This window comes from Arthrobacter sp. UYP4, assembly GCF_057291175.1.
This window is the reverse complement of sequence record NZ_JBXAVU010000002.1, coordinates 1-114,041: the sequence shown is the minus strand read 5'-3', so window position 1 is coordinate 114,041 and position 114,041 is coordinate 1. Positions and strand designations below refer to the sequence as shown.

The 114,041-nt window shown below is 71.1% G+C and carries 109 protein-coding genes (1 of these 109 running past the window's edge); 87 read left to right on the top strand and 22 right to left on the bottom strand.

Going from position 1 to position 114,041, the window contains the following annotated elements:
* Positions 1–240, top strand: the 3' portion of a protein-coding gene (locus AC0Z9V_RS09360) for a solute symporter family protein (protein WP_459269240.1). It extends 1,398 nt beyond the left edge of the window; 240 of the gene's 1,638 nt are visible here — the last part of the coding sequence; its start codon lies beyond the left edge, outside the window; it ends in the stop codon at positions 238–240.
* Positions 241–312: 72 nt separating this feature from the next.
* Here AC0Z9V_RS09360 and AC0Z9V_RS09355 read toward each other — a convergent pair whose 3' ends face one another.
* Positions 313–894 (bottom strand): TetR/AcrR family transcriptional regulator, encoded by a 582-nt coding sequence (locus AC0Z9V_RS09355; protein WP_133082174.1) that lies wholly within the window; start codon positions 892–894, stop codon positions 313–315.
* A gap of 108 nt (positions 895–1,002) precedes the next feature.
* Between AC0Z9V_RS09355 and AC0Z9V_RS09350 the strand changes: the two genes are divergently transcribed.
* A complete protein-coding gene (locus AC0Z9V_RS09350) occupies positions 1,003–3,036 on the top strand; it encodes a glycoside hydrolase family 3 protein (RefSeq protein ID WP_485141345.1) in 2,034 nt (677 codons plus the stop codon).
* Between the two features lie 24 nt (positions 3,037–3,060).
* Here AC0Z9V_RS09350 and AC0Z9V_RS09345 read toward each other — a convergent pair whose 3' ends face one another.
* Positions 3,061–3,537, bottom strand: coding sequence for an Lrp/AsnC family transcriptional regulator (locus AC0Z9V_RS09345; protein WP_133082176.1), 477 nt, complete (start codon positions 3,535–3,537; stop codon positions 3,061–3,063).
* Positions 3,538–3,724: 187 nt separating this feature from the next.
* Here AC0Z9V_RS09345 and pdhA point away from each other — a divergent pair, with 187 nt between their 5' ends.
* The 3 genes from pdhA to AC0Z9V_RS09330 all read left to right on the top strand — a co-directional run bounded on the left by pdhA (position 3,725) and on the right by AC0Z9V_RS09330 (position 7,622).
* Positions 3,725–4,912 carry a pyruvate dehydrogenase (acetyl-transferring) E1 component subunit alpha gene (pdhA, locus tag AC0Z9V_RS09340; protein ID WP_459268927.1) on the top strand — a complete coding sequence of 396 codons (1,188 nt, stop codon included), beginning with the start codon at positions 3,725–3,727 and terminating at the stop codon, positions 4,910–4,912.
* A complete protein-coding gene (locus AC0Z9V_RS09335; protein ID WP_459268928.1) occupies positions 4,912–5,934 on the top strand; it encodes an alpha-ketoacid dehydrogenase subunit beta in 1,023 nt (340 codons plus the stop codon). The genes pdhA and AC0Z9V_RS09335 overlap by 1 nt, the downstream gene beginning before the upstream one ends.
* A 110-nt stretch (positions 5,935–6,044) precedes the next feature.
* The gene (locus AC0Z9V_RS09330; protein ID WP_485141672.1) at positions 6,045–7,622 is read left to right on the top strand and encodes a dihydrolipoamide acetyltransferase family protein; all 1,578 of its coding nucleotides are present in this window, start codon (positions 6,045–6,047) and stop codon (positions 7,620–7,622) included.
* Positions 7,623–7,711: 89 nt separating this feature from the next.
* Here AC0Z9V_RS09330 and AC0Z9V_RS09325 read toward each other — a convergent pair whose 3' ends face one another.
* Both AC0Z9V_RS09325 and AC0Z9V_RS09320 read right to left on the bottom strand, forming a co-directional pair.
* The gene (locus AC0Z9V_RS09325; protein ID WP_485141344.1) at positions 7,712–8,179 is read right to left on the bottom strand and encodes a GNAT family N-acetyltransferase; all 468 of its coding nucleotides are present in this window, start codon (positions 8,177–8,179) and stop codon (positions 7,712–7,714) included.
* Between the two features lie 112 nt (positions 8,180–8,291).
* On the bottom strand, positions 8,292–8,903 hold the full coding sequence (locus AC0Z9V_RS09320) for a TetR/AcrR family transcriptional regulator (RefSeq protein ID WP_459290666.1): 612 nt from the start codon (positions 8,901–8,903) through the stop codon (positions 8,292–8,294).
* A 120-nt stretch (positions 8,904–9,023) separates the two neighbouring features.
* Here AC0Z9V_RS09320 and AC0Z9V_RS09315 point away from each other — a divergent pair, with 120 nt between their 5' ends.
* From AC0Z9V_RS09315 to AC0Z9V_RS09285, 7 genes are read left to right on the top strand one after another with little or no spacing between them, the layout of a single operon-like run.
* A complete protein-coding gene (locus AC0Z9V_RS09315) occupies positions 9,024–10,643 on the top strand; it encodes a carboxyl transferase domain-containing protein (RefSeq protein ID WP_485141343.1) in 1,620 nt (539 codons plus the stop codon).
* Between the two features lie 4 nt (positions 10,644–10,647).
* Positions 10,648–12,768: an acetyl/propionyl/methylcrotonyl-CoA carboxylase subunit alpha gene (locus AC0Z9V_RS09310; RefSeq protein ID WP_485141342.1), complete on the top strand. Its 2,121-nt coding sequence runs from the start codon at positions 10,648–10,650 to the stop codon at positions 12,766–12,768.
* Entirely contained in the window at positions 12,765–13,937 is a 1,173-nt protein-coding gene (locus tag AC0Z9V_RS09305) for an acyl-CoA dehydrogenase family protein (protein ID WP_133082183.1), read from the top strand. The genes AC0Z9V_RS09310 and AC0Z9V_RS09305 overlap by 4 nt, the downstream gene beginning before the upstream one ends.
* Positions 13,938–13,988: 51 nt before the next feature.
* Positions 13,989–14,786 (top strand): CoA transferase subunit A, encoded by a 798-nt coding sequence (locus AC0Z9V_RS09300; protein ID WP_485141341.1) that lies wholly within the window; start codon positions 13,989–13,991, stop codon positions 14,784–14,786.
* 2 nt (positions 14,787–14,788) lie between these two features.
* On the top strand, positions 14,789–15,439 hold the full coding sequence (locus AC0Z9V_RS09295; protein ID WP_133082185.1) for a CoA transferase subunit B: 651 nt from the start codon (positions 14,789–14,791) through the stop codon (positions 15,437–15,439).
* Complete coding sequence (locus AC0Z9V_RS09290; protein WP_485141340.1) at positions 15,436–15,945, top strand: MaoC family dehydratase; 510 nt, start codon at positions 15,436–15,438, stop codon at positions 15,943–15,945. Before AC0Z9V_RS09295 ends, AC0Z9V_RS09290 begins: the two co-directional genes overlap by 4 nt.
* Positions 15,942–16,766 (top strand): HpcH/HpaI aldolase/citrate lyase family protein, encoded by an 825-nt coding sequence (locus tag AC0Z9V_RS09285; RefSeq protein WP_485141339.1) that lies wholly within the window; start codon positions 15,942–15,944, stop codon positions 16,764–16,766. The genes AC0Z9V_RS09290 and AC0Z9V_RS09285 overlap by 4 nt, the downstream gene beginning before the upstream one ends.
* Before the next feature lie 162 nt (positions 16,767–16,928).
* On the opposite strand, the gene AC0Z9V_RS09280 is transcribed toward AC0Z9V_RS09285, so the two are convergent.
* The gene (locus AC0Z9V_RS09280) at positions 16,929–18,407 is read right to left on the bottom strand and encodes an HNH endonuclease signature motif containing protein (protein WP_485141338.1); all 1,479 of its coding nucleotides are present in this window, start codon (positions 18,405–18,407) and stop codon (positions 16,929–16,931) included.
* Positions 18,408–18,649: 242 nt separating this feature from the next.
* Here AC0Z9V_RS09280 and dxr point away from each other — a divergent pair, with 242 nt between their 5' ends.
* The 9 genes from dxr (at position 18,650) to AC0Z9V_RS09235 (ending at position 27,582) form a co-directional block, all read left to right on the top strand.
* Positions 18,650–19,918: a 1-deoxy-D-xylulose-5-phosphate reductoisomerase gene (gene dxr, locus AC0Z9V_RS09275; protein WP_485141337.1), complete on the top strand. Its 1,269-nt coding sequence runs from the start codon at positions 18,650–18,652 to the stop codon at positions 19,916–19,918.
* On the top strand, positions 19,915–21,258 hold the full coding sequence (locus tag AC0Z9V_RS09270; RefSeq protein ID WP_485141336.1) for a M50 family metallopeptidase: 1,344 nt from the start codon (positions 19,915–19,917) through the stop codon (positions 21,256–21,258). Before dxr ends, AC0Z9V_RS09270 begins: the two co-directional genes overlap by 4 nt.
* A 39-nt stretch (positions 21,259–21,297) precedes the next feature.
* Entirely contained in the window at positions 21,298–21,894 is a 597-nt protein-coding gene (locus AC0Z9V_RS09265; protein WP_485141335.1) for a MarR family transcriptional regulator, read from the top strand.
* Positions 21,895–21,967: 73 nt separating this feature from the next.
* Complete coding sequence (locus AC0Z9V_RS09260; protein ID WP_208740784.1) at positions 21,968–22,417, top strand: hypothetical protein; 450 nt, start codon at positions 21,968–21,970, stop codon at positions 22,415–22,417.
* A 10-nt stretch (positions 22,418–22,427) separates the two neighbouring features.
* A complete protein-coding gene (locus AC0Z9V_RS09255; protein ID WP_485141334.1) occupies positions 22,428–22,718 on the top strand; it encodes a YciI family protein in 291 nt (96 codons plus the stop codon).
* Positions 22,719–22,816: 98 nt separating this feature from the next.
* Entirely contained in the window at positions 22,817–23,983 is a 1,167-nt protein-coding gene (ispG, locus tag AC0Z9V_RS09250) for a flavodoxin-dependent (E)-4-hydroxy-3-methylbut-2-enyl-diphosphate synthase (RefSeq protein ID WP_133082193.1), read from the top strand.
* On the top strand, positions 23,937–24,839 hold the full coding sequence (locus AC0Z9V_RS09245; RefSeq protein WP_459268939.1) for a GNAT family N-acetyltransferase: 903 nt from the start codon (positions 23,937–23,939) through the stop codon (positions 24,837–24,839). The genes ispG and AC0Z9V_RS09245 overlap by 47 nt, the downstream gene beginning before the upstream one ends.
* Before the next feature lie 124 nt (positions 24,840–24,963).
* The gene (locus tag AC0Z9V_RS09240; RefSeq protein ID WP_485141333.1) at positions 24,964–26,763 is read left to right on the top strand and encodes a proline--tRNA ligase; all 1,800 of its coding nucleotides are present in this window, start codon (positions 24,964–24,966) and stop codon (positions 26,761–26,763) included.
* A 3-nt stretch (positions 26,764–26,766) separates the two neighbouring features.
* Entirely contained in the window at positions 26,767–27,582 is an 816-nt protein-coding gene (locus AC0Z9V_RS09235; protein WP_208740790.1) for a sulfite exporter TauE/SafE family protein, read from the top strand.
* A 31-nt stretch (positions 27,583–27,613) separates the two neighbouring features.
* Here AC0Z9V_RS09235 and AC0Z9V_RS09230 read toward each other — a convergent pair whose 3' ends face one another.
* Together AC0Z9V_RS09230 and AC0Z9V_RS09225 are read right to left on the bottom strand one after the other, a co-directional pair.
* Positions 27,614–28,726, bottom strand: a complete 1,113-nt coding sequence (locus AC0Z9V_RS09230; protein ID WP_485141332.1) for an aminoglycoside phosphotransferase family protein — start codon at positions 28,724–28,726, stop codon at positions 27,614–27,616.
* Positions 28,719–30,017, bottom strand: a complete 1,299-nt coding sequence (locus AC0Z9V_RS09225) for a DUF4439 domain-containing protein (protein ID WP_485141331.1) — start codon at positions 30,015–30,017, stop codon at positions 28,719–28,721. Before AC0Z9V_RS09225 ends, AC0Z9V_RS09230 begins: the two co-directional genes overlap by 8 nt.
* 42 nt (positions 30,018–30,059) lie before the next feature.
* On the opposite strand from AC0Z9V_RS09225, the gene AC0Z9V_RS09220 reads away from it, so the two are divergent.
* From AC0Z9V_RS09220 to rbfA, 5 genes are all read left to right on the top strand, one after another.
* Positions 30,060–30,734, top strand: coding sequence for a ribosome maturation factor RimP (locus AC0Z9V_RS09220; RefSeq protein WP_485141330.1), 675 nt, complete (start codon positions 30,060–30,062; stop codon positions 30,732–30,734).
* A gap of 10 nt (positions 30,735–30,744) precedes the next feature.
* Positions 30,745–31,734 carry a transcription termination factor NusA gene (gene nusA / locus AC0Z9V_RS09215; protein WP_133082199.1) on the top strand — a complete coding sequence of 330 codons (990 nt, stop codon included), beginning with the start codon at positions 30,745–30,747 and terminating at the stop codon, positions 31,732–31,734.
* Positions 31,735–31,770: 36 nt separating this feature from the next.
* Positions 31,771–32,190, top strand: coding sequence for a YlxR family protein (locus tag AC0Z9V_RS09210; RefSeq protein WP_208740793.1), 420 nt, complete (start codon positions 31,771–31,773; stop codon positions 32,188–32,190).
* Between the two features lie 124 nt (positions 32,191–32,314).
* Positions 32,315–35,263 carry a translation initiation factor IF-2 gene (gene infB, locus AC0Z9V_RS09205; protein ID WP_485141329.1) on the top strand — a complete coding sequence of 983 codons (2,949 nt, stop codon included), beginning with the start codon at positions 32,315–32,317 and terminating at the stop codon, positions 35,261–35,263.
* A gap of 117 nt (positions 35,264–35,380) precedes the next feature.
* Entirely contained in the window at positions 35,381–35,821 is a 441-nt protein-coding gene (gene rbfA, locus AC0Z9V_RS09200) for a 30S ribosome-binding factor RbfA (protein WP_133082202.1), read from the top strand.
* 124 nt (positions 35,822–35,945) lie between these two features.
* Here the strand turns inward: rbfA and AC0Z9V_RS09195 are convergent, their stop codons facing one another.
* On the bottom strand, positions 35,946–37,124 hold the full coding sequence (locus AC0Z9V_RS09195) for a pyridoxal phosphate-dependent aminotransferase (protein WP_485141328.1): 1,179 nt from the start codon (positions 37,122–37,124) through the stop codon (positions 35,946–35,948).
* A 78-nt stretch (positions 37,125–37,202) separates the two neighbouring features.
* Here AC0Z9V_RS09195 and truB point away from each other — a divergent pair, with 78 nt between their 5' ends.
* The 8 genes from truB to AC0Z9V_RS09155 all read left to right on the top strand — a co-directional run bounded on the left by truB (position 37,203) and on the right by AC0Z9V_RS09155 (position 45,282).
* Positions 37,203–38,105, top strand: coding sequence for a tRNA pseudouridine(55) synthase TruB (gene truB, locus AC0Z9V_RS09190; RefSeq protein WP_485141327.1), 903 nt, complete (start codon positions 37,203–37,205; stop codon positions 38,103–38,105).
* Between the two features lie 2 nt (positions 38,106–38,107).
* Positions 38,108–38,476: a hypothetical protein gene (locus AC0Z9V_RS09185; RefSeq protein WP_133082204.1), complete on the top strand. Its 369-nt coding sequence runs from the start codon at positions 38,108–38,110 to the stop codon at positions 38,474–38,476.
* A 20-nt stretch (positions 38,477–38,496) separates the two neighbouring features.
* Complete coding sequence (locus AC0Z9V_RS09180) at positions 38,497–38,946, top strand: hypothetical protein (RefSeq protein WP_459268992.1); 450 nt, start codon at positions 38,497–38,499, stop codon at positions 38,944–38,946.
* Positions 38,947–39,044: 98 nt separating this feature from the next.
* A complete protein-coding gene (locus AC0Z9V_RS09175) occupies positions 39,045–39,713 on the top strand; it encodes a DUF4345 domain-containing protein (RefSeq protein ID WP_485141326.1) in 669 nt (222 codons plus the stop codon).
* A gap of 161 nt (positions 39,714–39,874) precedes the next feature.
* Positions 39,875–40,870: a bifunctional riboflavin kinase/FAD synthetase gene (locus AC0Z9V_RS09170; RefSeq protein WP_133082206.1), complete on the top strand. Its 996-nt coding sequence runs from the start codon at positions 39,875–39,877 to the stop codon at positions 40,868–40,870.
* Between the two features lie 103 nt (positions 40,871–40,973).
* Complete coding sequence (rpsO, locus tag AC0Z9V_RS09165; protein WP_087072138.1) at positions 40,974–41,243, top strand: 30S ribosomal protein S15; 270 nt, start codon at positions 40,974–40,976, stop codon at positions 41,241–41,243.
* Between the two features lie 313 nt (positions 41,244–41,556).
* Complete coding sequence (locus AC0Z9V_RS09160; protein ID WP_133082207.1) at positions 41,557–43,812, top strand: polyribonucleotide nucleotidyltransferase; 2,256 nt, start codon at positions 41,557–41,559, stop codon at positions 43,810–43,812.
* A 99-nt stretch (positions 43,813–43,911) separates the two neighbouring features.
* Positions 43,912–45,282, top strand: a complete 1,371-nt coding sequence (locus AC0Z9V_RS09155) for an insulinase family protein (RefSeq protein ID WP_133082208.1) — start codon at positions 43,912–43,914, stop codon at positions 45,280–45,282.
* Here the strand turns inward: AC0Z9V_RS09155 and AC0Z9V_RS09150 are convergent.
* Complete coding sequence (locus tag AC0Z9V_RS09150; protein WP_133082296.1) at positions 45,279–45,530, bottom strand: MoaD/ThiS family protein; 252 nt, start codon at positions 45,528–45,530, stop codon at positions 45,279–45,281. The genes AC0Z9V_RS09155 and AC0Z9V_RS09150 overlap by 4 nt on opposite strands.
* 1 nt (position 45,531) lies before the next feature.
* Positions 45,532–46,602 (bottom strand): GTP 3',8-cyclase MoaA, encoded by a 1,071-nt coding sequence (gene moaA, locus AC0Z9V_RS09145; RefSeq protein WP_485141325.1) that lies wholly within the window; start codon positions 46,600–46,602, stop codon positions 45,532–45,534.
* Between the two features lie 232 nt (positions 46,603–46,834).
* On the opposite strand from moaA, the gene AC0Z9V_RS09140 reads away from it, so the two are divergent.
* The 7 genes from AC0Z9V_RS09140 to AC0Z9V_RS09110 are packed head-to-tail and all read left to right on the top strand — an operon-like array spanning position 46,835 to position 52,419.
* A complete protein-coding gene (locus AC0Z9V_RS09140) occupies positions 46,835–48,385 on the top strand; it encodes a molybdopterin-dependent oxidoreductase (protein WP_485141324.1) in 1,551 nt (516 codons plus the stop codon).
* A gap of 60 nt (positions 48,386–48,445) precedes the next feature.
* Positions 48,446–49,735 carry a molybdopterin molybdotransferase MoeA gene (locus AC0Z9V_RS09135; RefSeq protein WP_485141323.1) on the top strand — a complete coding sequence of 430 codons (1,290 nt, stop codon included), beginning with the start codon at positions 48,446–48,448 and terminating at the stop codon, positions 49,733–49,735.
* Positions 49,736–49,761: 26 nt separating this feature from the next.
* Positions 49,762–50,247, top strand: coding sequence for a cyclic pyranopterin monophosphate synthase MoaC (moaC, locus tag AC0Z9V_RS09130; protein ID WP_485141322.1), 486 nt, complete (start codon positions 49,762–49,764; stop codon positions 50,245–50,247).
* Positions 50,244–50,729 carry a MogA/MoaB family molybdenum cofactor biosynthesis protein gene (locus AC0Z9V_RS09125; RefSeq protein ID WP_208740002.1) on the top strand — a complete coding sequence of 162 codons (486 nt, stop codon included), beginning with the start codon at positions 50,244–50,246 and terminating at the stop codon, positions 50,727–50,729. The genes moaC and AC0Z9V_RS09125 overlap by 4 nt, the downstream gene beginning before the upstream one ends.
* Positions 50,716–51,153, top strand: coding sequence for a molybdenum cofactor biosynthesis protein MoaE (locus AC0Z9V_RS09120; RefSeq protein WP_208740001.1), 438 nt, complete (start codon positions 50,716–50,718; stop codon positions 51,151–51,153). Before AC0Z9V_RS09125 ends, AC0Z9V_RS09120 begins: the two co-directional genes overlap by 14 nt.
* A gap of 10 nt (positions 51,154–51,163) precedes the next feature.
* The gene (gene dapB / locus AC0Z9V_RS09115; protein WP_485141321.1) at positions 51,164–51,937 is read left to right on the top strand and encodes a 4-hydroxy-tetrahydrodipicolinate reductase; all 774 of its coding nucleotides are present in this window, start codon (positions 51,164–51,166) and stop codon (positions 51,935–51,937) included.
* Complete coding sequence (locus AC0Z9V_RS09110) at positions 51,934–52,419, top strand: hypothetical protein (RefSeq protein WP_133082216.1); 486 nt, start codon at positions 51,934–51,936, stop codon at positions 52,417–52,419. The genes dapB and AC0Z9V_RS09110 overlap by 4 nt, the downstream gene beginning before the upstream one ends.
* A 20-nt stretch (positions 52,420–52,439) precedes the next feature.
* On the opposite strand, the gene AC0Z9V_RS09105 is transcribed toward AC0Z9V_RS09110, so the two are convergent.
* Positions 52,440–53,618, bottom strand: a complete 1,179-nt coding sequence (locus tag AC0Z9V_RS09105) for a heparan-alpha-glucosaminide N-acetyltransferase domain-containing protein (RefSeq protein WP_485141320.1) — start codon at positions 53,616–53,618, stop codon at positions 52,440–52,442.
* 100 nt (positions 53,619–53,718) lie between these two features.
* Here AC0Z9V_RS09105 and dapA point away from each other — a divergent pair, with 100 nt between their 5' ends.
* The 6 genes from dapA to AC0Z9V_RS09075 all read left to right on the top strand — a co-directional run bounded on the left by dapA (position 53,719) and on the right by AC0Z9V_RS09075 (position 60,980).
* Positions 53,719–54,654, top strand: a complete 936-nt coding sequence (dapA, locus tag AC0Z9V_RS09100; protein ID WP_208740809.1) for a 4-hydroxy-tetrahydrodipicolinate synthase — start codon at positions 53,719–53,721, stop codon at positions 54,652–54,654.
* Entirely contained in the window at positions 54,651–56,351 is a 1,701-nt protein-coding gene (locus tag AC0Z9V_RS09095) for a ribonuclease J (protein WP_485141319.1), read from the top strand. The genes dapA and AC0Z9V_RS09095 overlap by 4 nt, the downstream gene beginning before the upstream one ends.
* Before the next feature lie 106 nt (positions 56,352–56,457).
* Positions 56,458–59,325: an FtsK/SpoIIIE family DNA translocase gene (locus tag AC0Z9V_RS09090; RefSeq protein ID WP_485141318.1), complete on the top strand. Its 2,868-nt coding sequence runs from the start codon at positions 56,458–56,460 to the stop codon at positions 59,323–59,325.
* Positions 59,326–59,331: 6 nt separating this feature from the next.
* Positions 59,332–59,922, top strand: a complete 591-nt coding sequence (gene pgsA / locus AC0Z9V_RS09085; protein ID WP_432206150.1) for a CDP-diacylglycerol--glycerol-3-phosphate 3-phosphatidyltransferase — start codon at positions 59,332–59,334, stop codon at positions 59,920–59,922.
* Entirely contained in the window at positions 59,919–60,416 is a 498-nt protein-coding gene (locus AC0Z9V_RS09080) for a CinA family protein (protein WP_133082222.1), read from the top strand. Before pgsA ends, AC0Z9V_RS09080 begins: the two co-directional genes overlap by 4 nt.
* A gap of 123 nt (positions 60,417–60,539) precedes the next feature.
* Positions 60,540–60,980: a helix-turn-helix domain-containing protein gene (locus tag AC0Z9V_RS09075; protein WP_133082223.1), complete on the top strand. Its 441-nt coding sequence runs from the start codon at positions 60,540–60,542 to the stop codon at positions 60,978–60,980.
* A 55-nt stretch (positions 60,981–61,035) separates the two neighbouring features.
* Here AC0Z9V_RS09075 and AC0Z9V_RS09070 read toward each other — a convergent pair whose 3' ends face one another.
* A complete protein-coding gene (locus AC0Z9V_RS09070; RefSeq protein WP_244186183.1) occupies positions 61,036–61,545 on the bottom strand; it encodes a MarR family winged helix-turn-helix transcriptional regulator in 510 nt (169 codons plus the stop codon).
* Between the two features lie 86 nt (positions 61,546–61,631).
* On the opposite strand from AC0Z9V_RS09070, the gene AC0Z9V_RS09065 reads away from it, so the two are divergent.
* The 6 genes from AC0Z9V_RS09065 (at position 61,632) to dapF (ending at position 67,489) form a co-directional block, all read left to right on the top strand.
* A complete protein-coding gene (locus AC0Z9V_RS09065) occupies positions 61,632–61,850 on the top strand; it encodes a DUF3046 domain-containing protein (protein ID WP_485141317.1) in 219 nt (72 codons plus the stop codon).
* A gap of 198 nt (positions 61,851–62,048) precedes the next feature.
* Positions 62,049–63,092 (top strand): recombinase RecA, encoded by a 1,044-nt coding sequence (gene recA / locus AC0Z9V_RS09060; protein WP_133082225.1) that lies wholly within the window; start codon positions 62,049–62,051, stop codon positions 63,090–63,092.
* 259 nt (positions 63,093–63,351) lie between these two features.
* Positions 63,352–64,011 carry a regulatory protein RecX gene (locus tag AC0Z9V_RS09055; protein WP_485141316.1) on the top strand — a complete coding sequence of 220 codons (660 nt, stop codon included), beginning with the start codon at positions 63,352–63,354 and terminating at the stop codon, positions 64,009–64,011.
* Between the two features lie 58 nt (positions 64,012–64,069).
* Positions 64,070–65,620, top strand: a complete 1,551-nt coding sequence (gene miaB / locus AC0Z9V_RS09050) for a tRNA (N6-isopentenyl adenosine(37)-C2)-methylthiotransferase MiaB (RefSeq protein WP_485141315.1) — start codon at positions 64,070–64,072, stop codon at positions 65,618–65,620.
* Entirely contained in the window at positions 65,617–66,528 is a 912-nt protein-coding gene (gene miaA / locus AC0Z9V_RS09045) for a tRNA (adenosine(37)-N6)-dimethylallyltransferase MiaA (protein WP_459290610.1), read from the top strand. The genes miaB and miaA overlap by 4 nt, the downstream gene beginning before the upstream one ends.
* 4 nt (positions 66,529–66,532) lie before the next feature.
* Positions 66,533–67,489: a diaminopimelate epimerase gene (dapF, locus tag AC0Z9V_RS09040; RefSeq protein ID WP_208740820.1), complete on the top strand. Its 957-nt coding sequence runs from the start codon at positions 66,533–66,535 to the stop codon at positions 67,487–67,489.
* A 30-nt stretch (positions 67,490–67,519) separates the two neighbouring features.
* On the opposite strand, the gene AC0Z9V_RS09035 is transcribed toward dapF, so the two are convergent.
* Positions 67,520–68,128, bottom strand: a complete 609-nt coding sequence (locus AC0Z9V_RS09035; protein ID WP_485141314.1) for a class I SAM-dependent methyltransferase — start codon at positions 68,126–68,128, stop codon at positions 67,520–67,522.
* 120 nt (positions 68,129–68,248) lie between these two features.
* Between AC0Z9V_RS09035 and hflX the strand changes: the two genes are divergently transcribed.
* Together hflX and AC0Z9V_RS09025 are read left to right on the top strand one after the other, a co-directional pair.
* Entirely contained in the window at positions 68,249–69,832 is a 1,584-nt protein-coding gene (gene hflX, locus AC0Z9V_RS09030; RefSeq protein ID WP_485141313.1) for a GTPase HflX, read from the top strand.
* On the top strand, positions 69,825–71,903 hold the full coding sequence (locus AC0Z9V_RS09025) for an ATP-dependent DNA helicase (RefSeq protein ID WP_485141312.1): 2,079 nt from the start codon (positions 69,825–69,827) through the stop codon (positions 71,901–71,903). Before hflX ends, AC0Z9V_RS09025 begins: the two co-directional genes overlap by 8 nt.
* Before the next feature lie 119 nt (positions 71,904–72,022).
* On the opposite strand, the gene lexA is transcribed toward AC0Z9V_RS09025, so the two are convergent.
* Complete coding sequence (gene lexA, locus AC0Z9V_RS09020; protein ID WP_133082299.1) at positions 72,023–72,736, bottom strand: transcriptional repressor LexA; 714 nt, start codon at positions 72,734–72,736, stop codon at positions 72,023–72,025.
* A gap of 382 nt (positions 72,737–73,118) precedes the next feature.
* Between lexA and AC0Z9V_RS09015 the strand changes: the two genes are divergently transcribed.
* From AC0Z9V_RS09015 to AC0Z9V_RS08980, 8 genes are all read left to right on the top strand, one after another.
* On the top strand, positions 73,119–73,592 hold the full coding sequence (locus AC0Z9V_RS09015; RefSeq protein WP_485141311.1) for a LysM peptidoglycan-binding domain-containing protein: 474 nt from the start codon (positions 73,119–73,121) through the stop codon (positions 73,590–73,592).
* A gap of 101 nt (positions 73,593–73,693) precedes the next feature.
* The gene (locus AC0Z9V_RS09010; RefSeq protein WP_208740829.1) at positions 73,694–74,788 is read left to right on the top strand and encodes a histidinol-phosphate transaminase; all 1,095 of its coding nucleotides are present in this window, start codon (positions 73,694–73,696) and stop codon (positions 74,786–74,788) included.
* 144 nt (positions 74,789–74,932) lie between these two features.
* Positions 74,933–75,550, top strand: a complete 618-nt coding sequence (gene hisB, locus AC0Z9V_RS09005; RefSeq protein WP_133082234.1) for an imidazoleglycerol-phosphate dehydratase HisB — start codon at positions 74,933–74,935, stop codon at positions 75,548–75,550.
* Positions 75,547–76,185: an imidazole glycerol phosphate synthase subunit HisH gene (hisH, locus tag AC0Z9V_RS09000; protein WP_459268967.1), complete on the top strand. Its 639-nt coding sequence runs from the start codon at positions 75,547–75,549 to the stop codon at positions 76,183–76,185. Before hisB ends, hisH begins: the two co-directional genes overlap by 4 nt.
* Before the next feature lie 4 nt (positions 76,186–76,189).
* Positions 76,190–76,348, top strand: coding sequence for a hypothetical protein (locus AC0Z9V_RS08995; protein ID WP_208740834.1), 159 nt, complete (start codon positions 76,190–76,192; stop codon positions 76,346–76,348).
* A 75-nt stretch (positions 76,349–76,423) separates the two neighbouring features.
* A complete protein-coding gene (gene priA / locus AC0Z9V_RS08990; protein WP_133082236.1) occupies positions 76,424–77,182 on the top strand; it encodes a bifunctional 1-(5-phosphoribosyl)-5-((5-phosphoribosylamino)methylideneamino)imidazole-4-carboxamide isomerase/phosphoribosylanthranilate isomerase PriA in 759 nt (252 codons plus the stop codon).
* Positions 77,179–78,033 (top strand): SseB family protein, encoded by an 855-nt coding sequence (locus tag AC0Z9V_RS08985; RefSeq protein WP_485141310.1) that lies wholly within the window; start codon positions 77,179–77,181, stop codon positions 78,031–78,033. Before priA ends, AC0Z9V_RS08985 begins: the two co-directional genes overlap by 4 nt.
* 28 nt (positions 78,034–78,061) lie before the next feature.
* Entirely contained in the window at positions 78,062–79,372 is a 1,311-nt protein-coding gene (locus AC0Z9V_RS08980; protein ID WP_485141309.1) for an MFS transporter, read from the top strand.
* Positions 79,373–79,546: 174 nt separating this feature from the next.
* Here the strand turns inward: AC0Z9V_RS08980 and AC0Z9V_RS08975 are convergent, their stop codons facing one another.
* On the bottom strand, positions 79,547–79,996 hold the full coding sequence (locus tag AC0Z9V_RS08975; RefSeq protein ID WP_208740837.1) for a DUF1844 domain-containing protein: 450 nt from the start codon (positions 79,994–79,996) through the stop codon (positions 79,547–79,549).
* Positions 79,997–80,337: 341 nt separating this feature from the next.
* Here AC0Z9V_RS08975 and infC point away from each other — a divergent pair, with 341 nt between their 5' ends.
* From infC to AC0Z9V_RS08955, 4 genes are all read left to right on the top strand, one after another.
* Positions 80,338–81,396: a translation initiation factor IF-3 gene (gene infC / locus AC0Z9V_RS08970; protein ID WP_485141308.1), complete on the top strand. Its 1,059-nt coding sequence runs from the start codon at positions 80,338–80,340 to the stop codon at positions 81,394–81,396.
* Positions 81,397–81,497: 101 nt separating this feature from the next.
* Positions 81,498–81,692 (top strand): 50S ribosomal protein L35, encoded by a 195-nt coding sequence (rpmI, locus tag AC0Z9V_RS08965; RefSeq protein WP_133082241.1) that lies wholly within the window; start codon positions 81,498–81,500, stop codon positions 81,690–81,692.
* Between the two features lie 92 nt (positions 81,693–81,784).
* The gene (rplT, locus tag AC0Z9V_RS08960) at positions 81,785–82,174 is read left to right on the top strand and encodes a 50S ribosomal protein L20 (RefSeq protein ID WP_055772447.1); all 390 of its coding nucleotides are present in this window, start codon (positions 81,785–81,787) and stop codon (positions 82,172–82,174) included.
* A gap of 45 nt (positions 82,175–82,219) precedes the next feature.
* The gene (locus tag AC0Z9V_RS08955; RefSeq protein WP_485141307.1) at positions 82,220–83,173 is read left to right on the top strand and encodes a TrmH family RNA methyltransferase; all 954 of its coding nucleotides are present in this window, start codon (positions 82,220–82,222) and stop codon (positions 83,171–83,173) included.
* On the opposite strand, the gene AC0Z9V_RS08950 is transcribed toward AC0Z9V_RS08955, so the two are convergent.
* Positions 83,147–84,433 (bottom strand): MFS transporter, encoded by a 1,287-nt coding sequence (locus AC0Z9V_RS08950; RefSeq protein ID WP_485141306.1) that lies wholly within the window; start codon positions 84,431–84,433, stop codon positions 83,147–83,149. The two genes, AC0Z9V_RS08955 and AC0Z9V_RS08950, sit on opposite strands and share 27 nt — an antisense overlap.
* Before the next feature lie 326 nt (positions 84,434–84,759).
* Here AC0Z9V_RS08950 and AC0Z9V_RS08945 point away from each other — a divergent pair, with 326 nt between their 5' ends.
* From AC0Z9V_RS08945 to AC0Z9V_RS08935, 3 genes are all read left to right on the top strand, one after another.
* Complete coding sequence (locus AC0Z9V_RS08945; RefSeq protein WP_485141305.1) at positions 84,760–85,929, top strand: glutamate--cysteine ligase; 1,170 nt, start codon at positions 84,760–84,762, stop codon at positions 85,927–85,929.
* Positions 85,930–86,024: 95 nt separating this feature from the next.
* Positions 86,025–86,246: a hypothetical protein gene (locus tag AC0Z9V_RS08940; protein ID WP_485141304.1), complete on the top strand. Its 222-nt coding sequence runs from the start codon at positions 86,025–86,027 to the stop codon at positions 86,244–86,246.
* 85 nt (positions 86,247–86,331) lie between these two features.
* Entirely contained in the window at positions 86,332–86,802 is a 471-nt protein-coding gene (locus tag AC0Z9V_RS08935) for a (deoxy)nucleoside triphosphate pyrophosphohydrolase (protein ID WP_459268973.1), read from the top strand.
* Here AC0Z9V_RS08935 and AC0Z9V_RS08930 read toward each other — a convergent pair.
* Positions 86,799–87,866 (bottom strand): Rv2578c family radical SAM protein, encoded by a 1,068-nt coding sequence (locus tag AC0Z9V_RS08930; protein WP_485141303.1) that lies wholly within the window; start codon positions 87,864–87,866, stop codon positions 86,799–86,801. The two genes, AC0Z9V_RS08935 and AC0Z9V_RS08930, sit on opposite strands and share 4 nt — an antisense overlap.
* Positions 87,867–87,933: 67 nt before the next feature.
* On the opposite strand from AC0Z9V_RS08930, the gene pcp reads away from it, so the two are divergent.
* Positions 87,934–88,572 (top strand): pyroglutamyl-peptidase I, encoded by a 639-nt coding sequence (gene pcp, locus AC0Z9V_RS08925; protein ID WP_459268974.1) that lies wholly within the window; start codon positions 87,934–87,936, stop codon positions 88,570–88,572.
* Here pcp and AC0Z9V_RS08920 read toward each other — a convergent pair.
* Complete coding sequence (locus tag AC0Z9V_RS08920) at positions 88,550–89,068, bottom strand: eCIS core domain-containing protein (protein ID WP_485141302.1); 519 nt, start codon at positions 89,066–89,068, stop codon at positions 88,550–88,552. The genes pcp and AC0Z9V_RS08920 overlap by 23 nt on opposite strands.
* A gap of 204 nt (positions 89,069–89,272) precedes the next feature.
* Here AC0Z9V_RS08920 and pheS point away from each other — a divergent pair, with 204 nt between their 5' ends.
* From pheS to AC0Z9V_RS08905, 3 genes are all read left to right on the top strand, one after another.
* Positions 89,273–90,355: a phenylalanine--tRNA ligase subunit alpha gene (gene pheS / locus AC0Z9V_RS08915; protein WP_133082248.1), complete on the top strand. Its 1,083-nt coding sequence runs from the start codon at positions 89,273–89,275 to the stop codon at positions 90,353–90,355.
* Positions 90,356–92,899, top strand: a complete 2,544-nt coding sequence (gene pheT / locus AC0Z9V_RS08910) for a phenylalanine--tRNA ligase subunit beta (RefSeq protein ID WP_485141301.1) — start codon at positions 90,356–90,358, stop codon at positions 92,897–92,899. It begins immediately after the preceding gene.
* A gap of 704 nt (positions 92,900–93,603) precedes the next feature.
* Positions 93,604–94,257: a neutral zinc metallopeptidase gene (locus AC0Z9V_RS08905; RefSeq protein WP_485141300.1), complete on the top strand. Its 654-nt coding sequence runs from the start codon at positions 93,604–93,606 to the stop codon at positions 94,255–94,257.
* Between the two features lie 37 nt (positions 94,258–94,294).
* Here the strand turns inward: AC0Z9V_RS08905 and AC0Z9V_RS08900 are convergent, their stop codons facing one another.
* Positions 94,295–95,260, bottom strand: coding sequence for a zinc-binding dehydrogenase (locus AC0Z9V_RS08900; RefSeq protein WP_133082251.1), 966 nt, complete (start codon positions 95,258–95,260; stop codon positions 94,295–94,297).
* Positions 95,261–95,365: 105 nt separating this feature from the next.
* On the opposite strand from AC0Z9V_RS08900, the gene argC reads away from it, so the two are divergent.
* The 9 genes from argC (at position 95,366) to AC0Z9V_RS08855 (ending at position 106,380) form a co-directional block, all read left to right on the top strand.
* Positions 95,366–96,397 (top strand): N-acetyl-gamma-glutamyl-phosphate reductase, encoded by a 1,032-nt coding sequence (gene argC / locus AC0Z9V_RS08895; RefSeq protein ID WP_485141299.1) that lies wholly within the window; start codon positions 95,366–95,368, stop codon positions 96,395–96,397.
* Positions 96,394–97,563 (top strand): bifunctional glutamate N-acetyltransferase/amino-acid acetyltransferase ArgJ, encoded by a 1,170-nt coding sequence (gene argJ, locus AC0Z9V_RS08890; protein WP_485141298.1) that lies wholly within the window; start codon positions 96,394–96,396, stop codon positions 97,561–97,563. The genes argC and argJ overlap by 4 nt, the downstream gene beginning before the upstream one ends.
* Positions 97,564–97,694: 131 nt before the next feature.
* Positions 97,695–98,654 (top strand): acetylglutamate kinase, encoded by a 960-nt coding sequence (gene argB / locus AC0Z9V_RS08885; RefSeq protein WP_485141671.1) that lies wholly within the window; start codon positions 97,695–97,697, stop codon positions 98,652–98,654.
* Entirely contained in the window at positions 98,651–99,946 is a 1,296-nt protein-coding gene (locus AC0Z9V_RS08880) for an acetylornithine transaminase (protein ID WP_485141297.1), read from the top strand. The genes argB and AC0Z9V_RS08880 overlap by 4 nt, the downstream gene beginning before the upstream one ends.
* The gene (gene argF / locus AC0Z9V_RS08875) at positions 99,943–100,905 is read left to right on the top strand and encodes an ornithine carbamoyltransferase (RefSeq protein WP_459268982.1); all 963 of its coding nucleotides are present in this window, start codon (positions 99,943–99,945) and stop codon (positions 100,903–100,905) included. The genes AC0Z9V_RS08880 and argF overlap by 4 nt, the downstream gene beginning before the upstream one ends.
* Positions 100,902–101,441, top strand: a complete 540-nt coding sequence (locus tag AC0Z9V_RS08870) for an arginine repressor (protein ID WP_133082257.1) — start codon at positions 100,902–100,904, stop codon at positions 101,439–101,441. The genes argF and AC0Z9V_RS08870 overlap by 4 nt, the downstream gene beginning before the upstream one ends.
* 129 nt (positions 101,442–101,570) lie before the next feature.
* Complete coding sequence (locus tag AC0Z9V_RS08865) at positions 101,571–102,773, top strand: argininosuccinate synthase (protein WP_208740850.1); 1,203 nt, start codon at positions 101,571–101,573, stop codon at positions 102,771–102,773.
* Positions 102,773–104,257 carry an argininosuccinate lyase gene (gene argH, locus AC0Z9V_RS08860; protein ID WP_208740851.1) on the top strand — a complete coding sequence of 495 codons (1,485 nt, stop codon included), beginning with the start codon at positions 102,773–102,775 and terminating at the stop codon, positions 104,255–104,257. Before AC0Z9V_RS08865 ends, argH begins: the two co-directional genes overlap by 1 nt.
* Positions 104,258–104,451: 194 nt before the next feature.
* Entirely contained in the window at positions 104,452–106,380 is a 1,929-nt protein-coding gene (locus AC0Z9V_RS08855) for an ABC transporter ATP-binding protein (protein WP_485141296.1), read from the top strand.
* Positions 106,381–106,433: 53 nt separating this feature from the next.
* On the opposite strand, the gene AC0Z9V_RS08850 is transcribed toward AC0Z9V_RS08855, so the two are convergent.
* Positions 106,434–106,979 (bottom strand): methylated-DNA--[protein]-cysteine S-methyltransferase, encoded by a 546-nt coding sequence (locus tag AC0Z9V_RS08850; RefSeq protein WP_485141295.1) that lies wholly within the window; start codon positions 106,977–106,979, stop codon positions 106,434–106,436.
* Positions 106,976–108,613 (bottom strand): DNA-3-methyladenine glycosylase 2 family protein, encoded by a 1,638-nt coding sequence (locus tag AC0Z9V_RS08845; protein WP_485141294.1) that lies wholly within the window; start codon positions 108,611–108,613, stop codon positions 106,976–106,978. Before AC0Z9V_RS08845 ends, AC0Z9V_RS08850 begins: the two co-directional genes overlap by 4 nt.
* 92 nt (positions 108,614–108,705) lie before the next feature.
* On the opposite strand from AC0Z9V_RS08845, the gene AC0Z9V_RS08840 reads away from it, so the two are divergent.
* Genes AC0Z9V_RS08840 through tyrS form a run of 4 tightly spaced genes read left to right on the top strand, consistent with a single transcriptional unit; the run spans position 108,706 to position 113,575 of the window.
* Positions 108,706–109,350: a DNA-3-methyladenine glycosylase gene (locus tag AC0Z9V_RS08840; protein WP_485141293.1), complete on the top strand. Its 645-nt coding sequence runs from the start codon at positions 108,706–108,708 to the stop codon at positions 109,348–109,350.
* A 2-nt stretch (positions 109,351–109,352) separates the two neighbouring features.
* On the top strand, positions 109,353–109,934 hold the full coding sequence (locus AC0Z9V_RS08835) for an adenine phosphoribosyltransferase (protein ID WP_485141670.1): 582 nt from the start codon (positions 109,353–109,355) through the stop codon (positions 109,932–109,934).
* 50 nt (positions 109,935–109,984) lie between these two features.
* Complete coding sequence (locus AC0Z9V_RS08830) at positions 109,985–112,237, top strand: HelD family protein (RefSeq protein ID WP_485141292.1); 2,253 nt, start codon at positions 109,985–109,987, stop codon at positions 112,235–112,237.
* 12 nt (positions 112,238–112,249) lie between these two features.
* The gene (tyrS, locus tag AC0Z9V_RS08825; protein WP_133082265.1) at positions 112,250–113,575 is read left to right on the top strand and encodes a tyrosine--tRNA ligase; all 1,326 of its coding nucleotides are present in this window, start codon (positions 112,250–112,252) and stop codon (positions 113,573–113,575) included.
* Positions 113,576–113,826: 251 nt separating this feature from the next.
* Here tyrS and AC0Z9V_RS08820 read toward each other — a convergent pair.
* Positions 113,827–114,041 (bottom strand): hypothetical protein (locus AC0Z9V_RS08820; RefSeq protein WP_485141291.1); only part of this gene is annotated, 215 nt, incomplete at its 5' end.

Genomic DNA, 114,041 nt, shown 5'->3' with positions numbered 1-114,041 from the left:
GCCATCCTGCTGATCGCCCTCTCGCCCGTCGTCTCCGGCGGCGAGAAGTCGATGATCCAGGGCGCCGACTTCTCGGTGTTCCCGCTCAGCAACCCGGGCATCGTCTCGATCCCGCTGGCGTTCTTCCTCGGCTGGCTGGGCACCACGCTCTCCCGCACCACGGAGGACCCCATGAAGCAGGCCGAGATGGAGGTGCGCTCCCTCACCGGCGTCGGTGCCGAGAAGGCCACCGACCACTGAGGCAGCTCCCGAGCAGCACCACGGAGGCCGTCCCACCGCGAGGTGGGGCGGCCTCCGCCGTTTCGGGGAGGATCAGCCCTGCGGCGCGAGGAGCCTGAGGACGCTGGACAGTGCTGCCGGCATGCTCGTGGCGGGGTCGTAGAGCCACTGCAGCTGGATGCCGTCGAAGACACCGACGATGAGGCGCGCGGCGTCCTCGGGCGCGATGTCCGTGCGGATCTCGCCGCGGGCCTGGGCGCCGGCGATGTCCCGCTCCACCGTGCCGAGGAGCCACGAGTAGCGGGTACGGAAGTAGTCGTGGGCGGCGTGGTCCGGGCGCGTCGCGGTCGCGGACGCCACGGCGAAGAGAGCGGTCAGTCCGGGATGCCGTTCGTTGTGCTCCGCGATGCCCGGGAAGTCCGCGAGGGAGGTCACCGATCCGCCGTGCTGCGCGCTGTTCTGTTCGTCGCGGTCGGCGAGCACCGCGGTCAGCAGGTCCTGCTTGCCGCTGAAGTAGTGGAAGAGCGTCGCTTCCTTGATGCCCGCGCGTTCCGCCACGAGCTTGAGGGTGGTGCCCTCGAAGCCCTCGGCGGCAAAGACCTCCGCGGCGATCCTCAGCAGCTCGCGCCGTCGCTCGATGCCTTTGGCGTAGGTGCCCTGCGCCTTCGTACCCATGGATCGAGTGTAGGGGGTGGGAACAGGCCGAAATAAAAACCCAGTGCCGCTCGGTTTTGTGTAGCCTGAGTTCCACCTACCACCCACCGTCATTACGAAGGAGTAATCATGGGCAAGTATTCGGACGCGCGCCGGGATCCGACGGCGGCACCGGGGAACAGTGCAGCGGCCCGACGGCGTGGCCTGCGGCCCGTCGCCACCCTCACCGCGGGCGCCCTGCTGGTGACGATCCTGGCAGCCGGGTCGGCGGCGAGCGCGGCGCCTCCCCAGAAGGTCCGGCAGCCCGCGCTGGACAGCCGGTCGGCGGAGATCATCCGTGTCGACGGGCGGTCCTTCCGCGACCTCGACGGAGACGGCGCGCTGACGCCGTACGAGGACTGGCGCCTCGCGCCGGAGGAACGCGCCGTGGACCTCGTCGCCCGCCTCTCCCTCGAGGAGAAGTCCGGCCAGCTGATGCACGCCTCCTTGTCGGGGCAGGCCACCTACGACCGCACGGCGTTCACCCGGCTCCTGGCGGAGCGTCACATCACCACCTTCATCTCCCGGCTCGGCGCCGGGGCGGGCACCCTGGCGCGAGAGCACAACGATCTCCAGGCGCTCGCCGAGGAGCAGCCCTTCGGCATCCCCCTGAAGATCAGCACGGACCCCCGGAACGGCTTCACGGTCACGGAGGGCCAGACGGTCTCCAGCGGCGACTTCACCGCCTTCCCGGACCCGATCGGCATGGGGGCCGTCGGCGACCCGGAGGCGACGAGGGCCATGGCCGACATCATCCGCGAGGAATACCGCGCCGTGGGCATCCACGAGGCGCTGTCACCACAGGCCGACCTGGCGACCGAGCCCCGGTGGACCCGCATCAACGGGACCTTCGGTTCGACGGGCGAGACGGTGGGCGAGCACGTCCAGGCGTACGTCGAGGGCATGCAGGGCGGCCCGGACGGGCTGACCCCGGACGGCGTCGCGACGGTGGTGAAACACTGGGTGGGCTACGGCGCGCAGGTCGACGGCTACGACAGCCACTACTACTACGGCCGGTACGCGGCCTTCCCCGGCAACAACTTCGAGGAGCACCTGACCCCCTACGAGGGCGCCTTCGCCGCGGGAGCCTCGGGCATCATGCCCACCTACTCGATCCTGCAGGACCTGCAGCGCGACGGGACGGCCGTGGAGCAGGTGGGCGCGAACCACAACGAGTACCTCCTGCAGGACGCGCTGCGCGGGGAGTACGGGTTCGACGGCGTCATCACCTCCGACTGGGGCATCGCCAACGACTGCCCCGCGTCCTGCCTGGCGCTCCGCCCGCCGCTCTCCTTCGTGGGAGCACACGGAGCCGGCATGCCCTGGGGCGTCGAGGACCTCACGCTCCCCGAGCGCTACGCGAGTGCGGTGAACGCCGGCGTGGACATCATCGGCGGCAGCGACAAGCCGCAGTACATCATCGAGGCCGTACGCCAGGGGCTGCTCGGCGAGGACCGCGTGGACGAGGCCGCCCGGCGTGTCCTCCAGCAGAAGTTCGAACTGGGGCTCTTCGAGGACCCCTACGTCGATGTGCGCGCCGCCGAGCGCACCGTCGGCAGCACGAGATCGGAGCGGGCGGGCGACGCCGCGCAGGAAGCATCGCTGACGCTGCTCGCCAACGACGGCGGCATCCTGCCGGTGTCGCGGCGGGATGTCCGGACGGTCTTCCTGCAGGGCATCGACCCCGCGGCCGCCCGGGATGCGGGCTTCATCCCGGTGGCGACGCCGGCCGAGGCGGATCTCGCCGTGGTCCGGCTGGCGGATCCGCGCGGGGGAGCGGACCTCACGGACCTGGGGTTCACCGGGGACGAGGCGGACTACCAGGCGCTCCTCGCGGCATCGGCGGCAGGTGTCCCGACCATCGCCGTGCCGAACCTGGCGCGGCCCCTGATCCTGGGCGACGTCCTCGCGCATGCGGACGCCGTCCTGGCCGACTACGGTGTCTCCGACCGCGTGCTGCTGGAGGTGCTGCGTGGCAAGGGACAGCCGGGCGGTCGCCTGCCGTTCGAACTGCCGTCCTGGATGGCCGAGGTCGAGGCCCAGCTGCCCGACGTGCCGGACGACACCGCCACCCCGCTGTTCCCGGCCGGATTCGGCCTGTCCTACACGCGAAACGGCCGATGACCGGTGCGGCGTCCTGACCGTCGGTCAGGACGCCGCCCGCGGGCCGCGCGCGAGCAGAGGCTCGACCCGGAACGGGATGAGCTCGCCCATGGCGAGGGACGTGTCGCAGCGCTCCACGCCGTCGCATGCGAGGATCTTGCCGTTGATGCGGAAGAGGTCCTCGGCGTCGACGGCGACCACCCGGACCAGGATGTCGGCCTGGCCCGTCAGGCCGAAGGCCTCGATGACCTCGGGTACGGCGGCGATGCTGTGCGTGATCGCCGCCAGCTTCTGCTGCTGCACGTGGACATGGATGAAGGCGGTCAGCGGGTAGCCGAGCGAGACCGTGTTGATGCGCCGCTCGAAGGACAGGAAGACCGACTTCTTCTCGAGCTGCGCCATCCTCGCCTGCACCGTGTTCCTGGACAGTCCCAGCTTCTGCGCGAGGGCGACGACGGTGCGCCTGGGGTCCCTGGCGAGGGCCTGCAGCAGGCGCGTGTCGGTGAGGTCGAGGGGTTGCATAGTGCGCAACGCTAACACGGCGGTATGCCGCGGAATAGTGCACCCTGCTCAGTCGATGAGGAAACAGTTGTGCCACCTGTGCGGTGTGAGTAGGGTCACAATCACTCCGGGTAAAGGCGCCCGGAGCTCCTTCCTGGCGGCCCGATCGGCCGCAGGAGGGAGTGCCTGCGAGTGAAGGTTGCGTGCAATGACCCAGGACGGCGACCAGCGAGGACAGGGAATTCCCGGCGGCGACGACGCCGGGTCGGCGAGCGGGACGGTCTTCCCGGGCCCCGCCCGCGCAGGCGGGGACGACCTCGTCCAGCTCATCGACGCCTCCGGGGTCCGGCACCCGCACGGGCACTACGACGACCTCGTCGCCGACGTCGACGGCGCCGCCCTGCAGAAGCTCTACGAGGACATGGTGGTGGTGCGTCGCATCGACGCCGAGGCCACCGCGCTGCAGCGTCAGGGCGAGCTCGCACTCTGGCCCCCGCTGCTCGGCCAGGAGGCGGCCCAGATCGGTTCCGGCCGTGCCCTGCGCGCCGACGACTTCGTCTTCTCCAGCTACCGCGAGAACGCCGTGGCCTACTGCCGCGGCGTGGACCTCGCCGACATCCTGCGGGTCTGGCGCGGCAACGCCTCCTCCGGCTGGGACCCGTACACCATCAACATGGCCACCCCGCAGGTCATCATCGGGGCGCAGACCCTCCACGCCACCGGCTACGCGATGGGCATCATCAACGACGGCGCCGACGCCGTCGCGGTGACCTACTTCGGCGACGGCGCAACGAGCCAGGGCGACGTCAACGAGGCCATGGTCTTCGCCGCGAGCTACCAGGCCCCCGTGGTGTTCTTCTGCCAGAACAACCACTGGGCCATCTCCGAGCCGGTGGGGTTGCAGGCGCACGTGCCGATCGCACGCCGTGCTCCCGGCTTCGGCATCCCCTCGGTGCGCGTCGACGGCAACGACGTGCTCGCCTGCCTCGCCGTGACCCGCGAGGCCCTCGCCCGCGCACGCTCGGGCGGCGGGCCCACGTTCATCGAGGCCGTGACCTACCGGATGGGCCCCCACACGACGGCCGACGACCCCACCCGCTACCGCGACGCCAACGAGCTCGAGGACTGGGCGGCCCGTGACCCACTGGCCCGACTCGCCACCCTGCTCGACTCGCTCGGGCTGCTCGAGGCCGACTACTCCGACTCCGTGAAGGCGAAGGCCGACGCCGTCGCCGCGGAACTGCGCGAGGGATGCCTGTCGATGGCCGAACCGGTGCCGTCGGACGTCTTCCGGCACGTGTACAGCGCGCCGAACGCGGAGCTCGACCGCCAGCAGGACCACTACGAGCGCTACCTCGCCTCCTTCGCCCAGGCACCCCAGGAAGGACCCCGCTGATGTCCACCATGACTTTCGGCCGCGCGATCAACGCCGGCCTGCGCCGCGCCATGGACGAGGATCCCAAGGTGGTCCTGATCGGTGAGGACATCGGGAAGCTCGGCGGGGTCTTCCGCATCACCGACGGCCTGCAGAAGGACTTCGGGCCGCACCGCGTCCTCGACAGCCCGCTCGCGGAGGCGGGGATCATGGGCACGGCCGTCGGCATGGCCTACCGCGGGTACCGCCCGGTGGTGGAGATCCAGTTCGACGGCTTCATCTACCCGGCCTTCGACCAGATCGTCTGCCAGGTGGCCAAGCTGCACTACCGCACGCAGGGCGCCGTGAGGATGCCCATCACCATCCGGGTTCCCTTCGGCGGCGGCATCGGTTCCCCGGAGCACCACTCGGAGTCTCCCGAGGCCTACTTCACCCACACCTCGGGCCTGCGCGTCGTGAGCGTCTCGAACCCGCAGGACGCCTACACGATGATCCAGCAGGCGATCGCCAGCGACGATCCGGTGCTCTACTTCGAACCCAAGCGGCGCTACCACGTCAAGGGCGAGGTCGACGAGGCGGTCGACCCGACGGTCTCGGACATGGGTGCCGCCCGCGTGGTGACCGAGGGGACGGACGTCACCCTGGTGACCTACGGGCCGCTCGTGCCCACCGCCCGCGATGCCGCCATCGCGGCGGCCGACGACGGCCTCTCCCTCGAGGTGATCGACCTGCGCTCCCTCGCCCCGATCGATTTCGCGACGGTCGAGTCCTCCGTCCGGAAGACCGGCCGGCTCGTCGTCACGCACGAGGCCGCCCGGTCCGGCGGGCTTGGCGCGGAGATCGCCGCGAGCATCACGGAGCGCTGCTTCGACTACCTCGAGCACGCCCCCGTCCGCGTCACCGGATTCGACATCCCGTACCCGTACTCCAAGCTCGAGTTCCACCACCTGCCCGACCTCGACCGGATCCTGGACGGCGTGGACCGCGTGATGCGGCGACCGAACTCGCTGAGCGGACTGGATGTCGAAGGAGCGGCACAGTGACCGCGACATCCACTGCCGCCTCGTCCACCACCGCGTCGTCCACCACCGCGTCGTCCACCACCGCGTCGTCCACTGCCGCCGCAGCCCTGGCTGTTCCGCCCACGACCCGGCTGGCCGGGACCACGACCGGCGGGACGACGTCCGCCCGGGTCCGGGAGTTCCGGCTGCCCGACCTCGGCGAGGGACTCACCGAGTCGGAGATCGTCCAGTGGCACGTCACCGTGGGTGACACGGTGGAGCTGAACCAGATCATCGCCGACGTCGAGACCGCCAAGGCGGTCGTCGAGCTGCCCTCGCCGTACGCCGGCGTCGTCGTGCACCTGCACGCGGCGGCGGGCAGCGTCGTCGACGTCGGAGCGCCGATCGTCTCCTTCGAGGTGCCGGAGACCGACGGCGCGAAGCCCGCGCAGGCGTCGGAGCCGACGGCTCCGTCAGCGCCACGGTCGACCCCGCCACCGTCGGACCCCGCGGACGTGCCCGACGTGCCCGCCCGGCGCGAACCGAACCTCGTGGGCTACGGGGCGGCTGTCGAGAAGGGCGGGCGCCCGCAGCGGCGGAGCCGCATCCTCCCGACCGCAGGTCCGGGGCCGACGCAGGTCCCCGCCGCATCGGCTCCGTCGGGCCCGGAGATCCCGTCGCGGCTCCGGCATGGCCCGATTGCGCCCGCAGCCGTGCCCGCAGCCGTGCCCGCGCCCGCAGCCGTGCCCGCCGCCGTGCCCGCGCCCGCCGCCGCGCCCGCGCCCGCGGCCGGGGAAGCACGGCGGAGCGGGGACCGGCCCCGCTCCACGCCGCCGGTCCGCAAGCTCGCGCGTGACCTCGGCGTCGCCCTCGACGCCCTGAGAGGCACCGGGACCGGCGGCCTCATCACGCGGGCCGACGTCCTGTCCGCGCTCGCAGGGACCACGGAGAGCCCTGCCGCAGCGGTGGGGACGCCGGCATCGCCAGCAGGCCCCCTGCCGGCGGCAGGCACGGCCCGCACGGCGAGGGCGGGGGAGACGCGGACCCCGATCCGGGGCATGCGGAAGCACACTGCGGCAGCGATGGTGGCCAGCGCCTTCACGGCGCCCCACGTGACCGAGTTCCTCACGATCGACGTCACGCCCACGATGGACCTGCTCGCGGACCTCAGGGCGAGCCGGGCCTTCGAGGCGACGAAGGTGACGCCGCTGACGATCGTGGCGAAGGCCGTGTGCATCGCGATCGCGCGGAACCCCACCCTTAACTCGTCCTGGGACGAGGAGGCGCAGGAGATCGTCCAGTACGCGGACGTGAACCTCGGCATCGCGGCGGCGACCCCGCGGGGGCTGCTCGTGCCGAACATCAAGGCCGCGCAGGACCTGTCCCTGGCGGACCTCGCGAAGGCCCTCAATGCGCTGGCGGAGACCGCGCGCGCGGGGAAGACCCCGCCGGCCGATCTCGCGGGTGGGACCATCTCCATCACCAATATCGGTGTCTTCGGCATCGACGCCGGCACGCCGATCCTGAATCCCGGCGAGGCGGCGATCCTCGCCCTGGGCGCGGTCCGCAGCATGCCGTGGGAATACCAGGGCACGATCGCCCTGCGGTCCGTCCTGACCCTCAGCCTGTCCTTCGACCACCGGCTCGTCGACGGCGAGCAGGGCTCACGGTTCCTGGCCGATGTCGGGACCATCCTCCGCAACCCGGCGATGGTCCTGACGATGGTCTAGCGGCACCCGAGGACGCGGTCCGCCTGCGGCAGGGCTGCGTCCTCGGAGAGACGCCGTCCCTCCCCGGGAGGGCTGCGTCTCCCGGGGAGTTACCCCAGTTCGAGGATGAGTTCGCGGACCACGGCGCCGCGGGACGGGGCGAAGCCCTGCGTCTCGCCGACCTGCTGGAAACCCCACCGTTCGAGGATGCGGATGGAGCTCACGTTGTCCGCCACGGCGCGGGCGCGGATGGGGCGCTGGGTCATCTCGTCGAGGAACTGCCCCACGGCGGCCGTGGTGATGCCCTGTCCCCAGCGGGAGCGGTCGATCCAGTAGCTGATCTCGGGCACGTCGCCGTCCCGGTAGGCGAGGATGCTGCCCACGACCTCGCCGTCGGACAGGATGGTGCGCACCGTGATCCTGCTGTCGTTCAGGATGTCCTGCCAGTGATGGTCGAAGACGCCGCGGTCCGACGGGTTCTTGGCCCCGAAGGCCGCCATGTGGTTGGCGCTGGGGTCCAGCTGGTGCGAGAAGAACTCGTCGAGGTCGGTGGCTTCAACGGGACGTAGCGTGATCACAGCGGTACTTTCAGTCGGTGGAGTGGCCGGGCGGGCGGCGCGGCCGGTACTTCTCGTGGCTTCAGCGTACTAGGCGCCCCGGAGTGCCCGGAGGCGCGCACCCCCGCCGCCGTCACACGGTCAGGGCGGCCCATGCCATGTCCTGGAGCAGGTCCCGCAGATCGCCGAGCTCCCGGGTCGAGCGGGTGCCGTGCGCGGTGTGCGGCGTCGAGTTGATGAGTCCGAACACCGCATGGACCTTGCGCCGCAGCAGCGAGCGGTCCGCCGTCGGCAGGAGACCGGCCAGTTCGTCCACCCAGACCTGCACGTAGTTGCGCTGCAGGGACCGCACGTTCCGTTCGTCGTCGTGCGGGAGGGAGCCGAGATCGCGATCCTGCACGCGGATCACGTTCGCATTGGCCAGCGCGAAGTCGACCTGGAACCGGATCAGGCCCCGCAGCGCCGCCTCGGGCGAGGACGCCCCCTCGGCGACGGTACGCCCACCCTCCAGGAGGTCCTCGCTGACCCCGGTGAGGAGCGCGGAGAGGACCGAGGGCTTGCCGGTGAAGTGCCGGTAGACGGCGGGCCCGCTCACGCCGGCGGCAGCGCCGAGGTCCTCGATGGACACCCCGTTGTACCCGCGGTCCGCGAACAGCTGTGCCGCGGCGACGAGCAGGGCCGCGCGACGGGACGCCTTCGCGACGCTTCGACCCGTCACGCGGTCTTCGGTGGGCAGTGCCTCCATGCAGGTCCTTCGGGTCCGCCGGTGAGTGATGGACCCATTCTGATGGACATCCAGGTTAATGACCACTAACCTGAATCCGGTTAGCGTCTGCTAACTGAAGCATGCTCGAGGAAGTAGTCGATGGAGACTCTGACATCGCAGGTGGATCCGCTCTCGCCGGCGTTCACGGCGAACGCCGCGGCGCAGGCCGAACTCGTCGGCGACCTGCGGCGGCGCCTCACGGCCGCGGCCCTCGGCGGGCCCAAGCGCTCCCGCGCGCGGCATGTCGCCCGCGGCAAGCTCCTCCCGCGGGAGCGCATCGACCAGCTCCTCGACGACGGCAGTCCGTTCCTCGAGATCGCGCCGCTGGCGGCGAACGGGATGTACGACGATGAGTGCCCGGGTGCGGGCGTGATCGCCGGCATCGGCCTCGTACACGGCCGCCACGTGCTGGTGATCTCGAACGACGCCACCGTCAAGGGCGGCACGTACTACCCGATGACCGTCAAGAAGCATCTCCGCGCGCAGGAGATCGCCCTCGAGAACAATCTGCCCTGCGTGTACCTCGTGGACTCCGGCGGTGCGTTCCTGCCCCGGCAGGACGACGTCTTCCCCGACCGCAACCACTTCGGCCGTATCTTCTACAACCAGGCCACCATGTCGGCCCGGAAGATCCCGCAGATCGCCGCCGTGCTGGGGAGCTGCACCGCCGGTGGCGCCTACGTCCCGGCCATGAGCGACGAGACCGTGATCGTGCGCAACCAGGGCACCATCTTCCTGGGCGGCCCGCCGCTGGTGAAGGCCGCCATCGGCGAGGTCGTCACGGCGGAGGAGCTCGGGGGCGGGGACGTCCACTCCCGCGTCTCCGGGGTCACCGACCATCTCGCGGAGAACGACCAGCACGCGCTGGAGATCGTGCGCGACATCATCGCGACGCTGCCCCCGGCCGCAAAGCCGCCCGTTCCCGCCGTCGTGCACGCCGCGGAGCCGCTGGAGCCGGTGGTGCCGCAGGACGAGCTGTACGGTGCCGTGCCGACGGACGTGAACGCGTCCTACGATGCCCGCGAGATCATCGCCCGGATCGTCGACGGCTCGCTCTTCCACGAGTTCAAACGCGAGTACGGCACCACCCTCGTCACGGGCTTCGCGACCATCTCCGGCCACCGCGTCGGGATCGTCGCCAACAACGGGGTGCTCTTCAGCGAGTCCGCCCTCAAGGGCGCCCATTTCATCGAGCTCTGCGACCAGCGCGGAGTCCCCCTGGTGTTCCTGCAGAACCTCTCCGGCTTCATGGTGGGCAAGGACTACGAGGCCGGCGGCATCGCGAAGAATGGGGCCAAGATGGTCACCGCCGTCGCGACCTGCCGCGTCCCCAAGCTGACGGTCGTCGTCGGCGGGTCCTTCGGGGCCGGCAACTACTCGATGTGCGGTCGCGCCTTCTCCCCGCGCTTCCTGTGGATGTGGCCGGCGGCCCGCATCTCCGTGATGGGCGGCAACCAGGCGTCGTCGGTCCTGGCGACCGTCAAGCGCGACCAGCTCGAGGCGCGCGGCGAGGACTGGTCATCGGAGGACGAGGAGGCGTTCCGCGCACCCATCCGCGACCAGTACGAAGCCCAGGGCAACCCCTACTACTCGACGGCGCGGCTCTGGGACGACGGCGTGATCGACCCCGCGGACACCCGCACCGTCCTCGGCCTCGCACTCGACGTCTGCGCCAACGCGCCCCTGCCCGACACCTCCTTCGGCCTCTTCCGGATGTGACCCGATGACCTCCAGCCCCCTCTCCAGCCCCGCCGGTGCCCGTTCCAGGACCGCCCGGTGGCCCTTCGACACCGTCCTCGTCGCGAACCGCGGCGAGATCGCGAGCCGGGTCCTCCGCTCCGTCCGCGCGCTCGGCCTCCGGTCGGTCGCCGTCTACAGCGACGCCGACGCCGGCGCCCGGCACGTCCTCGAAGCGGACTCCGCCGTCCGGATCGGCCCGGCCGCACCGTCCGAGAGCTACCTGTCCATCCCCGCCGTCATCGAGGCCTGCCGCCGCACGGGGGCGGGCGCTGTGCACCCCGGGTACGGGTTCCTCAGCGAGAACGCTGCCTTCGCCGACGCGCTGCGGGACGCCGGGATCGTCTTCATCGGGCCGTCCGTCCACGCCCTGGACGTCATGGGCGACAAGATCCGTTCGAAGAACCATGTGGTCGCCTCCGGTGTCCCCGTGGTCCCCGGCATCGCCGAACCGGGACTCTCCGACGACGACCTGCTGCGCGCAGCGGACGACGTCGGCTTCCCGCTGCTCATCAAGCCGTCCGCGGGCGGGGGCGGCAAGGGCATGCACGCCGTCCACCGGCCGGAGGACCTCTCCGAGGTCCTCGTCACGGCGCGTCGCGTCGCGGCCCGCGCGTTCGGCGACGACACGCTCTTCCTGGAACGCCTGATCGAGCGGCCCCGCCACATCGAGGTGCAGGTCCTGGCCGACAGCTCCGGCACCGTGATCTCTCTCGGCGAGCGCGAGTGCTCGCTGCAGCGCCGGCACCAGAAGGTCATCGAGGAGGCGCCGTCGGCCCTGCTCGACGAGGTGACGCGGCGTCGGATCGGCGAGGCCGCGTGCGCCGTGGCCCGCAGCGTCGACTACGCGGGAGCCGGGACCGTCGAGTTCCTCGTCTCCGACGCCGCGCCCGACGAATTCTTCTTCATGGAGATGAACACGCGCCTGCAGGTCGAGCATCCCGTCACGGAACTGGTGACCGGCATCGACCTCGTGGAGTGGCAGATCCGCATCGCCGCGGGTGAGGCGCTGCCGTTCACGCAGGACGACGTCGTGCTGACAGGTCATGCCGTCGAGGCCCGCGTGTACGCCGAGAACCCCGAGGCCGGGTTCCTCCCCTCCACCGGCCGCATCCTGGAGCTCGCCGAGCCCGCAGGGGAGGGCATCCGGGTGGACAGCTCCCTCCTGCCCGGCGGGACCGTCTCCTCGTCCTACGACCCGATGCTCGCCAAGGTCATCGCCTGGGGTGCCGATCGCGGTGAGGCCCTCGACCGGCTGGACGCGGCGCTCGCCGCCACCGTGGTGCTGGGGGTCGACACCAATATCGAATACCTCCGGCTGCTCGTGGGCGACGACGACGTGCGGGCCGCGCGGCTCGACACCACGATGATCGAACGCAAGCTCCCGGAGCTGGCCTTCCGCCATGTCGCCCCCGAGGACCTCGCACTCGCCGCCGTCCTGCTCCTCGAGGCCGAACCGGCTCCGGCCGGCGGCTCACCCTGGCACCGGGGCGACGGCTTCCGGCTCGGGACACCCCGACCACGCGCCGTCACCCTCGAGGTGGACGGCGCCACCGCGACGGTCCGGCTGCAGCGCACGGGCGGGGGCTGGACCGGAACGGTCGACGGCACCGACGGCACCGACGGCACCGACGGCACCGACGGCCCGGCTGCCGCGAGCCTCACGGTTCGCGTCGACGGCGGGGGAGTGACCATCGACGGCCTCCGCTCCCGCCGGCGGTACGCGGTCGACGGGGACACTGTCTGGCTGGGGGATGCCGGCTGGTCCGCCCGCCTGCGCCGTCCGAGCCGCCGCGAACTGCTCGACGCCGCCCTGTCCCGTATCACCCGGGAGGAGGGCGCGGCCGACCCGCTGGTCCGCAGCCCCATGCCGGGCACCGTGGTGACGGTGTCCGTCGAGGACGGCGCGACCGTCCAGGCGGGCGACGTCCTCGTCGCCGTCGAGGCCATGAAGATGGAGCACCAGCTCACCGCCGCCCTGTCCGGCGTCGTCCGCCTCTCGCTGAAACCCGGCGACCTCGTGCGGGCACACCAGATCCTCGCCACCATCGAGTCCGCCCCCGAGGGCGGCCCGGCACCTATCCCCACGGAAGGGAACGCAGCATGAATTTCGAACTGAGCGAGGAGTACCAGGACCTCGTCGACACCGTCCGCGAGTTCGCCGACGAGGTCGTGGCCCCGGTCTCCGCCAAGCACGACGCCGAGCACAGCTTCCCCTACGAGGTGGTCAAGCAGATGGGGGACATGGGCCTGTTCGGCCTGCCGTTCCCCGAGGAGTACGGAGGCATGGGCGGCGACTACTTCGCGCTGTGCCTGGCACTGGAGCAGCTGGCCCGCGTGGACCAGTCGGTGGCCATCACCCTCGAGGCGGGGGTGTCCCTCGGCGCCATGCCCGTCTACCGCTTCGGCACCGAGGAGCAGAAGCAGCAGTGGCTGCCCTCCCTCGCGTCGGGTACCGCCCTCGGCGGGTTCGGCCTCACCGAGTCGGAGGCCGGCTCCGACGCCTCCGGGACGAAGACGACGGCGAAGCTCGAGGACGGCGCGAACGGATCGGAGTGGGTGATCAACGGCACCAAGGAGTTCATCACGAACTCGGGCACCGACATCACGTCGCTGGTGACCGTCACCGCCGTGACCGGTACCTCCGAGCGGCCGGACGGCACGGTGAAGAAGGAGATCTCCACCCTCCTCGTCCCCTCGGACACGCCGGGCTTCACGGCCGAGAAGGCCTACAACAAGGTGGGCTGGAACGCCTCCGACACCCATCCGCTCACCCTCCGTGACGTCCGGGTCCCGGAGGCGAACCTGTTGGGTACGCGCGGCCGCGGGTACGCCAACTTCCTGCAGATCCTCGACGAGGGGCGGATCGCCATCGCGGCGCTCGCGACCGGCGCGGCGCAGGGTTGCGTGGAACAGTCCATCAAGTACGCGGGCGAGCGCATGGCCTTCGGCAGCACCATCGGCGCCTACCAGTCCATCCAGTTCAAGATCGCCCGGATGCAGGTCCGGGCCCATACGGCGCGGCTGGCCTACTACGACGCAGCGTCGCGCATGCTCGCGGGCAAGCCGTTCAAGACGCAGGCCTCGATCGCGAAGCTGGTGGCCGGCGAAGCCGCCATGGACAACGCGCGCGACGCGACACAGATCTTCGGCGGCTACGGTTTCATCAACGAGTTCGTGGTGTCCAGGCACTACCGTGACTCGAAGATCCTCGAGATCGGCGAGGGGACCACGGAGGTCCAGCTCATGCTGATCGCGAGGGAACTCGGCCTGTAGGCCCGCCGCAGGGCCAGGACGGACAGGCGCCGGAACAGCGAAGGAGAAGCAGTGATCAACAAAGTGGTTGGCAGTGCGGCGGAGGCCGTGGCGGACATCCCCGACGGAGCATCCCTCGCCGTCGGCGGGTTCGGCCTGTGCGGGATCCCGGTGACCCTGATCGACGCCCTGCACCGGCAGGGGACGTCGGAGCTCGAGACGGTGAGCAACAACTGCGGCGTGGACGACTGGGGGCTCGGCATCCTGCTGTCCGATCACCGGATCCGCCGGACCGTCAGCTCCTACGTCGGCGAGAACAAGGAGTTCGCGCGCCAGTACCTCTCGGGTGAGCTCGAGGTCGAGCTCACCCCGCAGGGCACGCTCGCCGAGAAGCTCCGGGCCGGCGGCGCGGGCATCCCGGCCTTCTTCACCACGGCGGGCGTCGGCACCCAGGTCAGCGAGGGCGGCCTGCCCCAGCGGTACGCCGGCGACGGCAGCGTCGCCGTGGCATCGAAGGCCAAGGAGGTGCGGTCCTTCGACGGCGTCGACTACGTGCTCGAGGAGTCGCTGCGACCCGACTTCGCGCTGGTCCACGCCTGGAAGGGCGACCGCCACGGCAACCTCGTCTTCCACGCCACCGCGATGAACTTCAATCCGCTCTGTGCGCAGGCCGGCCGGATCACGATCGCCGAGGTCGAGGAACTCGTGGAACCCGGGGAGCTCGACCCGGCGCAGGTCCACACGCCGGGCATCTTCGTCCAGCGCGTGGTGGTGGCGCGCGACGTCGAGAAGCGCGTCGAGAAGCGGACCGTCTCGATCGGCGGCGCGCCCGACCCCGGCGCCGGCCTGAACGCACCCGAAGGAGCATGAGCATGGCACTCACCCGCAACGAACTCGCCGCCAGGGTGGCGCAGGAGCTGGAGAACGGGCAGTACGTCAACCTCGGCATCGGGATGCCCACGCTGATCCCGAACTACATCCCCGCCGGCGTCGAGGTGGTGCTGCACTCCGAGAACGGCATCCTCGGCGTCGGTCCCTATCCCGCCGAGGACGCCGTCGATCCGGACCTCATCAATGCCGGCAAGGAGACCGTCACCGCCAATCCGGGCGCTGCGTTCTTCGACTCGGCCGCGTCCTTCGGCATGATCCGCGGCGGCCATGTGGACGTCGCGGTCCTCGGCGCCATGGAGGTCGCGCAGAACGGCGACCTCGCGAACTGGATGGTGCCCGGCAAGATGGTCAAGGGCATGGGCGGCGCCATGGACCTCGTGTTCGGGGCGAAGCGCGTGATCGTCATGATGGAGCACGTGGACCGGGCAGGGCGGCCGAAGATCGTCGAAGCCTGTTCCCTGCCCCTGACGGGGAAGGGCTGCGTGACCCGGATCGTCACCGACCTCGCCGTGATCGACGTCGAACCCGACGGACTCGTGCTGCGCGAGACCGCCCCCGGCGTGAGCACGGACGACGTCGTCGCCGCCACCGGCGCCCCGCTGCGGATCGAGCTCGGGGAAGCGGCCGCGTGAGCGGCGACACGCCCCCTGCCCGGTCCGTGATCGAGCAGCGCGGCCTCTACCTCGACGAGCTCGAGGTCGGGACGGTCTACGCCCACCGCCCCGGCCGGACGCTGACCGAGGCCGACAACGTCCTGTTCACGACGCTGACCATGAACACGCAGGCCCTGCATCTCGACGCGGCCTGGTCCGCGGGGCAGCCCTTCGGTGAGCGTCTCGTCAATTCGATGCTGACCCTCGCGACGCTCGTCGGACAATCGGTGTCCCAGCTCACGCAGGGCACCATCGTGGCGCAGCTGGGGCTCACCGACGTCGCCTTCCCGAAGCCGCTGTTCCACGGCGACACCCTGTACACGGAGACCGAGATCACCGGTATCCGCCCGTCGTCCTCGCGCCCCGGGCAGGGCATCGTGTCCATGGTCCACACCGGGCGCAACCAGCACGGCGATGTCGTCGCGACGGCAACGCGATCCGTCCTGATGTGGTCCTCGACGGCGCAGCGGGCGGTGACGCGATGAGCGGGATCGTCCTGGGACCGGCACTGCTCTTCTGCCCGGCGGACCGCCCGGAGCGGTACGGCAAGGCGGCCGACCGCTCCGACACCGTCATCCTCGACCTGGAGGACGCCGTGGCGCCCGGAGCCAAGGACGCGGCACGGACGGCACTCGCCGAGACCCCGCTCGCCCCGGAGCGCACCGTGGTGCGGCTCAACGCGGTGGGGACAGCCGACTTCGCACTCGACTGCGCCGCCGTCCGAGGCACCCCCTACCGCACCGTCATGCTCGCCAAGACGGAGTTGCCCGAGCACGTCGCCGCGGCCCGCGCGGCCCTGGGGGACGTCGAGGTCATCGCCCTGGTCGAGACGGCGCGGGGGGTGGTCCACGCGGCCGCCATCGCCGCGGCCGACGGCGTCACCGCCCTCATGTGGGGCGCCGAGGACCTCGTGGCATCCCTCGGCGGCACCTCGAGCCGCACGGCCGGCGGCACGTACCGGGCCGTGGCGCTCCAGGCGCGCTCGCAGGTGCTCCTCGCCGCAGGAGCCGCGGGAGTCGGCTGTATCGACGCCGTCTACGTGGACATCGCCGACCTCGGGGGCCTCGCCGCCGAGGCCGAGGATGCGGCCGCTTCCGGCTTCTCCGCGAAGGCCTGCATCCATCCCGGCCAGGTGGCCGCGGTCCGTACGGCCTTCGCTCCCGGCGACGCCGAGGTCGAGCGCGCCCGCGCGCTGCTCGCCGCCGCCGAGAGGGAACGGGGCGTCTTCGCCTACGAGGGGCGCATGGTGGACGAGCCGATCCTCCGGCATGCCCGCAGCGTCGTGGGCAGGGCGTCGGGTCGGTAGGGGCGGGCCTCGCCGGACGCGGCCGCGGTGTCGACGACAGCGGAGTCGGACGCGCGTATGGCAGTGCCGGTGCCGGCGAAGAGCGCTGGCAGATGTCGTCGTCCCGTGAGGATCGAGGCCCGCTTGACCCGCTCCAGGCGCCGCTCTTTGCGGCTTCGCTTCTCAGACGGGCGGTAGGAGCCCGGGGTCCGGGACCCGCTCCGCGCGCATCGCCGTCCCGAGGTCGTGCACGGTGCGGGCGATCGCCGACGAATCCGTCGTGGCGGGCGGTGGTTCGGGCGGCGTCGTATAGGTGCGACCACCCGGCGACAACCAGCTCAGCCCGCCATCGGGATCGGGAGTCGGTGTCCATCCCGTCCGGTGCTTCAGCATGTGGTGTCGCCTGCAGACGGGATAGAGGTTGTCCGCACCGGTCGATCCTCCGTCTGCCCAGGACACCAGATGGTCCAGATCGCAGCGGCCGGCGGGACGGCCGCAGCCGTAGAAGCTGCAGGTCTTCTGGCGGAGCTGCACCCAGGTCCGCAGGTCCTCGCTCGGGCGGTACCGGGTCCGGTCCAGGCCGAGCACCGCACCCGTGTACGGGTGGGTGAGCAGGCGCATCCACGAGGTGGCGTCCCCGGCGAGCCGGCGGGCGGCGTCGGCAGGGATCGGACCATAACCTTCGAGTTCGGCAGGTTCGTCGGTGAGCCCCATCAGCGCGAACACCGGAACGGTCACGACGATCCTCGCTGCTGGGGAGCGCGTGCCCGAGGGCCCACCGGCGCCGAGCAGCATGTCGGCCAGGACGTCGGCGCGCAGTTGGGGCAGCGTCCGCGGCTCATCGCCGCTGCGCAGGGTCCGGGCCACCGCATCCACCGTGGTGTGCAGGGCCAGGGCCTGCTCCGCGGGGAGATAGGCGCTGAACCACGCCATCCCGTCACGGTCCGGTTCGAAGACGACGCACCGATCCGGTTCCGCCTTCACCCGGCGGGCGGTCAACGACCCGGGGTGGAGCTTCTCCCGCAGCCGACGGCACCGCGCCGTCAGCCTCGGCCGGTTCAGGTCTTCCGCCACCGTCAGGATCTCCGCCTCGAACGCCAGGACGGCCTCGTCGGGGAGTGTGCGGGACTGCTCGACGATGACCGACGCCCGCGAGGCACAGATCCCGCCCTTCTCCAGGGCCGCCAGGGTGGCCGTCAACGGTCCGGTCAGCGTGAGCGACTCCGAGACGAGCCGGGCGGCCGAGCCCTCGGACAGCTTGAGCAGGGCTGCGGTCTCCACAACCGTCTCCGTGAACGCGAGGGACGACGACCGGCCCGACCAGGTCCGGTGCCCGCGATCGCTGAACGTGTGGACCCTCGTGATCAACCGGGCCCGCTGGGCGGCCGCCCAGGATGCGAGGCGTTCGGCCGCGCGCAGCAGCTCGAGCGTGTCATCGAGACGGGAGGGGGCCGCGATCATCGGCGCGTCCTGCAGGCGGGCCACCAGTCCGGACGGCGACGCCTCCTCGATGAGAGTTCGCCGATGACCGTCGGTTCCTTCGTCCTCGGTGCCGAGGTCTTCCAGCGGACCGAGGATCTCGTCGACCGCATCCGCGGGCCATCCCCAGGTCGCCTCGTCGTAGGCGTCCCCGAGATCGAGCGTCGACGCTCCGATGGACATGACTCATTCCATCACTCGGCACCGACATTCGGGCTGCTCGACACAGACCCGGAACAGGTGCCCCATGGTTGGTGCCGACCGGCCATCGAGGTACCGGCAGGGACCCGGCCGCCGGGTGGAAGCGGCGCGTCGTCGCGGTCCGGGATCCCTCCCCGCCGCCCGGTCGCATCCGGACGATCCCCGCCCACAGCGTCCGCGGACCCTGGCTGATGGACAGCTCCGGACTGCGGGATACTGGGGCCATGGATTTCAGCAACCCCACCCGGCAGTACCGGCGCGTCTCCATCCTCGGCTCCACGGGCTCCATCGGGACCCAGGCGCTCGAGGTGATCGCCGCGGCTCCCGGCCGTTTCGGCGTCGCGGGCCTCAGCGCCGGCGGGCGGAACCTGGAACTCCTCGCCCGCCAGGCCGTGACCGTCCGGGCTCCCGCCGTCGGCGTCGCGTCCGCGTCGGAGTCCGACCTCGAGCGCGCGATCGCGCAGGCCGCCGACGCCGCCGGTGTCCGTGGCTACGCACCGGTGCTGTTCTCCGGCGACGACGCCGCGGCGAAGGTTGCTGCCTGGCCCGACGCCGACGTCGTCCTCAACGGCATCACCGGCTCGATCGGCCTCGAGCCCACCCTCGCCGCGCTCGCCGCCGGGCACCTGCTCGCCCTGGCCAACAAGGAGTCGCTGATCGCCGGGGGAGCGCTCGTGCGCGCGGCGGCCGCTCCCGGACAACTCGTCCCCGTGGACTCCGAGCACTCGGCCATCGCGCAGGCCCTGCGCGGCGGCACGGCCGACGAGGTGGACCGACTGGTCCTGACGGCGTCGGGCGGCCCGTTCCGCGGCAGGACCCGCGCCCAACTGCAGCACGTCACGCCCGCGCAGGCCGTCGCCCACCCCACGTGGGACATGGGACGCGTCATCAGCACGAACTCCGCCTCGATGGTCAACAAGGCCCTCGAGGTGATCGAGGCCCACCTCCTCTTCGACATCCCGCTCGAGCGGATCGACGTCGTCGTGCACCCGCAGTCCGTGATCCACTCGATGGTCCAGTTCATCGACGGCTCCACGCTGGCGCAGGCGTCACCGCCGGACATGCGCCTCCCCATCGCCCTCGGCATCGGCTGGCCGTTCCGCGTGCCGGGATCAGCCCGCGCATGCGACTGGAGCCGGTCCGCCGAGTGGACCTTCGAACCGCTGGACGAGGAGGCCTTCCCGGCCATCGCCCTGGCGAAGCGTGCGGCCGCCGAGGGCGGCACGCGCATGGCCGTGTACAACGCCGCGAACGAGGAGGCCGTCGAGGCCTTTCACAGGGGAGCCATAGGTTTCCCTGAGATCGTGGACACCGTGTCCGCCGTCGTCGACGAGCAGCGTGCGCGGGAGGTCGCCGGCGGCGAGCTCACCCTCGACGCCGTCCTCGAGGCGGAGCGCTGGGCACGCACGAGTGCCCGGTCCCGTTGCGGCCTCGTGGAGTCGCCGGCGCCCGGAGGGGCGGCCGGTCCGGAAGGCCAGAAGGAAGAGCTGTGACCGTTCTCTTGTTCATCGTCGGAGTGCTCGTCGTCGTCGTCGGCATCGCGGCGTCGATCGCCCTGCATGAAGTGGGGCACCTGGTGCCCGCGAAGCTGTTCCGCGTCCGCGTCACCCAGTACATGGTGGGCTTCGGTCCCACCATCTGGTCCAGGCGACGCGGGGAGACCGAGTACGGGCTGAAGGCGATCCCGGCCGGCGGCTACGTCTCGATGGTGGGCATGTTCCCTCCCGCGACCACGGAGGCCGGTGCGGTGCGCCAGTCCAGCACCGGCGTCTTCCAGCAGCTCACCAACGACGCCCGGCAGGCCGCGGCCGAGCAGTTGCAGCCGGGGGACGAGGACCGGGTCTTCTACAAGCTGCCCATCTGGAAACGGATCATCATCATGCTCGGCGGGCCGCTGATGAACCTCCTGATCGGGACCGTGCTCTTCGCCGTCCTCATCATGGGGTTCGGCAGTGCGCAGGCCACCACCACGCTGTCCGAGGTGTACCGGTGCGTGGTCCCCGCCAGTCAGCAGGCGGCCACGGGACAGACCGACTGTGCGCCCGAGGATCCCGCCGCCCCCGCCTTCGAGGCGGGACTCCAGCCGGGCGACCGCGTGGTCGCCTTCGACGGCCGGGAGGTCACCGACTGGGACGAGCTCTCGGGCTGGATCAGGGACGCGGCCGGCCGCGAGGTCGGCATCACCTACGTGCGCGACGGCGAGAGCGTCGAGTCCGTCATCACGCCCCTGCTGACGGAACGGCCGGTCGCCGCGGAGGACGGCACGGCGATGGTCGACGACGACGGCGACGCCGTGACCCAGGAGGTGGGCTTCATCGGCGTCGGCTCGACGCAGGAACTCGTCCCGCAGCCCGCGACCGAGGTGCTCCCGGCTGTCGGGGGCTCGCTGGCCCGGGTCGCCGGCGTGGTGCTGAACCTGCCTGAGCGCGTGGTGGAGGTGGGTCAGGCAGCGTTCTCGGACGCGCCGCGTGATCCCGAGGGGCCCATCAGCGTCGTCGGCGTCGGGAGGATCGCGGGCGAGATCTCGGCGATGGAGGAAGTGCCGGTCGAATCCCGCGCGGCGACGCTGATCGGGCTCGTCGCGGGCGTGAACCTGGCCCTGTTCGTGTTCAACCTGATCCCGCTCCTGCCGCTCGACGGCGGGCACGTCGCCGGAGCGCTGTGGGAGGGGCTGCGCCGGGGTGTCGCGCGGGTGTTCGGGCGTCCCGATCCGGGGCCGTTCGACATGGCCAGGCTCCTGCCCCTCACCTACGCGGTGGCGATCCTGCTGATGGGGATGGGTGTCCTGTTGATCTATGCCGATATCGTCAAACCGGTCGATCTGTTCGGCTGATCGGTTGTAATTCGAATTTCAACTCCATACGGTTGATGAATGTTCGTCCTGACCATCGATCAGATCGGAAGCCGAGCCACCACGGACCGGGTGCCGGAACTGCTCCACCTCCTGCAGCCCGTCCACGCCGTGCTGCCCTGGGAGCGATCGGTCGGGGACGAGGCGCAGGGGGTCCTCGCGCGCGCGGACGACGTCGTCGAGGCCGTGATGCTCTGCCTGCGGGCCGGCGGCTGGTACGTGGGCGTCGGGATCGGGACCGTCGAGCGTCCCTTCCCCGCCTCCCCACGGGAGGGCCGCGGCTCGGCGTTCGTCGCAGCGCGGAAGGCCGTGGACCGCGCGAAGAAGACGGGGGACCGCGCACCCCTCGCCGTCGAGGGCCCGGACGGGGCCGGCGAGGCGGAGGGCGTGCTCGCGCTCCTCGGCCGGCACGTCATGGGCCGCTCGGACGCCGAATGGCGGATCCTCGATCTCCTGCACCCGGGGGAGCGCGGCACGCAGACCGCCGTCGCGCGGACGCTCGGCATCAGTCCCCAGGCGGTGAGCAAGGCCGCCGCCCGTGCCGCGTGGCACGAGGAGCAGGCCGTCCGCCCCGCAGCCGCGCGGCTCCTGACCTGGGCCGACGACCGCGTCGCCTGACGGCCCGGTCCGCGTCCCCGCATCCGTTGGGGGTGCCGTGGGGTAGACATGGATCAAGGAAGAAGGAGGTCCGGTGGACGCACTCTGGATCGCGGTGGCACTGCTCGCGGCGGGTGGCCTCGGCCTGCCCGTGACCATGCTCGTCCTGCGGCTGGCCCGCTCCGTGGACACCGCGGAACGGCGCCGCGAGGAACCGCCCGAGCCCGCGGACCAGCCCCAGCTGGACCTCCCCGAGCCACCCGCGGAACCGCCGAGGGCACCCGTGGACGCCCTGCCGCCGGGAGTCCTCCGCGGCGGACTCGTCATCGGCGTCCTCGAGCGCCTCGCGGTCACCGTCGCCATCCTCGGTGGCCAGCCGGTCGCCATCGCCTACGTCGTCGCGGTCAAGGCGCTCGGTCGCTATGCCGAGCTGAAGGAGACCCCCGCCGCGTCGGAGCGGTTCATCATCGGCACGCTGTCCTCCCTGCTCTGGGCGGCAGGGGTCGCGACGATCGTCAAGGTCTACCTCCTGGAAGTCCCGTAGGGTGAGGCCCATGAGTATCTTCGCCGTCGAGTACGTGTACAACCCCGACCACGACGACCTCCGGGCGGAGCACCGTCCGGAGCACCGGCAGTGGCTCGAGAGCCTCGTGCAGGAGGGCCGCGTCCTGGCCTCCGGACCGTTCGCCGATGGCAGCGGCGCCCTCCTCGTCTTCGCCGCCGAGACCGAGGCGGACCTCAACCAGCTCGTGAGCGAAGACCCCTTCGCCCGGGTCGGTGCCATCTCGGCCGTCAAGGCCACCGGGTGGAACCCGGTCATCGGAGCATTCCGCGACCTCGTGTGACCTGCATCGCCACACGCCGGGAGACCGCCGGGCCGGGTGGATAATGAAATCAAGAATCTCGAAGACGTGCGGTCACGGCCGCCAGCATGGAGGATGTTTTGACCTCGGTCAGCCTAGGAATGCCAGCAGCACCGCCCCCCGTCCTCGCACCCCGGCGCAAGACCCGCCAGATCAAGGTCGGATCGGTGGGCGTCGGATCCGATTCGCCGATCAGCATCCAGTCCATGACCACCACGCCGACCACGGACATCAACGCGACGCTGCAGCAGATCGCGGAGCTCACGGCGACCGGGTGCGACATCGTCCGTGTGGCCTGCCCGTCGGCCGATGACGCCGCAGCCCTGCCGATCATCGCGAAGAAGTCCCAGATCCCCGTCATCGCGGACATCCACTTCCAGCCGAAGTACGTCTTCGCCGCGATCGACGCCGGGTGCGCCGCAGTGCGCGTCAACCCCGGCAACATCCGGAAGTTCGACGACCAGGTGAAGCAGATCGCCGACGCGGCGAAGGCCGCCGGGACCTCGATCCGCATCGGCGTCAACGCCGGCTCACTGGATCCCCGCCTGATGCAGAAGTACGGCAAGGCCACACCCGAGGCGCTCGTCGAGTCCGCTGTCTGGGAAGCCTCCCTGTTCGAGGAACACGACTTCCACGACTTCAAGATCTCGGTCAAGCACAACGATCCCGTGATCATGGTGCGTGCCTACGAACTGCTCGCCGAGCGCGGCGACTGGCCCCTGCACCTCGGCGTGACCGAGGCGGGGCCCTCCTTCCAGGGCACCATCAAGTCGGCCACGGCCTTCGGGGCGCTCCTGTCGAAGGGCATCGGCGACACCATCCGCGTCTCCCTCTCGGCACCGCCGGTCGAGGAGATCAAGGTGGGCAACCAGATCCTGCAGTCGCTCAACCTGCGTCCCCGCAAGCTCGAGATCGTCTCCTGCCCGTCCTGTGGCAGGGCCCAGGTGGATGTCTACACCCTGGCCGAGGAGGTCACCGCCGGCCTCGAGGGCATGGAGGTCCCGCTGCGCGTGGCCGTCATGGGCTGCGTCGTCAACGGACCCGGCGAGGCCCGCGAGGCCGACCTGGGTGTGGCCTCCGGAAACGGCAAGGGCCAGATCTTCGTGAGGGGCGAAGTCATCAAGACTGTCCCCGAGGACCAGATCGTTGAGACACTCATCGAGGAAGCGATGCGGCTCGCAGAGGAGATGGGTGAGGCTGATGGCGAAACTGCTGGCTCGGGTGGCCCCATGGTTACCGTTAGCTAGGCCACAGCCCGACCCCGAGGGCCCCTGGTCGTTCCGCGTCCTCGGCGAGGCGGACACCCGGGATCTCTGGGCCCTCGTCGCCGCCGATCCGGTGGCCAACGTCTTCGTGGCCTCCCACCTCGAGTCCATGGGGACGGCCGCGCCGTCGTTCTCCGGCGGCGAGATCATCGGCATGTTCCGGCACGACGAGCTCCGCGCTGCGTGCTGGGCGGGCGTCAACCTCGTGCCCATCGGCGTGACGGACGAGACCGGCGCGATCTTCGGGGACCACCTCGGCCGGTCGGGCCGGACCTTCTCCTCGGTCTTCGGACTCTCCGAGGGTGTGATGGACCTGTGGTCCACGCTCGAGGACTACAGCGCCGAGCCCTTCGACATCCGCCCCACGCAGCCGCTCATGGCCATCGACACGGACCCGCTCATCGCGCCCGCCCCCGATCTCCGCTTCACGCGCCCCGACGAACTCGACCGGCTCCTGCCCGCCTGCGCCGCGATGTTCGAGGAGGAGGTGGGGTACTCGCCGTTCATCGGCGGGTCCGAGCACTACCGGCGCCGCGTGGCGTCCCTGATCAGCCGCAAGCACTCGCTCGCAGCGTTCGACGACGACGGCACGGTGGTCTTCAAGGCCGAGCTGGGCACGGTGTCCTCGCAGGCCGTCCAGGTGCAGGGCGTCTGGGTGAACCCGGACCACCGCGGCAGGGGGCTCAGCGCCGCCTACATGGCCGCCGTCGTCGTCGCCGCCCGCTCCCTCGCGCCGACCGTCAGCCTCTATGTGAACTCCTACAACGCCCGGGCCATCGCCGCGTACAAGCGCGTGGGCTTCGAGCAGGTGGACACCTTCGCGACGATCCTCTTCTGAGGAGGACCCTGCCGGCGGTGATCCCGACCCGCCCGCCCGACCCGCTAGATTGGTAGCTGTTGTCTCCCGCCGGACGGCGGGGACGTGACTGGCAGTGCACGACCGAATACGAACGGACACCCGCGTGGTCTTACGACTCTCGACCCTTTTCCTGCGCACCCTGCGTGAAGATCCAGCCGACGCCGAAGTCGCGAGCCACCGCCTCCTGGTGCGGGCGGGCTACATCCGGCGTGCCGCCCCCGGGATCTACAGCTGGCTGCCGCTGGGCCTGAAGGTCCTCGCACGGGTCGAGGCGATCGTCCGCGAGGAGATGGAGGCGATCGGCGCGCAGGAGGTCCACTTCCCGGCGCTGCTGCCCAAGGAACCCTACGAGGCCACGAACCGCTGGACCGAGTACGGGGACGGCATCTTCCGCCTCAAGGACCGCAAGGACGCGGACTACCTGCTGGCACCGACCCACGAGGAGATGTTCACGCTGCTCGTGAAGGACCTGTACACCTCGTACAAGGATCTCCCCGTCAGCCTGTTCCAGATCCAGACCAAGTACCGCGACGAGGCGCGGCCGAGGGCAGGCCTCCTCCGTGGCCGCGAGTTCATCATGAAGGACTCCTACTCCTTCGACGTCGACGACGAGGGGCTGGAGGCGAGCTACCAGCTCCACCGCGCGGCGTACCTCAGGATCTTCGAGCGGCTCGGCCTGGACGTCGTGCCTGTCACGGCGACCGCCGGAGCCATGGGCGGTTCCAAGAGCGAGGAGTTCCTCCACCCGACCCCTATCGGCGAGGACACCTTCGTCCGGTCGGCCGGCGGGTACACCGCCAACGTCGAGGCGGTCACGACGGTCGTCCCCGACGCCATCGACTACACCGACGCTCCCGCAGCCGAGGTCAGGGACACCCCCGACACCCCGACGATCGACACGCTCGTGGACCACGCGAACGCCGCCGCACCCCGCGCGGACCGGGCCTGGACCGCGGCGGACACTTTGAAGAACGTCGTGCTGGCGGCCGTGCTGCCCACCGGCGAGCGCCGGATCCTGGTCGTCGGCGTGCCCGGCGACCGCACGGTGGACCTCAAGCGCATCGAGGCAACCATCGCCGGCCACCTCGAGACCGGCGGTGAGGTGGCCGTCGAGGCCGCCGGCGAGGAGGACCTCAGGAAGCACCCGGGCCTGGTCAAGGGCTACATCGGTCCTGGCCTGGCCCTGGACGCCGCCGTCCTCGGCGCCGATGCCGCCACGGGCCTGACGTACCTCGTGGATCCGCGCGTCGTTCCCGGCACCTCGTGGATCACGGGGGCGAACGAGCACGGCCGGCACGTCTTCGGGCTCGTCGCGGGCCGCGACTTCAGCTGGGACGGCGTCATCGAGGCCGTCGAGGTGCGCGAGGGCGACGAGGCTCCCGACGGCTCCGGGCCGCTGATCGCGGCGCGCGGCATCGAGATGGGCCACATCTTCCAGCTCGGACGCAAGTACGCGGAGGCGCTCGGGCTGAAGGTCCTCGACCGGAACGGCAAGCTCGCCACGGTCACCATGGGCTCCTACGGCGTCGGGGTCACGCGTGCCATCGCGGCCCTCGCCGAGGCCAATCACGACGATCGCGGGATCATCTGGCCCCGCAACGTGGCTCCCGCCGACGTGCACATCGTCGCCACGGGCAAGGGCACCGAGGTGTTCGAGGCCGCCGAGAAGCTGGCCGCCGACCTCGAGTCCGCCGGCCTCACCGTGATCTACGACGACCGCCCCAAGGTCTCGCCGGGCGTCAAGTTCGGCGACGCCGAACTCATCGGCGTGCCCACGATCGTCGTCGTCGGCCGTGGCCTCGCCGACGGCGTGCTCGAGGTCAAGGACCGCCGCACGGGGGAGGCGCAGAACGTGGCCGTCGACGACGCCGCCGCGCTGCTGCTCGCGCTCACCGCCGCCTAGGCCGTGGCGGGCTCGGGACTCGAGGAACTGCACCTCGCCACCATCCTGCTGGTGCTCGTCGCCGGGTTCGCCGCGGGCTGGGTGGACGCCGTGGTCGGCGGTGGCGGGCTCCTGCAGCTGCCGGCGCTCCTGCTGGTTCCCGGGATCACGCCCGTGGAGGCCCTGGCCACCAACAAGTTGGGGTCGATCTTCGGGACGACGACGAGCGCGATCACCTACTACCGCCGGGCGCATCCCGACCTGCGGACGGCGCTCCCGATGGCCGCGATAGCCCTCGTCGGCAGCTTCGGCGGGGCGATCCTGGCGGCATCCCTGCCGTCGTCGGTCTTCAAGCCGATCATCGTGGTGGCACTCGTCGCGGTGGCGGTGTTCACGGCCCTGAAGCCGTCCGTCGGGACACTGACCGAGCTGCGGCACCAGGGTGCGCGGCACTACGGCACGGCCGGCGCGATCGGGCTGGTCATCGGCTTCTACGACGGGCTGATCGGCCCCGGGACCGGGTCCTTCCTGATCATCGCGATGGTCACGCTGCTGGGCTACAACTTCCTCGGCGCCAGCGCGAAGGCGAAGATCGTGAACATGGCCACCAACTTCGGCGCGCTCATGTTCTTCCTGCCCAACGGGTCCATCCTGTGGGGGTTGGGACTCCTGCTCGGCGCGGCGAACATGGCCGGCGGCTACACCGGGTCCCGCATGGCGATCAGCCAGGGCAGCAGGTTCATCCGGATCGTGTTCCTCGTCGTCGTCGGCGCCCTGATCATCAAGCTCGGCTCCGACGTGTGGGTGGAGAACATCCGTCCGATGCTCGCCGGGGCATGACGCCGACGGGAGCGGTCACCGACCGGACGCCCTAGAGTGTCGGCAGCTCGCGGACCGGCGGCAGCCCGTCCAGGGTCCGGCCCAGGACGGAGCTCGCCACCCAGAGCGATCGCTGCGCGTCGCCGGTCTGCCCGTGGCCGATGTAGGACAGCGCATTGCGGACCTCCCGGACCACGGTCCACCCGACGGCGAGTCCGGTGTCGAGTCCGGCGGCCGCGGACAGCGCGGCGCAGTGTGCACGGAGGTGCCCCGCGGGGTCTGCGGCATCGAGCTCCGCGAGCCGGTTCCACAGCATCGGCGCCACGGCGTACTCGGCATCGCCGATCACCGGCTTCGGGTCGATCGCCGTGACGTCCCGCAGCCGCGCCGGCGAGGACGGCAGGAGGTTGGCGTAGTGCAGATCCGAGTGCACCAGCACGTCGTTCTCCGACCGCCGTCCCACGATGCCCCGCGACTGGCACACCTCGAGCGCGGCCTCCATCAGCCAGCGCGGGAACGGCTCGTCCAGCTCGTGCCAGCGGGCGGGCAGGGTGTCCGTCCACTGCTCGGCATCGGATGCCAGATGCGGGAACGCGGCCCACGGTGCGCTGTCGCCGGCCCGTATCGACAGGCGGCGCAGGACGCGGCCCCACGGCTCGGCGGTCTCGTCGAGCGGGACGTCGTGGAGCGAGTGGTCGCCGTCGAGGCGTGCAAGGAGCAGTGCGTAGTCGGGTCGGGACGCCGCCAGCAGGCGCACGGCGCCGTCGCCGTCCCACAGGTCCAGCGCGTCCGGCTCCGAGCGTGCCTCGTCGTGGGGGATGGTGAGCTTCAGGACGGCGTCCACCGGCTCGTGGCCGCCCCGCTGCACCACGGGCACGACGACGGCGCACTGGCCGGACCAGGCGGGTCGTCCGGGCTGCAGGTCGAGGTCGAGGTCCCAGGCGTGGAGCCTGTCGGCCAGCAGCTCGTGCCATCCGCGCATCCACCGGGCGCCGCCATCGATGGTCCGGGCGCTCCGGACGAGTCGCGGCGGCAGGTCGGGCAGGACGTCCGAAGCGGGCCGACCGGAAGCACAGGTCCCCGTGCCGCCGGGGACACCGGTCGCATCGGGGCCAGACCGTCCGGGCTGCCGGTCTCCTGCCGCCTCGTCGGGGTGCCTAGCCATCGGTCGGTCCTCCCGGAGCGGGAGTGCCGCTGGGTGCGGGCGGCGCCCCGGGTGCCCCCGGGGCGTCCGGAGTCGGGTCGCCGGTGGTCCCGGCCGCTTCGGCCTGCAGGCCGGGCAGCGGTGCGAGGGGGGCGCCCGCCTCGGTGCTGCGTTGTACCGCGGCGTTCAGGGACGTGACGGCCCAGGCCCGTTCGGCGGTGCTGACCGTGGCGATGAGGCCCGCGTAGAACTCGGTGTGGTCCTGTTCGAGGTCGCGCAGGGCGGCGGCCGGATCGGCGCGGAAGGCCGGTCCGACGGCGTGACCTGCCGGCGCCGGGGCCGCGGGTTCACACAGTGCGGCGAGCCGCTCGGCGGCGGTGTCGGCGGCCGCCTGGTGGGTCGCCGAGAGGGCGAGTGCGGGAGCAGGATCGGGCAGCAGTGCGGCCGCGACCTCGTAGCCGTACCGGGCCTGCTCCTCCGCCCGGGTCGCGCCGAGCAGGGCCTGGCGGTCGGCATCCGGGCCCAGGGGAGTGCCGGCGCACTCCTCCGGCGTCGCCGGGCCCGCCGTGGTCGGGCCGGAAGCCGCATCCCCGGAAGCCGCGCTTTCGGAGGTCGCCGGTACGGACGCCGGCGTGTCGGACCGGGCGGGGTCGGCGGACGCGCCCTGCTCCGGGTCGAGGTCCTCGGCGGTCAGCGCCTCGGCCGCCGGCAGCTCTGTCCCGACGCCGAGCACCCCGCCGAGGAGCACCGCCTGGCGCCACTGGTTGGCGCCCGCCGACGCGAGCACCCGGGCGGGGCCCGGCTCGGCATCGACCGCGTCCGACAGGCTGCGCAGCGAGCTGTCGCGCAGCATCGCCAGGAGGCGGACCGGATCTGCGGGAGCCGCAGTGGGCGAGGGCGCCGGCGCAGGGGGAGGTGGATCCGTCGGCGCGTCCGCACCGGCCGGAGCACGTGCGGGGGACCGCGGCAGGGACACGGCGGCAGCCTGCTCCTCGAGGTCCGACGCGATCGCCGTCAGCCGCTCCGCAAGGGCGGGATCCGCCGCCGTTGCGGCACGCGCATCCGCTGCGAGACCGCGGTACCGCCCCTCGGCGTCGAGCTGGGCCTGTTCGGACGGCGAGTACACGCGCGCCGGCGGCTCGGCGGAGCCGAGAAGGAGCCAGGCGCCGACCGCCAGGAGCACCACGACGAACAGACCGACGAGCCACGCGGACCACCGGATGGCCGTGCCGGCGGCAGTGGCGAGGCGGGCTCCACGCTCCTGCTGCCCGCCCGCCTGCGCCCGGTTGATCACAGTGTCCGATGATGCCACGGCGGTCCCGGTTTCTCCCTGCCATACACCCGGCGTCGCCGAATGTCGGTACTCTTGGAGGACAACATCATCGAGTGGGAGGCAGCCATGGCGGTCCGGTCCGGGAACGAAAACCATGCCTCGACCCGCAAGTCGGCCCTCGAGGCCGCACTGCAGGCCGAAGCGCAACGCCTGCGGACCAGGCTGCAGCCCGTCGTCGAACAGCACGACCTCTACCTCGAGGACGTCGACATCAAGGTCGCCGGTTCCCACCGCACCGTCCACGTGGTCGTGGACCTGCCCGAGGACGCCTCCGGGAGTGTCGGGCTCGATGTGATCTCGGCCATCTCAACCGACCTCTCCGCCGCCATGGACAGTGACCCCGAGGACGACGACCGTCCGTACAGCCTCGAGATCTCCTCGCCCGGCGTGTCCCGGCCCCTCACGGAACCACGGCACTGGCGCCGCAACGTGGGCCGCATGGTCGAGGTCAAACCGCTGAGCGGCGATGTCGTCCTCGGCCGGCTGCTGGACGTCACCGCCACCGGGATTCGGCTGATCCCGCAGCTGCCCGTCAAGAAGGGCATGAAGCCGAAGCAGGGCGATCCACTCGCCCTCGAGTTTTCCAAGATCCGCAAGGGGACCGTCCAGGTCGAATTCGCGCATCCTGAGGATGAACACCACGAGAACAGCGATGGGGGCGATCCGGGCATCTCCGGCGCCGTGCACCACGCGTAAGGAGACCCACATGGACATTGATATGAGCGCGCTGAGGCTCCTCGAGCGCGAACGCGAGATCCCGCTGGACAAGCTGATCCCCACCATCGAGCAGGCCCTGCTCATCGCGTACCACCGCACGCCGGGCGCGCACGAGACGGCGCGCGCCGAGCTGGACCGCCGCAACGGACACGTCACCATCTGGGCCACGGAGAAGGACGACGACGGCGAGACCGTCGGCGAGTTCGACGACACGCCCGGGGGCTTCGGCCGGATCGCCGCGAGCACCGCGCGCCAGATCATCCTGCAGCGCCTGCGCGACGCCGAGGACGACAACATCCTCGGTGAGTTCCGCGGCAAGGAAGGCGAACTGGTCGCCGGCATGATCCAGCAGGGCACCAATCCGCACATGATCCAGGTCAACCTGGGATCGGTGGAGGCCGTCCTGCCGCCGCCGGAGCAGGTGCCGGGGGAGAAGTACCTGCACGGCACCCGCCTGCGGGCCTTCGTCGTCGACGTCCACCGCGGGATGAAGGGCCCCTCCATCACCCTGTCCCGCTCGCACCCGGGCCTCGTCCGGAAGCTCTTCGAGCTCGAGGTCCCCGAGATCGCGGACAAGACGGTCGAGATCGTGGCCCTCGCCCGCGAGGCCGGCCACCGCACCAAGATCGCCGTGAAGGCCAACGTGCCGGGCGTGAACGCGAAGGGTGCCTGCATCGGCGAGATGGGCACGCGCGTGCGGGCGGTGATGAACGAGCTGAACGACGAGAAGATCGACATCGTCGACTACAACGACGACGCCGCCTCGTTCATCGCGAGCTCCCTCTCGCCGTCGCGCGTCACCTCCGTGACCATCACGGACGAGGCCACGCGGTCCGCCCGCGTCGTGGTGCCGGACTACCAGCTCTCCCTCGCGATCGGCAAGGAGGGCCAGAACGCCCGGCTCGCCGCGAAGCTGACCGGCTGGCGGATCGACATCGTGTCCGACGCCGCACAGCCGGCCCCCGCCGCGAAGGCGTAGGCGGCCCGGTCCGCCGGCAGATCCGGAAGGGGTAGAATGGAAGGGACTGCTGTCGAGTCGCGCCCGGAAGACTCTGTTCGACGAGGAGAGTCCGGGCACCAGCCGGAGGACACCCATCCGACACGCACCTGCGTGGGATGCCGCCGACGGGACCGCCAGTCACACGTGATGCGGGTCGTCGCACGACCGATCGGCGGACAGGATGTCGCCGTTCTCGACGAGCGACGCCGGCTGTCCGGGCGGGGTGCTTGGCTGCACCCCGACACGGCATGCATGGAAACGGCCATCAAGCGGAAAGCCTTTCATCGGGCATTCCGCGGGCCGGTGGACACTGCCAGGCTGGCAGCGGACTTCCAGGCATACCTGGAGCGTCGCGACGAACGCTCCGATCCACCACCGTCCTCCCTGAAAGCGGGTCAGCACCCTCATGGAAACCCGATGAGTACCCAGCGATGAGTGCACAACGATGATCAATCCGTTGTGCTCTGCATTCGATCTGCCAGACGCCCTAGCGACTGGGATCAGCAGTAGGAAATAGACGGTTCGTGCCTGACTCGGTGCGGACCGAGACAGGAGAAATGTGGCCAAGGTCCGCGTACACGAGCTCGCGAAAGAGCTCGGTATAACCTCGAAAGACGCAGTTGCGAAACTGCAGGAACTGGGCGAATTCGTCCGTTCAGCCTCATCCACCATCGAGGCCCCCGTCGTGAAGAAGCTTCGCGGCGCATTCCCGGATGCGGGCAGCACCAAGACCGCTGCCCCCTCCGCCCCGTCACGCCCAGCGGCCCCCGCGCCGTCGGGCCCGAAGCCGGGCGCTGCCCAGGCCGCTCCCGAGGCTCCCGCCCCGGCCGCGCCCGCAGCCCCCTCGGCACCGTCGGTGCCGTCGACCCCTGCCGCTCCGGCCGCTCCGGCCGCACCGCAGCCGTCGCCGTTCTCGAACGGTTCGGCTCCCGCGGAGACCCCCGCCCCGGCAGCACAGGACACACCCGCACCCGCCCAGCAGGGCAGCCAGGGTGACGGCGCGACGCCGGGCGCACGTCCGGCCCCGCGGCCGGCCACCCCTCCGGCGGCTCCCTCCGCCGGAACCCGCCCGTCGGGCGCCCGTCCCGGCGGAGCGCCCCGTCCGGGCAACAACCCCTTCGCACCGTCGCAGGGCATGGGCTCGCGTCGCGGAGAGGCCGACCGCGGTGCCGACCGCACCTCGGAGCGTCCGCCCCGTCCGGGCAACAACCCGTTCGCACCGTCGCAGGGCATGCCCCGGCCCGGTCGTCGTGACGATGCACAGCAGCGTCCCGCCGCAGGTCCGGGCGGACCCCGCCCGGCTGCCGGTGCGGGCGGACCCCGTCCCGCTGCCGGTGCGGGTGGACCCCGTCCGGGCGCACCGCGTCCGGGGGCACCCCGTCCCGCCGGAGCCCCGGGCTCACGTCCCACCCCCGGCATGATGCCGAACCGCACCGAACGTCCTGCTGCCCCCGGCCGCGGAGCGCCGGGTGCGGGCGCCGGTCCGCGCCGCGGACCCGGTGGAGCACCTGCCAGCCCCAGCGGAGCACCCGCCGGCGGCGGTTTCGGCAAGGGCGGCCGCGGACGCGGCGGCACCGCCGGAGCCTTCGGCAAGGGCGGAGCCGGTCGCGGCAAGCAGCGCAAGTCGAAGCGTGCGAAGCGGCAGGAACTCGAGCAGATGTCGGCTCCCTCGCTGGGTGGCGTGAGCGTACCCCGCGGAGACGGCAACACGATCGTCCGTCTGCGCCGCGGTTCGTCCATCACGGACTTCGCCGACAAGATCGAGGCGAACCCCGCCGCACTGGTCACCGTGCTGTTCCACCTCGGTGAGATGGCCACGGCAACCCAGTCGCTGGACGAGGACACCTTCGAGGTGCTCGGCACGGAACTCGGCTACAAGATCCAGGTCGTCTCGCCCGAGGACGAGGAGCGCGAGCTCCTCAGCAGCTTCGACATCGACTTCGACGCGGAGCTGGAAGCCGAGGGTGACGAGCAGCTCGAGGCACGTCCGCCGGTCGTCACGGTCATGGGCCACGTCGACCACGGTAAGACGCGACTCCTCGACGCGGTGCGGAACACCAAGGTCGTCGAGGGCGAGCACGGCGGCATCACCCAGCACATCGGCGCCTACCAGATCCAGCACGTCCACGAGGACACCACGCGTGCCATCACCTTCATCGACACCCCCGGCCACGAGGCGTTCACCGCCATGCGTGCCCGTGGTGCGAAGGTCACGGACATCGCGGTGCTCGTCGTCGCAGCGGATGACGGCGTCATGCCGCAGACCGTGGAGGCGCTGAACCACGCCCAGGCGGCCAACGTGCCGATCGTGGTGGCCGTCAACAAGATGGACAAGGAAGGCGCGAACCCGGACAAGGTCAAGGGCCAGCTCACGGAGTACGGCCTGGTGCCCGAGGAGTACGGCGGCGACACGATGTTCGTGCACGTCTCGGCGCTCCAGGGCATGGGCATCGACGACCTCCTCGAGGCCGTCCTGCTCACCGCGGACGCCGCGCTGGACATGCGGGCCAACCCGAACAAGGACGCCCGCGGTATCGCGATCGAGGCCAACCTCGACCGCGGCCGCGGTGCCGTCGCCACGGTGCTCGTCCAGTCCGGAACGCTGCATGTCGGCGACACGATCGTCGCCGGTACGGCCCACGGCCGCGTGCGTGCGATGTTCGACGAGAACGGCGACGTCGTCACCACGGCCGGACCGTCGCGTCCGGTCCAGGTCCTGGGGCTGTCCAACGTGCCCCGTGCAGGTGACACGTTCTTCGTCACCGACGACGAGCGCACCGGACGCCAGATCGCCGAGAAGCGTGAAGCGGCGGACCGCAACGCGGCCCTCGCGAAGCGCCGCAAGCGCATCAGCCTCGAGGACTTCGACCAGGCCGTCGCCGAGGGCAAGGTCGACACCCTCAACCTCATCCTCAAGGGTGACGTCTCGGGTGCCGTCGAGGCCCTGGAGGACTCGCTGCTCAAGATCGACGTCGGGGAGGGCGTGCAGCTGCGCGTCATCCACCGCGGCGTCGGTGCGATCACGCAGAACGACGTCAACCTGGCCACGGTCGACAACGCGATCATCATCGGCTTCAACGTCAAGCCGGCCGAGCGCGTGGCGGACCTCGCCGAGCGTGAAGGCGTGGACATGCGCTTCTACTCGGTCATCTACGCCGCGATCGACGACATCGAGCTCGCCCTCAAGGGCATGCTCAAGCCGGAGTACGAGGAGGTGCAGCTCGGAACCGCAGAGGTCCGCGAGGTGTTCCGTTCCTCGAAGTTCGGCAACATCGCCGGTTCGATCGTCCGGTCGGGCATCATCCGACGCAATTCGAGGGCACGCGTCCTGCGCGACGGCAAGGTCATCGGGGACAACCTCTCCGTGGACTCGCTCAAGCGCTTCAAGGACGACGCCACCGAGGTCCGCACCGACTTCGAGTGCGGTATCGGCCTCGGGTCGTTCAACGACGTCAAGGAAGGCGACACCATCGAGACCTTCGAGATGCGGGAGAAGCCCCGCGTCTAGCACGTCGGTCGGCACAGGCGCCCCGGTTCTCCGGGGCGCCTGTGCTCGTCGCACACCCGGGACCCGCCCGCACGATGGGGACCCCCGATACCACCCGCTTTCGTAGGAGTAATAGCAATGGCAGATCCGGCCCGCGCCGCGCGGCTCGCGCAGCGCATCAAAGTCATCGTCGCCGAGGCGCTCCGGCGCCGAGTGAAGGACCCCCGGCTGGAAGCCGTGACCATCACGGACGCCCGTGTGACCAACGACCTCCAGCACGCCACCCTGTACTACACCGTGCTCGGCGACGCGGACGAGCAGCAGGCCACCCGGACGGCGCTCGAATCGGCCCGCGGCGTCCTGCGCTCAGAGGTCGGGAAGAACATCACCGCCCGGCTGACACCCACCCTCGAGTTCGTCCCCGACGAGGTGCCGGTCAATGCCAGCCACCTCGAGGAGCTGCTGCAGAAGGCCCGCGAGCGCGACGCCGAAGTGGCGGCGATAGCCCAGGGCGCCGACTTCGCGGGGGATGCGGATCCGTACCGCACCTCCGAGGACGACGGGGAGACGGGGCGCTAGTCCGTCCCACCGCAGCGCGAGAGGCAGCCGACCACCGGTCGGCTGCCTCTCGCGTCCTCCGGCCCTGTCGCGTCCGGAGCGCCCTGGCACGGCAGCGCCAGGCGGGGCGGCGCTCCGCGCCGGGTCAGGTCCGCTGCGGTGCCGGGAGGCGGGAGAGCCCTTCGACGAGTTCGTCCGTCCTGCCGCACAGGGCGATCCGCACCCAGCCCTCGCCCATGGCCCCGAACGCGGTGCCCGGTGCCAGCGCGACGCCCCGGTCCGCGAGGAACGCCCTGGTCCACGCCCGGACGTCGCCTCCCGTCGCGTGGGAGAGATCGGCCCACAGGTAGAAGGCGCCGCGGGCGTCGAGGTAGCCGATGCCGAGTGCGTCGAGGACCGCCGTCGCCGCGTCCCGATTGGCGCGGTAGTGCTCCAGGGCCGTGTGCACGTAGTCCTGCGGGCCGGTGAGGGCCGCGAGTCCGGCGTACTGGGACGGCGCGGACACGCAGGACACGGTGGCTTCCATGACGTTGTTCAGGAGCGGTTCCATCCCGGGCGGCGTGACGAGGGCGCCGATGCGCAGCCCGGTCAGGCCGTAGGTCTTGGACAGCGTGAGGGAGGTGATGACGCGTGCCTCGGTCGCCTCCGGCACGGCCTCGGGCCCGCCCGCGTCGAAACGCGCGGGGCTGATGTGCGGCACGTCGTAGGTGAACGCCTCGTAGCACTCGTCGGAGATGATCCAGAGATCGTTCTCGTGGGCGAAGCGCACGAGGTCGCGTGTCAGGTCGGAGCCGAAGACCGAGCCGAGGGGGTTCGACGGCGAGTTGAGCATGAGCACCCTGGTGCGCGCCGACACGAGCCGCCGCAGGTCCTCGATCCGCGGCTGGAAGCCGTGGTGCGGTACCAGGGGATAGGGCACGGGGACCCCGCCCAGCAGGCCGACGGTCATGGTGAACGTCGGATACCCGGGATCGGGGAGGAGGACCTCGTCGCCGGCGCCGATGAGCGTGCTGAGTGCCAGATGCAGACCCTGCTGCGCGCCGGCGACGACGAAGACACGGGAGGGGTCGTCCTCGACACCGGACCGTCGGGAGAAGTGCTCGGCGAACGCGGCCCGCACCGGAACGATGCCGGCGTTGGGCGTGTAGTCGGTGTCGTCCCGGTCCAGTGCCGCCATCGCCGCCTCGAGCACGTGGCGGGCCACGGGGAAGGCCGGTTCGCCGATGCTGAGGACGATCGAATCGGGCGTCGCCCACGCCGCCTGCGTGATCTCGCGGATCTGGTTGACCGGGACATTCACCACGTGGGCTGGAGCTGAGGGCATAGGCAGGATCGTATCGCGGGGTAGGGCCGGAGCGCGGCGGCGCCGGGAGGCCGCGCGGTGCCCCATATACTGGGAGGCGTGAATTCCGGGCAGGTCCACTCAGGGCTGATCATCGTGGACAAGCCTCAGGGCTGGACCAGTCACGACGTCGTGGGCCGGCTGCGGCGCCTCGCCGGGACCCGCAAGGTCGGCCACGCCGGGACGCTCGACCCGATGGCCACCGGAGTCCTCGTGATCGGCGTCAATCGCGCCACGCGCCTGCTGACCTTCATCGTGGGCACCTCCAAGACCTACACCGCGACCATCCGGCTGGGGCAGTCGACCGTCACCGACGACGCCGAGGGCGAGGTCACGGGCGGAAGCATCGCGGCGGCCGTCACCGAAGCGGAGATCAGGACCGCCGTGGCCGCCCTGACGGGCGAGATCCAGCAGGTCCCGAGCAGCGTCAGCGCCATCAAGGTCAAGGGCGAGAGGTCCTACGCCCGCGTGCGCTCCGGCGAGGACGTCGACCTCCCCGCGCGTCCCATCACCATCCACCGCTTCGACATCTCCGCGATCCGCAGGGTCAGCAGCGGACGCCTGCAGGACGTCGACGTCACGGTCGAATGCAGCTCCGGTACCTACATCCGTGCCCTCGCCCGCGACCTGGGCGGGGCCCTCGGCGTCGGCGGCCACCTCACGGCGCTCCGCCGGACCCGGGTCGGGCCCTACTCCATCGCCTCCGCCCGCACGCTCGACCAGCTCGCCGAGGATCTGGACATCCTGTCGCTCGACGACGCCGGCCGGGCGCTGTTCCCGGTGCGGGAGCTCTCGGACGCCGAGGCCGCGGACGTCTCGCACGGCCGGAAGATCGCGCCGAACGCGGAGCAGGACGCGCCCGTCGCCGCCTTCGCCCCGGACGGCACGCTCGTGGCCCTGCTGGAGAACCGCGGTGGCGCCGCGCGGACCGTCCTCGTGTTCGCTCCCGGCGGGAAGGAGTAGCCGTGGATCCCTTCTTCCTCGTGGGTGTCCTCGTCTGCTCGGTCTCCGCGGTCCTCTGTGTCGGAGCCTCCCTGCTGCGCCAGCCGCCGAACGACATCACCATCCTCTCGGTGGCGGCCGTCGAGCTGTTCCTCCTGGCCTACTCGGTGGGCGCCGGGATCCGCCAGGTCACGGGCGACCCCGTCCTGGGGGAGGCCTGGGAGTTCTGGGGCTACCTCCTCACGGCGCTCGTGGTGCCCGTGGGCGCGTTCTGGTGGTCCATCCTCGACCGGACGCGCTGGAGCAATCTCGTCCTGGCCGCCGCCGGGCTGACGGTCTTCGTCATGCTGTTCCGCATGGAGCAGATCTGGGACGGGGTGGCGGGCCTGTGACGGCTGGACATGACGACAACCTGCCCGCGAAGGGTGCCGGTGCGACGGACGCAGCCGACGACGCGAGGAGGACCAGCCGCGCCACCGGGCCGGGTCGCCTGCTCATCGCCGTGTACGGGGTCTTCGCGCTGGCGGCGACGGCCCGCGCCGCCTTCCAGATCGCCACCAAGTTCGGCGAGGCGCCGCTCGCCTATCTCCTCTCGGCCCTCGCGGCCGTCGTCTACATCGTCGCGACGGTGTCCCTCGCACGCCCCGGCGCGAGGGCCTTCCGCGTCTCCGTCGTCGCCGTCACCACCGAGCTCGTCGGCGTGGTCGCCGTCGGCCTCCTCAGCATCGTCGATGCCGAGGCCTTCCCGAGCGAGACCGTGTGGTCGGCGTTCGGCCGTGGCTACGGCTTCGTCCCGCTGATCCTCCCGATCCTCGGGCTGCTGTGGCTGCGCCGGAACGGGGCGGGTCGCACGGCCGACTGACTCCGCCGGGGCGCTCCTGCCCCTCCGGGCCCGCGGCGCGGTCCCACCGTGAGAGTATGGCGCTACAGCACCGATCCAGCCTGCCCCCAGGGAGCGTCATGACCAGCAACAAGCCCGAGCACGACAACTCCTCGTCAGCCGGGGCCGGTCGGCCATCGGTTCCCGACGCGCGCCGCCTCGACGGTACCGCCCGGACCGGCGGACGGTCCCCGGATGCGGAGGCTCCGGCGCCGCGGACCAGGGCGGCGGCCCCCGGGAATGACACCGCCGGCACGGGAGCCCCGACGTCCACGCCCTCCAGCGCCCCCAAGGCCAAGGGCAGGAAGTCCGGCACCCCCGGCACCTCGGGCGGGGACTGGAACGTCTTCCGGACCGTCGTGGTCCTGGTGGGCCTCGTCATCGCCGGCTTCGGCGCCTACTACCTGATCCTCGGGACGGCCGGGCTGCCGGACACCGAAGCCGACCCGGTCAACCCGACGCTCGAGAACCAGTTCCGGTTCTTCTCGGCCATGATGGTCGGTGTCGGTGCCGCATTCATCACCATCGCCATCAAGTTCCAGTGGGCCAACATGCTCTGGCTGGTATGCCTCATGGTCTTCGTCGGCGGGATCGGACGGGTCCTGTCCTGGGCGTTCTCCGGCACCCCGAACTACGTCCTGATCATCCTGATGGTCGTCGAGCTGGCCTTCCCGCCGGCCCTGCTCGTCTGGCACAAGTACATCGCCAAGACGAGCGACCTCCGGAAGGAGTTCGCCCAGCGCGGCTGACCCGGCCGGCCCAGGGCGTGCCGGGCCGCTTCCCACGAGCGCCGGAAGCCGCCCGCCACCTGCAGGCCGATGCCGTACGCCCCGGTCCTTTCGGCCATAATGGGAGCGGCGACCGACCCGGACCCGGGTGGCGGGAATCGGCCGAACCACGAAGGAGATGCGTGTTCTACTGGAGAGACCTGGACAGCGTGCCACCGGATTTCGGGCCCGCCGTCCTGACGCTCGGGAACTTCGACGGCGTGCACCGGGGCCACCAGCGCGTCCTGCAGCAGGTCGTCGAGGCGGCGCGGGAGCGCAACGCATCCGCCGTCGTCGTCTCCTTCGATCCGCACCCCGCACAGGTGCACCGGCCCGATGCGGCACCCGAGCTGATCATGGGTCTCGCCGACCGGGTCGAGACCCTCGCCGAGACCGGCATCGACGCGCTGCTCATGATGCACTACACCCTCGACCTCGCCGCGAACTCACCGGAGGAGTTCGTCGAACGCGTGTTCGTCCGGGCACTGAAGGCCAAGGCCGTGGTGATCGGCCACGACGTGCGCTTCGGCAGGGGCAACAGCGGGGATCTCGGCACCATGCGCGAGCTCGGCCGGAAGCTGGGCTTCGAAGTCCTCGTCATCGACGACTTCGGCGCGAGCCTCCCGCTGGACGCGACGGACGCCGACGGCGACCGGCGGTGCTCGTCCACCTGGGTGCGCGAAGCGCTCGAGGCCGGGGACGTCGGCACCGCTACCCGCGTGCTCGGCCGCAACCACCGCATGCGCGGCGAGGTGGTGCACGGAGCGGCGCGCGGACGGGAACTCGGCTATCCGACGGCGAACCTCGCCGCCTCCTCCCAGGGCTTCATCCCGGCCGACGGCATCTACGCGGGCTGGCTCGTCGACGAGGCGGGCACGCGGTGGCCGGCGGCGATCTCCGTCGGGTCCAACCCCACCTTCGACGGCGTCGACCGGCAGGTCGAGGCACACGTCATCAACCGACCGCCCGAGCGCGTCCAGGACTTCGACCTCTACGGGCAGTCGATCGTCGTCGAGTTCGTGGAGCGGCTGCGGGGGCAGGTCGCCTACACGGGGCCGGAGGCGCTCATCGAGCAGATGAAGCTCGACGTCGACCGCGCGCGCGGGCTGCTTTCGACAGAACAACAGGCCAGACGCTAAACTCGATACAGATCCGGCTGCAGTCCGTGGTGGCTGGATTTTTCTGTGTCGTCGTGCAAGCGATGCTCAGCACCTGTACACGGTACAACTCTAGGAGTTACACGTGGCCCTTGACGCCGCCATCAAGCAGGAAATCATCAAGGAATACGCCCTGGCCGAAGGTGACACCGGTTCACCCGAGGTGCAGATCGCGATGCTTTCCCGTCGTATCCTCGACCTGACCGAGCACCTGAAGATGCACAAGCACGACCACCACACGCGTCGTGGCCTGCTTCTTCTCGTGGGTCGCCGCCGTCGCCTGCTGGACTACCTGCGGGACACCGACATCACGCGTTACCGGTCGCTCATCGAGCGCCTGGGTCTGCGTCGATAAGTAGCACCGGAAGGCGGCATCCTCTCCCCGGGAGAGGGAGCCGCCTTCCTCGTACGGGCCCGGCGGCGCAGCGCGCTTCCGCGACACCGAAGAGCAGAACCAGCAGTACCTGACACCATAGACATACCCACGCACAACAGGAGCCAACCGGCACCACGCATTCGCGGTCCTCGGTAGTGGTCTCCGGAACGTATCCGACGATGCGGCTTCCGTGGATCTCGATCGAAGACCGGGTGCTGTGGACCGTCCACGAGGGACGGGACCACGACGGGTGCCGATTGCCTCCGATACCTGAGAAACGGAGGTGACTCTCTTGGAGGGTCCCGAAATCCAGTTCGCCGAAGCAGTGATCGACAACGGTCGCTTCGGAACACGCACCGTCCGGTTCGAGACCGGACGCCTCGCCCAGCAGGCCGCCGGCTCCGCCATGGTCTACATCGACGAGGACACCGCCCTGCTCTCGGCCACCACGGCCGGCAAGCAGCCCCGCGAGGGCTTCGACTTCTTCCCCCTGACGGTCGACGTCGAGGAGCGCATGTACGCCGCGGGCCGCATCCCGGGCTCGTTCTTCCGCCGCGAGGGCCGTCCCTCCACGGAGGCCATCCTGGCCTGCCGCCTGATGGACCGCCCGCTCCGCCCCGCATTCGTGAAGGGCCTGCGCAACGAGGTCCAGGTCGTCGTGACCGTCCTCGCGATCAACCCCGACGTCCGCTACGACGTCGTCGCCATCAACGCCGCATCCATGTCGACGCAGCTCTCCGGCCTGCCCTTCTCGGGTCCGATCGGCGGCGTGCGTGTCGCCCTCGTGTCCGACGGCAGCGGCACCGACCAGTGGATCGCCTTCCCGAAGCACTCCGAGCTCGAGAACTCGGTCTTCGACATGGTGGTCGCCGGCCGTATCGCCGGTGACGACGTCGCGATCATGATGGTCGAGGCCGAGGCCACCGACAACTCCTGGAACCTCATCAAGGAGAACGGCGCCACGGCCCCCACCGAGGAGATCGTCGCCGACGGCCTCGAGGCCGCGAAGCCCTTCATCCGCGCCCTGTGCGAGGCGCAGGCCGACCTCGCGGCACGTGCCGCGAAGCCCACCGTCGAGTTCCCGGTCTTCCTCGACTACCAGGACGACGTGTACGCGGCCGTCGAGTCCGCCGGAGCCGAGAAGCTCGCGCAGGTCTTCCAGATCGCCGACAAGCAGGAGCGCAACACGGCGACCGACGCCCTCAAGGCAGAGCTCATGGACGCCCTCGGCGGCTCCTTCGAGGGACGCGAGAAGGAGCTCTCCGCAGCCTTCCGCTCGCTCAACAAGGCCGTCGTCCGGCAGCGCATCCTCAAGGACCAGGTCCGCATCGACGGCCGTGGCCTGAGCGACATCCGCAAGCTCACCGCCGAGGTCGAGGTCCTGCCGCGCGTGCACGGCTCCGCCATCTTCGAGCGCGGCGAGACCCAGATCATGGGCGTCACCACGCTGAACATGCTCAAGATGGAGCAGCAGATCGACTCGCTGTCACCCGTCACGCGCAAGCGCTACATGCACAACTACAACTTCCCGCCCTACTCCACCGGTGAGACCGGCCGCGTCGGTTCCCCGAAGCGCCGCGAGATCGGCCACGGAGCGCTGGCGGAACGCGCCCTCGTGCCCGTCCTGCCGAGCCGCGAGGAGTTCCCCTACGCGATCCGCCAGGTCTCCGAGGCGCTGAGCTCCAACGGCTCCACGTCGATGGGTTCGGTCTGCGCCTCGACGCTGTCGCTGCTCAACGCCGGTGTGCCCCTCCGGGCGCCGGTCGCGGGCATCGCCATGGGCCTCGTGTCCGACGTCGTCGACGGTCAGACCCGCTACGCCGCGCTGACCGACATCCTCGGAGCCGAGGACGCCTTCGGCGACATGGACTTCAAGGTCGCGGGCACGTCGGAGTTCGTCACGGCGATCCAGCTCGACACCAAACTCGACGGCATCCCCGCCTCCGTGCTCGCTGCAGCGCTGAAGCAGGCCCGCGAGGCCCGCCTGCACATCCTCGGCGTCCTGCAGGCCGCGATCGACACCCCGGACGAGCTCTCCGAGTTCGCACCGCGGATCATCTCGGTCAAGATCCCCGTGGACAAGATCGGCGAGGTCATCGGCCCCAAGGGCAAGATGATCAACCAGATCCAGGAGGACACCGGAGCCGACATCTCGATCGAGGACGACGGCACCGTGCTGATCGGCGCCACGAACGGCGAGTCGGCCGAGGCGGCGCGCGCGGCGGTCAACGCCATCGCGAACCCGCAGGTCCCCGAGATCGGTGAGCGCTACCTGGGCACGATCGTCAAGACCACGACCTTCGGTGCCTTCGTCTCGCTGACGCCGGGCAAGGACGGCCTGCTGCACATCTCCGAGCTGCGCAAGCTCGCGGGCGGCAAGCGTGTCGACAACGTCGACGAGGTCGTGTCCGTGGGCCAGAAGGTCCAGGTCGAGATCACCAAGATCGACGACCGCGGCAAGCTGTCGCTCTCGCCCGTCGTGGCGGAGGACTCCTCCGAGGACGCCGGCATCGAGCTGCCCGACGCCGCCGAGGCCGACGACGCGTAGCCTGTCGTCCCGCTCGTCCTGAGCGGACCGCGGCCCCGGCGCCGACCGATCCATGTCGGTCGGCGCCGGGGCCTTTCCCGAATCCCCAGAAAGACCAGGATGCCCCTGTCCTCCGTAGTGTCCCTTCCGCTCCTGCCGACGCCCCTGCCCGTCGGGGACGGCCCCGACCCCACCTTCGTCGCGGGGGATCCGGGCGGTAACGTCGTCCGGCGCAGTGTGCTGCCCGGCGGGGTCCGCGTGCTCACCGAGGCGATGCCGGGCCAGCGATCGGCGACCATCGGGTTCTGGGTCGGCGTCGGTTCGCGGGACGAGGCCGAGGGCCAGCACGGCTCCACCCATTTCCTGGAGCATCTGCTGTTCAAGGGCACGGAGCGCCGCAGTGCCATGGACATCGCGTCGGCCTTCGACGAGGTCGGCGGCGAGTCCAACGCAGCGACCGCGAAGGAGAACACCTGCTACTACGCTCGGGTCCTCGACTCCGACCTGCCCATGGCCATCGACGTCATCGCGGACATGGTCACCTCGGCCGTCCTCGATCCGGACGAGCTCGAGCAGGAGCGGGACGTCATCCTCGAGGAGATCGCCATGGACAGCGACGACCCGGCCGACGTCGCCCACGAGAAGTTCGTCGAGCTGGTGCTGGGCGACCACCCGCTCGGCCGGCCCATCGGCGGTACCCCCGACGCCATCCGCGCGGTGCCCAGGGAGTCCGTCCTGGCGCACTACCGCCGCTACTACACGCCCGCCGAACTCGTGGTGACCGCCGCGGGCGGCCTGGACCACGAGACCGTCTGCCGCCTGGTGCAGGAGGCGCTGGAGACGGCCGGGTGGCAGCTCGAGGACGGCGCCCTGCCGGTCCCGCGCCGCTCCGCGACGGAGGTGCCGGTGCAGGGCGCCACCGGGGTGCACGTGATCCGCCGGGCGGTGGAGCAGTCCAACATCCTGATCGGATGCCCGTCGATCACGGCCACGGACGAGCGCAGGTTCGCGATGAGTGTCCTGAACGCCGTCCTCGGCGGAGGCATGTCCTCGAGGCTGTTCCAGGAGATCCGCGAGAAGCGCGGCCTCGTGTACTCGACGTACTCCTTCTCGGCCGCCTACGCCGACGCCGGCTACTTCGGTATGTACGCGGGGTGCTCGCCGGCCAAGACGGGGCAGGTCATCGACCTCCTCGGGTCGGAACTGGACCGCCTCGCAGCCGATGGCATCGACGCGGAGGAGTTGCGCAAGGCCGTGGGCCAGCTCTCGGGCGGACTGGTCATGGCTCTCGAGGACAGCAGTTCCCGCATGTCCCGGCTGGGCCGCTCGGAACTGGTGTCCGGGGAGTTCGTCGACATGGACGCGTCCCTCGACCGCATCCGGTCCGTGACGGCGGACGAGGTGCAGGCGCTGGCCCGTGAACTGGCCGCCGCCCCGCGCACGACGGTCGTCGTCGGGCCGTTCGACACGGAGGCGGACTTCGCGTCCTAGCCGCCGGCGAACGGCGGCAGGATGTCGAGCACGTCGTCGTCCTGCAGGACGGCCGAGGGGTTCCGCAGTGCCACCTCGTTGAGGAGGAAGCTGCTCCTGTCGAGCACCTTCGCCAGCGACGGTTTGCCCGGCACGGCCGGGCGCTGCCGCAGGTCGGTCAGCACGTCGTCGAGGCTCCGCCCACCGGGTAGGCGCTCCTGATCCACACCGGACGCAGCCCTGGCCGCCCCGAAATACCTCACCAGCACCTCAGCCACCGATGGCGCTCATCGAGCGGTCGGGCTGCACGAAGTCGGCCGCGCCGAGTCCGGTGTGGTCCATGCCGTGCGCCCTGGGCTTGAGCCACATGGCGTCACGCCAGCGCTGCGCGACGGCGTCGTCGCCGGCTTCCGAGCGCAGGAGATCCCGGAGGTCGGTCTCCTCGCGGGAGAAGAGGCAGCTCATGACCTTGCCCTCCGCCGTCACGCGCGTCCGGCGGCAGTCCCCGCAGAAGGGCTCGGTGACGGACGCGATGATGCCGACCGTCCCGAGGACCACCCCCGGCGACTCCTTCGAGCGGACCTCCCACCGTTCGGCGGGGGCGCCGTCGCGGTTCCGGGGATCGGGTGTCAGGACGAAGCGCGTCTCGACGAGCTCCCGCATCTCGGCGGCCGTCACCATGCCCTCCTTCGTCCAGCCGTGGTCCGCGTCGAGGGGCATCTGCTCGATGAACCGCAGCTCGAAGCCGCGGGCCACGGCCCACTCCACGAGGTCGGGCGCCTCGTGGTCGTTGACGCCGCGCATCAGCACGGCGTTGATCTTGACGAGCCCCAATCCTGCGGCGGCTGCGGCCTCGATCCCCTTCAGCACGCGGTCGAGGAACGGCCGACGGGTCAGCTGCGCGAAGGTCTCCGGATGCAGCGAGTCCATGGAGACGTTGATCCGCGTGAGCCCTGCCTCCTTCAGCTGAGCGGCACGGCGATCGAGTCCCAGCGCATTGGTGGTCATCGAGATGGGGAGCTGGGGGTGGTCGGCGCGGATGTCCCGAATGATGTCGAGGAGGTCCGCACGGACGAGCGGCTCGCCGCCGGTGAGGCGCAGCTCCCGGATGCCGAGCCGGTCCACGCCGATACGGACCAGGCGCACGATCTCCCCGCGGGACAGGACCTGGTCCTTCTGCAGCCAGTTCAGGCCTTCCGCGGGCATGCAGTAGGTGCAGCGCAGGTTGCACTTGTCCGTCAGTGACAGGCGCATGTCGGTCGCCTGCCGACCGTGGGAGTCCAGGAGACCCCGGGCCACGGAATCGCGGGCGGAGCCCGGCATGCCCAGTTGGATTCCCATGGAACGAGGGTACGCCCTCCGCCGTCCCCGGCCCTACCGGAAGCGTCGGACGGGCAGGGTCTTCCGCACGGGTCCCGGGCCCTGTACGGCGGGCCCTCCGACGGAACGCCGTGCGGAGGGAACACCCGGCTCCCCGCGGTCGTGTAGCAGGTGTCCCTGCGCGGTGGAGCGCCGTCACGCGCGATCGGCCCCGGCCCGCGGACGATCGGGGCCCGGACGGAAGGCAGCGATGATGCGACGGCGGACCTGGGCAGCGGCCTGCGGAGTCCTCGCCGTCGGGCTGGGGGTGATCGGCGGCGAGCTGGCCGCCGCGGCCCTGAGTCCCTCCGTCACCCCGGTCAGCGCCGTCGGCTCGGCCGTGATCGATGCACTGCCGGCGGGCGTGAAGGACTGGGCCATCACCCTGTTCGGCACCGCGGACAAGGCTGTCCTCCTCGGCACGATCGGCGTCCTGATCACGGGCATCGCCCTCGCCGTCGGCATCCTCGAGTACCGGCGCTCGTACGCGGGCCGGGCGGTCGTCCTCGGGTTCGGGCTGATCGGCGTGGCCGCGGTGGCATCCCGGCCGCAATCCTCCACCGTGTCCTTCGCGGCACCGGTGGTCGCCGCGCTGATCGCACTCCTCGTCCTCGATGCCCTCGTACGGTCGCTGCGGTCCTGGACGCGGCACGCGGCCGACGGCGGAGCGGGTACGGCCCCGGCCCGACGCCGGTTCCTGCAGGGCGCGGGCGGAGCGGCCGTCGTCGCCGTGGCCGCGGGAGGCGCTGCGACGAACGTGCGCTGGTCGCAGTCCGACGTCGCACGGCAGCGCGCATCGATCCCGCTCCCGGATCCGGCGGAGGGGACGGTGCCTCCGGCCGAGGGCTCGTTCGTGCCGGACGGGGCCGACCTGGGGATCCAGGGCATCAGCGCCCTCGTCACACCCGCCGCCGACTTCTACCGCATCGACACCGCCCTCGTGGTACCCGTCGTCGACCCCGCCCGCTGGTCGCTGAGGGTCACGGGCCTCGTGGAGCGCGAGGTCGAGATCACCCTCGAGGAGCTGCTCGCGCTGCCCCTGGTCGAGCGGCACATCACGCTGGCCTGCGTGTCCAACCCGGTGGGCGGCGACCTGACGGGCACCGCGCGCTGGCTCGGCTGGCCGGTCCGCGAGCTCCTCGCCCGGGCCGGCGTGCGGCCGGGAGCGGACATGGTCCTGTCCCGCAGCGTGGACGGCTTCACGGCGGGCACCCCGCTCGAGGCCCTGACGGACGGACGGGACTCCCTGCTCGCCGTGGGCATGAACGGGGAACCGCTGCCGGTCGAGCACGGCTTCCCCGTCCGTCTCGTCGTCCCCGGCCTCTACGGTTTCGTGTCCGCGACGAAATGGGTGGAGGAGCTGACGGTGACCCGCTTCACCGACGACGCGGCGTACTGGTCCACGCGCGGCTGGTCCGAGCGCGGCCCCGTCAAGACCTCCTCCCGCATCGACGTGCCCCGCCCGAATGCGAGCATCCCGGCGGGGACGGTGGTCGTCGGGGGAGTCGCCTGGGCACAGCACCGGGGAGTGGCGGGCGTGGACGTGAGGGTCGACGGCGGCGCCTGGCAGCCCGCGACGCTCGCCCGGCCCATCTCCGCCGACACCTGGTGCCAGTACGCCGCCACCCTGGAGCTCGCGGCCGGTCCGCACACGGTCCAGGCCCGCGCGGTGGACCGCGACGGAGGCATCCAGTCGGAGGCGTCCGTCGATCCGGCACCCGACGGTGCCGAGGGGCTCCACACGGTAACGTTCACGGTGACCTAGGCTCCCGAGCTCCCCCCGACGACCCGCGGGGACCGGCCCGGAGGCGCGCGAGAGGCAGGCATGAGAAGAACCGTCGCCGAACACCGGGCCGCCGTCGCCGGGCTCCTGCGGGGGAGCAGCGGGTACGACGCCGGCCGGCCCGACGCCCTTCCCCTCGCCGAGGCCCTCGGGCGGGCGCTGGCGGCGGACGTGCGGGCGCCGGTGAGCCTTCCCTCGTTCGACAACTCGCAGATGGACGGGTACGCCGTCCACGCCGACGACCTCGCCGACCCGGGCCGGCTCGTCGTGGCGGAGGCCATCCCCGCCGGTTCCGTACCGCCCGTGCTGGAGGCCGGGACGGCCGCGCCGATCATGACGGGTGCCATGCTGCCCGCCGGTGCCGCCGCCGTCGTCCCGATCGAACGGGCCGAGCCGGCGCAGTTCTACTCCGCCGCGGACCGCGAAGGCGGGGAGGTGTCGGTGATCCTGCCACGCGGTATCCCAAACGGGCAGTTCGTGCGCCGCGCGGGCAGCGACCTCGGCGAGGGGGACGTGGCGCTACCGGCGGGCACCCTGCTCGGCGCCGCACAGCTGGGGCTCCTCGCAGCCTGCGGGGTCGGCTCGGTGTCCGTCCGGCCGCGGTTCCGGGTGCTGCTCCTGTCCACGGGCGACGAGGTCGCCGAGCCCGGCACCACGCTCGCGCCGGGCACGATCTACGACGCCAACACGACGCTGCTCGAGGCGGCGCTCCGCGAGGCCGGCGTGGACGTGGCGCGCCACCGGCTCGTCGGCGACGACCCCGCGGTCCTGAGGGACGCCCTCGCCGCGATCCCGGCCGGCAGCACCAACCTCGTCCTCAGCACCGGCGGTATCAGCCAGGGAGCCTACGAGGTGGTGAAGCAGGCGCTGGCCGACAGCAGCGTGGAGTTCTCGTCGGTGGCCATGCAGCCCGGCGGACCCCAGGCACACGGCACCATCTCCGGCGTGCCGTTCCTCGGCTTCCCCGGCAACCCGGTCAGCGCCATCGTGTCCTTCGAGATGTTCCTCCGCCCGGCCCTCCGGCGGCTGACCGGCGTCCCGGCGCCGCGCCTGCGGCTGCAGGCCGTCCTCGCCGAGGACCTCGTGAGCCCCGAGGCCAAGCACCAGGTGCGGCGCGGACTCTACCGCGACGGCGCGGTGGTGCTGGTCGGCGGACCCGGGTCCCATCTCCTGCACGCCCTCGCGGCGTCGAACTGCCTCGTGCACGTCCCCGAGGGAGTCGCGTCCCTGCGGGCAGGGGACCGCGTCGAGGTCACCCTGCTCGGCCCCGTGCCCGACGAACCCTTCGCCGCCGAAGATGTGCCGGCCCCGGATCACGCCGGGACTGGTTGAATGGGATCCGCAGAAAGGACCTCCCCATGAACCCACCCCTCCCCGCGGACGGGCTGTCCCACGTCCGGGCCGACGGCACCGCGCATATGGTCGACGTCTCCGGCAAGCAGGCGACGACCCGGCAGGCCGTCGCCGAGGCCACGCTCGAGACCACGCCCGACGTGGTCGCGCTCATCACGGACGGCGCGCTGCCGAAGGGCGACGCCCTCGCCGTCGCGCGGGTCGCAGGCATCATGGCCGCGAAGCAGACCTCGTCGCTGATCCCGCTGTGCCACCCCCTGCCCCTGTCCAAGGTCACCGTGGACTTCGTGCCCGACGGCGGGCACGTCCGGATCACCGCCCTCGTCAGGACCACGGCGCTCACGGGCGTCGAGATGGAGGCGCTGACCGCGGTGTCCGTCGCTGCGCTGACGCTGTACGACATGATCAAGGCGGTCGACAAGCACGCCGTGATCAACGGGACGCGCGTGCTGTCCAAGTCCGGCGGCAAGAGTGGGGACTGGACCGCATGAGTGCCCTCCGCCCCGCCGCCGTCGTCGTCGCCTCCACCCGGGCGGCCGCCGGGACGTACGAGGACGAGTGCGGCCCCGCCATCGCGGACTGGCTGTACCGCCACGGGTTCGCCGTCGCCGACGCGGTGGTGGTTCCCGACGGCGACGCCGTGGGAACGGCCATCGGCAGGGCGCTGGAGGCCCGGCCCGCCGTGCTCATCACGAGCGGCGGCACGGGGCTGAGCGCCGACGACGCCACCCCGGAGCAGACCGTGCCGTACCTCACCCGGAGCCTTCCCGGGATCATGGAAGCCATCCGTCGTGCCGGCTCGGAGAAGGTCCCCACCGCCGTCCTCAGCCGCGGACTGGCTGGCACCGCGGGATCGACCTTCGTGATCAACCTGCCGGGATCACCCGGCGGTGTCCGCGACGGGCTCGCCGTGCTCTCGCCCCTCATCGACCACATCTGCTCCCAGCTGGAGGGCTCCCATGACCACCGGTGACGTCGTCCACGCAGCCGTGGCCGCGACCCCCATCACCCCCGAGGAGGCGTACGCGGGCGTCGACTCCCCGCTCTGCGGGGCCGTCGTCGGCTTCAGCGGCGTGGTGCGCAACCACGACGGCGGACGCGACGTGGCGTCCCTGGCCTACTCGGCGCATCCCAGCGCCGAGCGGATCATCCGCGAGGTCGCCGAGGAGATCGCAGCCCGTCACGACGGCATCCGGATCTGGGTCGCCCACCGCGTCGGGCCGCTGGCGATCGGCGACCAGGCGCTCGTCGCGGCCGTCGGGGCGGCGCACCGGGGTGAGGCCTTCCGGGCCTGCTCCGACCTCGTGGACCTGGTGAAGGAGCGGGTCCCCATCTGGAAGGAGCAGTTCTTCGCCGACGGGACCGTGGAATGGGTCGGGGCCGGGACGGAACAGTAGTGTTGACGGCATGACCGAACTTCTGCCCGTGGCCGTGCTGGGTGCGCGGGGACGCATGGGCGCGGAGGCCGTCCGCGCCGTGGACGCCGCCGCCGACCTCGAACTCGTCGCAGCCCTCGGCAGCAGCGACCCGCTCGACACCCTCGTCTCCGCCGGTGCGCGCGTCGTCGTGGACCTGACCGTTCCGGAGGCCACGGCCGACAACGTCTCCTACGCCGTGGAGCACGGTATGCACGCCGTCGTCGGGACCACGGGCTGGACCGCCGAGCGCCTCGAGCGCCTCGAGGCCCTGCTCGCGGGCTCTGCCGGCACCGGCGTGCTGATCGCGCCGAACTTCGCACTGGGCTCCGTGCTCGCCACGGCCTTCGCAGCCACCGCGGCACGCTACTTCGAGTCGGTCGAGATCATCGAGCTGCACCACCCGGACAAGGTGGATGCCCCGTCCGGGACGGCGGTGCGGACGGCGCAGCTCGTCGCCCGGGCCCGGGTCGCCGCGAACGTCCCGGCCGGTCCGGACGCCACGCGGGACCAGCTCGACGGCGCCCGCGGGGCACGCGTCGACGGCGTGCCGGTCCATTCGGTGCGCCTGCGCGGGCTGACGGCGCACCAGGAGGTGCTGCTCGGGAGCCCGGGGGAGCAGCTCACCATCCGGCACGACTCCTTCGACCGGGCGTCGTTCATGCCCGGCGTCCTCCTCGGCATCCGCTCGGTGGCGCAGCATCCGGGCCTCACGGTCGGACTGGACGGCTACCTGGACCTGCAGACCGGCGGGACCGGCCGATGAGGGCCGTCGGGTTCTACCGGGAGCACAGGGTCAAGCTCGGCGTCCTGCTCGTCACGGCGCTGCTCGTCTTCTGGCTCGTCGTCGCCTTCCAGCGCAGCATCCTGCTGCTGGGCGACCCGGAGCCCGTGGCCAAGGCGATCGGAGCGGGATACCTCCTCCTGCCCTGCATCGGCGCCTGGGCACTGATCCGCGAACTGCTCTTCGGCGCCCAGACGCAGCGCATGGCGCGGCAGCTCGACGACGAGGGCGGCCTGCCCGTGGACGACCTGCCGAGGACCCCGGCGGGCCGGATCGTGCGGTCCGCCGCGGACGAGGCGTTCCCCGCCTACCAGGCCGAGACGGAGGCCGATCCCGACAACTGGCGCAGCTGGTTCAGGCTCTCCTGCGCCTATGATGCCGCGGGCGACCGGAAGCGTGCCCGGCGGGCGATGCGCGACGCCGCGAAGCTGTACGCGCAGCACGGAGCAGGCTCCGCCCGATAGCAGCGGGCCCGCACGTCCGGCTACCGCCGGGCGGCGGCCGAGCCGTCCCGGGCGGCGTTCGCGGCGCCGGACGCCAGCAGCTCCAGCGGGCCGCGGGAGCGGATGCGGTGGAAGAGGATGCCGATCGCCACCGCAGCGATCACCTGCAGCCAGTAGAGCTGCGTCGGATCAGGCAGGGGGGCCAGCTGGTCCGCCCAGCTCATGACGCAGATGTGCAGGCTGTACAGGGTCAGGGTCATGGCCCCCGGCGCCGACAGCGGCAGGAGCGCGGAGGGGAAGCGCCGCGTCAGCAGCAGGCACGCCGCGACGACGGCCGCAGCGGACCCCGCGACGTGCACCAGGTCGAGGGTCGCGCCCGAGTGCGGTGCGCTGACCGCGAGCCACCACCAGGAGCCGGACTGCTCCACGCCGGCCAGCCCGACGTCGAGCATCGCCTCCAGCGGGTAGCGGCTCCCGTCCGGCGTCCCGAGGAGCGCCGCGAGGCCGCCGCCCGGCCCGAGGAGCTGGGCGCTGAGGAGCTTCGCCCCGACCGCTGCGGCGACGCCGGCGCCGAGGAGCCCCAGCTGGACCCCGAGCCGTGACAGGTCGAGTCGCCCGAGCGTCATGCCCACGAGGAGGAAGCCGAGCCACTGCAGCACCGGGTAGTAGCCCGTCAGGAAGATGTCGGCGGCCAGCGTCTGCGGCACGAGGAAGGAGTCGAACAGGGGGTTGCCGCCGAGGGAGTCCGGGTCCACGCCGGCGGCCACCACGGGCCGCAGCAGGTAGGCCGCGACGGGAGCCAGCACCAGCCAGCCCGCGGCCCATGCGGCGAGCGGTCCCGCGCGGAGGCCGGTGAAGGGCAGCGCCACCAGGAACAGCACGCCGTAGTGGAACAGGATGATGGCGATGTTGGTCTCGACCCCGCCGAGCACGAGCCCGATCAGCGCGATGACCACGGCGCGCACCGCGATGCCCCGGCGGTCGGCCGACAGCGTGCGGTCGCGGTGCGGGGTGCTCCCACCCGTCAGGAGCGCGAGCCCGATGCCGGCGACGACGGCGAAGAGCCCCGAGGCGCGGCCCGAGAAGAGCAGAGCGGTCCAGGTGGCCTCGGTGGTGCCCGGTGTGTACAGGGGGAGGACGTGCGTGCTCATCATGCCGAAGAGCGCCACGCCCCGGGCCGCATCGATCCCGGTCAACCGCCGCGCGGGCTTCGTGTGCATCCCGCCATGGTCCCACAGCCGTCCCCGCCCCTCCTGAGGGCGCGAGTCCACAGGAGGGCCGGTCCTCCGAGGCGCGGGCGGAACGGGTAACGTTTCACCCATGGTTGAAACCCCCTCGCGCATCCTCCCGTTCGGCTCCCTCGTGACCGCGATGGTCACGCCGTTCACCGCCGACGGCTCCGTGGACTTCGATGCCACGGCCGCCCTCGCCACGAGACTGGTCGACGACGGCTCCGACGGGCTGGTCGTGTCCGGCACCACCGGTGAGACCTCCACGCTCGAGGACTCCGAGAAGGAGGACCTCTACCGCGTGGTCGTCGAGACCGTGGGGGACCGGGCGCGCGTGATCGCGGGCACGGGCACCAACCACACCTCGCACTCGGTGGAGATGGCGCGGCGCGCCGAGCGGGCGGGCGCGCACGGGCAGCTCGTCGTGACGCCCTACTACAACAAGCCCACCCAGGCCGGTGTGCTCGGCCACTTCTCCGCCGTCGCCGAGGCGAGCGACCTCCCGATCATGATCTACGACATCCCGGGCCGCTCCGGCATCCCCATCACCACGGAGACGATGCTCCGCCTCGCCGACCACCCCCGCATCCTGGCCCTGAAGGACGCGAAGGCCGACTTCGCCGCTGTGACCCGCGTCCTCGCCAACACCGACCTCGACGTCTACTCCGGCGACGACGGGCTCACCCTCCCGTGGATGGCCGCGGGTGCCGTCGGTGTCGTCAGTGTCAGCGCACACGTCGCGACCGCCGCCTTCCGCCGCCTGGTCGACGCCGCCGCCGCCGGGGACCTCGCCCAGGCGCGCCGCATCCACTTCGACCTCGACCCGGTGATCCGCGCGGTCATGACGCATCTCCCGGGTGCGGTGTCCGCGAAGCACATCCTGCACCTGCAGGGCGTGCTCCCGAACGCCGTCGTACGCCTGCCCCTCGTGGAAGCCGACCAGCGCGAGTTGGAGCCGGTGCTCGCCGACCTCGCGGAGGCGGGCTGGGACCTCGGGGCCCTCGCCCGCGAGGGCGTCCGGGCATGAGCGACGCGGCCGGCGTCGGCCCGGCGGCCCGCGCCCTGCCGCCGGCCCTCGAACCCGGCACGTTGCGCGTCGTGCCGCTGGGCGGACTCGGCGAGATCGGCCGCAACATGGCGGTCTTCGAGATCTCCGGCAAACTCCTGATCGTCGACTGCGGGGTGCTCTTCCCCGAGGAGACCCAGCCCGGTGTCGACCTGATCCTGCCCGACTTCTCCTACCTCGAGGACAGGCTCGACGACATCGTCGGCCTCGTCCTCACCCACGGCCACGAGGACCACATCGGCGCGGTCCCGTACCTGCTGCGCCTGAAGGCCGACATCCCCGTGATCGGTTCCCAGCTGACCCTCGCGCTGATCGAGGCGAAGCTGCAGGAGCACCGTGTCCGCCCGTACACCCTGACGGTGTCCGAGGGCCAGATCGAGCAGTTCGGCCCCTTCGAGTGCGAGTTCGTGGCGGTCAACCACTCCATCCCCGACGCCCTCGCCGTGTTCATCCGCACCGAGGCCGGGAACGTCCTGCACACGGGCGACTTCAAGATGGACCAGCTGCCGCTCGACGGACGCATCACCGACCTGCGCGCCTTCGCCCGCCTCGGCGAGGAGGGCGTGGACCTCTTCATGGTGGACTCGACGAACGCGGACGTCCCCGGGTTCACGACGGCGGAGCGCGAGATCGGCCCCGTCCTCGAGAACCTGTTCGGCCAGGTCCGCAAGCGCATCATCGTCGCGTCGTTCTCCTCGCACGTCCACCGCGTGCAGCAGGTGCTCGACGCCGCCTCGGCCCACGGGCGCTTCGTGTGCTTCGCGGGGCGGTCGATGGTACGGAACATGGCGATCGCGGCGAAACTCGGATACCTCAGAGTCCCGGACGGCATCCTCGTGGACATCAAGAACGTGGACGACCTCCCCGACGACCGCGTGGTCCTCATGTCCACCGGCTCGCAGGGCGAGCCCATGGCGGCGCTGTCCCGGATGGCCAACGGGGACCACCGCATCACGGTCGGCAAGGGCGACACCGTCATCCTGGCGTCCTCGCTCATCCCCGGCAACGAGAACGCCGTCTACCGCGTCATCAACGGGCTGCTGAAGCTCGGCGCCGACGTCATCCACAAGGGCAACGCGAAGGTCCACGTGTCCGGCCACGCCGCGGCCGGTGAGCTCCTCTACTGCTACAACATCCTGAGTCCGAAGAACGTCATGCCCGTGCACGGCGAGACCCGCCACCTCATCGCCAACGGCAAGCTCGCACAGCAGACGGGGGTCCCGGCGTCGAATGTCCTGCTCACCGAGGACGGCTCGGTGATCGACCTCGTGGACGGCAGGGCGCGCGTGGTGGGCGCCATCGAGTGCGGTTACGTGTACGTGGACGGGTCCAGCGTCGGCGAGATCACGGACGCGGACCTCAAGGACCGCCGGATCCTCGGGGAGGAGGGCTTCATCTCGATCATCACGGTCGTCAACAGGACCACCGGGAAGATCGTCTCCGGCCCGGACATCCACGCGCGGGGATTCGCCGAGGACAGCTCCGTCTTCGACGAGATCAAGCCCCGGATCAGCGAGGCCCTCGAGGAGGCCGTGATGCACACCACGGAGCACACCACCTACCAGTTGCAGCAGGTGGTGCGCCGTGTCGTCGGTACCTGGGTCAACCGGCGCCTGCGCAGGCGTCCCATGATCATCCCGGTGGTGCTCGAGGCCTGAGCCCGCGGGGTCCGGAGGGTCCCGGACCCCGGTGCGTCGCGTGCACCGGGGTCCGGAAGGCCGGAAATCCGACGCTTCGCCGGGCCCGTCCGGTACCGTGAGGATCATGGCCACTCGAACGTCCCCAGCCCCGCGGGGCCAGCACCAGACCCGCAGCAAGGGTGCGTCCGCCGTTGCAGGACCACCCCGGAGCAAGGCGCCCGCGAAGGGCACCGGGCGGACCCCGGCCAGGACACGGCAGGCCCCCGCCGCCCCCGAGCCGCAGCCCGAGGACCGGCTCGCGTTCCCGCTGCGCGCCGTGCAGGCCGTCTGGATGGGCATGGCGCGCGTCGTCGGGTCCGGCGTCCGGACCTTCGGGCACGACGTGAACCCCGAGCGCGAACTCCGCCGGGACGGCTCCGGCTTCTTCCTCCTCGTCGTGGCCCTCGCGGTCGCAGCCGTCGAGTGGTGGGCCCTGGCCGGACCCGTCGCCGATGTCGTGCACGCCGCGGCCGGCGGGACGGTCGGCTGGATGGCCCTGCTGCTGCCCTTTATGCTCGGCATCGGTGCCGTCCGCCTGTTCCGGTACCCCGAGCGCCACCGGGCGAACAACCGGATCGCCATCGGACAGCTCGTCCTCCTCTTCGCGGGTGCCGGCATCGCGCACCTCGTCGGGGGCCGGCCGGGACTGGCCGACGGACTGGACGCCCTCTGGCGTGCCGGCGGAGTCGTCGGGTTCCTCGTCGCGGGCCCCCTCAGCACCGTCCTCACGGCCTGGCCGGTCGCCCTCCTGCTCGCCGTCGCGATCTTCCTGGGGCTCCTGATCGTCACGGCCACGCCCTTCCGCCACATCCCGGCCCGCCTGCGGACGCTGTACGAGCACCTCATGGGCCAGGACCCCGACGACGCAGCGCACCGCCGGGACGACGGCCACGACCAGAGCTACCTCTACGAGACGCACGGCGCCTCGGCGAAGCCCGGACCGAAGAAGCGCAAGCGCCTCTTCGGCAAGGGCAGGGAGGACGCCCCCTTCGACGCCGAGCACGACGCCGACCCGGACGGCTACGTCGGTGACGAGGCGTTCGAGCGCGCGGTGATCGAGGACGAGGAGCGCCGGGCACGCGAGGCCGAGGCGGCGGTCCCGCCCGGTGTCCGCCGTCCGACCAAGCAGGAACTGGCCGCCGAGGAACTCAAGCGGTCCCAGGCCGCGCGCGTGCCGGCGCCCGAACCGGAGCGGGAGCCCGAGGGCGCCACGGAGGCGATCGACGTCGTGCCCGCCGCGCGGGCGATGATCGTCCCCTCCACGCCCGTGCAGCCCCAGGTCCCTCCGACGCCCATCCCGCAGCGCACCGAGCAGCTGCAGCTCGCCGGCGACGTCACCTACACCCTGCCGCCGTCGGACTACCTGCCCGCCGGTACGCCGCCGAAGGAACGGTCCGAGGCGAACGACGCGGTCGTCGCGGCGCTGACGCACACCATGGACCAGTTCAACGTCGATGCCAAGGTCACGGGCTTCTCGCGTGGCCCCACGGTCACCCGCTACGAGATCGAGCTGGCCCCCGGCACCAAGGTGGAGCGGGTCACCGCCCTGTCGAAGAACATCTCGTACGCCGTGGCCAGTTCCGACGTGCGGATCCTCTCGCCGATCCCGGGCAAGTCGGCCATCGGCATCGAGATCCCCAACACGGACCGCGAGACCGTCTCCCTCGGGGACGTGCTGCGCTCCGGCAATGCCCGCAAGACCGACCACCCGATGGTGATGGGCGTGGGCAAGGACGTCGAGGGCGGGTTCGTCGTCGCCAACCTGGCCAAGATGCCGCACCTCCTCGTGGCCGGCGCCACGGGCGCCGGCAAGTCCTCGTTCGTGAACTCGATGATCACCTCCATCCTGATGCGCTCCACGCCCGACGAGGTGCGCATGGTCATGGTGGACCCCAAGCGCGTCGAACTCACCGCCTACGAGGGCGTGCCGCACCTCATCACGCCGATCATCACCAACCCCAAGAAGGCGGCGGAGGCGCTGCAGTGGGTGGTCCGCGAGATGGACACGCGCTACGACGACCTCGCGAACTACGGCTACAAGCACATCGACGACTTCAACAAGGCGGTCCGGAACGGCAAGGTCGTCCCGCCCGAGGGGTCCAAGCGCGTCGTGCGGCCCTATCCGTACCTGCTGGTCATCGTCGACGAGCTCGCCGACCTGATGATGGTCGCCCCGCGCGACGTCGAGGACTCGATCGTGAGGATCACGCAGCTCGCGCGCGCCGCCGGCATCCACCTCGTCCTCGCGACGCAGCGGCCGTCGGTCGACGTCGTCACCGGCCTGATCAAGGCGAACGTCCCGTCGCGCATGGCGTTCGCGACGTCCTCGGTCACGGACTCCCGCGTCGTCCTCGACCAGCCGGGCGCGGAGAAGCTGATCGGCCAGGGCGACGCCCTCTTCCTGCCGATGGGAGCGTCCAAGCCGATGCGCGTGCAGGGCGCGTGGGTCACCGAATCGGAGATCCACCGCGTCGTCGAGCACGTGAAGGGCCAGCTCCAGGCGGTGTACCGGGAGGACGTCGCGGTCGACGCCCCGAAGAAGCAGATCGACGACGACATCGGGGACGACCTGGAGGTCCTGCTGCAGGCCACCGAACTGGTGGTCACCACGCAGTTCGGCTCCACCTCCATGCTCCAGCGCAAGCTGCGCGTCGGATTCGCCAAGGCAGGGCGGCTCATGGACCTGCTGGAGTCGCGCGGCGTCGTCGGCCCCTCCGAGGGCTCCAAGGCCCGCGACGTCCTCGTCAAGCCGGACGACCTCGAACCGGTCCTCTCGGCCATGCGCGGGGACGAGCCGCCGGCCCCGTCCCGTGCCGTGGCCCCCGAACCGATCGACCTCGTCGCCGACGACCTCGCCTCCCGCGCGCAGGCCGTGGACTACTACGACGGCGCGGACGCCTCGGACGGCGGCGACGACGGTGACAACGACGCGTGGAACCTCACCGGCAGGTAGCCTGACATCGTGAGTACCTCCCCGAGCCCGGCGGTGCCGGTCCTGAACATCGCGAACGTCCTCACCGTCGTGCGCATCCTGCTCGTGCCGTTCTTCATCTGGTTCCTCCTGCTCGACGACGGACGGGCAGGGCTGTTCCGCTGGCTGGCGGTCGCGACGTTCGTCGTCGCCATCTACACGGACAAGCTCGACGGGGACCTCGCCCGCAGCCGCGGCCTGATCACCGACTTCGGGAAGATCGCCGACCCGATCGCGGACAAGCTGCTCATCGGATCCGCGCTGGTGCTGCTCTCGGTGCTGGGCGAGCTGTGGTGGTGGGTCACCATCCTCATCCTCGTCCGCGAGATCGGCATCACGCTCCTGCGGTTCGCCGTCATCCGGTACGGCGTCATGCCGGCCTCCCGCGGCGGCAAGCTCAAGACCGTCGTGCAGACCGTCGCGATCCTGCTGTTCCTCATCCCCTTGCAGGCGGTCGCGGGGGACTGGGCCTGGTGGCTCGCCGCGGCCGTCATGGCCGCCGCCACGGTGATCACCGTGGTGACCGGCGTCGACTACATCGTCCAGGCGATCCGCCTGCGGGCGGGCGCCCGCCGGTGACGTCCGCAGGACCGGCGGCCGAGGTCGTCGCACTGGCGTCCGGGCTCGGCCTCACCATCGCCACGGCGGAGTCGCTGACGGCCGGGATGGTCGCCGCGTCCCTCGCCGCCGTCCCCGGTGCGTCGGCCGTCCTGCAGGGTGGCATAGTCGCCTATCAGGTCTCGGTCAAGCAGAACCTCCTAGGCGTGGAGGGCGAGCTCCTCGCCACCGCGGGGGCCGTCGATCCACGCGTCGCGGCGGCGATGGCCGACGGCGTCCGGGTGGCCCTCGCCGCGGACATCGGCATCTCCACCACCGGTGTCGCGGGCCCCGCACCGCACGAGGGGAAGCCCGTGGGCACCGTGTTCACGGCGATCTCCACGCCCACCGGCACCGAGGCGTTCGGTCATTCCTTCTCCGGGGACCGCGCGAGCATCAGGAGTGCCTCCTGCGACGCGGTGCTCCGCGAGCTCCTCGAAGAACTGTCCAGGGGAACAAACGGGGGTCGGGGGTAGTTATAAACACTGCCGGCCGTTGATAGGGTTGGCGACTCAGGCTCAAGCAGATCGGGCAGGTCATCATCACGCGGCATCCGCGATTCCGGCGGTGCCGCATTCATGAGGGAGCAAGCGATACAGATGGTAAAGCAGCCCGTATCCGTAAACGGCGTCGTCCGTTGGCGCGATGTGGGGTTGGCAGAGGATGCACAACGCAAGCCCAAGGAGCGCAAGATGGTAGTTCTCCGCCATGAAATCGGCGACGTCCTCCGTGACGTCCGCCAGCGCCAGGGCCGCACCCTGCGCGAGGTGTCGCACAGTGCGAGGGTCTCCCTCGGATACCTCAGCGAGGTCGAGCGTGGACAGAAGGAAGCATCCTCCGAACTCCTCTCATCAATCTGCAGTGCACTCGAGGTGCCGCTCTCCTCGATGCTGCGGGAAGTCAGCGACCGCCTGGCGGAAGCAGAAGGCGTCTCGATCCCGGACACCATCCCCCAGGAGTTCTCCCGGGAGTTCGGCGAGGACCTGTCCGACGAACTGAACGACGATTTCCGTCGGGGACTCGCGGCGACGAACCGTTAGGACGCCCACGACAAGGAAGGCCCGTCCCTGCAGGGACGGGCCTTCCTGCTGTCTGCTACCAGTTGTCCTTGGTGTACGTGTTGTTCAGCTGTGCGATCAGGGTCCCGAGCCGGGTGAGGTCCTCGACGTCCCAGTCCTCCATCAGCTGGTGGAATGCCTGCTTGCGAGCGGTCTGGGCCGCGACGAGCTGGCTCGTCCCCGCGTCCGTCAGCGAGATCGCCTGGGCCCGCCCATCGAGGGGGTCGGCTTCCTTCTGGACCAGTCCGAGCTGTTCCAGCATGGCGATCTGGCGGCTGACGGAGGGCTTGCCCACCCCGACGCTCGCTGCGATGTCCGTGAGGCGCATGGAGCCTTCGCGCTGGAGGATCACCAGCAGTCCGTACGCCGCGGGCTCCATGTCGGGGTGCACGCGGCGGGCGACCTTGTAGGAATTCGACCGCGCGCGGCGCCACAGCATGCTGAGCTGTTGTTCGAGGGCCTCGATGGCCGCGTCGGTGTCGGCATCTTCCCCGGGGTAGGCTGCAAGGCCCGGGCCGGGATCGGTGGTGCTCGGCTTCGCGTTCATGGGCCCATTGTAGGGTTCCGCCGTGGCGGAGACACCTCCACAGGACGGTCCGTACTGTACGGGTACACGAGAGCGAGGCACTGCAGATGCGATTGAGTGATTTCTGGCGGTTGATGGACGACGAGTTCGGCGAGCGGTATTCGAGGACCCTCGCCCGGGAGCTGGTGGTCGACCGGCTGGGCGACAGGACCGCCGCGGAGGCACTGGGCGCCGGGGTGGATCCCAAAGTGGTCTGGGAGGCCGTGTGCCGGGCGCAGGACGTACCGCGCGAGCGGTGGCTGGGGCGCGACATCAAGCCGCGATGACCCTCGGAGGCCGGAGGGACAACACGCTCGCGGTCCCGCGGATAATCGAATATCTGTTCGGACCGGACTATGATGGTGGAGGAGGCGGCGCGCTCCTGTGCACATAGCGGCGGCCCACCTCAAACTGTCGGCGCAGGCCAATACAGTCGAGAAGAACACGTAAACAGGCCAGTTGGCCATGAACAACCGAGGTGAAGAATGGCCGCTCCAGACCGCGAGAAAGCCCTAGAAGCTGCTCTCGCCCAGATCGACAAGCAGTACGGCAAGGGTTCCATCATGCGTCTCGGTGACGAGACCAGGGCGCCCATCGAGACCATCTCCACGAGTTCCATCGCGCTGGATGCAGCACTCGGCATCGGCGGCCTCCCGCGTGGTCGGGTCGTCGAGATCTATGGTCCCGAATCCTCCGGCAAGACCACCGTGGCGCTGCACGCCGTTGCCAGCGCACAGCGCAACGGGGGCATCGCGGCATTCATCGATGCCGAGCACGCGCTGGATCCCGAGTACGCCAAGAAGCTCGGCGTGGACACCGACGCCCTGCTCGTGTCGCAGCCGGACACCGGTGAGCAGGCCCTCGAGATCATGGACATGCTGGTGGGCTCCGGCTCCATCGACATCGTCGTGATCGACTCCGTCGCCGCACTCGTGCCGCGCGCCGAGATCGAGGGTGAGATGGGCGACAGCCACGTCGGCCTGCAGGCCCGTCTGATGAGCCAGGCGCTCCGGAAGATCACGGGCCGCCTGAGCCAGACCAAGACCACGGCGATCTTCATCAACCAGCTGCGCGAGAAGATCGGTGTCTTCTTCGGAAGCCCGGAGACCACCACGGGTGGAAAGGCGCTGAAGTTCTACGCGTCGGTCCGCATCGACGTGCGTCGTATCGAGACGCTGAAGGAAGGCGTCAACCCGGTGGGTAACCGGACGCGCGCCAAGATCGTCAAGAACAAGATGGCCCCGCCCTTCAAGCAGGCGGAGTTCGACATCCTGTACGGCCACGGCATCTCCCGTGAGGGCGGCCTGATCGACGTCGGCGTGGAGAACGGACTGGTCAAGAAGTCCGGTGCCTGGTTCACGTACGACGGAGACCAGTTGGGGCAGGGCAAGGAGAACGCCCGCAAGTTCCTCATCGACAATCCTGATCTGGCGGACGAGCTGGAGCAGAAGATCAGGGTCAAGCTCGGAATCGGAGTGCAGCCGGAGGAGCCCGATGCTCCGAAGCTGAAGGCCGTCAGCGGCGAGTAGGCACGTGTCCTCGGAGGAAGGATCCGAGCCGGTCGGATGGGGTGCCTCGTTCGACCGGTTCGGTTCTGACAGCTCCGTCGATGCTGTCGACGGCGACGCGCTCCCGCGACGGTCGCCGTCCAGGGGACAGGGCCCGACCCGGACCACGTCGTCCTCGTTCGGCGCGCGGGCGGCAGGCGGAGCCGGACGGGGTGCGCCCCGGTCAGGGGTCCGCGGAAGAACGTCCCCCCGATCCTCCGCCGACGATCCGTTCGGTCCTGTGGTCGGATCCTCCGCCGACGGCGATGCTCCCGCGGACGGTTCCGCTGATCGCGCCGGACGAAGCCAGGGTCGCTCCCGTCGGAGGAACACGGCGCGCGGGTCGGGCGCCGCTGCCGCCCCCGCCCCGGACACCCGGGGCGAGGGTGGATCTCCGCCGCCCAGGACCGACGAGGAATGGACGTCGCAGGCTCGCTCGATCCTGCTGCGCCAGCTCGCACTCGGACCGCGGAGCCGGCACCAGCTCCTGCAGAAGCTCGCCGAACGCGAGGTGCCGCCCGCGATCGCCATCGCACTCCTCGACCGCTTCGAGGAGGTGCAGCTGATCGACGACGCCGAGTTCGCGCGGATGTGGGTGCGGACCCGTACCGCGGCCAAGGCGTTGTCCCGCTACTCGCTCCGGCGCGAACTCGCGGACAAGGGCATCGAGCCCGACCTGGCGGAGGAAGCGCTGCAGCAGGTCACCGACGAGGACGAGCACCTGCAGGCCCGGGACGTCGTCCGCCGCAAGCTCCGGAGTAGCGCCGACCTCTCGGACCGTGCCGTGCGGGACAAGGAGGTACGCCGTCTCGTCGGTGTCCTCGCGCGCAAGGGATACAACCCCGGGGCCGCGTTCTCCATCGTCAAGGAGGTTCTGGCGGACACCGGCACGCCGGACTGAGCCCGCGCGGACGATTGTCGGGGCCCCCGCGGGCAGCCGTACGCTTAAGGGCGTGAGCATGACACTTCCCGTCCCCCTCGGCGACACCGATCCCCAGTCCGGCGACCAGCCGGACCGCCCCGCGGCCGACCCGCGCACCTACGAGGTGCGCACCTTCGGTTGCCAGATGAACGTGCACGACTCGGAGCGTATCTCGGGACTCCTCGAGGACGCCGGGCTCGCCCGGGTCGAGGGTGGGCAGGCGGACGTCGTCGTCTTCAACACCTGCGCCGTCCGTGAGAACGCGGACAACAAGCTGTACGGCAACCTGGGCATCCTGAAGGCCGTCAAGGAATCCCGCCCCGGGATGCAGATCGCCGTCGGCGGGTGTCTCGCCCAGAAGGACAGGGACACCATCCTGAAGAAGGCCCCCTGGGTCGACGCCGTGTTCGGGACCCACAACATCGGCGCCCTGCCGGCCCTGCTGCAGCGCGCACGGCACAACCAGGACGCGCAGCTGGAGATCCTCGAGTCGCTCGACGTCTTCCCGTCCACCCTGCCCACCCGGCGCGAATCGGTCTACGCCGGCTGGGTGTCCATCTCGGTCGGGTGCAACAACACCTGCACCTTCTGCATCGTCCCCTCGCTGCGCGGCAAGGAACGTGACCGCCGACCCGGTGAGATCCTCGCCGAGATCGAGGCCCTCGTCGCCGACGGCGCCGTCGAGGTCACGCTGCTCGGCCAGAACGTCAATTCGTACGGCGTCGAGTTCGGGGATCGAGGCGCCTTCGCCAAGCTGCTCCGCGCCTGCGGCTCCATCGAGGGCCTCGAGCGCGTCCGCTTCACGAGTCCCCATCCGGCGGCGTTCACCGACGACGTGATCGACGCCATGGCCGAGACGCCCAACGTGATGCCGCAACTGCACATGCCCCTGCAGTCCGGGTCCGACCGCATCCTGAAGGCCATGCGCCGTTCCTACCGCTCCACCCGCTTCCTGGGCATCCTCGACCGCGTGCGCGAGCGCATGCCGCAGGCGGCCATCTCCACGGACATCATCGTCGGATTCCCCGGCGAGACGGAGGAGGACTTCCAGGCCACCCTCGATGTCGTCGAGCAGTCGCGCTTCGCCACCGCCTTCACCTTCCAGTACTCGAAGCGCCCGGGGACCCCCGCCGCGGACCTGCCGGAGCAGCTTCCCAAGGCGGTGGTGCAGGAGCGCTTCGAGCGGCTCACCGCCCTCCAGGACCGTATCGCGCGGGAGGAGAACGCACGCCAGGTCGGCATGCTCGTCGAGGTGCTCGTCACCGACCAGCAGGGGCGCAAGGGCGGCGAGACCCACCGGCTCACCGGTCGGGCGCGCGACCAGCGCCTCGTCCACTTCTCGGTCCCCGAGGGCGCCGCCGCGCCACGGCCGGGCGACTTCGTCACGCTGCCCGTCACCGAGGCGGCGTCGTTCCACCTGCTGTCCGACCCGACGTCCCATCAGTACTCGCTCCGGCGTTCTCGCGCCGGCGATGCATGGGACAGGAGCCAGGCCGACTCCTGTGGCGTGCCCGCCGGCCCGGACGGCGCCCCCCGGTCCGTCTCCCTCGGCATGCCGTCCCTGCCCGTGCGGGGGAGCGGCCGTTGACCGTTCCGGTCGTCGCCGTCGTCGGTCCCACCGGCTCGGGCAAGTCCGACCTCGGCGTCGACCTCGCGCACCGGCTCGACGGCGAGGTCGTCAACGCGGACGCCCTGCAGTTCTACCGGGGCATGGACATCGGCACCGCGAAGCTGCCCCTGCCGGACCGGAGGGGCATCGAGCACCACCTGCTGGACGTCCTCGACGTGACCGAGGAAGCCAGCGTGGCCGCGTACCAGGAGGAGGTCCGGCGCGTCATCGCGGACATCCGCAGCCGGGGCCGCGTCCCCATCCTGGTGGGCGGTTCCGGACTGTACCTCCGCGCGGCCCTCGACCGGCTGGAGTTCCCGCCCACCGACGCGGCCGTGCGCACCCGGCTCGAGGCGGTGCTGGCGGCCGGGGGCAGTGCGGCCTTCCGCGAGCGACTGCGCGCGGTCGATCCCGCATCCGCGGAACGGATCGACGACGACCGTCGGCTCATCCGGGCCCTCGAGGTGTTCGAGGTCAGTGGACGGCCCTTCAGCGCCTTCATGCCGCGGCGCGAGTACCACCAGCCCGCCGTGCAGATCGGGCTGGCGGTGGACCGCGCGATCCTGCGCGAGCGGCTCGCCGACCGCGTGCACGCCATGGTGCGGGCCGGCCTCGCCGACGAGGTGGAACGCCTTGCCGCCTCCGGGCTGCGGGAGGGGCGGACGGCGTCGCGGGCGCTCGGCTACGGGCAGTTCCTGCGCGTCCTCGACGGGTCGATGACGGAGGCGGACGCCGTCGAGGACACCATCGCGGCCACGCGCCGCTTCGCCCGGCGGCAGCTGACCTGGTTCCGCGGTGACCCGCGGGTGTCCTGGCTGGACCGGCAGGAGCCCGGACTCCTCGAGCGGGCCGTCGGGATCGTCCGTGCACCGGGGGACATATCCTAGGACGGTGACCGGATTCCCCGCTGATGCCCCTGCCCCCGCTGCCCGGCCGACGTCTGGCCTGTCCTTCACCAAGGGACACGGCACGGGCAACGACTTCGTCCTGACGCTCGATCCCGAGGGCACCGGACCTGCCGATCCGGCGTTCGTCGCGGGCCTCTGCGACCGGCACCGGGGCATCGGTGCCGACGGGTACATCCGCGCCGTGCGATCGGCAGTGCTCCCGGAGGGACGCGCCCTCCTGCAGACGGAGCCCGACGCCGAATGGTTCATGGACTACCGCAACGGCGACGGCTCCCTGTCGGAGATGTGCGGCAACGGCGTGCGTGTCTTCGCGCACTTCCTCCTCGCCAAGGGTGTCGCCGACCTGCCCGACGGCGGCGAACTCGCCATCGCGACCCGCGCGGGCGTCAAGCGCGTGACACGGTCGGGGGACGGCTACGCGGTCGACATGGGGCCGTGGGAGTTCATCTTCCCGGACGCGGCCGTCGCGCGCGGCATGGACTCCCTCGTCGACATCGGCGGGCTCGACGTCGAACGCCCGGCGCTGTCCATCAGCATGGGCAACCCGCACACCGTCGTCGCACTCGCCGACCGGGCCGACCTCGAGCGCACCGAGCTGTACCACGCCCCGGCCGTGCAGCCCCTACCACCGGCCGGGACGAACGTGGAGCTCGTGGTCCCCGCGGATCCGCTGGTCGGTGAGGACGGCGTCGGGCGACTCACCATGCGCGTGCACGAGCGCGGCGTGGGGGAGACGCAGTCGTGCGGCACCGGCGCGTGCGCAGCGGCGGCCGCCACCCGGTACTGGGCCGGCGAAGGTGCCCCGGCCCGGTGGCTCGTGGCCGTTCCGGGCGGGGTGGTGGGGGTGACGTTCTTCGACGGGCCCGAGGGCCGCGAGCACGTCCAGCTCAGCGGACCGGCCGAACTCGTCGCCGACGGCATGCTGCTGCCCGCCGGCTGAGGGCGGGAGCGGCGGAAGGGCCGGGAGTCGTCAGGCGGGCCGGTGGACCTCGAGGATGCGGAACGACTTCGAGGTCTCGGCGCGGCGGACGGTGAAACCCTCGGGCAACTCGTCGCCGAGCCAGCGCTGCAGCGAGTCCGCACCGAGGTTCTTCTGCACCACGAGCCATGCCCGCCCGCCCGGGGCCAGGCGTGGCAGCCAGCGCAGGAGCAGGGCATGCAGTTCCTGCTTGCCGATCCGGATGGGTGGATTGGACCAGATGGTGTCGAAACGCAGGTCGGCGTCGACGTCGTCCGGCGTCGTCGCCACCACATTGGAGAGCCCCAACCGTTCGGCGTTCTCGGCCGTCAGCGCGACGCAGCGCTCGTTCACGTCCACCGCATGCACCGTCGCCGCAGGAGCCTTCAGGGCCATGGTGAGGGCGATCGGACCCCAGCCGCTGCCGATGTCCAGCAGGTGCTGTCCCTCGGGCTCGGGGACAATGTCGAGGAGGATCGCCGTCCCCTTGTCCACGCCGTCGGGGCTGAACAGGCCCGACGACGTCACCAGGTCGCGGCGGGCGCCGGCGAGGACGACGGACAGGGGGCGGCGGACGTCCGGTCCGGCCGGTTGCGCGCTGAAATAGTGCTGTGACTCCATGCAGGAAAGCCTAGTGCCCCGGTCCGCGGCACCCTCCGGGCAGTTTTCGCGCTGGGAGAATTCGTTGGAAGGCGTCCCTCCGGCGGCCGTAGAATTGGACGACATCCACCTAGGGAGACCATGACCGAGAATCACGGACATTCCACCGGAGCCAACATGGGCCGGGAGGAGATCCAAGCCGTCATCGACCGGATCCTCGCCAGCGACGAAGCTGCCACGGCGAAGGCGACGAACGGACCGCAGAAGACGGGCGACACCGCACCGCCCGTGGAGAAGACCTGGCGGTCGCGCGCGCTCGCGCTGTCGAAGGACGAAGTGCCCTCCGACGCGGACGGGGACCAGGAGGACCTGGCCGAGCGCCGCGCGCTCCGCCGTGTCGCGGGACTGTCCACCGAACTCGAGGACGTCACCGAGGTCGAGTACCGGCAGCTGAGGCTGGAGCGGGTCGTGCTCGCCGGTCTGTGGAGCGAGGGCACGGTGCAGGATGCCGAGAACTCGCTGCAGGAACTCGCCGCCCTCGCGGAGACCGCAGGGTCCGAGGTGCTCGACGGGATCGTGCAGCGCCGGCTCAAGCCGGACCCCGGCACGTTCCTCGGGTCGGGCAAGGCCCAGGAGCTGAAGGACATCGTGCAGGCGACCGGTGCCGACACCGTGATCGTCGACAGCGAACTGTCGCCGTCGCAGCGCCGTGGGCTCGAGGACATCGTGAAGGTCAAGGTCATCGACCGGACCGCGCTGATCCTGGACATCTTCGCGCAGCATGCCAAGTCCCGCGAGGGCAAGGCCCAGGTGGAACTCGCCCAACTCGAATACCTGCTGCCGCGCCTGCGTGGCTGGGGCGAGTCGATGTCCCGCCAGGCGGGCGGCCAGGTCGGCAGCGCGAGCGCCGGCATGGGCTCCCGCGGACCCGGTGAGACGAAGATCGAACTCGACCGCCGGAAGATCCGCACGCGCATGGCCAAGCTGCGCCGGGAGATCGCGGAGATGAAGCCCGCGCGCGAGACGAAGCGGTCCAACCGCCGTCGCAACCAGGTCCCCTCCGTCGCGATCGCCGGGTACACCAACGCCGGGAAGTCGTCGCTGCTGAACCGGCTGACCGACGCCGGCGTGCTCGTCGAGAATGCGCTGTTCGCGACGCTGGATCCCACGATCCGCAGGGCGGAGACGCCGGACGGCATCGGTTACACGCTGGCCGACACGGTCGGTTTCGTCCGGTCGCTCCCCACGCAGCTGATCGAGGCGTTCCGCTCGACCCTCGAGGAGGTCGCCGACGCCGACCTGATCCTGCACGTCGTCGACGCCTCGCATCCGGATCCGGAAGGCCAGATCGCCGCCGTCCGCGCGGTGCTGACCGAGGTCGACGCCCGCAAGGTGCCCGAGATCATCGTCCTCAACAAGGCCGACGCGGCCGCCCCCTTCGTCATCGAACGGCTGCGGCAGCGCGAGCAGCGCTCGGTCGTCGTCTCGGCGCGGACGGGCGCCGGGCTCACCGAGCTCCGTCAGCTGATCAGCACGAACATCCCGCGCCCGGGCGTCAAGCTCGACCTGCTGGTGCCCTACGCGCACGGCGAAGTCGTCAGCCGCCTCCATGAGGAGGACGTCGAGATCCTCGGGATGGAGCACGCCGACGAGGGCACGCGCCTCGAGGTGATGGTCCGGGAGGGCCTGGCAGCCGAGCTGGAGCCGTACGTCCGGCATGAGTGAGAGCGTGCGGTCCGGTGCTGCGGTCGCGGCGCCGGACGCAGCGCACCACTCCGCCGAGGCCCGGCAGGCCCTGGAACTGCTCGACGCCGCCGTCGCGGCGATGGGCGGTGAGATGCGCGCCGGCCAGCACGAGATGGTGCGGCAGGTGAGCGAGGCCATCCGCTCCGGCGACCACCTGCTCGTGCAGGCCGGCACCGGGACGGGCAAGTCCCTGGCCTACCTCGTGCCGCTCATCGCGCATGCCCTGGAGAGCGACCGTCCGTCGGTCGTCTCGACGGCGACGCTCGCGCTGCAGGCGCAGATCGTGGGGCGGGACCTCCCGCGCCTGTTGGACGCGGTGCGGCCCGCGCTCGCACGCCCGGTCGACGTCGCGCTCCTCAAGGGCCGCTCGAACTACGTCTGCCTGCACAAGACCGGCGGGGGATTTCCCGAGGAGGACGCCCCGGACGCCCTGTTCAGCCTGGGCGAGGACGCTGCCCCCCATCCTTCCCCCGCCGGCGGTGGAGCCCCCGCATCGGCCCTCGGGAGGGACGTGGTGCGTCTCCGCGAGTGGGCGGAGGAGACGACGACGGGTGACCGCGACGACCTCGTGCCCGGCGTGAGCGACCGCGCGTGGCGCCAGGTCTCCGTCTCCAGCATGGAGTGCCTCGGCGCTGCCCGCTGTCCTGTCGCCCAGGAGTGCTTCAGCGAGAAGGCCCGGGCCGCCGCGGCCGACGCCGACATCATCATCACCAACCACGCCATGCTCGCGATCAGCGCCTTCGAGGGCATCGCCGTGCTCCCCGAATACGACGTCGTGGTGATCGACGAGGCCCATGAACTCCACGACCGGGTGACGGGCGCCGTGTCCGGACAGCTGTCCGCCTCGATGGTGATGGCCGCGGCGACCGCCCTGCGGCGCCACGCCTCCATCAGCACCGGCGCCCTCGACACCGCGGCGGCAGCGTTCGAGGCCTCCGCCGAGCTCATCCCGTCCGGCCTGCTGCCCGGCGGCCTGCCGGACGATCTCGAACAGTCGCTGGCGCAGGTCCGCGACGCGGCGCGGGCCGCCCTGTCCGACACGAAGACGGACGGCAAATCGGAGGCCGACGCCGACGGTGGCCGGCAGGTCGCCCGCTCGAGGACGACGCTGGTCTTCGAGCTGGCCGAGCGCATCCTCGCGGCACCGGATCTCAACGAAGTGGTCTGGGCATCCCGCCCGAGCACCTTCACACCGGGTGCCGGCTATGCGCAGCCCGACCAGAGTGCACCGGCGACCCTGAACGTCGCCCCGCTCTCGGTGGCGGGACGGCTGCGGGAAGGCCTCTTCGAGGACCACACCGTGATCCTGACGTCGGCGACGCTCGCCATCGGCTCGGAGTTCGGTCCGGTGGCGGGGTCGTTGGGCCTCAGTGGTCCCGGTGCGCCCGCCTGGACCGGCGTGGACGTCGGGAGCCCCTTCGACCATCCGCGCCAGGGCGTCCTCTACGTGGCGAAGGACCTGCCCAAACCCGAGCGGGGCACGTCGGACGCCCAGCTGGACGAGCTGCTGGTCCTGCTCAGGGCCTCACGCGGGGGCGCTCTCGGCCTCTTCTCGTCCAAACGGGCCGCCGAGGAGGCGGCCGAGGCGCTCCGACCGAAGGTCGACTTCGAGATCCTGTGCCAGGGGGAGGCCTCCCTCAGCGCACTGGTCACGCAGTTCGCCGACGAGCCCGACACCTGCCTGTTCGGGACCATGTCGCTGTGGCAGGGCGTCGACGTCCCGGGGGCGTCGTGCCGGCTGGTGGTGATCGACCGCATCCCGTTCCCCCGACCCGACGATCCCCTGATGACGGCCCGGACGAGGGCCGTCGCGCGGAACGGTGGCAACGGATTCATGAGTGTCTCCGCCACCCATGCGGCCGTGCGGCTCGCCCAGGGAGCGGGTCGCCTCATCCGGGCGGCGGGAGACAGGGGAGTGGTGGCAGTGCTGGACAGCCGCCTCGCCACCGCACGGTACGGCGGGTTCCTCCGGGCGGCCCTGCCGCCCTTCTGGGCGACCACCGACCGCGCCACGGTCACGGGCATCCTCGAACGCCTCTCGGGCCGCTGACGCCCGTCCCGCCGTATCCGCAGGCCTCCTGGAGGGCGCCCGGTAGGTTCGCCTGCGACGTCGGCGCCGGGAGGGACGCCGAAGCGCTCGGCGTCGCCGACGACGCGCCGGAGCGCCTCCTAGAGGGCGCGCATCACCGAGACGACCTTGCCCATGATGCTGGCGTGGTCGCCCAGGATCGGCTCGTAGCGCGTGTTCTGCGGCAGGAGCCACGTGTGCCCGTCACGCTGGCGGAAGGTTTTCACGGTGGCCTCGTCGTCGAGCAGCGCCGCGACGATGTCGCCGTTCTGGGCGCTCTGCTGCCGCCGCACCACGACCCAGTCGCCGTCGCAGATCGCGGCATCCACCATCGAGTCCCCGGAGACCCTGAGCATGAAGAGGTCCCCGTGCCCGACGAGCTGGCGCGGCAGAGGCATGACGTCCTCCACGACCTGATCGGCGAGGATGGGCCCGCCTGCCGCGATGCGGCCGACGAGCGGCACGAGGGCGGTGTCGACAGCGATCTGGTGCTCGCCCGCAGGCTTGCGGTCCGTCGGGGAGGCGCCGGCGGACACCGGTTCCGACGCGAGCGTCAGGGGCAGCAGCACCTCCATGGCGCGAGGACGCTTCGGGTCCCGTCGCAGGTAGCCGAGCCGTTCCAGCTGGGAGAGCTGGTGCGTCACGCTCGACAGACTGGCCAGCCCGACCGTGTCGCCGATCTCCCGCATGGAGGGCGGGTAGCCCTTGTCGGCGATCGAGCGCTGGATGGTCTCGAGGATGGTCAGCTGGCGCGCCGTCAGCCCCTTCGACACGGAACGGCCCCTCGGGCGTCCCCGCCCGGCCGAGAGGGGCACGGCATCGGTGGGGACGTCGGCGATGTTCGATTCCTGCCGCGCTGCCGGTGTTGGTTCCACCACTGGTGTGCCTTTCGCCTGGGACTGCGCATCCCGTCGTGTCCGCCGTGCGGCTCCCGCGCAGTGGGAACCGTTTCTGTCAGTGGCGGATGGTTGTCTTGGGACCATCACCGGCAGGCCTGCGGCTCAGGAGCAGGACACGCCGGTGATGGACCGTGCTGTTCACGCTAGGCCAGTCCGGGGCGGTTTTCAAACATATGTTCGAGCGAGTCTCGACAAGCATCGTCCGTAGATGCTAGAAATAAGCGCAGCTGAATTAGAACGTGTGTTCGAAACACGCTGCGTTTCCACACGGAACATTCGAAGGGAAAGAGGTAGGCCGATGACAGAGGCACCAGCACCGCAGGGCAGTACGGCGTTGGCACTGGCACCCGCCCGGCCGGGGGTCCACCTCCGGCTCGTCGCGGCTCCTTCGACTCCCGCGCCGGCTTCCACGTCGGCTTCCACGTCGGCGGGGGAGCACCAGCTCTCGCCGCGGGAAGCGGTGCGCCCGCTGACCCTTACCCGGCGGGGGCGGTTGCTCCTCGTGGGCCTGCCGATCGCGCTGGGCGTCGCCGCCCTGATCCTCCTCGGGGCCTTCCTGACCTCGCAGGCCCAGGCCGGGGAATCGGCTCCCGTCTCCTCGTCCGTCGTCGACGTCAACGTGGCCGCGGGCGAGACCCTGTGGGACCTCGCCGTGCGGTACGCCCCCGATCGCGACCCGCGCGACGTCGTCACGGAGATGGTCGAGCTCAACAATCTCCGCTCGTCCGTCGTCCAGGCCGGTCAGAGTATCTCCATACCGGCCGAGGGCTAGCCCCCGGTCCCGCATCGGTTCCCGCCCTGCCGGGCGGGGCCGGTCCAGGCGCCCGACGCGCAGCATTCGCTGCGACGGCCGCCATCGCTTAAACTTGACCGGTGCCCTCTTCCGTCGATGCCCTGGCAAACCTCCCCTTGCGCGATGACCTCGTCGGGCTGCACCCCTACGGTGCACCGCAGCTCGATGTGCCGATCCTGCTGAACGTCAACGAGAACACCCACGGTGTACCGGCGGACGTGCACGCAGCCATCGTCCAGGCCGTCGCCGAAGCCACCACGGGCCTGAACCGGTACCCGGACCGCGAGTTCACCGAGCTGCGGAAGAACCTCGCCGACTACCTCGGGCACGGGCTGACCCCCGAGCAGCTCTGGGCGGCCAACGGGTCGAACGAGGTCCTGCAGCAGGTCCTCCAGGCCTTCGGCGGGCCGGGACGCACGGCGATCGGCTTCCCGCCGACGTACTCGATGTACCCGCTGCTCGCCAGCGGGACGGGAACCCGCTACATCACCGCCGAGCGCGGGTCCGCCTATTCGATGACGCCGGACGCGACAGCCCGCGCCATCCGGTCCTCGGGTGCGAACGTCGTCTTCCTGTGCTCTCCCAACAACCCCACCGGCACGGCACTGGGGCTCGACGTCGTCGAGGCCGCGTACGAGGCCGGCGAGGACGCGCGGGCCATCATCATCGTGGACGAGGCGTACGGCGAGTTCGCCCAGCAGGGGACACCGAGCGCGCTCACGCTGCTCCCCGGCCGACCGCGCCTGCTGGTCTCGCGCACCATGAGCAAGGCCTTCGCCCTGGCGGGGGCGCGGCTGGGGTACCTCGCCGCCGCCCCGGAGGTCACCGACGCCCTCCGCCTGGTCCGCCTTCCGTACCACCTGTCGGCCATCACGCAGGCGGCGGCCAACGCCGCACTCACCCACGCAGAGACGCTGCTGTCCAATGTCGAGGCCATCAAGGTGCAGCGCGACCGCATCGTGCGGGAACTCGAGGACCTCGGGCTCTCACCGGCTCCGTCGGACGCCAATTTCGTCTTCTTCTCGGGCCTCGAGGATCCCCACCGGGTCTGGGAGGGCCTGCTGGACGCAGGCGTGCTCATCCGCGACGTCGGCATTCCCGGCTCCCTGCGCGTCACCGCCGGAACAGAGCGGGAGACCACGGTGTTCCTCACAGCGTTGAAGAAGCTGCTGTAGCCGGTACCGCGGCGCCCCGCCCGGCCCGGTCCTCCTAGACTTGAAGGGTTCGGAGCGCCGCATCCTCCCGGCCCCGCGCCACCCAGCCCTCCCGACCACTGCCGATCAGCGCCCGGCCGACCGCCGGCGCACAGAAGGAATGCAATGACAGTTGATGCCGCCAGCGGCCGTACGGCCCGCATCGAGCGCGTCACGAGTGAGTCCAGCGTCCTCGTGGAACTCGACCTCGACGGCACGGGCGTGTCCTCCATCGACACCACCGTGCCGTTCTACGACCACATGCTCACCGCCCTGTCGAAGCACTCCCTGATCGACCTCACCATCAGGTCCTCCGGTGACACCCACATCGACGTCCACCACACGGTCGAGGACACGGCGATCGCGATCGGTGAGGCCCTCCGGCAGGCCCTGGGCACGAAGGCGGGCATCCGCCGTTTCGGCGAGGCCACGGTGCCGCTGGACGAGGCACTCGCCAACGCCGTCGTCGACATCTCCGGACGGCCCTTCTTGGTGCACGGGGGAGAACCCGCCGGGCAGGAGTACCACCTCATCGGCGGGCACTTCACCGGATCCCTCACGCGCCACGTCCTCGAAGCGATCGCGCTGCACGCCCAGATCTGCCTCCACGTGACCGTCCTCGCGGGCCGCGATCCGCACCACATCGTCGAGGCCCAGTTCAAGGCCCTGGCCCGGGCGCTGCGTGCAGCCGTCGAACCCGACCCCCGCGTCGAGGGCATCCCGTCCACGAAGGGGGCGCTATGACCGCGCGCACCGTCACCGTGCTCGACTACGGGTCGGGCAACGTCCGCTCCGTCGTCCGCGCCCTCGAGCACGTCGGCGCCGAGGTGGTGCTGAGCGCCGAGCCGGACGACGTCCTCAACGCCTCCGGACTGCTCGTGCCGGGCGTCGGCGCGTTCGCGGCCGTGATGAAGGGACTCAAGGATGTCGACGCCCTGCGGATGATCGGCCGCCGCGTGGCGGGCGGGCGTCCCGTCCTCGGCATCTGCGTGGGCCTCCAGGTGCTCTTCGACGAAGGAGTCGAACACGGTGTGCGGACGCCGGGCATGGGCGAATGGCCGGGGACCGTGGAACGGCTCAAGGCGGACGTCGTGCCGCACATGGGCTGGAACACGGTGGACGCACCGGAGGACACCGTCCTGTTCGACGGCATCGCCGACGAGCGGTTCTACTTCGTGCACTCGTACGGCGTCCAGGACTGGTCCTTCGACGTCAACCAGCCCGCCATGAGGCCGCCGCAGGTCACCTGGTCCGACCACGGCGGGCGCTTCATCGCGGCCGTCGAGAACGGGCCCCTCAGCGCCACCCAGTTCCACCCGGAGAAGTCGGGTGACGCGGGCGCCCAGCTCCTGCGCAACTGGATCGAGAGCCTGCGGTGAGCCGGTGCTGAGCCTCGTGCTCATGGGAGCCGCAGGCGTCCTCATCGGAGGTGCCTACTCCCTCCGGAGCCAGGAGTTCCCGCGCTGGGTGTGGATCGCCTTCCTGGTGCTGGCGGGGCTCTCGCTGCTCGCCGCCTACCTGTTCACCCTGCCCGGCGACTAGCCGCACCACCCTGTCCAGACCGACCGTCCCGACCCAGCGGCCCGCGCCGCGCGTACGAAAGCAGACAAGCAGACGATGAGCCCCTTCTCCGAATCACCCACGCTCGAACTCCTCCCCGCCGTCGACGTCGCGGACGGCCAGGCCGTCCGCCTGGTGCAGGGCGAGGCGGGCAGCGAGACCAGCTACGGGGACCCGCTCGACGCGGCGCTCGCCTGGCAGGAGGACGGGGCCGAGTGGGTGCACCTCGTGGACCTGGACGCGGCCTTCGGGCGCGGCTCGAACCGGGAGCTGCTCGAGCGTGTCGTGAAGCACCTGGACATCAAGGTGGAGCTCTCGGGGGGCATCCGCGACGACGAATCGCTGGACGCCGCACTGGAACTGGGTGCCACGCGTGTGAACCTCGGCACGGCCGCGCTCGAGAACCCCGAGTGGACCGAGCTGGCCATCGCCCGCTACGGGGACGCCGTCGCCGTCGGCCTGGACGTCCGTGGCACCACGCTGGCCGCCCGCGGCTGGACGCAGGAGGGCGGGGACCTGTGGGAGGTCCTGCAGCGCCTCGAGGATGCCGGGTGCGCGCGGTACGTCGTGACCGACGTGACGAAGGACGGGACCCTCAGGGGCCCCAACATCGAACTCCTCAGGGAGGTCCTCGCGAAGACGACGCGTCCCGTCGTCGCCTCGGGCGGTATCTCCAGCCTCGACGACATCGCAGCCCTGCGCGAGCTCGTGCCGCAGGGACTCGAGGGCGCGATCGTGGGCAAGGCCCTCTACGCCGGAGCCTTCACCCTGCCCCAGGCCCTGGACGTGGCAGGGCTGCCCGCCGCGGACGCGTGACCGGCAGGCAGCTGCCCGCGCACATCGCCGCCGCGCTGGCCGGGAACACCGCCGACTCCGCGGGACGGCCGTGGGCCGGGCGGGACCTGTCGGGACCCGACAATCCGCTGCACGCGTTCGACGACGACGACGGCGCGGCCGACGCGCGGCTCGCCGCCGCGGTGGCCGGACTCCTGGAGACGTCCGACCGGCCGGGACGGGGTGAACGGGCCGTCTTCGCCGCACTGACGACGGCCCGGGTGTTCATCCCCATCGTGGCCCAGCTCGGCGCGGAAGGGGACGCCGCCTCCGGCCTCCGGGCCGACAAGGAAGCGGACATGGCGCTCGTCACGCTCACCGCGCCGGACGGGCGGAAGGCCCTGCCGGTGTTCTCCTCCAGCCGGGCGCTGGAACGCTGGCACCCGGACGCCCGGCCCGTGGCCGCCTACGCGGCGCGGGCCGCCCTCGCCGCCGCGGCAGAGCAGGCCGAACTGCTGGTGCTCGACCCGGGTGCCGACGTGACCTTCGTCCTCCGGCGTCCTGCGGTCTGGGCACTCGCCCGGCAGACCGGCTGGACCCCGTCCTACGAGGACCAGGAGCTGGCCGCACTCGTCGAGGGGGTGGCGCGCGTGCAGGAGGATGTCCTGTCCGTGCGGCTCAGGCCCGGTGGAGGCGTCCTCACGCGGGCTGCCGACGGTAGCATTGCGTCCGGTGGGGGACCGGGTCCCGAATTGCGCATGGACCTCCAGCTCCGCGCGGGACTGACTCCGCAGGGGGTACGGGACGTCGTGTCGTCCTTCCGTACGAGGCTCCTCGCACTCACCGAATTCGTGGATCGCGTCGACTCGCTCGACATCAAACTCACCCGCTGACGGAGCCGTCGGCGGAGAAGGACAGCTCGTGAACTTCGCCGTATACCGGGACCTGCTGCGCATCCGGTCCGTCCGGACCCTGCTGATCGTCGGGATGATCGCCCGCTTCCCGCACTCCGCGGCAGGGGTCCTGCTGACGCTGCACGTGGTGCAGACCCTGGACCGCGGCTACGCCGAGGCCGGGGCCGTCGCGGCCGTCGTGACCATCGGGATAGCCGTCGGCGCCCCGTGGCGCGGACGGCGGATCGACAGCGCGGGGCTGCGCCGGGCGCTCGTCCCGTCCATCGTCGCGGAAGCGGCCATCTGGTCCGTCGCCCCGCACCTGCCCTACCACTGGCTGCTGGTCGCCGCGCTGGTCGGAGGCCTCTTCACCCTTCCGGCGTTCTCGGTCATCCGCCAGGCGCTGGGCGTCCTCGTGGACGGCGACCGGCGGCGCACGGCGTTCACGCTCGACGCGATCTCGACCGAGGTCATCTTCATGGCCGGGCCGGCGGTGGGTGTCGTCCTGGCGACGCAGGTCTCCACCGTGCTCGGCCTGACGCTCGTCGGACTCGCCACGGCCTCCGCCGGGCTGTTCCTGATGTGGTTCAACCCGCCGACGCGCTCGGAGCAACTCCCTGATGCCGTCACCGTGTCGGCAGCGGCGCCGGCCGGGATCGGCGAGGCCGCAGCGGACCTCATCGGCTCCCTCGACGCCGTTCACCAGGGGGAACGGCGTCCGTCGCTGCTCCGCCGGGGAGTTCGGCGCGCCTTCCCCTGGCTGACGGTGCCGCTGGTGGTCGTCATGGTCATCGCGGCGGGAGCGGGACTCGTGCTGTCCGGCTCGGAGGTCGGCATCGTCGCTGCACTCGAGCACGCCGGCAACGAGGGGCAGCTCGGCCTCGTCTTCGTGGCGTGGTGTGCTGCGTCCGTGGTGGGCGGTCTCCTCTACGGGGCGCTGCACCGTCCCGTCCCGCCGTCGCTCCTCCTGCTCGGCATGGCGCTGCTGACGCTGCCGATGGCATTCGCCGACAGCACCCTGTCCCTGGCCCTGCTGTCGATCCCCGCCGGCCTGCTCTGCGCTCCGGTGCTCTCGGCGGCGTCCGAGAAGGTCGCCGATCTCGTCCCCGAGGACCGGAGGGGCGAGGCGATGGGCTGGTACGGCTCGGCGCTGACCTCGGGTGTCGCGCTCGGCGCTCCCGTGGCCGGTGTGCTGATCGACGCCACGGGACCCTGGGGCGGCTTCACCGCGGTGGGCGTCGTCTCGGCGCTCATCGGTGCGGCGGGCTTCGCCGCACGGAACCTCGGGCAGCGACCGGCGACGGCGGAGTCGCCCCAGGCGGCCGGTCGCTCGCGCTGACGTCCGCCGCCGCGCCGGTCCGTTGCGCTCCCGGCAGGGGAACTGCGGTCCCGCGGCCCCGGCCGTCCCGCCTGGTCTCCCGGGTCGCGTCGGGCCGCGCGCACGTCTGAAACGCGAACGAGCCGCACCGGCCGGTGCGGCTCGTTCAGGATCACCCCCGGGACGGCCGGGGGATCAGTTGACGGGGCCCGTGTACTTCTCGCCGGGACCCTGCCCCGGCGGGTCGGGGATGATCGACGCCTCGCGGAAGGCGAGCTGCAGGGAACGTAGGCCGTCGCGCAGCGGTCCGGCGTGCTGTGAGCCGATCTCCGGTGCCGCCGCCGTGACGAATCCGGCCAGGGCCGTGATGAGCTTGCGCGCCTCGTCGAGGTCCTTCAGCTGCTCGGCGTTCTCCTCGTGGCCGAGGCCGCACTTCACGGCGGCCGCACTCATGAGGTGCACCGCCGACGTCACGATGACCTCCACGGCCGCCACCTCGGAGATGTCCCGCATCTGCCGGCGGACGTCCTGCTCCGCATCGGAGGGGCCGGCGGCGTGTTCCTGCTCCTCCGCGAAGCTGCGGCGGGAGGCAGGTGGCGCCCCGGCATCGGAGGAGTGCTGCGGATTGTCGTGTGGGGTGTTCATACTGGTAAGCTTGGCATAGACCAACCGGTCGCAGGTACTCGTCGTGCTCCTCACAGGGCATGCGGGGAAGCGGTCGGGATGCAAGCGGAGTCCTCTCCCACCCGCGTTTGCCTGGTGCGACCTCCCGTCGCATTGCAGGTAGCCGGGTCACCTGGTCGGTCCTGCCGATGTACGGGCGGGAAGCTCGCGCTTCCGCCGACCATCCAGAACCGGTTGACGAGGCCTTCGATTGCGCATGCAATGGGAGGCCTTCTTTCGTTCGCACGCGGTTCCGGTTTGAGAATCCACAGGAGTCACACATTAGCGAGCCAAGAATCAACGATCGTATCCGCGTTCCCGAGGTGCGGTTGGTCGGACCTGCCGGCGAACAGGTAGGAATCGTCCGTATCGAGGACGCGCTCCGACTTGCCGCCGAGTCCGACCTGGATCTTGTCGAGGTAGCACCGCAGGCGAAGCCTCCGGTGGCCAAGCTCATGGATTTTGGTAAGTACAAGTACGAAGCGGCCGTCAAGGCGCGCGAGGCGCGGAAGAACCAGACCAACACGGTCCTCAAGGAGATCCGGTTCCGCCTCAAGATCGACACGCACGACTACGAGACCAAGCGTGGACACGCGATGCGCTTCCTCGGAGCCGGTGACAAGGTCAAGGCCATGATCCAGTTCCGCGGCCGTGAGCAGCAGCGTCCCGAGATGGGCATCCGCCTGCTCCAGAAGTTCGCGGAGGATGTCGCCGAGGTCGGCGTCGTCGAGTCGTCGCCGCGCATCGACGGCCGCAACATGGTCATGGTCATCGGTCCCACGAAGAACAAGGCCGAAGCCAAGGCGGAGGCGCGCCGGGAGACCCAGCGTGCGGAGGCCAAGGCTGCCAACGAAGCGGCGAAGACAGGTGGCGACACCAAGCGTGTCGATACCTCGCGTGCGAGCACGGCGCCCCTGACGCAGTCCCTCGCGGACCTGCTGCCCGAGGGCTACTCGATCACGAGCGAGCCCGAGGCCGCCGCTCCGGAGGCTCCCGTCCAGGAAGCCCCCGCATCGGCAGGTGCACCGGAGGCCGCCCCGGCTGCTGCGCCTTCGGCCGCGCCGACGGCTGCTGCGGCACCGAAGGCCGCTCCGGTCCGGACGTCGTCGGCCCCGCGGTCGACGTCACGTCCCGCCGAGCGGCCAGCGGCGTCGCGATCGGCGGCTCCTGCGGCGAGGCCCGCTGCAGCAGCACCGGCCCCTCGGCCGGAGGCAGCTCCTGCGCCCAAGCCGGCCGCAGCGGCACCGAAGCCGTCAGTGGCCGCCAAGCCGTCGGCCATGCCGAAGCCGGGAGCGCCGAAGCCGTCGGCGACCCCCAAGCCTGCCGGCAGGACGGCGCCCCAGAGCCCGACCAGCCGTCCCAAGCCCGGAAGCACGGACTAGGTCCGCCCTGTCCCTCCGGGCACGTTCGACAACCAGAGGCACCTGACGGGTGCCGACCTCCGGGTGCACCCGCCCCGGCTATCAGAAGGAGATCGGTTCCCATGCCGAAGATGAAGACCCACAGTGGCGCCAAGAAGCGCTTCAAGCTGACCGGCAGCGGCAAGCTCAAGCGCCAGCAGGCCAACCGCCGCCACTACCTCGAGCACAAGTCCTCGACCGTGACGCGCCGCCTCGCGAGCGACCAGATCGTCTCGAAGGCCGACACCAAGGTCATCAAGAAGATGCTGGGCGTCTAACCACCAATCCATCCCTCGGGAAAGCGTACGCACCGATCAGTGCGGCGCTGCGGCTGCGGCCGTGACCGAAGAAGAACAAAAGGAGTACGCACGTGGCACGTGTGAAGCGGGCAGTCAATGCCCACAAGAAGCGTCGGGTCATCCTCGAGCGCGCCAAGGGTTACCGTGGACAGCGTTCGCGCCTGTACCGCAAGGCGAAGGAGCAGCTGCTCCACTCGTTCGTCTACAGCTACGGTGACCGCCGCAAGCGCAAGGGCGACTTCCGTCGCCTCTGGATCCAGCGCATCAACGCTGCATCCCGCGCCAACGGCCTGACCTACAACCGCCTGATCCAGGGCCTCAAGGCCGCCGAGATCCAGGTCGACCGCCGGATGCTCGCGGACCTCGCCGTCACCGACGGCGCTGCTTTCGCGGCGCTCGTCCAGATCGCCAAGAACGCCCTGCCGGCCGACACGTCGGCTCCGCTCAAGGCTTCGGCCTAGGTCCATCGGATGCTGCGGGCCGCACGGCCCGCACCCCGGTACACGATGACTGCAGACGGACGCCCCCAGGCGCCACTGATGACCAACACCCAGGCTGACCGGGTGAAGGAGGTGGCACGCCTGGCCGGGCGTCCGTCGCGTCTCCGGCGCCGCGAGTTCCTGGCCGAGGGCCCGCAGGCCGTCCGCGAAGCGCTGCGGCTGCATCTCGAAAGGCGCGACGACGACGGGGGCGGCGTGGTCGTCGAGGCGTACGCGACGGTGGAGGCCCTCGAGCGGCACCCCGATGTCGCCGAACTGTTCGGCCGGGACGGGGCGCCGTCCCTCCGGCGCACGACCCCCGATGTGCTCGCAGCGATGGCCTCGACCGTGACCCCGCAGGGCTTCGTCGCGGTCTGCCGATTCGTCGACACGCCCCTCGAGGACGTGCTCGCGACGAAGCCCCGCCTCGTCGCCGTGCTGGTGGAGGTCCGCGATCCCGGGAACGCGGGCACCATCATCCGGGCGGCGGACTCCGCGGGAGCGGACGCCGTGATCCTGACGGGCGCCAGCGTCGACCCGTACAACCCCAAGACGGTGAGATCCACCGTTGGCTCCCTGTTCCACCTTCCCCTCGTCATCGGGGCGGAGCTCGATGGACTGACCGACCGGCTCCGCGAGGCGGGGATGACGGTGCTGGCAGCGGACGGCTACGGTGCCGTGAGTTTGGACGACCTGCAGGACGCCAGCGCGGCGCGGCGGTTCGGGGCAGGGTCCGAGGGATCCACGTCGCCCGACCACCGAACGGTCGGTCGCGCACCGGCCGTCGGCGGGTCCGTCCGCCTGGAGGACGCGGGGGCGTGGCTCTTCGGCAACGAGGCGCAGGGGCTTCCCGCCGAGGTGACCGCCGCCGCCGACGCGCGCATCGCCGTGCCGATCTACGGGAGCGCCGAGTCCCTCAACGTGGGCACGGCTGCGACGGTGTGCCTGTACGCCTCAGCCCGCGCGCAGCGGTCCTCCTGATCGTTCCCTGCCGGACCGTTCGGCGCGGGTCCGGCCGCCACGGCGCGTCCCGTCGGCGTCGTCGCTGCGGCGGTCCATCCGGCCGCTGACGAGCGCCACGGCGAGGCCGAGGACCGCGAGGGCGGCGCCCACCAGGGCCGGCGCCGTGAAACCCCATCCCGCGGCGATCACCGCACCGCCCACGGCCGCGCCCAGTGCGTTGGCGATGTTCAGGGCCGAGTGGTTCATCGAGGACGCGAGGGAGGGTGCCCCGGGTGAGACGTCGAGCAGGCGGGCCTGCAGGGGAGGGATGAGTGTCGAGCCGCTCGCCCCCACCAGGAAGACGAAGAGGCACGCCGTCCAGGGCTCCGATGCCGCGAGCGGGAACAGCACGAGCACCGCCGTGATCGCGATCATGACGCCGTAGATGCTGCCCATGATCGACCTGTCCGCGAGGCGTCCGCCCGCGATGTTCCCGACAACCATGCCCACACCGTAGAGCGCGACGACGACGGGCAGGAGCGACGCCTCCACGCCCGCGACCTCCGTCATGATGGGCGAGATGTACGAGTAGACGGCGAAGAACCCGCCGAAGCCCACGATCCCGATCAGCAGCGTCATCCAGAGCTGCGGGCGGCGCAGCGCGCCCAGCTCGGCGCGGATGCTCGCACCGGCCCGGACCGGGACCATCGGCACGAAGGCGCGGATCAGGGCGAGGGTCGCGACGCCGATCAGTCCCACGAGCAGGAACATGGACCGCCAGCCGGCCTGCTGGCCCAGCCAGGTGGCGAACGGGACGCCGACGACGTTCGCGATGCTGAGTCCGAGCATCACCATCGAGATCGCACGCCCGCGGCGCGCCGGATCCGCCAGGGAGGCTGCGATCACGGCAGCCACCCCGAAGTAGGCCCCGTGCGGCAGGCCGGACAGGAACCGGGAGGCCAGCATCCAGCCGAAGCCCGACGCGAAGAAGGACGAGAGGTTGGCGAGCGTGAGAACCAGCATGAGCGCCAGCGCGACGGAGCGCTGGGGCTTCTTGGCCCCGAGCGTCGCGAGGACGGGTGCCCCCACCACGACCCCGAGCGCATAGGCGGAGATGACGTGCCCGCCCTGCGCATAGTCCACACCGAGGTCGGCCCGCATCTCCTCGAGCAGACCCATGATCGTGAACTCGGTGGTGCCGATGGCGAAGCCGCCGACGGCGAGGGCGCCGATGGCCAGCGCGAAGCGACGGCCGGTGGGGCGCGGGAGCGTGGGCGCGGGAGCGGCGGAGGTACTCATCTGTTGTCCTAGCGGCGGGGATCGGAAGTCGGGAGGGATCGGTCGCCGGGCTCCCTCGCGGACGGGGAGCGGAACGTGCGCCGACAGGACGCCGTCGTCGCTCCCAGCCTAGGCGATGACCCCATGACGGCCCGAAATGCAACCGCCGATGGAGGACGTCCGCCATTTGTGCGGCGATCGCCGACCGTCCTACCGTTGACGGACGACATCTTGGTTGAGCAGCGGCCTGTCGATCCTTCTGCTCAGGAGTTCACCATGGCTACCCCTGTCCGATCCGCACCGCAGCGGGCACAGGCAACGATCACACACGCGCCCGGGGCGGAGTCGTGAGGACCGTCGGCGTGGAGGAGGAGTTCCTCCTCGTGGACGCGGAGACGGGGTCTCCCGTACCGCTGGGCCAGGAGGCCTTCGGCCAGTGCCTGGACGACCGCCTCACCTGTGAGATCAAGCAGGAACAGATCGAGACGGGGACCCGACCACACGCCGACGTAAACGACCTCGCCATGGACATCGCCCGGTGTCGGGCCCTCGCCGACGAGACCGCCCGGAGGGTCGGTGCGCGGGCGGCGGCCCTCGCGACGTCGCCCCAGCCCGCCCACCCGATCGCCACTCCCGGCACCAGGTACGAGGAGATGCAGGACCGGTTCGCGCTGACCGCGAGCGAGCAGCTGACGTGCGGCTGCCATGTCCATGTCAGCGTCGAGGACGACGACGAGGGGGTTGCGGTGCTGGACCGCATCCGCGCCTGGCTCCCGGTGCTGCTCGCGCTGTCGGGCAACTCGCCCTTCTGGAACGGCACGGACACCGGGTACGCGAGCTACCGTTCGCAGGCCTGGAGCCGCTGGCCGATGACGGGCCCGTGCGACGTCTTCGGTACGGCCGAGCGCTACCACGAGACGGTGGCCGGGCTGCTCGACACGGCCGTACCGGTGGACCTGGGACAGATCTACTTCGACGCCCGACTGAGCCACCACCACCCCACCGTGGAGGTACGGGTCAGCGACGTGTGCCTGTACTCGGACGATGCCGTGCTTCTGGCACTCCTGACCCGCGGGCTCGTCGAGACCGCGGCGCGGGAGTGGCGTGCCGGCGTGCCGCCGATGCCCGTACCGACGGCCACCCTCCGGATGGCGTCCTGGCGGGCGGGGCGGTTCGGCATGGACGGCAAGCTGCTGCACCCCGTCGAGGGGAAGCCGCAGGAGGCCGGCTCCGTCGCGTCCGCGCTCCTGCGCCACGTCAGGCCCGCACTGCTGGACCAGGGCGACGCCGAGATCGCCGAGTCCCTGCTGCGCCAGCTCCTCGCCCGCGGAACCGGTGCGAGGCGGCAACGCGCGGCCCTGATGCGCCGGGGCGAGCTCGGCGACGTCGTCTCGGAAGCCGTCCGCGTCACCAACCTGGCACGCGGCGGGATCGCCGACCACCACGAGGCGGCGCCACGGCCCGCGCAGCGGACCCTGGCGAGGTTCGCCGGCTGGGGCCGCGCTGCCACGCAGTGATCTGCGACGGGGCGGCCACGGAGCCCCGAGGACTGGAACTTCTCACCACCTACTGACAGGATCGAACGATGGGCTGGACACCTCATTCATACGAATTGCCACAGAGCGAGCACCTCCGGGAGGACATCAATCTTCCGCAGGAGCCTGAGGCCGAGAGCGCGGCCGAATTCTCGGAGGACACCTACACCTCCACCGAGCTCAACGCGGGCCAGCAGGTACCGGGGCTGAGCCCGCACGGCGAGTACCGTCGCGGCGACAACCCGGAACACCAGACAGCGCCGACGGGGGACGGGCTCGCGGCCCCCGAGGAGAGCTGACCGCCGCTCCGTCGTCGTGCCGTCTCCGGCACGCCCCGCCGGACGGGGTGGCCGCGGGTACCCGTCCCGTGGCTAGACTCGGCGGGTGACGAAAGCATCGGACAGCCTCCGCCAGATCGTCGGCGCGGCCGTCGTCGACTCCCTCGGGAACCCGACCCGCCTCCTCGTGGCCCGGCGCACGGCCCCGCCGCAGTTCGCCGGTATGTGGGAGTTCCCCGGAGGCAAGGTCGAGGCCGGGGAGTCGTGCGAGGCGGCGCTGCGACGCGAGCTCGAGGAGGAACTCGGGATCCGGGCACGCCTGGGCGCCGAGATCCGCGGACCCGGTCCGCAGGGGTGGCCGCTCAACGAGAGCGCCGCCATGCGGGTCTGGTTCGCGGAGGCGACCGCCGGTGATCCCGAGCCCCTGCAGGATCATGACGAGGTGCGCTGGGTGCCCCTGCACCCGGACGCAGAACTCGATGCCCTGCCATGGATCCCGGCTGACCGGCCGATCCTCGTCGCCCTGCGCGCGGCAGCGGCGGGTCGCGACGACGTCGTGGACCGGGCGTACTCCTAGAACAGGGACGCCTGGACCGGGCGGGCAGCGCGCGTGACCGCTCCGGTATCGCCGGGGGGCGCCGTCGTGTGCTCCGGCCCTCCCGCGGGGGAGAGGTTCCGGAAGAAACCGGCCCCGGCCGCGAGCCCGTGCTTGCTCCGGAAGAGGCGGATCCTGCCCGAGAGCCAGTCCCGGTACTCCCGGGAGGCGTAGCTCCCGCCTCGATAGAGCTCCTGGTATTTCGGGACGAGGTGCGGATGGTGGGCTGCGAGCCACTGCAGGAACCACTCGCGGGAGCCGGGACGCAGATGCAGGGGGCCGGCGGTCACGCCCGTGGCTCCGGCTGCTGCGAGTTCGCCGAACAACCGGTCGAGCGACTCGTCGCCGTCGGTCAGCCAGGGCAGGATCGGCATGGCCATCACGCCGCACGGCAGACCGGCCTCGCGGAGTCGGGAGATGAGGGCGAGCCGGGCCCCCGGGGCGGGCGTGCCGGGCTCGATGGCTTCGGCGAGGACCGGGTCCACCAGCGCGAGCGAGATGCCCATGCCGACGGACACCGACCGGGCAGCGGAGATCAGCAGTGGGATGTCGCGGGCCAGGAGGGTGCCCTTCGTCAGGATGGAGAACGGTGTCCCCGAGTCGGCCAGCGCCGAGATGATGCCGGGCATCAGCCTGTACCGTCCCTCCGCCCTCTGGTAGGGATCGGTGTTCGTCCCCAGGGCGACATGCTCGCGGACCCAGGACGGGCGGGCCAGCTCCCGGGCGAGCACCTCCGCGGCGTTGATCTTCACCACGAGCTGGGCATCGAAGTCGAGCCCCGTGTCGAGGTCGAGGTAGCTGTGCGTCTTACGGGCGAAGCAGTACACGCAGGCGTGCGAGCAGCCTCGGAACGGGTTGATGGTCCAGGAGAACGGCATCGACGAGGTGGGCGGCACCCTGTTGAGGACGGACTTCGCGGTGACCTCGTGGAACGTGAGCCCCGCGAACTCCGGCGTACGGACGGTCCGCACCAGGCCGGCCATGGGTACCAGGGCTGGCTCCGCGGCACCGCTGTCGTCCGTGATCTTCTGGCCTTCCCATCGCATGACGTCCATTAGAACACGTGTACTAATACGCTGTCGTGGTGGGACGGCGGTCGTCTAGGCTGTCAGCATGATCCTGCTGACAGGTTTCGAACCCTTCGGGGGAGAAGCGACCAATCCGTCCTGGCTCGCCGCCCGGCGGGCCGCAGCCCTCCTCACCGCCGAAGGACAGCAGGCCGTCGCCGTCGAGGTCCCGTGCGTCTTCGGGCGGAGCATCGAGGTGCTCGAGGCCGCTCTCGAGCGGTACCGTCCGGGCATCGTCCTGGGCGTCGGGCAGGCCGGCGGTCGGGAGCGCGTCTCGATCGAGCGCGTGGCGATCAACGTGGACGACGCGCGCATCCCCGACAACGCCGGGTGCCGGCCCATCGACGAGCCCGTGGTGCCCGGGGGGCCGGCGGCGTACTTCTCCTCCCTGCCCATCAAGGCGTGCCGCGAGGCCGTGGCGGCGCTGGGCGTACCGGTGGAGGTCTCGCAGACGGCGGGCACCTACGTCTGCAACCACATCTTCTACGGCCTGATGTCGCTCCTCGCGGACCACCCGGGGGTCCGCGGCGGTTTCGTCCACGTCCCGTACTCGACGGAGCAGGGCGGGGCCCATCGGCAGGCAGGCCTCCCCATCGAGGACATGGCCGCGGCCCTCGTGGCCATCGCGACGACGGCGGCCGGCACGACGGCGGACGCCCGGATCACCGCGGGCGCGGAGCACTGACGCGGGACCGGCCGTCGGGACGTGCCGCACCTAGGACGGCCCGGCGCCCCCGCAGGGACAGGATGTTCCGAACCACGCCTGCGAGCGGCCGGAGCGGTCGCTCGCGGTAGCCGCCGTCGACCAGTCCGGCGTTCCGCTCGAACAGGTTGCGCGACGCCGGGTCGCCGGTCCGCAGCAGCGAGTACGCCGCCGCCAGCAGGTAGGCCGGGAGGAAGGGGAGCCCGAGGCAGGCGGCGTACTGCCGGGTGTGGCGGGCCTCGTGCTCCAGGAGCCGGGCGAAACCCGCGGGAGCGCCGTCGGGCACCCGCCCCCTGAGCAGCACCACGCTGCCCACCGTGAAGGCACGCGCCCTCGGCAGGCGGCGGCGGTACCCTTCCGCGAGCAGGATCCCGTGAGGGCCCGGTGAGACCCGGCAACCCGACAGGGCCGCGACAGCGAGCCCGCACGGCGTCGACAGGTTGATCCAGTTGAGGAACGGTACGAGTCCCGGCGTCATGCCGTCATCGTACGGCGCACCGCGCCGCCCGGCAGCAGGTCCGGCGGCAGGTCCGGCGGCCGGTGCGGTTGTGGTGCCGCCGAGCCCGTCGCCTAGACTTGACACGCCGGTGCGCCCCGCTGCGACCCGGCGTTTTCCTGTCCACGGCCCGGACTGTCCGCAGACCGCCCGCCGCACACCGAGAGTGCAAGGTAAGCAAACCCCATGTCCGAAACCCCAGAGCACGCCGGGCCAGGCGGCCCGGGCGCCCCCGTCCCCGATCCGCTGGACGCCGCGTCGGTCGCCGCCGCGGTCGACGCCGCGCTCGCCGACATCGCAGCCGCAGCCGACCTCGACGCGCTCAAGGGGGTCCGGATCGCGCACACCGGCGAGAAGTCGCCGCTGAGCCTCGCGAACCGGGGGATCGGCGCCCTGCCGAAGGAACAGAAGTCCGCGGCGGGCAAGAACATCGGGCCCGCCCGCGGCCGGATCAACTCCGCCCTGGCGTCCCGTACGACGGAGCTCGAAGCGGAGCGCGATGCCCGGATCCTCGTCGAGGAGGCCGTGGACGTCACCGCCGCCCCCCGCCGTCGTCGGCCCGGGGCACGCCACCCCCTGTCCACGCTGCAGGAACGTGTCAGCGACGTCTTCGTGGGCATGGGCTGGGAGATCGCAGAAGGCCCCGAACTGGAGTCCGAGTGGTTCAACTTCGACGCGCTGAACTTCAAGCCGGACCACCCGGCCCGCGAGATGCAGGACACCTTCTTCGTGGAGCCGCCCGAGGCGCACCTCGTGCTGCGCACGCACACCTCGCCCGTCCAGGTGCGCTCCATGCTCGAGCGCGAGCTGCCCATCTACGTCCTGTGCCCGGGCAAGGTGTTCCGCACCGACGAGCTCGACGCCACCCACACCCCCGTCTTCCACCAGTTCGAGGGACTCGCGATCGACAAGGGCCTCACCATGGCCGATCTCGTGGGCACGCTGGAGCACTTCACGCGCCAGCTCTTCGGCGACGAGGCGAAGGTACGCCTGCGCCCCAACTACTTCCCGTTCACCGAACCCAGTGCAGAGCTCGACATCTGGCATCCCGGCGCCAAGGGCGGACCGCGCTGGATCGAGTGGGGCGGCTGCGGCATGGTTCATCCGAACGTGCTCCGCGCCACCGGGATCGACCCGGACGTGTACTCCGGGTTCGCCTTCGGCATGGGGATCGAACGGGCCCTCATGTTCCGCAACGAGGTCAGCGACATGCGGGACATGATCGAGGGCGATGTACGTTTCAGCGAACACTTCGGGATGGAGATCTAGGTGAGAATCCCACTGTCCTGGCTGCGCGAGTACGCAGCCGTGCCCGCGGATGCGACCGCGGAAGACGTGATGGCCGAGCTCGTGAAGGTCGGCCTCGAGGAAGAGGACGTCCATCGTCCCACCGACGAGCTGACCGGTCCCATCGTGGTCGGCCAGGTGCTCAGCCTCGTCAAGGAACCGCAGTCCAACGGCAAGACCATCAACTGGTGCACCGTCCGCGTGGTGCCCGAGGGCGCCGAGCAGACGCTCACGGGCGACGGTATCGACCCCTCGGGCGTGCAGGGCATCGTCTGCGGTGCCCACAACTTCGTCGAGGGCGACAAGGTGGTCGTCACCCTGCCCGGAGCGGTCCTTCCCGGCGACTTCCGCATCAGCCCCCGCAAGACCTACGGCCACGTGTCCGCCGGCATGATCGCGTCGGTGCGCGAACTCGGCATCGGCGAGGACCACGACGGCATCCTGGTGCTCTCCACCCTGGGGCTCGACCCCGAGGTGGGCACGGACGCCATGGAACTCCTCGGCCTGTACGACGAAGCCGCCGAGATCAACGTGACCCCCGACCGCGGGTACTGCTTCTCCATCCGGGGCGTCGCACGCGAATACGCGCACGCCACCGGGACGGCGTTCACGGACCCGGCAGCCGCCGTCGTCGTCCCCACCGCGGCGGGCCCCGGCTACCCGGTGCGCCTCGAGGACTCGGCCCCCATCTACGGCAGGCAGGGCTGCGACCGTTTCGTCGCCCGGACCGTCCGCGGCGTCGACCCGTCGCGTCCCACCCCGCCGTGGCTGTCCGCGCGCCTCCGCCTCGCCGGGATCCGCTCCATCTCCCTCGTGGTCGACATCTCGAACTACGTGATGCTCGAACTCGGCCAGCCGCTGCACTTCTACGACCTCGACAAGCTCTCGGGCGACATCGTGGTCCGCCGTGCCGTCGCAGGGGAGACGCTGCGGACCCTCGACGACCGGGAGCGCACGCTCGACGCCGAGGACCTGCTGATCACCGACGCGACCGGCCCCATCGGGATCGCCGGCGTCATGGGCGGCGCGGCGACCGAGGTCTCGGGGGACACCCGCAACGTCCTCATCGAGTCCGCCCACTTCGAGGAGGTCGGTATCGGCCGGTCCCGGCGCCGCCACCGGCTGCCCTCGGAGGCGTCCAAGCGCTTCGAGCGCGGCGTGGACTGGAACGTGGCGGACGTCGCCGCGCAGCGCGCCGTCGAACTCCTCCTCGAGCTCGCGGGCGGCACGGTCGACGACACCGCGACGGACGCCGGCCAGGCCCCGGAGCCGCGCGTCGTCGAGCTGGCGGCCGACTTCCCGGCCCGCCTGATCGGACGGCCGTTCACGGACGAGCAGATCCGGGGGACGCTCACCGACCTCGGCGCAGCCGTGGCGGACGCCGACGGCGGATACCGGGTCACGGTGCCGAGCTGGCGCACCGACCTCGAGACCCGCGAGGACCTCACCGAGGAGATCATCCGGCTCGTCGGCTACGACACGATCCCGTCCACCCTGCCCGTCGCGCCTCCGGGACGCGGCCTGACCCGCCTGCAGCAGCAGCGCCGCCGGCTCCTGAACGCGCTCGCCGCGGCAGGACTGACGGAGGTGCTGTCCTACCCGTTCGTCAGCGGGCACGCCAACGCCGTCTTCGGCACGCCGGACGAGGGAGCTGCCGTCGCCTCGGTCAAGCTCGCGAACCCGCTCAGCGCGGAGCTCGGATACCTGCGCCGGTCGATTCTCCCCGGTCTGGTGGAGCTCGCGAAGCGCAACTCCTCGCGCGGCTTCCGTGACCTGGCCCTGTTCGAGACGGGCGCCGTCTTCCTGCCGGGGGACGTGCTCGGCACACCATCCATCCCGCCGCTCGGTGCCCGGCCCGACGACGAGGTCCTGGACGCCCTGTACGCCGGTATCCCGGACCAGCCGCAGACCATCGCTGCACTGTTCACGGGCCACGAGGCGGCGCCGTCGGCAGGCGTCGTCCCGCGCGCCTGGGATTGGGCCGACGCTGTGGACGTCGTCCGGCTGATGGCACAGGTCGCCGGGGTCGACGTCGTCGTGCGGCAGGGGAGCCACCAGGCGTTCCACCCGGGACGCACCGCGGAGTTCTCGCTGCGCAGCGGAGAGGTGCTGGGCTACGCGGGTGAGCTCCACCCGAAGCTGATCGCCGCGCAGGACCTCCCGGCGCGCACGGTGGCGCTGGAGGTCGACGCGGACCTGCTGCTCGACGCCGCAGCGGACGTCATCGTCGCGCGGCCGCTGTCCACCTACCCGCCGGCCACGCAGGACGTGGCCCTCGTGGTCGACGCCGGGGTGGTCGCGGGGGACGTGCTCGAGACGCTCCGTGAAGGCGCAGGGGAGCTCCTCGAGGACGTCAGCCTGTTCGACGTGTACACGGGCCAGGGCATCGGTGAGGGACGGAAGTCGCTGGCGTTCGCCCTGCGCTTCCGCGCCCCGGACCGCACCCTGACGGCGGACGAGGCCAGCGCGGCACGCGATGCCGCAGTCGCGCTGGCAGGAGAGCGGTTCGGCGCCGTCCAGCGCTGAGCGACGGCAGCTCCGGGCCCGCCCGGAGCTGCCGTCGTCGCCCCCGTACGGAGCGCGTGCCCGCAGAGGGTCGCTCCGGAGGAACGCCGGCACCTCTGAACGACGCCTTCCGGCCCATGAACGGGCGGGAGGAATCGATCTACGATTGACGCAGCAACCACGGCGTTGCAACGGTGCTCACCGGGCCGGCTCCCTGCGCACAGGCCTCAGATCCACGCGGGAGCTGTGCCGTTTCGGGCAGTGGCACGGCCCTGCCCGCTTATCCACCTGGTCCGGCCTGCGCGGGGAGCCGCTCCAGGACCGCAGCAGTCCTTGTCGGAAGCCCTCCCCATGGCCGCCACATCCTCCCGTCCAGCCCGCACCCTCACTCTCTGCCTGCCCGCCCTGTGGCTGCTCGCGGCATGCACCCCGCCACCGGCCCAGACCGATGTGCCCGTTGATCCTCCTCCGAGCCGTCACGCTTCTCCGGACGGATCCCGATCGTCCGCCCGGACAGGGGCCGCTGAGCCGCAGCGGTGGCCCGGTTCGCCGCGCCCGGGGGCGGAACCGTCGGGGACCGGGCGGACGGCCGACGGCGGGAGATGCCCGCAGGCAGGCACTTCCTGCCTGCTCCCGATGGCACCGGCAATTCCCGCTCGCGTGCCGCCTCGCAGCCGCGCGCCGCAGCCCGGGGCTGCCGGGCCCATGCATTCCTACCTCCTCGGGTGCTCCGCGACCTCGATACGCAGTGGAGCGCCTGGTTCGACGACAACGGGCTGGGAGAGCCAGTGGTCTACTACACCCTCATCCCGCCGGGGAGGACCCATTCCTCACACTGCAGGGACCCGCACACCTCGCACCGCATCACGGGGGAGCACGACCACCCCAACGCCTACTACTGCCCGGTGGATCCCTACGACCCCGACGACCCGGCGAACCCCCGTCACGCCGGAGACTCGGACAACGGCATGATCATTCTTCCGGTGACCACCCTCCAGCACCTGTGGAGCGCGGGATCCACCACCGGAAGCGCCGGGGAGTTCGCCGTGGCACTGGTGCTCGCCCACGAATTCGGGCACCACGTGCAGCATGAACTCGCGCTCCACTGGTCCGAGGCATCCTCCGACCCGGTTCCGGTGTTCACGGGAGCCAATCGCGAACTGATCGCCGACTGCCTCGCCGGCACGTGGCTCTCCACCCGGTACCTGCCCGAGGCCCTGGGCCCGGCCGCGGTCCACGGGGCGTTCGCGGCCGTCGCGGCGATGGGGGTCGCGCAGTCGGCCACCGGCTACGGGTCGGGCCAGGAACGGCGCGACGCCTTTCTCCTCGGCGCCGCGGGAGGCGGACCCGGGGACTGCATCGCGGCCTACTGGGGATGAGCCGTACATCGCCCGCTTCCCGGCGGCCCGGGACGGCTCAGGGCAGGAGCAGCACCTTGCCCGTGGTGCGCCTGGCCTGGAGGTCCTCGTGGGCCCGTGCCGCGTCGGCGAGGGCGTAGCGCGCGCCGACGCGGACATCGAGCTGCCCTGCGGCCACGGCACCGAACAGTTCCTCGGACCGCCAGCGCCGCTCCTCGGGTGTCAGCAGGTAGTGCGCCAGCGTGGGACGGGTGAGGAAGATCGAGCCACCGCTGTTGAGGCGTTGCGGATCGACCGGCGGCACCGGCCCGGACGCCGCGCCGTAGAGGACGAGCGTCCCGCGGATCCGGAGCGAGCGCAGGGACTCGTCGAAGGTCGCCCTGCCCACCCCGTCGTACACCACGTCCACCCCGGTGCCGTCGGTGAGGTCACGGACCGCGCCGGCGAAGTCCTCGTACCGCAGGACCTCGTCGGCCCCCGCACCGCGGGCCAGCTCCTCCTTCTCCGGCGTCGACACCGTCGTGATCACGCGCGCGCCCTTCGCCTTGAGCAGCTGGATCAGCAGGAGGCCCACGCCGCCGGCGCCCGCGTGCGCGAGGACCGTCTGGCCGGGCTGCACGGCGAACGTCGAGTTGATCAGGTAGTGGGCGGTCATGCCCTGCAGGGGGAGGGCGGCAGCCGTCTCGAGGTCCACGCCGTCGGGCACAGGGAGCGCCTTGTCGGCGTCGACGACGGCGAACTCCCCGTAGGTTCCCTTGCCCTCGGCGAAGGCGACCCGGTCGCCCGTTCCGAAGCCCCGGACGTCCGCACCCACGGCCTCCACCGTCCCGGCCGCTTCGGCTCCCGGCGTGAAGGGATACTGCATCGGATAGGCGCCGCTGCGCTGGTACGTCTCGATGAAGTTCACGCCGGCCGCAGCGACCTTCACCAGGAGCTGCCCGGGTCCGGCATCGGGCCGGTCCACGGTCGCGAGCGTGAGGACGTCCGGACCGCCGGGTTCGGAGACGACGATGGCAGAGGGCATGATGCTGGTCCTTTCAGTGGCGTGTCCTCATGCTATTCCCGCCGCCCCGAATTCGATATGCATGATTATGTGCCGGCATGCATACCCTTGCTGTACGCTGGGCTCATGACGTTCACCGCAGCCGTGTCCGGCGCCAGTGGCTACGCCGGAGGAGAGCTCCTGCGCCTCCTCGCCAACCACCCAGGGATCGAGATCGGCGCGATCACGGCCCACAGCAACGCGGGAGCGCGCCTCGGCGAGCTGCAACCCCACCTCCATTCCCTGGCCGACCGGGTGCTGCAGGAGACCTCGCCCGAGGTGCTCGCGGGGCACGACGTCGTCTTCCTGGCCCTCCCGCACGGCGCCAGTGCGGAGATCGCCGCGCAGCTGTCACCGGAGACCCTCGTGATCGACGCAGGGGCCGACCACCGCCTGCAGGATCCCGCCGCGTGGGAGAAGTTCTACGGATCGACCCATGCCGGGACCTGGCCGTACGGCCTCCCGGAGCTCCCGGGTTCCCGTGCGGATCTTGCGGGGGCCCGGCGCATCGCCGTCCCCGGGTGTTATCCGACCAGCGCGCTCCTCGCGCTCACCCCCGGCTTCGCCGCGGGACTCCTCGAGCCCGACGACGTCGTGATCGTCTCCGCCTCCGGCACCTCCGGCGCGGGCAAGGCCGCCAAACCGAACCTCATCGGCTCCGAGGTGATGGGCGGGATGAGCCCGTACGGCGTCGGTGGCGGCCACCGCCACACCCCGGAGATCGAGCAGGGCCTCAGCCTCGCCGCCGGCGAGCGCGTCTCGCTGTCCTTCACGCCGACCCTCGCCCCCATGGCCAGGGGCATCCTGACGACCGCGACCGCGAAGGTGCGCGCGGGTGTCGACCATGCCCGGCTCCGGGACGCGTGGGAGTCCGCGTACGCCGAGGAACCCTTCGTCCGCGTCCTCCCCGAGGGCCAGTGGCCCTCGACGAAGTCCGTGCTGGGCTCGAACTACGTGAACCTGCAGCTCGCCTTCGACGAGCATGCGGGCCGCGTGGTCGTCAGCAGCGTCATCGACAACCTCACCAAGGGGACCGCCGGCGGAGCCGTGCAGTCCATGAACATCGCCCTCGGACTCGACGAGACCGCGGGCCTGACCATCCAGGGGATCGCACCGTGAGCATCACCTACCCGGGCGGGTTCCGTGCCGCAGGCGTGGCCGCCGGCCTCAAGAGCACCGGCAAACCTGACGTCGCGCTCGTCGCCAACGACGGTCCGCTGCACAACGCCGCAGCCGTCTTCACCACCAACCGGGTCGCCGCCGCGCCCGTGCTGTGGTCCCGCCAGGTCGTCTCGGACGGACGCGTGGACGCCGTCGTCCTCAACTCCGGCGGCGCCAATGCCTGCACCGGCCCGGAGGGATTCCAGAACACGCATCGCACGGCCGAGGCCACGGCGGAACTCCTCGGCGTCTCTGCGACGGACGTCTTCGTCTGTTCCACGGGCCTGATCGGCGAGCAGCTCCCCATGGACCGGCTCCTCGCGGGCGTGACCGGCGCGGCCGGGTCCCTCGGCAGGGGAGGCGGCCCGACCGCGGCCGAGGCGATCATGACCACGGACACCGTTCCGAAGGAGGCCCGCTACCCGGCGACCGCCGACTCGGCGAGCGAGGGCTACGCGATCGGCGGCATGGCCAAGGGAGCCGGCATGCTCGCCCCCGGCCTCGCCACGATGCTCGTGGTGCTGACCACGGACGCGGCGCTGGATCCCGCGGCCCTCGACGCAGCGCTGCGCGAGGCCACGCGGGTCAGCTTCGACCGTACGGACGCAGACGGCTGCATGTCGACCAACGACACCGTCGTGCTCCTCGCCTCCGGCGCGGCGGGCGTGGCCCCCGACCAGGCGCAGTTCACGGCGGCCCTGACGGACGTCTGCCTCGACCTCGCCGCGCAGCTCATCAACGATGCCGAGGGCGCCAGCCACACCATCGACGTGCGGACCGTCAACGCGGCCTCCGAGCGCGACGCCGAGACGGTCGGCCGCGCCGTCGCCCGGTCCAACCTCTTCAAGACCGCCATCTTCGGCAACGACCCCAACTGGGGACGCGTGCTCGCCGCAGTCGGCACGACGGACGCCGCATTCGAACCGGACCGGCTGAACGTCTCGATGAACGGCGTGCAGATCTGCCGGAACGGCGGCATCGGTGACTCCCGCGACCTCGTGGACCTCACCGGGCGCGACGTCACCGTGGAGATCGACCTCGCTGCCGGCTCCGCGTCCGCCACGATCTGGACCAACGACCTCACGCACGAGTACGTGCACGAGAACTCCGCCTACTCGAGCTGACGGGAGACGCCATGACCGACACGACAAACGCCACGACGACAGGCACGACACCCGGCACTACACCCGGCACCACACCTGGCACGACCCCGTCGGCATCGACCCTGAGGGCCCAGGACAAGGCCGCCACCCTGATGGAGGCCCTGCCCTGGATCCAGCGCTTCGCGGGCACCACGATGGTCATCAAGTACGGCGGCAACGCCATGGTCGACGACGAGATGCGCCGCGCCTTCGCCGAGGACATCGTGTTCCTGCACCACGTCGGCATCCGTCCCGTCGTGGTGCACGGCGGCGGCCCGCAGATCAATGCGATGCTCGGACGCCTCGGCATCGAGTCCGAGTTCAAGGGGGGACTGCGCGTCACGACCCCCGAGGCCATGGACGTGGTCCGGATGGTCCTCACCGGCCAGGTGGGCCGGGAGCTCGTGGGCCTCATCAACTCCCACGGCCCCTACGCCGTCGGGCTCTCCGGCGAGGACGGCGGGCTCCTCCGCGCCGTCCGCACCGGCACCGTCGTCGACGGCGAGCAGGTGGACCTGGGCCTCGTCGGCGAGGTGACCGCCGTCCACCCCGGCGCCATCCTGGACATCCTGCAGGCCGGCCGCATCCCCGTGATCTCCACGGTCGCCCCGGAGTACGACGCCGACGGCGACGCCACCCAGCAGGTCCTGAACGTCAACGCCGACTCCGCGGCCGCCGCCCTGGCCGCCGCACTCGGGGCGTCGAAGCTCGTCATCCTCACGGACGTCGAGGGCCTGTACGCCGCATGGCCGGACCGCTCGTCGCTCATCTCCTCCCTCTCCGCGGCGCAGCTCCGCGAACTCCTGCCGAGCCTCCAGTCCGGCATGATCCCGAAGATGGCGGCATGCCTCCAGGCCGTCGAGGCCGGCGTGGAACGGGCCCACATCGTCGACGGACGCCTGGCCCACTCCATGCTGCTGGAGACGTTCACCACCGCCGGCATCGGCACGCAGGTCGTGCCCGACGTCGTGCCCGGCGTCGTGCCCACGGGTACCAGATCCACAGGTCCAGCACCCACCGGTCCAGCACCCACCGGTCCAGCACCCACCGATCCAGCAGGAGCACAGGCATGAACGAGACCGCCATCGCGACCCATGGACGGCACGCGGCAGCGCCGGCAGCCGATGGCGCCGTCGACCTGCTCACGGGCGGTGACTCCGGCGCGGAGTGGCTCGCGCGCTACAACGGAGCGCTCCTGGGTGTCTTCGGGACGCCGCAGCGCGTCCTCGTCCGCGGGTCGGGCTGCTACGTGTGGGACGCGGACGGTACCCGGTACCTCGACCTGCTCGGCGGGATCGCGGTGAACGCCCTCGGCCACGCGCACCCCTTCGTCACCTCCGTCGTCTCGAGCCAGCTCGCCACCCTCGGCCACATCTCGAACTTCTTCACGAGCCCCACGCAGGTGGCGCTCGCCGAGAAGCTGCTCGCACTGGCACAGGCACCCGCCGGCTCGCGCGTGTTCTTCACCAATTCCGGCACGGAGGCACTCGAGGCCGCCGTCAAGCTCGCCCGCAGGAACAGCACCACCGGGAGGCGCCGCATCCTCGCGCTCGACGGCGCCTTCCACGGGCGCACCATGGGTGCTCTCGCCCTCACGTCCAAGAAGGCCTACCGGGAGCCGTTCGAGCCCCTGCCGGCCGGCGTCGAGCACATCCCCTTCAACGACACCGACGCCCTCCGCGAGGCCATGGACGGCTCCGTGGCCGCACTGGTCCTCGAGCCCATCCAGGGTGAGGCCGGCGTCCGTCCGCTCTCACCGGAATACCTCCGCACCGCCCGCGAACTGACCCGCGAGCACGGTGCCCTCCTGATCCTCGACGAGGTCCAGTCCGGTATCGCGCGGACCGGCCACTGGTTCGCGCACCAGGCGGTCGACGGCGTGGTCCCGGACGCCATGACCCTCGCCAAGGGCCTCGGCGGGGGCTTCCCGGTCGGAGCCCTCGTCACCTTCGGCGAGGACGTCTCGGGGCTGATCGGTGCAGGCCAGCACGGCACCACCTTCGGCGGGAATCCCGTGGCCACGGCCGCCGGCCTCGCCACCCTGCACGCGCTGGAATCCATGGGTGCCCTGCAGCACGCCTCCGACGTCGGCGCGTACCTCCGTGCCGGCCTCACCGCCGTCGACGGCGTCGCAGCCGTCCGCGGCGAGGGCCTGCTGATCGGATTCGACCTCGACGGAGAGCACGCTCCCGCTGCGGTCCAGGCCGCGCTCGCCGCGGGGTTCATCATCAACGCGACCGGTCCGTCGACCCTCCGCCTCGCGCCCCCGCTCATCCTCACCACCGAGCAGGCGGCGACGTTCCTCGACGCCCTGCCCGCCATCCTCCGCACCGCCCAGACCCCAGCCCGGGAGGCATCAGCATGACGCGTCACTTCCTCGTCGACACCGACCTCTCGCCGGCGGAGCAGGCGGAGGTCCTCGACCTCGCCGCGGAACTCAAGGCGGCCCCCTACGCGCACGCCCCCTTCGCAGGAGAGGGCGCCGGACGCAGGACGGTCGCGGTGATTTTCGACAAGACCTCCACGCGCACCCGGGTCTCCTTCGCCGCCGGGATCGCCGACCTCGGCGGCGTGCCGCTCATCATCGGCGCGGGCGACTCGCAACTCGGGCACAAGGAGACCATCACCGACACGGCGAAGGTGCTCGAGCGGATGGTCGCGACGATCGTCTGGCGCACCTACGCCCAGGCCGGACTCGAGGAGATGGCCGCGGCGTCGAGCGTCCCCGTCATCAACGCCCTGTCCGACGACTACCACCCGTGCCAGCTGCTCGCGGACCTCCTCACCATCCGCGAACACAAGGGCGCCCTCGCCGGGCTGACCATGACCTACCTGGGGGACAGCGCCAACAACATGGCGAACTCCTACCTGCTCGCAGGCGCCACCGCGGGGATGCACGTGCGGGTCGCCGGGCCGGAGGGCTACCTGCCCGGACCCGCGGTCGTGGCCGCCGCCGAGGCGCGGGCCGCCGAGACCGGCGGGTCCGTCCTCGTCACCACCGACGCCGCCGTCGCCCTCGCCGGTGCGGACGTCGTCGCCACCGACACCTGGGTCTCGATGGGCCAGGAGGACGAGAAGGCCGCCCGGCAGGAGCTGTTCCGGTCGTACGCCGTGGACGCGGCGGCCATGGCGCAGGCGGCGCCCGACGCCGTCGTGCTCCACTGCCTGCCCGCGTACCGCGGCTACGAGATCGCCGCCGAGGTCATCGACGGCCCGCAGTCCCTCGTGTGGGACGAGGCGGAGAACCGGCTGCATGCGCAGAAGGCGCTCATGACCTGGCTCGTGGCCCGATCCACCGGGCAGGGCCCGGAGCGGACGCCATGACCGTCCAGCGCGATCCCGTGCGTCCCACCACGAAGACGGCGCGGCACGCACGCATCACGGATCTCCTCACGGCGCAGTCCGTGCGCTCCCAGGTGGAGCTCGCCGCGCTCCTCGCCGCGGACGGTGTGCAGGTGAACCAGGGCACGCTGTCGCGGGACCTCGTGGAGCTCGGCGTCGTGCGCGTCCGGGGAGCCGATGGCGCGCTCGTCTACGCCGTACCCGTGGAGGGCGGCGGCCGGCACGCCCAGAGCGGCGTCTCGCAGGAGATCCTCGACGCACGGCTCGCGAAGCTGTGCAACGAACTGCTGGTGACGGCCGAGTCCTCGGGCAACATCGTCATCCTCAGGACGCCGCCGGGAGCCGCGAACTTCCTCGCCCTGGCCATCGACCACTCCGTGATGCCGTCCATCCTGGGCACCATCGCGGGGGACGACACCGTGATGCTCGTGAGCCGGGAGCCCGACGGCGGTGCCGCCGTCGCCGAACGGTTCCTCGGACTCGCACAGGAACCGCAGGGACCCGCCGAGCAGTCCTGACGCCCGCGCCGATAGGCTGGCACCAGTGCGCCCCGCGCCACCCCCGGACCACCCGAACCACCTCGTGACACCAGCTACGAACAGACGACCCACGGGCGCCCCGCCCGGACAATCGAAGGAGCACATCCCGTGACCGAACGCATCGTCCTCGCCTACTCCGGCGGACTCGACACCTCCGTCGCCATCGGCTGGATCGCCGAAGCCACCGGGGCCGAGGTGATCGCCGTGGCCGTCGACGTCGGACAGGGCGGCGAATCACTCGAGACCATCCGCCAGCGCGCCCTCGGCTGCGGTGCCGTGGAAGCCTACGTGGCGGACGCCCGCGACGAATTCGCCACCGACTACTGCATGCCCGCGCTCAAGGCGAACGCCCTCTACATGGACGCGTACCCGCTCGTCTCGGCGCTGTCCCGTCCCGTCATCGTCAAGCACCTCGTCGCAGCCGCCCGCCAGTTCGGCGCCACGACCGTCTCCCACGGCTGCACCGGCAAGGGCAACGACCAGGTCCGCTTCGAGGTCGGCATCCAGACCCTCGGCCCGGACCTGAAGTGCATCGCACCCGTCCGGGACCTCGCCCTCACGCGTGACAAGGCCATCGCCTTCGCCGAGGAGAAGGGCCTGCCGATCGAGACCACCAAGAAGAACCCGTTCTCCATCGACCAGAACGTCTGGGGTCGGGCCGTCGAGACCGGCTTCCTGGAGGACATCTGGAACGCGCCGACCAAGGACGTCTACGACTACACCGAGTCGCCCGAGTTCCCGCCCGCCGCGGACGAGGTCACCATCTCCTTCAAGGAGGGCATCCCCGTCGCGATCGACGGCAACGCCGTCACCCCGCTGCAGGCCATCGAGGAGCTCAACCGCCGTGCGGGCGCCCAGGGCATCGGCCGCATCGACATCGTGGAGGACCGCCTCGTCGGCATCAAGAGCCGCGAGATCTACGAGGCGCCCGGCGCGATGGCCCTCATCGCCGCACACCGCGAACTCGAGAACGTGACGATCGAGCGCGAGCAGGCCCGCTTCAAGAAGACGGTCGACCAGCGCTGGACCGAACTGGTGTACGACGGCCAGTGGTTCTCCCCGCTCAAGCGCTCGCTCGACACGTTCGTCGACGACACGCAGAAGTACGTGACCGGGGACATCCGCATGGACCTCCACGGTGGCCGTGCGACGGTCACGGGCCGCCGTTCCGACGTCGCCCTCTACGACTTCAACCTCGCGACCTACGACTCCGGCGACACGTTCGACCAGTCGATGGCCCGCGGCTTCATCGAGATCTTCGGCCTCTCGTCCAAGGTCGCATCGAGCCGGGACCAGCGGGCGGGCGCCTGATGGTCCCACAGCACGACGGCGGCCCACGAGCGCAGGGGTCCCCGGCCGAGCGAAGCGAGGGTGGGGGGCGCCCGGGGACGAACGAGGGTTCGCTGTGGGGCGGCCGGTTCGCCGGCGGCCCCGCCGACGCCCTCGCCGCGCTGAGCAAGTCGACCCACTTCGACTGGCGGCTGGCGACGTACGACATCGAGGGCTCCCGCGCGCACGCGCGTGTCCTGAACAGGGCCGGACTGCTCGACGACGCCGAACTGGCCGGCATGATCGATGCCCTGGACCGCCTCGACGCCGACGTGCGATCGGGCGCCTATGTCCCGGCCGAGAGCGACGAGGACGTGCACGGGTCGCTCGAGCGCGGCCTCATCGAGCGTGCGGGGCCGGCCCTCGGCGGCAAGCTGCGCGCCGGCCGGTCCCGCAACGACCAGGTGGCGACGCTGGGACGGATGTATCTGCGGGACCACGCCCGCATCATCGCCCGCGGCGTCCTCGCCACGATCGGCGCGCTCGTCGACCAGGCGGAGGCGCACCTCGAGGCGCCTATGCCCGGGCGGACGCATTTGCAGCACGCCCAGCCGGTCCTGCTGAGCCACCACCTGCTCGCCCATGCGTGGGCACTGCTGCGCGACGTGCAGCGGCTGCAGGACTGGGACCGCCGTGCAGGGGTCTCGCCCTACGGCTCGGGAGCGCTCGCGGGTTCGTCGCTGGGTCTCGATCCCGAGGCGGTGGCAGCGGACCTCGGGTTCTTCTCGGCGACGCACAACTCCATCGACGGCACGGCCTCACGCGACGTGTACGCCGAGTTCGCCTGGGTGACCGCGATGATCGGCGTCGACCTCTCCCGCGTGAGCGAGGAGATCATCCTCTGGGCCACGAAGGAGTTCTCCTTCGTCACCCTGGACGACGCCTTCTCCACCGGATCCTCGATCATGCCGCAGAAGAAGAACCCCGACGTCGCCGAACTCGCGCGCGGCAAGGCGGGCCGGCTGATCGGTGACCTGACGGGCCTGCTCGCGACGCTCAAGGGCCTGCCACTGGCCTACAACCGCGATCTGCAGGAGGACAAGGAGCCCGTCTTCGACGCCGTCGACACCCTCGAGGTGCTGCTGCCGGCCGTCTCCGGGATGATCGCGACGCTGGTGTTCAACACCGCCCGCATGGCGGAGCTCGCACCCCAGGGTTTCGCCCTGGCGACCGACATCGCCGAGTGGCTCGTGCGTCAGGGCGTACCGTTCCGGGAGGCTCACGAGCTGTCCGGTGCTGCCGTCCGCGTCGCCGAGCAGCGCGGCGTCGAGCTGTGGGACCTGACGGACGAGGAATTCGCGGGCATCTCCGACCACCTGACGCCTGCCGTGCGCGAGGTGCTGACGGTCGAGGGATCACTGGCGAGCCGTGACGCCCAGGGCGGCACGGCTCCGACCGCCGTCCGGCGCCAGCTCGCAGCGCTGCGGACCGGACTCGAGGGCGTCGAGGGGTACCTCGCCGCCTGACCGCATGCCGGACGGCGCGGCTGCCCGACGGAGCCGCGCCGCCCGGCGGAGTACCGATCGCCGCTACCCCTGCCGGTGGCAGCCGCCGCTACGGTGGCCGGTATCAGCCGCCGCGACGGTGGTCGGGACCAGCCGCCGCTACGCCTGCCGCGAAGGGCTTTGACACCCGCCAGCGCCCGGCGCACTGTGTGAGGATGCAGCCCACCGCACCGCGTGCCACCCTGCGGGAGTTCTTCCCCTATCTGAGGGGACACGTGCGTGTGCTCCTCCTCGTCGCCGTCGTCTCCCTCGTCTCCACCGGCCTGTCGATCGCGCAGCCGCTGATGGTCCAGCAGCTCGTCAACGCCGTGTCCGCGAGCCGCCCGGCCACCGTGTTCGTCTGGTTCCTGGTTGCCATCACGCTGGGTGGCGCCGTGTTCGGGGCCGCGCAGTCCTACCTCCTGCAGCGGACGGCGGAGTCGGTGGTGCTCGGCGTGCGGCGGTCCCTGGTCGGGCAACTCCTGGCGCTGCCCATCCGGGAGTTCGACAGGAGGCGCGTCGGGGACCTCATGTCCCGGGTGGGCTCCGACACCACCCTGATGCGCAGCGTCATCACCTCCGGTCTCTTCGAGATCGTGTCGTCCATCCTGATGTTCTGCGCCGCCGTGGTCCTGATGGTGCTGATCGACCCGCTGCTGTTCGGGATCACGCTGTCCGCCGTCCTCCTCGGCGCGGGCGGGGTCCTGTTCCTCGGCCGCCTCATCCGCCGGCGGAGCCGGGACGTGCAGGATGCCGTGGGATCGATGACGGCGGCGGTGGAGCGCGGCCTCTCGGGCATCAGGACCATCAAGGCCTCCGTCGCCGAGGATCGCGAAGCCGCCGTGATCGACGTCGAGGCGTCGCGGGCCTATCGCGCCGGCATCGCCATGGCCCGCCTGCAGGCCGCCGTCCAGCCCATCATGTCGATCTGCATCCAGGGCGCCTTCATCGTGGTCCTCGCCGTCGGCGGGATCCGCGTGGCTGCAGGAGAGCTGCGGCTCGGCGACCTGATCGCGTTCATCCTCTACCTGTTCCTCCTCGTGATGCCGATCGGGTCGGCGATGAGCGCCTTCGTCCAGATCCAGTCGGGCCTCGCCGCGCTGGACCGCATCCAGGAGATCGCCCGGCTCGACCCGGAGCGGGCGGACGAGGCCCGCCCCTTCCCGGCCACGGGCGAAGCATCGATCCGGGAGCCGGCGCCGGAGACGGCGGCGGCTCTCCGGGACGCGTCGGCGGGACCCTTCCGCACGATCCGGGCAGCCGGTCCACCCGCAGGTTCGATCGAGCTGCGCGATGTCACCTTCCGCTACGCGTCGGACGCTGAGGACGGCGGCGCGACGGCGGCCCGTTCCCCGGACGGGACCGCCTCGCCGATCCCTCAGGGCCGCCCGGACGCGGAGGAGCCTCCGGGCGAGGGCCGACCCGTGCTCGACGGCGTCAGTTTCACCGTCCACGCCGGGAGCAGGACGGCGCTCGTCGGTCCCTCCGGTGCCGGGAAGTCCACGGTGCTGGCGCTGCTGGAGAGGTTCTACGAGCCCACGGGCGGCAGCATCACCTACGACGGCACAGCACTGTCGGAGATGCCGCGCTCCGAGCTCCGCTCACGGATCGGCCTCGTCGAGCAGGAGGCGCCGGTCCTCAGCGGGACGCTGGCCGACAATCTCCGGCTCGCCGCCCCTGACGCCACGGACGTCCAGCTCCGCCGCGTCCTGTCCGCCGTCGGCCTCGATGCGCTCGGGGACCGAACCGCCGACGGGCTGGACCTCAACCTGGGGGAGGACGGCATCCGGCTCTCCGGCGGGCAACGGCAGCGCCTCGCCTGGGCACGCGTGATCCTCGCGGACCGTCCGGTCCTGCTGATGGACGAGCCGACCTCCGCGGTCGATTCCCGGACGGAACAGTTGCTCCAGCAGACGCTGGGGGAGGCCTCGCGTGATCGCACCGTCGTCGTCGTCGCGCACCGCCTGTCGACCGTGGCGGACTTCGACCAGATCGTGGTGCTGGACCAGGGCCGGGTCACGGCTGTCGGGACCCACGAAGAACTGCTGGAGGAGAGCGATCTCTACCGCGACATGGCTTCCCGCCAGCGATTGGTGGCGGCCTGACCGGGTGCGGTCGGTGCTGGTGCCGTGCTTCCTGCTGTGCCGGCTCTCCCTGCTCAGAAGGCGGTCGAACGCCCTGCCTCGCGGTCGAGCAGCCGCTGCTTCACCGGCAGTCCCCAGCGGAAGCCGCCCAGGGACCCGTCGGTGCGGATGATCCTGTGGCACGGCACGAAGAGGGCGGCGGCGTTCTTCGCGCAGGCGCCAGCAGCGGCACGGACGGCGGTGGGATTGCCCGCCCGCTCGGCGTACTGGAGGTAGGTGACGGGCGTCCCCGGCTCCACCGTGCGCAGGATCTCCCACGCGTGTGCCCGGAAGGGTCCCGAGACCTGCCGCACGCGCACCGCGGTGATCGCGTCGAAATCGCCGTCGTAGTACCGGGACACGGCGTCGAGGATGGGCTGCACGGCGGACGCCGCCGGGTCGAAACTCGCGGCCCTGATGCTCGGATGGATCTGCCCGGTCAGGTCGGACGCCAGCTCCGTCCAGCCGGAGGAGAGGACGGAGCCTTCCGCCTCGATGACGGTGAACGGGCCGTCGGGGGTGTCGACCGTGGTGGTGGTCGCTCCGCGGAGGAGCGGAGGTGCGGCGAGCGTGGTGGTCATGGCTGTGTGTCCGTTCGATCGATGGGAACAGGGTACGCGGTCGCCGGGACGACGGGGGTCGGCGGCCCGACGACGGCGGTGTCGTCCGGCGCCCCGGCGGCACGCCAGAGGTGCAGCATCGCGTAGGAGCGCCACGGCCGCACCTCGGCCAGGGCCTCGCCCAGGACTGGAGGGGACGGGAGATCATCGGCATCCGGAGGGCGCCGCGCGTCGGCAGGTACTGCGCGGTGGTCGGTCCGTCCGACGAGCCGCGACCAGCCGCTGCGGACCGCGGCATCGGAGGGCAGGGAGACGTCCGGGTGGCCGAGGACGCGCATCGTGACGTAGTCCGCCGTCCACGGCCCGACGCCGTCGAAACTCAGGAGGTCCGCGCGCAGTGCGTCGGGATCGGATCCCACGCCGAGTTCCAGGGTGCCCGAGGCCAGCGCCCGTGCCACCGCCCGCAGGGTGCTCCTGCGGCGGCGCGGCCCGCGGAGGAGCGGTTCGGGCATGTCGGCGAGCTCGTCGGCGGTCGGGAACATCCTGTCCAGGTCCGTACCCGGGGCCTCGACCACCGGGCCGGCGGCGGCGAGGCGGCCGAGTGCCTTCGCCGCCGCAGCGACGGTGACCTGCTGGCCGACGATCGCACGGATCAAGGTCTCCCCGGCATCGAGCGATCCGGGAAGGCGCATGCCGGGTGTGGCAGCGACCAGGGCGGTGAGGTACCGGCTGCGGGCGAGCGCAGCATCGATCGCCACCGGATCGGCGTCGAGGTCGAACAGGCGACGGATGCGGCTCAGGAGCGCCGGCAGGTCCCGCAGCCCCGCGACGGACACCGTCACCGGCAGCACCGCCTGTCCCTCACCGCGCGCCTCGACGGCGCCTGCCCTGAACCAGGCCGGTCCGGCGGGCAGGCGGAGCAGCCGCTCGTAGGTCAGGTCCGTGCCTCGCTCCACGCCGTCGATCGCACGCGCGGCGAGGAAACGGAAGATCCCGTTGTCGTACGGCAGCCTCACGGGAAGGGACAGCGACAGCCGGAGGGGTCCGCCGACCTCGTCCGCGCCGCCGTCCACGCCGCCGTCCGCGCCGCCGGACCGCTGCCGGGAGGCTTCCCGCACCTGACGCGGGGTGAGGTCGAAGACCTGCTGCACCGTGTCGTTGAACTGCCGGATACTGCCGAACCCGGCGGCGAAGGCGACATCGGCGAAGCGCAGCGGCGAACCCGTGAGCAGGGCACGCGCCGTCTGGGCGCGGTGCGCCCGGGCCAGGGCGAGCGCGCCTGCACCGAGTTCGTCCTTCAGGATGCGGTTGAGGTGCCTGGGGGAGTAGCCGAGGCGGGCAGCGAGGCCGGGAACGCCTGTCCGATCCACCTCGCCGTCGGCGATGAGACGCATCGCCCTCGCCGCTGCGTCGCTGCGGAGGTTCCATTCCGGATCGCCGGGAACCGCCTCGGGGAGGCATCGCTTGCAGGCGCGGTACCCGGCGTCGTGGGCGGCGGCAGACGTCCGGTAGAAGGTGACATTGGACGGCTTGGGGGTCCGCGCCGGGCATGAGGGGCGGCAGTAGATGCCCGTGCTCGACACGGCGGTCACGAACTGCCCGTCGAAGCGCACGTCACGCCCATCGATCGCCCGGTACTGCTGCCAGAAGTCCATGCCGCCATCCTGCCACCGGCCGCAGGCTCGAACTAGCGGGATTCGGACATGGCCGCGGGCCTCCTCGGTCGGGGCTTTGCTACCGTCGACGGGTGATCGAGGACAGCGGAACACGCGAGGACATCCGGACCAGGCTCGGTGGCAGCGCGCTCGACGTCGCCCCCTGGCTTCTGGGCGCACACCTCACCCACCAGGACGACGACGGCCGCGTCACGGTACGCATCTCCGAGGTGGAGGCCTACCTCGGCCCCGACGATCCGGGCTCCCATGCCTTCCGGGGACGGACCGCCCGGAACGCGACCATGTTCGGGCCGGCCGGTCACCTGTACGTCTACTTCACCTACGGCATGCACTACTGCGCCAACATCGTGTGCGGCAGCGACGGACGGGCCACGGGTCTGCTGCTGCGCGCCGGCGAGATCGTCGAGGGGGCGGACCTCGCGCGCGCCCGACGCAACCAGCCGGCGTCGGACCTCGATCTCGCCCGGGGCCCGGCGCGCCTCGCGCAGGCGCTCGGAGTGGATCGCCGGTTCGACGGCGCCGATGTCCTCGCAGATCCCTTCCGGCTCGTCCTGCCCGGCGAGCCGCCCGCAGCGATCAGCCGGGGGCCGCGCGTCGGCGTGAGCGGTGTCGCCGGCACCGGGGAGTACCCGTGGCGCTTCTGGCTCCCGCAGGACCCGACCGTCTCCCGGTACCGTCCGGGCAGACCGCCCGCAGCCCGTAAGGTTGATCCGTGACGATGAGCGGAGCGGACGCCGGGGAGACCCCGGCCCGGGCACCAGGTACAGCGGGACTCGCAGCCGACGCGAGGGAAGCCATCGACCGCCTGAGTGCCGTCGTTCCCGACTTCCCGTCCCCGGGCATCCTGTTCCGCGACCTCACTCCCGTCTTCTCCGACGCACGGGCCTTCCGTACCGTCGTCGATGCGTTGTCGGCGCCGTTCGCCGGGTCGTTCGACGCCGTGGCAGGAGTCGAGGCCCGTGGCTTCCTCCTCGCGGCCGCCGTCGCCTATGCGACCGGCACGGGTGTCGTCACCGTCCGGAAGGCGGGCAAGCTCCCGCGTGCGGTGTACCGGGAGTCCTACGATCTCGAATACGCCCAGGCAGCACTCGAGATCCACCAGTCGGACCTGCCCGCCGGTGCGCGCGTCCTGGTGCTCGACGACGTCCTCGCCACGGGCGGAACACTCGTCGCGGCCTGCGCGTTGCTCGAAAAGGCCGGCGCCGTCGTCGTGGGGTGCGGTGTCGTCCTCGAGCTCGGGGACCTGGACGGGCGGACCAGCCTGGCGGGACGGACCGTCCACGCGCTGGAAACCGTGTGACACCCACCGCGCTAGAATTGACGGTCCGCCTTTGAAGAAGGAAGTGCCCGATGCACGAGACATCCCAGGCCAACGCCGAGCTGGACTACGAGCGCGTCTACGTCGACGGGCTGTACCGCCGTCTCGATGAACTCCGCGCCGAGAAGGCCCAGCAGCTCGCCGAGGTCCGGCGCACCCAGGCGGCGGGTTCCCACCAGAACCGGTCGGAGCGCGACGCATTCGCCACCATGTACGAGGATCGCCTGGCCCAGCTGAACGCCGTCGACGATCGGCTGGTCTTCGGTCGACTCGACCTCGACAGCGGCGACAAGCGCTACATCGGACGCATCGGTCTCTCCGACGAGGAGCTCCGCCAGCTGATGGTCGACTGGCGCGCGCCGGAGGCGGGCACCTTCTACCAGGCCACGGCCTTCGAGCGCATGGGCGTCCGACGCCGGCGCCACCTGATCCTGTCCCGGAGGGACGTCGTCGCCATCGAGGACGACGTCCTCGATGTGGACCTGCTGGGCGACGACGATTCGCTGCAGGGGGAGGGAGCCCTGCTCGCGGCACTCAACTCGCGGCGCACGGGGCAGATGTCCGACATCGTCGGGACCATCCAGGCGGAGCAGGACCGCATCATCCGCGCACCCCTCCCCGGTGTCACCGTCGTCCAGGGCGGCCCGGGTACCGGCAAGACGGCTGTCGCGCTGCACCGGGCCGCGTACCTCCTCTACACGCACCGGGAACGGCTGAAGTCGGCGGGCGTGCTGCTGGTCGGGCCCACCGACGCCTTCATGAAGTACATCGAGCGGGTCCTCCCGTCCCTCGGCGAGACCGGGGTCGTCATGGCCGGGATCGGGACCCTGATGCCGGGCGTGACGACGGTGCAGGAGGCCAGCGAGGAAGCCGCCGCCATCAAGGGCCGGCTCGAGATGGCACAGGTCATCAGGACCGCCGTCGCCAACCGCGAACGGGTGCCCGCCGAGAACAAGCGCCTCAACGTCGAAGGCACCATGCTGACGCTCACGCCCCGCCAGGTCTCCCGGGCACGTGAGCGCGCGCGCGCCACGGGGAAGCCGCACAACGAGGCCCGCGTCACCTTCGTCAAGATCCTCCTGCGGGAGCTCACCGAGCAGTTGCTGGACAAGCTCGAGGAGTCGTCGGGTGGCGGGAACAACGCCGACCGTTCCTACCTGGCCGAGGACGTCCGGAGCGCACGCGACGTGCGGATCGCACTGAACCTCGCCTGGATGCCCCTGACGCCGCAGAAGCTCGTCTCGGAGTTGTTCGCGCGCCCGGAACTGCTGCGTGCGGCAGCGCCGGGCCTGAGCGACGACGAACTGGCCGCGCTGGCCCGACCGGTCGACGCTCCGTGGACCGAGGCGGACGTGCCCCTGCTCGACGAGGCGGCCGAACTGCTCGGCGAGCTCGATCCCTCCGCCGGGCGTGACAGCGCGGCCCGCGAGCAGGAGCAGAAGCGCGATCTCGCCAACGCCGAGCGCGCCCTCGAGAACGTCAACGCCTCGCTCGAGGATGCCGGGGTGGACGGTGTGCTGACGGCGGCAGACCTCGCGCAGCACAACGCCGTGTCCGCGAGCCGGCTGTCCGCCGCCGACCGCGCCTCCGGGGACCGCACGTGGGCCTACGGGCACATCGTGGTGGACGAGGCACAGGAGCTGTCCCCGATGCAGTGGCGACTGCTCATGCGGCGTTGCCCGTTAAAGTCCTTCACCATCGTCGGCGACATCGCCCAGACCAGTTCCGCCGCGGGATCACGGTCCTGGCAGCAGGCGCTCGAGCCGTTCGTGGGCGACCGCTGGCAGCTCGAGGAGCTGACGGTCAACTACCGCACCCCCTCCCAGATCGCCGAGGCAGCCGTGCGGATGGCCAATGCGGCGGGCCTGGTCGTGTCGGCTCCCAAAGCCGTGCGGGAGGGGAGGTTCGCACCCGTGCTCGATACGGTGCAGGACCTCCTGCCCGCCCTGGTGCGCGCCCTGCCGGAGGAACTCACGGCGATCGACGGCGGTCTGCTCGCCGTCATCGCACCGGACGACCTCCTGGCCGACGCCCGTGCGGCGCTGGCACCCGGGTACGGCGACCGCGTGGGGTCCGGTGCGGGTGGTCCGGGCCAGGACATCGTCGTCATCGGTCCCCGCGAGTCGAAGGGACTCGAGTTCGACGGCGTGGTCATCCTCGAGCCCCAGGAGATGCTCGACTCCGCCACGGCGAGGGTCGGAGACCTGTACGTGGCGATGACACGCCCCACCCAGCGCCTGCGCGTCATGTCCACCGGCCGAATTCCCGCTGGTATTGCCGGCTGATAATTTGTAGGGGTGTCCCAGCAAACAGATACCCCGGTCAGTGGCCTCGAGGGCCAGCGCAACGATCCGTCCTTCGCGAGCATCTACGACGAGCTCGTGTGGCGTGGGCTGGTCTATGTGTCCACCGACGAGGGTGAACTGAGGGAACTGCTGGCAGGACCGCCCATCACGTTCTACTGCGGGTTCGACCCGACGGCCCCGAGCCTGCACCTGGGCAACCTCGTCCAGCTCCTGACCATGCGACGGCTCCAGCTCGCCGGGCACCGGCCCCTGGGCCTCGTCGGGGGATCCACGGGCCTCGTCGGCGATCCGCGGCCGACGGCGGAGCGGACGATGAACACGAAGGAGACCGTCGCCGAGTGGGTCGGCTCCCTGCAGGGGCAGGTGCAGAAGTTCCTCGACTTCGACGGCGGCAACGCCGCCCGGATGGTGAACAACCTGGACTGGACCGGTCCGATGAGCGTCATCGACTTCCTGCGCGATGTGGGCAAGTACTTCCGCGTGGGCACGATGATCAAGAAGGAGACCGTGGCCAAGCGGCTGAACTCCGACGAGGGCATCAGCTACACCGAGTTCAGCTACCAGATCCTGCAGGGCATGGACTACCTGCAGCTGTTCCGTGAGTACGGATGCGTCCTTCAGACCGGTGGCTCCGACCAGTGGGGGAACCTGACCAGCGGCACCGACCTGGTGCGCAAGGTCGAGGGTAAGGGCGTCCATGCGATCGGCACCCCGCTGATCACCAATTCGGACGGTACGAAGTTCGGCAAGAGCGAGGGCAATGCCATCTGGCTGGACGCCGCGATGACGAGCCCGTACGCGATGTTCCAGTTCTGGCTCAACACCTCGGACGCCGACGTCGCCGAGCGCCTGCGGATCTTCACCTTCCGTACCCGCGCCGAGATCGAGGAGCTGGAGCGGGCGACGGCGGAGCGTGCGCACGAGCGGGCGGCGCAGCGAGCGCTGGCGTACGACGTGACCTCGCTGGTGCACGGGGTCGAGGCGACCGAGAAGGTCATCGCCGCGTCCGCGGCGCTCTTCGGCCAGGGCGATCTGGGTGGGCTCGACCTCGCCACGCTGCAGGCTGCGACGGCGGAGCTCGAGTCCGTCTCCGTCGCGAAGGACGGACTCGGGATCATCGACCTCCTGGTCGCGTCGGGGCTGTCCGCGAGCAACTCCGCGGCCCGCCGGACCGTCGCCGAGGGTGGCGCGTACGTCAACAACACGAAGGCCACGGACGCCGACCACAGGTTCGGCGATGAGGACCTGCTGCACGGTCGGTACCTCCTTCTCCGCCGCGGCAAGCGGAACCTCGCGATGATCGACGTCGTCCGATAGGTCCTCCTCGTCCTGCCTTTCGTGCCGGCATCCCCATCCGGGGGTGCCGGCACGTCTGTTCCCGGGGCCCGTATCGGTGGGGCACGGGTGGATTTGCCGGTGGGGCGGGATGGTCGTATAGTAGTGGAGTTGCCCCGGTGAGGGTGACCATCCCCTTCAAATCATGTGGTGGGTTCGTGCGCTCTTGAGCGGTAGCGGATTTACCTTTTATTTGTGGTGGGTTGGCTCTTGTTGTTTCTTTTGGTCTGGCATTACGCCACGGCGGGGGATTTGACAAGGGAAAAAGAAATGAAATAAGCTGTGAATGTAACGGCGAGGGAAAACAAGCCCGGAAAGCGTGGAAGCGCGGGGGTTCGTGAGTAATCGTTTGTTCCTGTTGTTTGAGAACTCAATAGTGTGCCAAGTTTGTTGATACCGATTGTTTTTTGATTGGTTGAATTTGCTGGTTGCCGCACCCCGTGTGGTG

Coding starts and splice junctions, on each gene's coding strand:
- AC0Z9V_RS09355 (WP_133082174.1), bottom strand. CDS start 894: ATGGGTACGAAGGCGCAGGGCACCTACGCCAAAGGCATCGAGCGACGG.
- AC0Z9V_RS09350 (WP_485141345.1), top strand. CDS start 1,003: ATGGGCAAGTATTCGGACGCGCGCCGGGATCCGACGGCGGCACCGGGG.
- AC0Z9V_RS09345 (WP_133082176.1), bottom strand. CDS start 3,537: ATGCAACCCCTCGACCTCACCGACACGCGCCTGCTGCAGGCCCTCGCC.
- pdhA (WP_459268927.1), top strand. CDS start 3,725: ATGACCCAGGACGGCGACCAGCGAGGACAGGGAATTCCCGGCGGCGAC.
- AC0Z9V_RS09335 (WP_459268928.1), top strand. CDS start 4,912: ATGTCCACCATGACTTTCGGCCGCGCGATCAACGCCGGCCTGCGCCGC.
- AC0Z9V_RS09320 (WP_459290666.1), bottom strand. CDS start 8,903: ATGGAGGCACTGCCCACCGAAGACCGCGTGACGGGTCGAAGCGTCGCG.
- AC0Z9V_RS09315 (WP_485141343.1), top strand. CDS start 9,024: ATGGAGACTCTGACATCGCAGGTGGATCCGCTCTCGCCGGCGTTCACG.
- AC0Z9V_RS09310 (WP_485141342.1), top strand. CDS start 10,648: ATGACCTCCAGCCCCCTCTCCAGCCCCGCCGGTGCCCGTTCCAGGACC.
- AC0Z9V_RS09305 (WP_133082183.1), top strand. CDS start 12,765: ATGAATTTCGAACTGAGCGAGGAGTACCAGGACCTCGTCGACACCGTC.
- AC0Z9V_RS09295 (WP_133082185.1), top strand. CDS start 14,789: ATGGCACTCACCCGCAACGAACTCGCCGCCAGGGTGGCGCAGGAGCTG.
- AC0Z9V_RS09285 (WP_485141339.1), top strand. CDS start 15,942: ATGAGCGGGATCGTCCTGGGACCGGCACTGCTCTTCTGCCCGGCGGAC.
- AC0Z9V_RS09280 (WP_485141338.1), bottom strand. CDS start 18,407: ATGTCCATCGGAGCGTCGACGCTCGATCTCGGGGACGCCTACGACGAG.
- dxr (WP_485141337.1), top strand. CDS start 18,650: ATGGATTTCAGCAACCCCACCCGGCAGTACCGGCGCGTCTCCATCCTC.
- AC0Z9V_RS09265 (WP_485141335.1), top strand. CDS start 21,298: ATGTTCGTCCTGACCATCGATCAGATCGGAAGCCGAGCCACCACGGAC.
- AC0Z9V_RS09255 (WP_485141334.1), top strand. CDS start 22,428: ATGAGTATCTTCGCCGTCGAGTACGTGTACAACCCCGACCACGACGAC.
- AC0Z9V_RS09245 (WP_459268939.1), top strand. CDS start 23,937: ATGGCGAAACTGCTGGCTCGGGTGGCCCCATGGTTACCGTTAGCTAGG.
- AC0Z9V_RS09230 (WP_485141332.1), bottom strand. CDS start 28,726: ATGGCTAGGCACCCCGACGAGGCGGCAGGAGACCGGCAGCCCGGACGG.
- AC0Z9V_RS09220 (WP_485141330.1), top strand. CDS start 30,060: ATGTCGGTACTCTTGGAGGACAACATCATCGAGTGGGAGGCAGCCATG.
- nusA (WP_133082199.1), top strand. CDS start 30,745: ATGGACATTGATATGAGCGCGCTGAGGCTCCTCGAGCGCGAACGCGAG.
- AC0Z9V_RS09210 (WP_208740793.1), top strand. CDS start 31,771: ATGGAAGGGACTGCTGTCGAGTCGCGCCCGGAAGACTCTGTTCGACGA.
- rbfA (WP_133082202.1), top strand. CDS start 35,381: ATGGCAGATCCGGCCCGCGCCGCGCGGCTCGCGCAGCGCATCAAAGTC.
- AC0Z9V_RS09195 (WP_485141328.1), bottom strand. CDS start 37,124: ATGCCCTCAGCTCCAGCCCACGTGGTGAATGTCCCGGTCAACCAGATC.
- AC0Z9V_RS09175 (WP_485141326.1), top strand. CDS start 39,045: ATGACCAGCAACAAGCCCGAGCACGACAACTCCTCGTCAGCCGGGGCC.
- AC0Z9V_RS09155 (WP_133082208.1), top strand. CDS start 43,912: ATGCCCCTGTCCTCCGTAGTGTCCCTTCCGCTCCTGCCGACGCCCCTG.
- moaA (WP_485141325.1), bottom strand. CDS start 46,602: ATGGGAATCCAACTGGGCATGCCGGGCTCCGCCCGCGATTCCGTGGCC.
- AC0Z9V_RS09140 (WP_485141324.1), top strand. CDS start 46,835: ATGCGACGGCGGACCTGGGCAGCGGCCTGCGGAGTCCTCGCCGTCGGG.
- AC0Z9V_RS09135 (WP_485141323.1), top strand. CDS start 48,446: ATGAGAAGAACCGTCGCCGAACACCGGGCCGCCGTCGCCGGGCTCCTG.
- moaC (WP_485141322.1), top strand. CDS start 49,762: ATGAACCCACCCCTCCCCGCGGACGGGCTGTCCCACGTCCGGGCCGAC.
- AC0Z9V_RS09125 (WP_208740002.1), top strand. CDS start 50,244: ATGAGTGCCCTCCGCCCCGCCGCCGTCGTCGTCGCCTCCACCCGGGCG.
- AC0Z9V_RS09120 (WP_208740001.1), top strand. CDS start 50,716: ATGACCACCGGTGACGTCGTCCACGCAGCCGTGGCCGCGACCCCCATC.
- dapB (WP_485141321.1), top strand. CDS start 51,164: ATGACCGAACTTCTGCCCGTGGCCGTGCTGGGTGCGCGGGGACGCATG.
- AC0Z9V_RS09110 (WP_133082216.1), top strand. CDS start 51,934: ATGAGGGCCGTCGGGTTCTACCGGGAGCACAGGGTCAAGCTCGGCGTC.
- AC0Z9V_RS09105 (WP_485141320.1), bottom strand. CDS start 53,618: ATGCACACGAAGCCCGCGCGGCGGTTGACCGGGATCGATGCGGCCCGG.
- dapA (WP_208740809.1), top strand. CDS start 53,719: ATGGTTGAAACCCCCTCGCGCATCCTCCCGTTCGGCTCCCTCGTGACC.
- AC0Z9V_RS09095 (WP_485141319.1), top strand. CDS start 54,651: ATGAGCGACGCGGCCGGCGTCGGCCCGGCGGCCCGCGCCCTGCCGCCG.
- AC0Z9V_RS09090 (WP_485141318.1), top strand. CDS start 56,458: ATGGCCACTCGAACGTCCCCAGCCCCGCGGGGCCAGCACCAGACCCGC.
- AC0Z9V_RS09075 (WP_133082223.1), top strand. CDS start 60,540: ATGGTAAAGCAGCCCGTATCCGTAAACGGCGTCGTCCGTTGGCGCGAT.
- AC0Z9V_RS09070 (WP_244186183.1), bottom strand. CDS start 61,545: ATGAACGCGAAGCCGAGCACCACCGATCCCGGCCCGGGCCTTGCAGCC.
- AC0Z9V_RS09065 (WP_485141317.1), top strand. CDS start 61,632: ATGCGATTGAGTGATTTCTGGCGGTTGATGGACGACGAGTTCGGCGAG.
- recA (WP_133082225.1), top strand. CDS start 62,049: ATGGCCGCTCCAGACCGCGAGAAAGCCCTAGAAGCTGCTCTCGCCCAG.
- miaB (WP_485141315.1), top strand. CDS start 64,070: ATGACACTTCCCGTCCCCCTCGGCGACACCGATCCCCAGTCCGGCGAC.
- AC0Z9V_RS09035 (WP_485141314.1), bottom strand. CDS start 68,128: ATGGAGTCACAGCACTATTTCAGCGCGCAACCGGCCGGACCGGACGTC.
- hflX (WP_485141313.1), top strand. CDS start 68,249: ATGACCGAGAATCACGGACATTCCACCGGAGCCAACATGGGCCGGGAG.
- AC0Z9V_RS09025 (WP_485141312.1), top strand. CDS start 69,825: ATGAGTGAGAGCGTGCGGTCCGGTGCTGCGGTCGCGGCGCCGGACGCA.
- AC0Z9V_RS09015 (WP_485141311.1), top strand. CDS start 73,119: ATGACAGAGGCACCAGCACCGCAGGGCAGTACGGCGTTGGCACTGGCA.
- hisB (WP_133082234.1), top strand. CDS start 74,933: ATGACAGTTGATGCCGCCAGCGGCCGTACGGCCCGCATCGAGCGCGTC.
- hisH (WP_459268967.1), top strand. CDS start 75,547: ATGACCGCGCGCACCGTCACCGTGCTCGACTACGGGTCGGGCAACGTC.
- priA (WP_133082236.1), top strand. CDS start 76,424: ATGAGCCCCTTCTCCGAATCACCCACGCTCGAACTCCTCCCCGCCGTC.
- AC0Z9V_RS08975 (WP_208740837.1), bottom strand. CDS start 79,996: ATGAACACCCCACACGACAATCCGCAGCACTCCTCCGATGCCGGGGCG.
- rpmI (WP_133082241.1), top strand. CDS start 81,498: ATGCCGAAGATGAAGACCCACAGTGGCGCCAAGAAGCGCTTCAAGCTG.
- AC0Z9V_RS08955 (WP_485141307.1), top strand. CDS start 82,220: ATGACTGCAGACGGACGCCCCCAGGCGCCACTGATGACCAACACCCAG.
- AC0Z9V_RS08950 (WP_485141306.1), bottom strand. CDS start 84,433: ATGAGTACCTCCGCCGCTCCCGCGCCCACGCTCCCGCGCCCCACCGGC.
- AC0Z9V_RS08930 (WP_485141303.1), bottom strand. CDS start 87,866: ATGCGATGGGAAGGCCAGAAGATCACGGACGACAGCGGTGCCGCGGAG.
- pcp (WP_459268974.1), top strand. CDS start 87,934: ATGATCCTGCTGACAGGTTTCGAACCCTTCGGGGGAGAAGCGACCAAT.
- AC0Z9V_RS08920 (WP_485141302.1), bottom strand. CDS start 89,068: ATGACGCCGGGACTCGTACCGTTCCTCAACTGGATCAACCTGTCGACG.
- pheS (WP_133082248.1), top strand. CDS start 89,273: ATGTCCGAAACCCCAGAGCACGCCGGGCCAGGCGGCCCGGGCGCCCCC.
- AC0Z9V_RS08900 (WP_133082251.1), bottom strand. CDS start 95,260: ATGCCCTCTGCCATCGTCGTCTCCGAACCCGGCGGTCCGGACGTCCTC.
- argC (WP_485141299.1), top strand. CDS start 95,366: ATGACGTTCACCGCAGCCGTGTCCGGCGCCAGTGGCTACGCCGGAGGA.
- argB (WP_485141671.1), top strand. CDS start 97,695: ATGGAGGCCCTGCCCTGGATCCAGCGCTTCGCGGGCACCACGATGGTC.
- AC0Z9V_RS08880 (WP_485141297.1), top strand. CDS start 98,651: ATGAACGAGACCGCCATCGCGACCCATGGACGGCACGCGGCAGCGCCG.
- argF (WP_459268982.1), top strand. CDS start 99,943: ATGACGCGTCACTTCCTCGTCGACACCGACCTCTCGCCGGCGGAGCAG.
- AC0Z9V_RS08870 (WP_133082257.1), top strand. CDS start 100,902: ATGACCGTCCAGCGCGATCCCGTGCGTCCCACCACGAAGACGGCGCGG.
- argH (WP_208740851.1), top strand. CDS start 102,773: ATGGTCCCACAGCACGACGGCGGCCCACGAGCGCAGGGGTCCCCGGCC.
- AC0Z9V_RS08855 (WP_485141296.1), top strand. CDS start 104,452: ATGCAGCCCACCGCACCGCGTGCCACCCTGCGGGAGTTCTTCCCCTAT.
- AC0Z9V_RS08850 (WP_485141295.1), bottom strand. CDS start 106,979: ATGACCACCACGCTCGCCGCACCTCCGCTCCTCCGCGGAGCGACCACC.
- AC0Z9V_RS08845 (WP_485141294.1), bottom strand. CDS start 108,613: ATGGACTTCTGGCAGCAGTACCGGGCGATCGATGGGCGTGACGTGCGC.
- AC0Z9V_RS08835 (WP_485141670.1), top strand. CDS start 109,353: ATGAGCGGAGCGGACGCCGGGGAGACCCCGGCCCGGGCACCAGGTACA.
- AC0Z9V_RS08830 (WP_485141292.1), top strand. CDS start 109,985: ATGCACGAGACATCCCAGGCCAACGCCGAGCTGGACTACGAGCGCGTC.